General features: G+C 66.3%; 99 protein-coding genes, 1 tRNA gene and 1 pseudogene (1 of these 101 only partly in view). 63 read left to right on the forward strand and 38 right to left on the reverse strand.

Features of this window, described 5'->3' with window-relative positions; translation table 11 throughout:
- Positions 1-455, reverse strand: the 5' portion of a protein-coding gene (locus ABC347_RS16880) for a COX15/CtaA family protein (protein ID WP_413246869.1). The gene continues 595 nt to the left of window position 1, outside the view; only the first 455 of its 1,050 coding nucleotides appear in the window; it begins with the start codon at positions 453-455; the stop codon falls past the left edge of the window.
- A gap of 133 nt (positions 456-588) precedes the next feature.
- Between ABC347_RS16880 and ABC347_RS16885 the strand changes: the two genes are divergently transcribed.
- Together ABC347_RS16885 and ABC347_RS16890 are read left to right on the forward strand one after the other, a co-directional pair.
- The gene (locus ABC347_RS16885) at positions 589-972 is read left to right on the forward strand and encodes a MerC domain-containing protein (RefSeq protein WP_413246870.1); all 384 of its coding nucleotides are present in this window, start codon (positions 589-591) and stop codon (positions 970-972) included.
- 41 nt (positions 973-1,013) lie between these two features.
- The gene (locus ABC347_RS16890) at positions 1,014-1,481 is read left to right on the forward strand and encodes a Fur family transcriptional regulator (RefSeq protein ID WP_413246871.1); all 468 of its coding nucleotides are present in this window, start codon (positions 1,014-1,016) and stop codon (positions 1,479-1,481) included.
- Positions 1,482-1,518: 37 nt separating this feature from the next.
- On the opposite strand, the gene ABC347_RS16895 is transcribed toward ABC347_RS16890, so the two are convergent.
- A complete protein-coding gene (locus ABC347_RS16895; protein WP_413246872.1) occupies positions 1,519-1,998 on the reverse strand; it encodes a GNAT family N-acetyltransferase in 480 nt (159 codons plus the stop codon).
- Between ABC347_RS16895 and ABC347_RS16900 the strand changes: the two genes are divergently transcribed.
- The 3 genes from ABC347_RS16900 (at position 1,997) to ABC347_RS16910 (ending at position 4,415) form a co-directional block, all read left to right on the forward strand.
- A complete protein-coding gene (locus ABC347_RS16900) occupies positions 1,997-2,140 on the forward strand; it encodes a hypothetical protein (RefSeq protein ID WP_413246873.1) in 144 nt (47 codons plus the stop codon). The two genes, ABC347_RS16895 and ABC347_RS16900, sit on opposite strands and share 2 nt — an antisense overlap.
- Positions 2,141-2,149: 9 nt before the next feature.
- On the forward strand, positions 2,150-4,075 hold the full coding sequence (dxs, locus tag ABC347_RS16905) for a 1-deoxy-D-xylulose-5-phosphate synthase (RefSeq protein ID WP_413246874.1): 1,926 nt from the start codon (positions 2,150-2,152) through the stop codon (positions 4,073-4,075).
- Between the two features lie 196 nt (positions 4,076-4,271).
- Positions 4,272-4,415, forward strand: coding sequence for a hypothetical protein (locus ABC347_RS16910; protein WP_413246875.1), 144 nt, complete (start codon positions 4,272-4,274; stop codon positions 4,413-4,415).
- 4 nt (positions 4,416-4,419) lie between these two features.
- Here the strand turns inward: ABC347_RS16910 and ABC347_RS16915 are convergent, their stop codons facing one another.
- The gene (locus ABC347_RS16915; protein WP_413246876.1) at positions 4,420-5,838 is read right to left on the reverse strand and encodes a sigma-54-dependent transcriptional regulator; all 1,419 of its coding nucleotides are present in this window, start codon (positions 5,836-5,838) and stop codon (positions 4,420-4,422) included.
- A 245-nt stretch (positions 5,839-6,083) separates the two neighbouring features.
- Between ABC347_RS16915 and ABC347_RS16920 the strand changes: the two genes are divergently transcribed.
- The 5 genes from ABC347_RS16920 to ABC347_RS16940 all read left to right on the forward strand — a co-directional run bounded on the left by ABC347_RS16920 (position 6,084) and on the right by ABC347_RS16940 (position 9,607).
- Positions 6,084-6,218 carry an aa3-type cytochrome c oxidase subunit IV gene (locus ABC347_RS16920; protein ID WP_413246877.1) on the forward strand — a complete coding sequence of 45 codons (135 nt, stop codon included), beginning with the start codon at positions 6,084-6,086 and terminating at the stop codon, positions 6,216-6,218.
- Positions 6,219-6,229: 11 nt separating this feature from the next.
- On the forward strand, positions 6,230-7,351 hold the full coding sequence (locus ABC347_RS16925) for an NAD(P) transhydrogenase subunit alpha (protein ID WP_413246878.1): 1,122 nt from the start codon (positions 6,230-6,232) through the stop codon (positions 7,349-7,351).
- The gene (locus ABC347_RS16930; RefSeq protein WP_413246879.1) at positions 7,348-7,713 is read left to right on the forward strand and encodes a hypothetical protein; all 366 of its coding nucleotides are present in this window, start codon (positions 7,348-7,350) and stop codon (positions 7,711-7,713) included. Before ABC347_RS16925 ends, ABC347_RS16930 begins: the two co-directional genes overlap by 4 nt.
- Before the next feature lies 1 nt (position 7,714).
- Complete coding sequence (locus ABC347_RS16935; RefSeq protein WP_413246880.1) at positions 7,715-8,008, forward strand: proton-translocating transhydrogenase family protein; 294 nt, start codon at positions 7,715-7,717, stop codon at positions 8,006-8,008.
- A 105-nt stretch (positions 8,009-8,113) separates the two neighbouring features.
- Positions 8,114-9,607 carry an NAD(P)(+) transhydrogenase (Re/Si-specific) subunit beta gene (locus ABC347_RS16940; protein WP_413246881.1) on the forward strand — a complete coding sequence of 498 codons (1,494 nt, stop codon included), beginning with the start codon at positions 8,114-8,116 and terminating at the stop codon, positions 9,605-9,607.
- A 70-nt stretch (positions 9,608-9,677) separates the two neighbouring features.
- Here ABC347_RS16940 and ABC347_RS16945 read toward each other — a convergent pair whose 3' ends face one another.
- Positions 9,678-10,025 (reverse strand): putative quinol monooxygenase, encoded by a 348-nt coding sequence (locus tag ABC347_RS16945; RefSeq protein WP_413246882.1) that lies wholly within the window; start codon positions 10,023-10,025, stop codon positions 9,678-9,680.
- Positions 10,026-10,152: 127 nt separating this feature from the next.
- Between ABC347_RS16945 and ABC347_RS16950 the strand changes: the two genes are divergently transcribed.
- Positions 10,153-10,374: a DUF1272 domain-containing protein gene (locus ABC347_RS16950; protein WP_413246883.1), complete on the forward strand. Its 222-nt coding sequence runs from the start codon at positions 10,153-10,155 to the stop codon at positions 10,372-10,374.
- A 4-nt stretch (positions 10,375-10,378) separates the two neighbouring features.
- Here ABC347_RS16950 and ABC347_RS16955 read toward each other — a convergent pair whose 3' ends face one another.
- Complete coding sequence (locus ABC347_RS16955) at positions 10,379-10,945, reverse strand: hemerythrin domain-containing protein (protein ID WP_413246884.1); 567 nt, start codon at positions 10,943-10,945, stop codon at positions 10,379-10,381.
- A gap of 191 nt (positions 10,946-11,136) precedes the next feature.
- On the opposite strand from ABC347_RS16955, the gene ABC347_RS16960 reads away from it, so the two are divergent.
- The 7 genes from ABC347_RS16960 to ABC347_RS16990 all read left to right on the forward strand — a co-directional run bounded on the left by ABC347_RS16960 (position 11,137) and on the right by ABC347_RS16990 (position 19,672).
- Positions 11,137-12,033, forward strand: a complete 897-nt coding sequence (locus ABC347_RS16960; RefSeq protein WP_413246885.1) for a winged helix DNA-binding protein — start codon at positions 11,137-11,139, stop codon at positions 12,031-12,033.
- 44 nt (positions 12,034-12,077) lie between these two features.
- Positions 12,078-12,152: transfer RNA gene (locus ABC347_RS16965), tRNA-Val, on the forward strand.
- Between the two features lie 216 nt (positions 12,153-12,368).
- Positions 12,369-14,339: a serine hydrolase domain-containing protein gene (locus ABC347_RS16970; protein WP_413246886.1), complete on the forward strand. Its 1,971-nt coding sequence runs from the start codon at positions 12,369-12,371 to the stop codon at positions 14,337-14,339.
- A gap of 235 nt (positions 14,340-14,574) precedes the next feature.
- Entirely contained in the window at positions 14,575-15,846 is a 1,272-nt protein-coding gene (clpX, locus tag ABC347_RS16975) for an ATP-dependent Clp protease ATP-binding subunit ClpX (protein WP_413246887.1), read from the forward strand.
- A gap of 343 nt (positions 15,847-16,189) precedes the next feature.
- A complete protein-coding gene (gene lon / locus ABC347_RS16980) occupies positions 16,190-18,598 on the forward strand; it encodes an endopeptidase La (RefSeq protein ID WP_413246888.1) in 2,409 nt (802 codons plus the stop codon).
- A 23-nt stretch (positions 18,599-18,621) separates the two neighbouring features.
- Positions 18,622-19,401: a class II aldolase/adducin family protein gene (locus ABC347_RS16985; RefSeq protein WP_413246889.1), complete on the forward strand. Its 780-nt coding sequence runs from the start codon at positions 18,622-18,624 to the stop codon at positions 19,399-19,401.
- Between the two features lie 76 nt (positions 19,402-19,477).
- The gene (locus ABC347_RS16990) at positions 19,478-19,672 is read left to right on the forward strand and encodes a hypothetical protein (RefSeq protein ID WP_413246890.1); all 195 of its coding nucleotides are present in this window, start codon (positions 19,478-19,480) and stop codon (positions 19,670-19,672) included.
- Here the strand turns inward: ABC347_RS16990 and ABC347_RS16995 are convergent, their stop codons facing one another.
- Positions 19,673-20,938, reverse strand: coding sequence for an MFS transporter (locus ABC347_RS16995; RefSeq protein WP_413246891.1), 1,266 nt, complete (start codon positions 20,936-20,938; stop codon positions 19,673-19,675).
- 98 nt (positions 20,939-21,036) lie between these two features.
- Here ABC347_RS16995 and ABC347_RS17000 point away from each other — a divergent pair, with 98 nt between their 5' ends.
- The 6 genes from ABC347_RS17000 to ABC347_RS17025 are packed head-to-tail and all read left to right on the forward strand — an operon-like array spanning position 21,037 to position 24,144.
- Positions 21,037-21,618 (forward strand): phosphatase PAP2 family protein, encoded by a 582-nt coding sequence (locus ABC347_RS17000; RefSeq protein WP_413246892.1) that lies wholly within the window; start codon positions 21,037-21,039, stop codon positions 21,616-21,618.
- Between the two features lie 13 nt (positions 21,619-21,631).
- On the forward strand, positions 21,632-22,201 hold the full coding sequence (gene pgsA, locus ABC347_RS17005) for a CDP-diacylglycerol--glycerol-3-phosphate 3-phosphatidyltransferase (RefSeq protein ID WP_413246893.1): 570 nt from the start codon (positions 21,632-21,634) through the stop codon (positions 22,199-22,201).
- 6 nt (positions 22,202-22,207) lie between these two features.
- Entirely contained in the window at positions 22,208-22,462 is a 255-nt protein-coding gene (moaD, locus tag ABC347_RS17010) for a molybdopterin converting factor subunit 1 (protein ID WP_413246894.1), read from the forward strand.
- On the forward strand, positions 22,459-22,914 hold the full coding sequence (locus ABC347_RS17015; protein WP_413246895.1) for a molybdenum cofactor biosynthesis protein MoaE: 456 nt from the start codon (positions 22,459-22,461) through the stop codon (positions 22,912-22,914). Before moaD ends, ABC347_RS17015 begins: the two co-directional genes overlap by 4 nt.
- Entirely contained in the window at positions 22,901-23,443 is a 543-nt protein-coding gene (locus ABC347_RS17020) for a sigma-70 family RNA polymerase sigma factor (RefSeq protein ID WP_413246896.1), read from the forward strand. The genes ABC347_RS17015 and ABC347_RS17020 overlap by 14 nt, the downstream gene beginning before the upstream one ends.
- Complete coding sequence (locus tag ABC347_RS17025) at positions 23,440-24,144, forward strand: anti-sigma factor (RefSeq protein WP_413246897.1); 705 nt, start codon at positions 23,440-23,442, stop codon at positions 24,142-24,144. The genes ABC347_RS17020 and ABC347_RS17025 overlap by 4 nt, the downstream gene beginning before the upstream one ends.
- A 122-nt stretch (positions 24,145-24,266) precedes the next feature.
- On the opposite strand, the gene ABC347_RS17030 is transcribed toward ABC347_RS17025, so the two are convergent.
- Positions 24,267-24,821, reverse strand: coding sequence for a fasciclin domain-containing protein (locus ABC347_RS17030; RefSeq protein ID WP_413246898.1), 555 nt, complete (start codon positions 24,819-24,821; stop codon positions 24,267-24,269).
- 61 nt (positions 24,822-24,882) lie between these two features.
- On the reverse strand, positions 24,883-25,803 hold the full coding sequence (locus ABC347_RS17035) for a hydrogen peroxide-inducible genes activator (protein WP_413246899.1): 921 nt from the start codon (positions 25,801-25,803) through the stop codon (positions 24,883-24,885).
- Positions 25,804-25,917: 114 nt separating this feature from the next.
- On the opposite strand from ABC347_RS17035, the gene ABC347_RS17040 reads away from it, so the two are divergent.
- The 5 genes from ABC347_RS17040 to ABC347_RS17060 all read left to right on the forward strand — a co-directional run bounded on the left by ABC347_RS17040 (position 25,918) and on the right by ABC347_RS17060 (position 28,591).
- Complete coding sequence (locus ABC347_RS17040) at positions 25,918-26,460, forward strand: peroxiredoxin (RefSeq protein ID WP_413246900.1); 543 nt, start codon at positions 25,918-25,920, stop codon at positions 26,458-26,460.
- 124 nt (positions 26,461-26,584) lie between these two features.
- A complete protein-coding gene (gene ahpD / locus ABC347_RS17045; protein WP_413246901.1) occupies positions 26,585-27,106 on the forward strand; it encodes an alkylhydroperoxidase, AhpD family in 522 nt (173 codons plus the stop codon).
- Between the two features lie 57 nt (positions 27,107-27,163).
- A complete protein-coding gene (locus ABC347_RS17050) occupies positions 27,164-27,484 on the forward strand; it encodes a DUF3297 family protein (RefSeq protein ID WP_413246902.1) in 321 nt (106 codons plus the stop codon).
- A gap of 67 nt (positions 27,485-27,551) precedes the next feature.
- Positions 27,552-28,253 (forward strand): serine O-acetyltransferase EpsC, encoded by a 702-nt coding sequence (epsC, locus tag ABC347_RS17055; RefSeq protein ID WP_413246903.1) that lies wholly within the window; start codon positions 27,552-27,554, stop codon positions 28,251-28,253.
- A complete protein-coding gene (locus ABC347_RS17060) occupies positions 28,250-28,591 on the forward strand; it encodes a DUF2794 domain-containing protein (protein ID WP_413246904.1) in 342 nt (113 codons plus the stop codon). The genes epsC and ABC347_RS17060 overlap by 4 nt, the downstream gene beginning before the upstream one ends.
- Here ABC347_RS17060 and ABC347_RS17065 read toward each other — a convergent pair.
- The 3 genes from ABC347_RS17065 to ABC347_RS17075 are packed head-to-tail and all read right to left on the reverse strand — an operon-like array spanning position 28,588 to position 31,381.
- A complete protein-coding gene (locus ABC347_RS17065; protein ID WP_413246905.1) occupies positions 28,588-29,670 on the reverse strand; it encodes a hypothetical protein in 1,083 nt (360 codons plus the stop codon). The two genes, ABC347_RS17060 and ABC347_RS17065, sit on opposite strands and share 4 nt — an antisense overlap.
- Before the next feature lie 38 nt (positions 29,671-29,708).
- Entirely contained in the window at positions 29,709-30,827 is a 1,119-nt protein-coding gene (aroB, locus tag ABC347_RS17070; protein ID WP_413246906.1) for a 3-dehydroquinate synthase, read from the reverse strand.
- On the reverse strand, positions 30,824-31,381 hold the full coding sequence (locus ABC347_RS17075; protein ID WP_413246907.1) for a shikimate kinase: 558 nt from the start codon (positions 31,379-31,381) through the stop codon (positions 30,824-30,826). The genes aroB and ABC347_RS17075 overlap by 4 nt, the downstream gene beginning before the upstream one ends.
- Before the next feature lie 73 nt (positions 31,382-31,454).
- Between ABC347_RS17075 and ABC347_RS17080 the strand changes: the two genes are divergently transcribed.
- The 5 genes from ABC347_RS17080 to ABC347_RS17100 all read left to right on the forward strand — a co-directional run bounded on the left by ABC347_RS17080 (position 31,455) and on the right by ABC347_RS17100 (position 36,798).
- Entirely contained in the window at positions 31,455-31,592 is a 138-nt protein-coding gene (locus ABC347_RS17080) for a hypothetical protein (protein ID WP_413246908.1), read from the forward strand.
- Complete coding sequence (locus ABC347_RS17085) at positions 31,573-33,390, forward strand: hypothetical protein (protein ID WP_413246909.1); 1,818 nt, start codon at positions 31,573-31,575, stop codon at positions 33,388-33,390. Before ABC347_RS17080 ends, ABC347_RS17085 begins: the two co-directional genes overlap by 20 nt.
- Positions 33,387-34,301, forward strand: a complete 915-nt coding sequence (locus ABC347_RS17090) for a tyrosine recombinase (RefSeq protein WP_413246910.1) — start codon at positions 33,387-33,389, stop codon at positions 34,299-34,301. The genes ABC347_RS17085 and ABC347_RS17090 overlap by 4 nt, the downstream gene beginning before the upstream one ends.
- Before the next feature lie 11 nt (positions 34,302-34,312).
- Positions 34,313-35,254, forward strand: coding sequence for an acetyl-CoA carboxylase carboxyltransferase subunit alpha (locus ABC347_RS17095; RefSeq protein ID WP_413246911.1), 942 nt, complete (start codon positions 34,313-34,315; stop codon positions 35,252-35,254).
- Between the two features lie 83 nt (positions 35,255-35,337).
- On the forward strand, positions 35,338-36,798 hold the full coding sequence (locus ABC347_RS17100) for a M48 family metalloprotease (RefSeq protein ID WP_413246912.1): 1,461 nt from the start codon (positions 35,338-35,340) through the stop codon (positions 36,796-36,798).
- Between the two features lie 64 nt (positions 36,799-36,862).
- Here ABC347_RS17100 and ABC347_RS17105 read toward each other — a convergent pair whose 3' ends face one another.
- Together ABC347_RS17105 and ABC347_RS17110 are read right to left on the reverse strand one after the other, a co-directional pair.
- Complete coding sequence (locus tag ABC347_RS17105; RefSeq protein WP_413246913.1) at positions 36,863-37,036, reverse strand: Flp family type IVb pilin; 174 nt, start codon at positions 37,034-37,036, stop codon at positions 36,863-36,865.
- A gap of 131 nt (positions 37,037-37,167) precedes the next feature.
- Positions 37,168-37,341 carry a Flp family type IVb pilin gene (locus ABC347_RS17110; RefSeq protein WP_413246914.1) on the reverse strand — a complete coding sequence of 58 codons (174 nt, stop codon included), beginning with the start codon at positions 37,339-37,341 and terminating at the stop codon, positions 37,168-37,170.
- Positions 37,342-37,417: 76 nt separating this feature from the next.
- On the opposite strand from ABC347_RS17110, the gene ABC347_RS17115 reads away from it, so the two are divergent.
- Complete coding sequence (locus tag ABC347_RS17115) at positions 37,418-37,840, forward strand: (deoxy)nucleoside triphosphate pyrophosphohydrolase (RefSeq protein ID WP_413246915.1); 423 nt, start codon at positions 37,418-37,420, stop codon at positions 37,838-37,840.
- Positions 37,841-37,844: 4 nt separating this feature from the next.
- Here the strand turns inward: ABC347_RS17115 and ABC347_RS17120 are convergent, their stop codons facing one another.
- On the reverse strand, positions 37,845-38,732 hold the full coding sequence (locus ABC347_RS17120; protein ID WP_413246916.1) for a methyltransferase domain-containing protein: 888 nt from the start codon (positions 38,730-38,732) through the stop codon (positions 37,845-37,847).
- Between the two features lie 7 nt (positions 38,733-38,739).
- Here ABC347_RS17120 and ABC347_RS17125 point away from each other — a divergent pair, with 7 nt between their 5' ends.
- From ABC347_RS17125 to ABC347_RS17145, 5 genes are all read left to right on the forward strand, one after another.
- The gene (locus ABC347_RS17125; RefSeq protein WP_413246917.1) at positions 38,740-39,480 is read left to right on the forward strand and encodes a ComF family protein; all 741 of its coding nucleotides are present in this window, start codon (positions 38,740-38,742) and stop codon (positions 39,478-39,480) included.
- Positions 39,481-39,530: 50 nt separating this feature from the next.
- Complete coding sequence (grxC, locus tag ABC347_RS17130; protein ID WP_413246918.1) at positions 39,531-39,788, forward strand: glutaredoxin 3; 258 nt, start codon at positions 39,531-39,533, stop codon at positions 39,786-39,788.
- Entirely contained in the window at positions 39,788-40,615 is an 828-nt protein-coding gene (locus ABC347_RS17135) for a carbon-nitrogen hydrolase family protein (protein WP_413246919.1), read from the forward strand. The genes grxC and ABC347_RS17135 overlap by 1 nt, the downstream gene beginning before the upstream one ends.
- Positions 40,612-41,058, forward strand: a complete 447-nt coding sequence (locus ABC347_RS17140; RefSeq protein WP_413246920.1) for a DUF1178 family protein — start codon at positions 40,612-40,614, stop codon at positions 41,056-41,058. The genes ABC347_RS17135 and ABC347_RS17140 overlap by 4 nt, the downstream gene beginning before the upstream one ends.
- Positions 41,059-41,202: 144 nt before the next feature.
- Positions 41,203-41,511 (forward strand): hypothetical protein, encoded by a 309-nt coding sequence (locus tag ABC347_RS17145; RefSeq protein WP_413246921.1) that lies wholly within the window; start codon positions 41,203-41,205, stop codon positions 41,509-41,511.
- Between the two features lie 77 nt (positions 41,512-41,588).
- On the opposite strand, the gene ABC347_RS17150 is transcribed toward ABC347_RS17145, so the two are convergent.
- Together ABC347_RS17150 and ABC347_RS17155 are read right to left on the reverse strand one after the other, a co-directional pair.
- Complete coding sequence (locus ABC347_RS17150) at positions 41,589-41,924, reverse strand: hypothetical protein (protein WP_413246922.1); 336 nt, start codon at positions 41,922-41,924, stop codon at positions 41,589-41,591.
- Positions 41,885-42,562: a TonB-dependent receptor domain-containing protein gene (locus tag ABC347_RS17155; RefSeq protein ID WP_413247093.1), complete on the reverse strand. Its 678-nt coding sequence runs from the start codon at positions 42,560-42,562 to the stop codon at positions 41,885-41,887. Before ABC347_RS17155 ends, ABC347_RS17150 begins: the two co-directional genes overlap by 40 nt.
- Positions 42,563-42,569: 7 nt before the next feature.
- On the opposite strand from ABC347_RS17155, the gene ABC347_RS17160 reads away from it, so the two are divergent.
- The gene (locus ABC347_RS17160; protein ID WP_413246923.1) at positions 42,570-43,061 is read left to right on the forward strand and encodes an MFS transporter; all 492 of its coding nucleotides are present in this window, start codon (positions 42,570-42,572) and stop codon (positions 43,059-43,061) included.
- Positions 43,062-43,105: 44 nt separating this feature from the next.
- Here the strand turns inward: ABC347_RS17160 and ABC347_RS17165 are convergent, their stop codons facing one another.
- From ABC347_RS17165 to ABC347_RS17180, 4 genes are read right to left on the reverse strand one after another with little or no spacing between them, the layout of a single operon-like run.
- Entirely contained in the window at positions 43,106-44,113 is a 1,008-nt protein-coding gene (locus ABC347_RS17165; protein WP_413246924.1) for an amidohydrolase family protein, read from the reverse strand.
- Entirely contained in the window at positions 44,110-44,850 is a 741-nt protein-coding gene (locus ABC347_RS17170) for an SDR family NAD(P)-dependent oxidoreductase (RefSeq protein ID WP_413246925.1), read from the reverse strand. The genes ABC347_RS17165 and ABC347_RS17170 overlap by 4 nt, the downstream gene beginning before the upstream one ends.
- Before the next feature lie 4 nt (positions 44,851-44,854).
- Positions 44,855-45,661: an enoyl-CoA hydratase/isomerase family protein gene (locus ABC347_RS17175; RefSeq protein ID WP_413246926.1), complete on the reverse strand. Its 807-nt coding sequence runs from the start codon at positions 45,659-45,661 to the stop codon at positions 44,855-44,857.
- 27 nt (positions 45,662-45,688) lie between these two features.
- Positions 45,689-47,257, reverse strand: a complete 1,569-nt coding sequence (locus ABC347_RS17180) for a class I adenylate-forming enzyme family protein (protein WP_413246927.1) — start codon at positions 47,255-47,257, stop codon at positions 45,689-45,691.
- A gap of 98 nt (positions 47,258-47,355) precedes the next feature.
- On the opposite strand from ABC347_RS17180, the gene ABC347_RS17185 reads away from it, so the two are divergent.
- The 7 genes from ABC347_RS17185 (at position 47,356) to ABC347_RS17215 (ending at position 58,402) form a co-directional block, all read left to right on the forward strand.
- Positions 47,356-48,198, forward strand: coding sequence for a hypothetical protein (locus ABC347_RS17185; protein WP_413246928.1), 843 nt, complete (start codon positions 47,356-47,358; stop codon positions 48,196-48,198).
- Between the two features lie 21 nt (positions 48,199-48,219).
- Positions 48,220-49,695 carry an aldehyde dehydrogenase family protein gene (locus ABC347_RS17190; protein ID WP_413246929.1) on the forward strand — a complete coding sequence of 492 codons (1,476 nt, stop codon included), beginning with the start codon at positions 48,220-48,222 and terminating at the stop codon, positions 49,693-49,695.
- The gene (locus tag ABC347_RS17195; protein WP_413246930.1) at positions 49,688-51,337 is read left to right on the forward strand and encodes a GMC family oxidoreductase; all 1,650 of its coding nucleotides are present in this window, start codon (positions 49,688-49,690) and stop codon (positions 51,335-51,337) included. The genes ABC347_RS17190 and ABC347_RS17195 overlap by 8 nt, the downstream gene beginning before the upstream one ends.
- Positions 51,338-51,460: 123 nt before the next feature.
- Entirely contained in the window at positions 51,461-53,518 is a 2,058-nt protein-coding gene (locus ABC347_RS17200; RefSeq protein WP_413247094.1) for a PQQ-dependent dehydrogenase, methanol/ethanol family, read from the forward strand.
- Between the two features lie 61 nt (positions 53,519-53,579).
- Positions 53,580-56,030, forward strand: a complete 2,451-nt coding sequence (locus ABC347_RS17205; RefSeq protein WP_413246931.1) for a TonB-dependent receptor — start codon at positions 53,580-53,582, stop codon at positions 56,028-56,030.
- A gap of 39 nt (positions 56,031-56,069) precedes the next feature.
- Positions 56,070-56,609, forward strand: coding sequence for a nuclear transport factor 2 family protein (locus ABC347_RS17210; RefSeq protein WP_413246932.1), 540 nt, complete (start codon positions 56,070-56,072; stop codon positions 56,607-56,609).
- A 155-nt stretch (positions 56,610-56,764) separates the two neighbouring features.
- Positions 56,765-58,402, forward strand: a complete 1,638-nt coding sequence (locus tag ABC347_RS17215; protein ID WP_413246933.1) for a PQQ-dependent sugar dehydrogenase — start codon at positions 56,765-56,767, stop codon at positions 58,400-58,402.
- Positions 58,403-58,419: 17 nt separating this feature from the next.
- On the opposite strand, the gene ABC347_RS17220 is transcribed toward ABC347_RS17215, so the two are convergent.
- The 7 genes from ABC347_RS17220 to ABC347_RS17250 all read right to left on the reverse strand — a co-directional run bounded on the left by ABC347_RS17220 (position 58,420) and on the right by ABC347_RS17250 (position 70,437).
- Positions 58,420-59,982, reverse strand: coding sequence for a fatty acyl-CoA synthetase (locus ABC347_RS17220; RefSeq protein WP_413246934.1), 1,563 nt, complete (start codon positions 59,980-59,982; stop codon positions 58,420-58,422).
- Between the two features lie 86 nt (positions 59,983-60,068).
- Positions 60,069-62,297, reverse strand: coding sequence for a catalase/peroxidase HPI (gene katG / locus ABC347_RS17225; protein WP_413246935.1), 2,229 nt, complete (start codon positions 62,295-62,297; stop codon positions 60,069-60,071).
- Positions 62,298-62,430: 133 nt separating this feature from the next.
- Positions 62,431-64,560 carry a prolyl oligopeptidase family serine peptidase gene (locus tag ABC347_RS17230; RefSeq protein ID WP_413246936.1) on the reverse strand — a complete coding sequence of 710 codons (2,130 nt, stop codon included), beginning with the start codon at positions 64,558-64,560 and terminating at the stop codon, positions 62,431-62,433.
- Positions 64,561-64,751: 191 nt separating this feature from the next.
- Positions 64,752-65,621, reverse strand: a complete 870-nt coding sequence (locus ABC347_RS17235; protein WP_413246937.1) for a hypothetical protein — start codon at positions 65,619-65,621, stop codon at positions 64,752-64,754.
- A gap of 170 nt (positions 65,622-65,791) precedes the next feature.
- Entirely contained in the window at positions 65,792-68,836 is a 3,045-nt protein-coding gene (locus ABC347_RS17240) for a hypothetical protein (RefSeq protein ID WP_413246938.1), read from the reverse strand.
- Complete coding sequence (locus tag ABC347_RS17245; protein WP_413246939.1) at positions 68,833-69,189, reverse strand: hypothetical protein; 357 nt, start codon at positions 69,187-69,189, stop codon at positions 68,833-68,835. The genes ABC347_RS17240 and ABC347_RS17245 overlap by 4 nt, the downstream gene beginning before the upstream one ends.
- Before the next feature lie 135 nt (positions 69,190-69,324).
- Entirely contained in the window at positions 69,325-70,437 is a 1,113-nt protein-coding gene (locus tag ABC347_RS17250; protein WP_413246940.1) for a helix-turn-helix transcriptional regulator, read from the reverse strand.
- 273 nt (positions 70,438-70,710) lie between these two features.
- Here ABC347_RS17250 and ABC347_RS17255 point away from each other — a divergent pair, with 273 nt between their 5' ends.
- Positions 70,711-72,141 (forward strand): amino acid permease, encoded by a 1,431-nt coding sequence (locus ABC347_RS17255; protein WP_413247095.1) that lies wholly within the window; start codon positions 70,711-70,713, stop codon positions 72,139-72,141.
- Here the strand turns inward: ABC347_RS17255 and thpR are convergent.
- Positions 72,126-72,659: an RNA 2',3'-cyclic phosphodiesterase gene (gene thpR, locus ABC347_RS17260; protein ID WP_413246941.1), complete on the reverse strand. Its 534-nt coding sequence runs from the start codon at positions 72,657-72,659 to the stop codon at positions 72,126-72,128. The two genes, ABC347_RS17255 and thpR, sit on opposite strands and share 16 nt — an antisense overlap.
- A 127-nt stretch (positions 72,660-72,786) precedes the next feature.
- On the opposite strand from thpR, the gene ABC347_RS17265 reads away from it, so the two are divergent.
- Entirely contained in the window at positions 72,787-73,521 is a 735-nt protein-coding gene (locus tag ABC347_RS17265) for a Bax inhibitor-1/YccA family protein (RefSeq protein ID WP_413247096.1), read from the forward strand.
- Between the two features lie 67 nt (positions 73,522-73,588).
- Here the strand turns inward: ABC347_RS17265 and ABC347_RS17270 are convergent, their stop codons facing one another.
- Genes ABC347_RS17270 through ABC347_RS17280 form a run of 3 tightly spaced genes read right to left on the reverse strand, consistent with a single transcriptional unit; the run spans position 73,589 to position 77,203 of the window.
- The gene (locus tag ABC347_RS17270) at positions 73,589-74,206 is read right to left on the reverse strand and encodes a glutathione S-transferase family protein (protein WP_413246942.1); all 618 of its coding nucleotides are present in this window, start codon (positions 74,204-74,206) and stop codon (positions 73,589-73,591) included.
- A gap of 50 nt (positions 74,207-74,256) precedes the next feature.
- On the reverse strand, positions 74,257-75,144 hold the full coding sequence (locus tag ABC347_RS17275; protein WP_413246943.1) for a dienelactone hydrolase family protein: 888 nt from the start codon (positions 75,142-75,144) through the stop codon (positions 74,257-74,259).
- 13 nt (positions 75,145-75,157) lie between these two features.
- Positions 75,158-77,203, reverse strand: a complete 2,046-nt coding sequence (locus ABC347_RS17280; protein WP_413246944.1) for a prolyl oligopeptidase family serine peptidase — start codon at positions 77,201-77,203, stop codon at positions 75,158-75,160.
- A gap of 111 nt (positions 77,204-77,314) precedes the next feature.
- Here ABC347_RS17280 and ABC347_RS17285 point away from each other — a divergent pair, with 111 nt between their 5' ends.
- A complete protein-coding gene (locus ABC347_RS17285) occupies positions 77,315-78,013 on the forward strand; it encodes an HAD family hydrolase (RefSeq protein ID WP_413246945.1) in 699 nt (232 codons plus the stop codon).
- 101 nt (positions 78,014-78,114) lie between these two features.
- Here ABC347_RS17285 and ABC347_RS17290 read toward each other — a convergent pair whose 3' ends face one another.
- The 7 genes from ABC347_RS17290 to ABC347_RS17320 all read right to left on the reverse strand — a co-directional run bounded on the left by ABC347_RS17290 (position 78,115) and on the right by ABC347_RS17320 (position 82,616).
- Positions 78,115-78,348 (reverse strand): antitoxin Xre/MbcA/ParS toxin-binding domain-containing protein, encoded by a 234-nt coding sequence (locus ABC347_RS17290; protein WP_413246946.1) that lies wholly within the window; start codon positions 78,346-78,348, stop codon positions 78,115-78,117.
- Positions 78,345-78,539, reverse strand: a complete 195-nt coding sequence (locus tag ABC347_RS17295; RefSeq protein WP_413246947.1) for a hypothetical protein — start codon at positions 78,537-78,539, stop codon at positions 78,345-78,347. Before ABC347_RS17295 ends, ABC347_RS17290 begins: the two co-directional genes overlap by 4 nt.
- Positions 78,540-78,776: 237 nt before the next feature.
- The gene (infA, locus tag ABC347_RS17300; protein ID WP_413246948.1) at positions 78,777-79,037 is read right to left on the reverse strand and encodes a translation initiation factor IF-1; all 261 of its coding nucleotides are present in this window, start codon (positions 79,035-79,037) and stop codon (positions 78,777-78,779) included.
- A gap of 5 nt (positions 79,038-79,042) precedes the next feature.
- Positions 79,043-79,249, reverse strand: a complete 207-nt coding sequence (locus tag ABC347_RS17305) for a cold-shock protein (protein WP_413246949.1) — start codon at positions 79,247-79,249, stop codon at positions 79,043-79,045.
- A 149-nt stretch (positions 79,250-79,398) separates the two neighbouring features.
- A complete protein-coding gene (locus ABC347_RS17310; protein WP_413246950.1) occupies positions 79,399-79,932 on the reverse strand; it encodes a hypothetical protein in 534 nt (177 codons plus the stop codon).
- 34 nt (positions 79,933-79,966) lie between these two features.
- Positions 79,967-82,288: an ATP-dependent Clp protease ATP-binding subunit ClpA gene (clpA, locus tag ABC347_RS17315; protein ID WP_413246951.1), complete on the reverse strand. Its 2,322-nt coding sequence runs from the start codon at positions 82,286-82,288 to the stop codon at positions 79,967-79,969.
- 130 nt (positions 82,289-82,418) lie between these two features.
- Positions 82,419-82,616 carry a DUF1192 domain-containing protein gene (locus ABC347_RS17320; RefSeq protein ID WP_413246952.1) on the reverse strand — a complete coding sequence of 66 codons (198 nt, stop codon included), beginning with the start codon at positions 82,614-82,616 and terminating at the stop codon, positions 82,419-82,421.
- 71 nt (positions 82,617-82,687) lie between these two features.
- Here ABC347_RS17320 and ABC347_RS17325 point away from each other — a divergent pair, with 71 nt between their 5' ends.
- The 12 genes and pseudogenes from ABC347_RS17325 to queA all read left to right on the forward strand — a co-directional run bounded on the left by ABC347_RS17325 (position 82,688) and on the right by queA (position 93,127).
- Positions 82,688-83,695: an NAD(P)H-quinone oxidoreductase gene (locus tag ABC347_RS17325; RefSeq protein ID WP_413246953.1), complete on the forward strand. Its 1,008-nt coding sequence runs from the start codon at positions 82,688-82,690 to the stop codon at positions 83,693-83,695.
- A 68-nt stretch (positions 83,696-83,763) separates the two neighbouring features.
- Entirely contained in the window at positions 83,764-84,384 is a 621-nt protein-coding gene (locus ABC347_RS17330) for a glutathione S-transferase family protein (protein WP_413246954.1), read from the forward strand.
- Between the two features lie 97 nt (positions 84,385-84,481).
- Positions 84,482-84,646, forward strand: coding sequence for a hypothetical protein (locus tag ABC347_RS17335; RefSeq protein WP_413246955.1), 165 nt, complete (start codon positions 84,482-84,484; stop codon positions 84,644-84,646).
- Positions 84,647-84,763: 117 nt separating this feature from the next.
- On the forward strand, positions 84,764-85,639 hold the full coding sequence (locus ABC347_RS17340; RefSeq protein ID WP_413246956.1) for a UDP-2,3-diacylglucosamine diphosphatase: 876 nt from the start codon (positions 84,764-84,766) through the stop codon (positions 85,637-85,639).
- Complete coding sequence (locus tag ABC347_RS17345; protein WP_413246957.1) at positions 85,636-86,661, forward strand: glycosyltransferase family 4 protein; 1,026 nt, start codon at positions 85,636-85,638, stop codon at positions 86,659-86,661. Before ABC347_RS17340 ends, ABC347_RS17345 begins: the two co-directional genes overlap by 4 nt.
- Before the next feature lie 114 nt (positions 86,662-86,775).
- A complete protein-coding gene (locus tag ABC347_RS17350; RefSeq protein ID WP_413247097.1) occupies positions 86,776-87,450 on the forward strand; it encodes a cell cycle transcriptional regulator TrcR in 675 nt (224 codons plus the stop codon).
- Positions 87,451-87,679: 229 nt separating this feature from the next.
- Positions 87,680-89,362, forward strand: coding sequence for a long-chain-fatty-acid--CoA ligase (locus ABC347_RS17355; RefSeq protein WP_413246958.1), 1,683 nt, complete (start codon positions 87,680-87,682; stop codon positions 89,360-89,362).
- 47 nt (positions 89,363-89,409) lie between these two features.
- On the forward strand, positions 89,410-89,658 hold the full coding sequence (locus ABC347_RS17360) for an exodeoxyribonuclease VII small subunit (RefSeq protein WP_413246959.1): 249 nt from the start codon (positions 89,410-89,412) through the stop codon (positions 89,656-89,658).
- 4 nt (positions 89,659-89,662) lie between these two features.
- A complete protein-coding gene (locus tag ABC347_RS17365) occupies positions 89,663-90,565 on the forward strand; it encodes a polyprenyl synthetase family protein (protein ID WP_413246960.1) in 903 nt (300 codons plus the stop codon).
- Between the two features lie 8 nt (positions 90,566-90,573).
- Positions 90,574-91,074: a pantetheine-phosphate adenylyltransferase gene (gene coaD, locus ABC347_RS17370; RefSeq protein ID WP_413247098.1), complete on the forward strand. Its 501-nt coding sequence runs from the start codon at positions 90,574-90,576 to the stop codon at positions 91,072-91,074.
- A 68-nt stretch (positions 91,075-91,142) separates the two neighbouring features.
- Positions 91,143-91,707: pseudogene (locus tag ABC347_RS17375) on the forward strand (peptidylprolyl isomerase); the annotation flags it as partial.
- Positions 91,708-92,092: 385 nt separating this feature from the next.
- Complete coding sequence (queA, locus tag ABC347_RS17380) at positions 92,093-93,127, forward strand: tRNA preQ1(34) S-adenosylmethionine ribosyltransferase-isomerase QueA (protein WP_413246961.1); 1,035 nt, start codon at positions 92,093-92,095, stop codon at positions 93,125-93,127.
- Positions 93,128-93,198 lie beyond the last annotated feature (71 nt).

The raw sequence follows: 93,198 nt of genomic DNA on the forward strand, positions 1-93,198 counted from the left end.
ATCCACCAGCCGATTGCACCCTGCAGCCCGCCGAGCGCAAAGAGCGCCGCCAACCGTGGACCATAGCCACGCGGAACGGCGCGCTTCCAGAGGAACCAGGCGAAGGGGAGTGCGAAGGCCAGCCCGATCAACCGACCGAGCACGCGGTGGATATATTCCCAGAAGTAGATGCGCTTGAACGCATCCAGCGACATGCCGGCATTGACCTTGCGATATTCGGGGCTGGCCTTGTAGGCCTCGAATTCGGCCTGCCAGCCGGCCGCGTCGAGCGGCGGCACGATACCGGACACCGGTTCCCACCGCACCATCGAGAGGCCGGATTCGGTCAGCCGCGTGATCCCGCCGACCACGACCATCGCGAAAACCATTGCGGCCAGCACCGTCAGCCAGGCGGCGATTGCGCGGGGACGGGGGCGGGCGGGGCGACGTTCGATTGATCGCGCGAGAGTGGCCATGGCCGCGCGCTATGCTCCGATCGTGCGGGCGAGGCAATCTGCACGGAACTTATCGGTGCTATGTGATATTGTAACTTCCACTGTTGCGTGCCATATCGCCGCCAGCATCGAGACTCGGAAAGCCACACGCATTTTGGACGACATCGCACCCCGCACCATTATTCCGGGCCGGCTGAGCCTGGATCGGCTGGCGATCGGCCTGTCCGCGCTGTGCCTGGTCCATTGCCTGACGACAGCAGTGCTGGTGATCGCGCTGTCGTCGGTCGGCGGCTGGCTGGTCCACCCTGCGATTCACGAGATCGGCCTGCTGATCGCGGTGCTGTTCGCGGCCGTCGCGCTGGGCCAGGGGATGCTGCGCCACGGCTATATGCTGCCTGCGGCGATCGGCGGGCTCGGTATCGGGGTGATGGCCGGCGCCGCCAGCGTACCGCATGGTCCGATGGAGACAGTCTACACTATATTGGGCGTCGCAATCGTGGCGCTGGGGCATGACCTCAACCGGCGCGCGCTGATCTGACAGCCGTTGCCGCCGGACCGCCGAACGCCTAGATTCGCGTTATGGCCCACGCGCACAACCACCATATCCACGAAGGCGAGGCGCTCGCCGATGCGGCCCAGGCCGCGCTGACCCGGGCCGGCGAGCAATGGACGCCGATGCGCGCATCGGTGTTCGACGCGCTGGCCGGGTTCGATAAACCGGCATCCGCCTACGATATCGCCGAGGCGGTCTCGGCGGCGCAGGGGCGGCGCGTGGCGGCCAACAGCGTCTATCGCATCCTCGACCTCTTCGTCGGCGCGAACTTGGCGTTGCGCGTGGAAAGCGCGAACGCGTTCATCGCTAATGCGCATCCGGCCTGCCGGCACGACTGCATCTTCCTGGTCTGCGACGGCTGCGGGCAGATCACCCATATCGACGACGACCGGCTGACCGCGGGCGTGCGGGCAGCGGCGGGCGATGCGGGATTCGCGGCCGATCGCCCGGTGATCGAGGTGCGCGGCCGCTGCGCGGAGTGCCAGGCGGCATAGCGAGCGCTGGTCCTCATCAGCCTTGTTCGTAAGGCAATCAGACCAGCGACTTGCCCATCCGCACCCCCGGTACCGCCGGCCCTTCCGCCGCCAGTCGGGCGACACGTTCGATCGGCCGATAGCCGCAGGCCGCGTAGAGCGGTTCGCCGGCGAGCGTCGCCATCATCTCGGATCGGGTGAAACCGGCGGTGCGCGCGGCGTCCTCGCAAAGCGCCAGCACCAGCCGGCCGATCCCGTGGCGCACGAAATCGGGATCGGTGTACATGGCCCGTATCCGGGCGGGATCTCGCCCAGGATCGAGCCGGGTGTCGTCGCGCAGCCCTGCGGTATGATCGCCACCATAGAGCGTCGTGCGGAAGCTCCACCCGCCGCAGCCGGCTAGCCGCCCGCCCGATTCGACCAGGAAATAGGTGCGATCCCCGATCAGTTGACGATCAAGCCCCATGCTGCGGCGGCTGGCTTCGATTTGCGCGGGATCGAGAAAACCGCGCTGCAACTCGGCGATCGCGCGCTCCATGAGCGCGCCGATGTCGGGTATGTCGCGCTCGGTCGCGATCCGGTGGCTCAGGGACGGCACGACCCACCGGTTGCCGCGATGGCAGCCCGCGATCAAGCGCCGCGCGATGCTGCCAATCGACACCCGCGCCGCGCTGGGCTAAATGACGGGGATGTCCAAGACGCCTGACACACCGTTGCTCGACACGGTCGATACGCCCACCGATCTCCGCACGCTGAAGCCCGAACAACTGCGCCAACTGGCCGACGAACTTCGCGCCGAGATGATTTCCGCGGTCGGCACCACCGGTGGCCATCTGGGATCCGGGCTCGGCGTGGTCGAGCTGACGGTTGCGTTGCATTATGTGTTCGAAACGCCGCGCGATCGGTTGATCTGGGATGTCGGCCACCAGGCCTATCCGCACAAGATATTGACCGGGCGGCGGGCACGGATTCGCACGCTGCGCCAGGGTGGCGGCCTCTCCGGCTTCACCAAGCGGTCCGAGAGCGACTATGATCCGTTCGGGGCGGCGCACAGCTCGACTTCGATCTCGGCGGCGTTGGGTTTCGCGGTGGCCAACAAGCTGGCGGGGCAGCCGGGCAAGGCGATCGCGGTGATCGGTGACGGCGCGATGTCGGCGGGCATGGCCTATGAGGCAATGAACAATGCCGAGCAGGCGGGCAACCGGCTGGTCGTCATCCTGAACGACAACGACATGTCGATCGCGCCGCCGGTAGGCGGGCTTTCCGCCTATCTGTCGCGGATCGTCTCCAGCCGCGAATTTCTGGGCCTGCGCGATCTGCTGAAGCGAGTCGCTCGGCGGCTGCCGCGGCCGCTTCATTCCGCCGCCCGCAAGACCGACGAATTCGCGCGCGGGCTGACGATGGGCGGCACACTGTTCGAGGAACTGGGCTTCTATTATGTCGGCCCGATCGACGGCCATAATCTCGAGCATCTGATCCCGGTGCTGGAAAATGTGCGCGATGCCGCCGAGGGGCCGTGCCTGATCCACGTCGTGACAAAGAAGGGCAAGGGCTATGGCCCCGCCGAGGCGGCGGCCGACAAATATCATGGCGTGCAGAAGTTCGACATCGTCTCGGGCGTGCAGGCCAAGGCGCCGCCGGGGCCGCCAAGCTATACCGGCGTGTTCGCGAACGCGCTGCTGGCCGAGGCTGCGCGTGACCGCACCGTCTGCGCGATCACCGCGGCGATGCCGTCGGGCACCGGGCTCGACAAGTTCGCCGCCGCGCATCCGGACCGCTTCTTCGATGTCGGTATCGCCGAGCAACACGCAGTGACCTTCGCCGCCGGGCTGGCCGCGCAGGGGATGCGGCCATTCTGTGCGATCTATTCCACCTTCCTGCAGCGCGCCTATGACCAGGTGGTGCACGATGTGGCGATCCAGAACCTGCCGGTGCGCTTCGCGATCGACCGGGCGGGACTGGTCGGCGCGGACGGTGCGACCCATGCCGGAAGCTTCGACATCACCTATCTGGCGACGCTGCCGAACTTCGTGGTGATGGCGGCGGCAGACGAGGCCGAGCTCACGCACATGGTGCACACCTGCGCGGTTCATGACAGCGGGCCGATCGCACTGCGCTATCCACGCGGCAACGGCACCGGGGTCACGATCCCGGCCGAGCCGCAGCGCCTGGAGATCGGCAAGGGCCGCATCGTGCGCGAAGGCAAGACCGTCGCGATCCTGTCGTTGGGCACGCGGCTGGAGGAAGCGTTGAAGGCAGCCGACCAGCTCGATGCGCAGGGGCTGTCGACCACCGTCGCCGATCTGCGCTTCGCCAAGCCGCTGGACGAGGCGCTGATCCGCAAACTGCTGGTGACTCACGAAGTGGCGCTGACGATCGAGGAAGGGTCGATCGGCGGGCTTGGCGCGCATGTGCTGACCTTGGCGTCGGACGAAGGGCTGATCGATGGCGGGCTGAAGCTGCGCACGCTGCGGCTGCCCGACATGTTCCAGGATCAGGACAAGCCCGAGGCGCAATATGCCGAGGCGGGCCTGGATGCCGATGCGATCGTGGCGACGGTGCTGGCCGCGCTGCGCCGCAATTCCGTCGGCGTGGTCGAGGGCGCGCGCGCCTGAGCGAGGTGGCGCAGAATCCTACTTCTTGGTCGTGAAGTGCGCTAAACCTTGGTGCGTTACGCGGGACTTCGGGCGCCCGCAGCGATCGCAATGACGTTTCTTCCTCGAAAGAGCCTCATCTCTGAATTGGCACGGCTCCTGCAATACTCTTCGCATACCGCCAAAACGGCGGAAGCCAAGGTTCAGGAGACTTCAGATGACCAAGCTCGATCTCGCCACCGTCCGCCGTACCGCCCTCTCGGCCGTGGCCGCGCTGGTACTGTCCACCACCTGCGTCGTCGCCGCGGTCGGCCCGGCGCGGGCCGCCGAATCCGGCGTCGTCACCGGCCAGCGCGCCTGACCGGTCAGGCCGCGCTGTCGATGCCGAGTTCGCCCAGCTTACGATAAAGGGTGGACCGGCCGATGCCGAGGCGGCGGGCGACTTCGGTCATCCGTCCGCGATAATGGCCGATCGCCAGCCGGATCACATCGGCCTCGATCGCATCGAGCGAGCGCATATGGCCGTTTGCTTCGAACAGAGTGACGCCGGCCCCGCGGGCCAGTGCGGTGGTCGAAGCTTCGCGGCTAAGCGGCGAGGCGGTGGCGATCGCCAGCTGCGGAAAATCGTCGACGGTCAGCGCATCGCCGTCACACAGCACCGCTGCGCGGAACAGCGCATTCTGGAGCTGGCGGACATTGCCCGGCCAGGCATAGGCCATCAGCAGGCCAAGCGCATGATCGGTGATGCCAAGCGGGCGCATGCCGGGCTGGCGCGACACGCGCGCCAATAGATGGCGGGCAAGCGCGGGAATATCGCCCGGGCGATCGCACAGCGGCGGGATGGTGAGCTGGACGACGGCAAGCCGGTAATAAAGGTCCTCGCGGAACTGGCCGTCAGCGATCTCGTCGGCAAGCGTACGATTGGTGGCGGCGATCACGCGTACATCGACCGTTGTCGGCCGGCGCGCGCCGATCGGCTGGACCTCGCCCGACTGCAACACGCGCAGCAGCTTGACCTGCGCATCGAGCGGCAATTCGCCGATCTCATCGAGGAACAGGGTGCCGCCGTCGGCCTGCGCGAAGCGACCGATATGGCGATCGAATGCGCCGGTAAAGGCCCCGCGTTCGTGGCCGAACAGCTCGCTTTCGATCAGGTTGGCGGGAATCGCACCACAATTGACGACTACCATCGGCTTGCGCGCGCGCGGCGATGCCGCATGGATCGCCTGCGCGACGACCTCCTTGCCGGTACCACTGGCGCCCTCGATCAGCACCGGCACGCGGGCGCGGGCCGCCTTGGCCGCGACGGCCAGTGCGGCGCGGAAATTGGGGGCAGAGCCGACAATCTCGTCGAAGCCCAATCGCTCGTCGATCTTTTCGCTGAGCGGGCGCAGCTCACCCGACGCGCGACCGCGATCGGATGCCGCATCCAGGGCCGCAAGCAACCGGTCGGACGCGATCGGCTTGACCAGGAAATCGGTGGCGCCGGCGCGCATCGCGGCGACGGCATTGCCGACCGACGAGCTGGCGGTGAGCAGCAGGATCGGCAGATCGGGATGCTGGCCGCGCAATTCGGTGACGAGCGCGGCAGCATCGGGCGCGGGCTGCCAGCTGTCGATCAGTATGGCATCGACCGCGCCATCGGCCAGCAAACCCGCGATCGCTCCGCGATCGGCGGCCCGGCGGGTGCGCCAGCCGGCGCGCGCCGCGATCGCCGACACCAGCCGCGCCTGCGCGGGCTCGTCGTCGATCAGCAGCAAGGTTCGCGTCGCATCACGCGGCATGGAAATCCCCATCTGTGGAACCTGCTTCATAATGGTGCCAGGTAAAAGCCGACTTAAGCGGGATTCGCTATGACTGGTGTCACTTACAGTCGAGTTCAGTGTTTGCGGGCTACAAATGGTTCCGCAAGCGCGAAGGCCTCGCACGCAACCGCAAAATCGCCGGTTCGCCTCGCTTAAGTGTGGGGGTTGAGCGCGGGGGCGCGCCCGGTTAGGGACAGCGAACCGGGGGCGAAATGGGGATGATCATGGCGAACGAGACCACGGGCATGGATTACAAGGCGCATGAGGGCACCTATGGCGGCTTCCTCTCGCTCCTTAAGATCGGCACGGTCATCACCGTCATCCTGACGGCGATCGTCGTGCTGCTCATCGCCAACTAGGCGGGGCGGCCGTGAAGATCGCGGTTCTACGCGAAACCGCTGCCGGCGAACGTCGTGTCGCCGCGACGCCCGAGACGGTGAAGAAGTTCATCGGGCTTGGCGCGACCGTGGCTGTGGAAAGCGGTGCGGGCACCCATGCGTCTATCGACGATGCGGCCTATGCGGCCGCAGGCGCGGCCGTAGGCGACCGGGCGGCCACCATCGCCGATGCCGATATCCTGCTGGGCGTGGCGGGCCCCGATCCGCAGACACTGGCCGGGGTCAAGCCGGGCGCATGGCTGGCGGCGGGCCTTAACCCGTTCGGCGATCGCGCGCGGATCGATCAATATGCCGGGCTCGGCGTCGAGGCGCTGGCGATGGAATTCATGCCGCGCATCACCCGTGCGCAATCGATGGATATCCTGTCGTCGCAATCGAACCTCGCCGGCTACAAGGCGGTGCTGGACGCCGCGTCCGAATATGGCCGCGCGTTCCCGATGATGATGACGGCGGCGGGCACGGTTTCGGCCGCCAAGCTGTTCGTGATGGGCGTCGGCGTGGCCGGGCTGCAGGCGATCGCCACCGGCCGCCGGCTCGGCGCGCAGGTTTCCGCCACCGATGTGCGATCCGCCACGAAGGAGCAGATCCTGTCGCTGGGTGCCAAGCCGATCTTCGTTGAAAATGTCGCAGGGATCGAGGGCGAAGGTTCGGGCGGCTACGCGACCGAGATGTCGGACGAGTACAAGGCCGCGCAGGCGGAGCTCGTCTCCAGCCACATCGCCAAGCAGGATATCGTCATCACGACCGCGCTGATCCCGGGGCGGCCCGCGCCGCGGCTGATCAGCGATACGCAGATCGCGACGATGAAGCCGGGATCGGTGATCGTCGACTTGGCGGTCGAGAGCGGCGGCAATGTCGAGGGTTCGGTTGCTGGAGAAGTCGTCGAGCGGCATGGCGTGAAGATCGTCGGCCACCGCAACGTCGCATCGCGGCTGGCAGCGGACGCATCCGCGCTGTTCGCGCGCAACCATTTCAACTTCCTCTCCGCTTTCTGGAACAAGGAAACCGGCGGCCCGGTGCTCGACGAGGAGATCGGCGACGCGGTGCGACTGACCAAGGGCGGCCAGGTGGTGAATGCGAGGTTGCTCGGATGATCGGGCTGCTGGCTGCGGCTGCGGCTGCGGTTGCGCCGGCGGCCACGCCGTTGCCGGCCGAAATCGCAGCGATGGCCGGCCGCTGGACGGTCGATCTGCGGCCCAAGTTTTCGGATCCGCCCTACAGCCAGCCGATGATCATCGCGATCGCGCCGGACCGGGTAGTGACTGGGTCCTTCTACAACAGCGAGATCCTGGCGGGCCGCGCCGGGCGGGGGCAGGATCGCGCGTGTGTCGCGTTCCGCACCACCGACGGCAAGGGCATGTACCATACGTCGGCTTGCCTGGTGGAAGGCAAGATGATCGGACAAACCTGGGCAGAGGGGCGTGAATTCGTGCTGCCCTGGACAGCGGAGCGCTAGCATGGACTTTATCTCGATCCTGTCGATCTTCGTGCTGGCCTGCTTCGTCGGCTATTACGTCGTGTGGTCGGTCACGCCTGCGCTGCACACGCCGCTGATGGCGGTGACGAACGCGATCTCGAGCGTGATCATCGTCGGCGCGCTGATCGCGAGCGCAGCCAGCGGCATTGGCGGCGAAGGCACGACATCGAAATGGCTGGGGCTGCTGGCGGTGGTTCTGGCCAGCGTCAACATCTTCGGCGGCTTCGCGGTCACCGCGCGTATGCTGGCGATGTACAAGAAGAAGGCGAAGTAAGCGTCGCCCCTGCGCTGGCAGGGGCCCAAGACTGGCCGGCTCGCCAAGCGATAGAGCCACGGGCTGCCGGCTTGGCCGCAGCGACGGGATTTGGGGGGAATTCGAATGCATGACGCCGTTGCCGCCACGCCCGCCTGGGCTGCGCTCGCCTATCTGATCGCAGGCGTCTGCTTCATCATCGCGCTGCGCGGACTGTCCAGCCCGACCACATCGCAGCGCGGCAACCGCGCGGGCATGATCGGCATGACGATCGCGGTTCTGACCACGCTCGCGACGCACATCCCGGCGATGCCGATCAGCGGCGATGGCTATGGCGGCAATGGCTATGGCCCCGATTCGGCAGGCATGGCGCTGATCCTGGCGGCGATCGCGATCGGCGCGGTGATAGGCATCGTGACGGCGCGGCGGATCGCGATGACGGCGATGCCCCAGCTCGTCGCCGCGTTCCACTCGCTGGTGGGCCTGGCCGCGGTGCTGGTGGCGGCAGCCGCCTATCTGAACCCCGTGGCGTTCGGCATCGCGGACCCTGCGGTGGTGGATTCGGCCGGCCGCGCGCTGATCCATTCGGTCAGCCGGATCGAGATGGGGCTCGGCATCGCGATCGGTGCGATCACTTTCTCCGGCTCCGTCATCGCCTTCCTGAAGCTGAACGGCAATATGGGCGGCAAGCCGATCATGCTGCCCGGCCGCCATGTCATCAATCTGGGGGTGCTGGCCGGCATTCTGGGCCTGGTCGCCTATTTTCTGACCGACCAGAGCCCGTGGGCGTTCTGGACGATCACGGCGCTGAGCTTCGCGATCGGTTTCCTGCTGATCATCCCGATCGGCGGCGCGGATATGCCGGTCGTGGTGTCGATGCTGAACAGCTATTCGGGCTGGGCGGCGGCGGCGATGGGCTTCACGCTGCAGAATTCGGCGATGATCATCACAGGCGCGCTGGTCGGATCGTCGGGTGCGATCCTGAGCTACATCATGTGTCGCGCAATGAACCGCAGCTTCATCAGCGTGATCGCGGGCGGGTTCGGCGCGGCCGATGCCGGCGGCGCGGCGGCGGCGGCGACGGACCGGCCGTGGAAGCGTGGCAGCGCCGAGGATGCGGCGTTCCTGATGCAACAGGCCGAACAGGTGATCATCGTACCTGGTTACGGCATGGCCGTTGCCCAGGCACAGCACGCGCTGCGCGAGATGGGCGATATCCTGAAGAAGGAAGGCGTGAAGGTGAAATACGCCATCCATCCGGTGGCAGGGCGTATGCCCGGGCATATGAACGTGCTGCTGGCCGAAGCGAACGTGCCTTATGACGAGGTGTTCGAGCTGGAGGATATCAACGGCGAATTCGCGCAGAGCGACGTGGCGTTCGTGATCGGCGCCAACGACGTGACCAACCCGGCCGCCAAGACCGACAAGACGTCGCCGATCTACGGCATGCCCGTCCTGGATGTGGAGAAGGCCAAGACCGTGCTGTTCGTGAAGCGGTCGATGGGCGGCGTCGGCTATGCCGGTGTCGACAACGACGTGTTCTACATGGACAATACGATGATGCTGCTGGCCGATGCAAAGAAGATGGTCGAGGATATCGTGAAGGCGATGGCGCACTGATCAGGTTGGCCCGGGTCGACCCGGGCCTTTTTCTCGCAGCGATCAGACCGCGGTAGTCGTCCGCGCCGGCTCAGACGGTGAAGAAGTCTGCGCGCGGCGTCTCGCTCTCGTCATAGACCGGTTCGGCCTTGTCGAACCGGTATTTCTGTACCGAGAAGCCGGTGATGCCGATTCCGCGGCCGAGATGGGCGCCCATGTCGCGGTAGGGCTCGCCTGCGAAATGTCCGGCGAGCGCCGCCTCGTCATCCCATTCCTCGAACACCAGGATCCGGCCGGGCTTGGCTGGATCGACCGCCCAGCTATAGGCGCGGCACCCCGGCTCGGCGAGGGCGGCGGCGATGTGCGGCTGGGCATCGCGCAAAAGCGCGGCCTCGGTGCCGGGCTCGACATCGATATCGCCCGCGATCATAATTCCCATGTCGGCCTCCATTGTGGATGACCCGGCGTAGCAGAGCCGCGCGACCACCCCTGCTCTCGTTTCGGCCAGCCGGTTCGCTCGGAGATGAGCCTGATGCTAGGCTGTACGATACGCGAGGGAGATCGACATGCTGGAGATGAAGCCGCACTGCGAACGCTGCGAGGTGCCGGTCGCGCCAGACATGGACGGCGCCTTCATCTGCTCGTTCGAATGCACGTTCTGCCGTGATTGCGCAGAAGGGCCATTGGCGATGCGCTGCCCGAACTGCGCAGGCCCGCTCGCCCAGCGACCGATGCGTTGCGGCGAAGCCTTGCGCCGCGCGCCCGCTGCTCGCGAGGCGCGCGGCTGAGCGATCAGTCCCCGACGGTCGCGACCTCGTCAGGCTGGGCTTCGCCGGTGCGCCCGAGTTCGCCCTGTTCGGCGATCTGATCGTAGAGTTCAGCCTGGCGCGCGCGCAGCTTTTCGCCCAGCGCCTCGAGATCGATCTTGCCGGCCTCGTGCGCTTCGGTCGCGTCCTTGAAAAGCTCCTCATCCTCCTCGTCGATATGGTGGATGGTCTCTTCGCCCAGCACGTGGACCTTGGCGGCGTATAGTTCTTCGGTGCCGACGAGCTGTTCGAGTTCGGCGACGATGCGCTTGCCCGACTGATGCTCGACGATGCCTTCGTTGACTTCGTCCTCGCCGATGACGGGCTTGAGCGCGGGATAGAGGATTTCCTCTTCGATCGTCATGTGTACGGCCAGCCGCATGCACAGTTCCTGCGCGATCGGCACGAGATCCTCGCCTTCCGCCGCTTCCGCCTTGTCGAACAGCGTGCGGAAGACATGATGTTCTTCCTTCAGCAGCGCGATCGCCAGCGGGTCCTTATCGAGGATGCGGTGATCACCCTGGTCGTTGCGAGGCGCATATTTGCCAGACATGAGCTTGATCTCCCGTTGTCGGCCAAGGAACGGCGGGCGCGAGGCGCGGTTCCCGCCAGCCTGATCTGATCCATTCCGGATCGATTGCCGAGGCCGGGGATCTTATCCCGCCAGAATGGAGCCGATCTGGACTGTCCGTCCGAGGGCGGATAGGCAGAGTGCACAGAACACAAGCGGAACAGGGATGACCTATGCTAAGCGAGCATGACGGGTTGCTGGATCTGCGCGCGACCGTGCTGATCATTGGCGGGGAAGCGTCCGATACCGACGCGGTGACGGCCGCGGGTGCGCGCGGCGTGCGGTGCGGCGCAGATGATTTGATCGCCGACCCGGACTTGCTGCCGCTCGCCGATGCAGTGCTGCTGACGCTGGGTGAAGAAGGCCTGGCGGACGACCGGCTGGCGCAAGCGCTAGCGAGGTTGGGCCGACCGGTCGTCGCCTGCCTGCCGCGTGACGCGATCGACCGCGCGACTGCGCTGCTGGCAATCGAGCGCTGTACTCTGCTCTGCGATCCCGATCCCGTGGAATGCGCGGCGGCGCTGAGCCTGGCGCTGATCGATCCGGGGACCCATCTGAACGATGTCGCTTCCGGCGCAGAGGCGGCGAGGCTGCGCCAGTTGAGCGAGGAGGTCAGCCGGATCGCGCGGGTGCTGGCGGGGCTTTCGGGTGAACGAGCCGGCGGGGGTGCGATCATGCCACGCGCCTCGATACCGACGCCTGATCCGCTGGCCGAGCGGTCGCTGGACGCAAACGCGATTCGCGCGATGCTGCGGGCGCGGCGGTTGCGCGCACATTATTTCGATTCGGAACTGTTCGCCGACCCCGCCTGGGATATGCTGCTGGACCTGATGGCGGCGCGGATCGAGCGACGGCCGGTTTCCGTATCCAGCCTGTGCATCGCCGCCGCAGTGCCATCCACCACCGCACTGCGCTGGATCAAGGCGCTGACCGACCAGGGGCTGCTGCGCCGTGTGCCCGACCCGCGCGATGCCAGGCGGGTGTTCATCGAACTGGACGATGCCAGCGCGGGTGCGATGGCGCGCTGCCTGGCCGCGATGTTCGCGGCAGCGCCCGGCGGCGTTGCCTGACGGGCTTGCCGCGCGCGTCTGGGAATGGCATCGGCTGCCGGCGTGGGCGGTTAGCTCAGCGGTAGAGCGTCTCGTTTACACCGAGAGGGTCGGCGGTTCGATCCCGTCACCGCCCACCACGCACCTTGCCCGGCGTAGTCCAAAGTGGTGCGGCTCCGGGGTGTCTGGTGCTGCTGCAAGCGATCGACCTGCACAGCTGGCGCGGGAAAGACGATCTCCGCGTTCCCGCAAGGCCTACGCGTGCGAACAGTTCGCTCTTCTTTCGCACGTTGGCGGCTTGCCAAGTCCCGGCGAATAAAGCCTAAAGCTGGGCGGAGACCGCTGGGGGGATCCACATGAAGCTATTGCTTGCCGCGATTTCAATCGCCGCTTCGTCGATCGCATTGTCCGCTGCTATCGCGCAGGCCGCACCGCAGGCGGCGGCGATGCCGGTCGGATCGGATGCGACGATCGTGGCTCCTGAAGGCTGGGCGGTTGCCCGCAGCGCTGGCATCGTGCGGTTCACGCCGCCGGAGAAGGATCTGCAGGTTGCGATCGCGCCCGTTGCCAGCGCGAAGGATGGCAAGGATGCCGCGGCCCAGGCCTGGCGGCAGGTTCGCCCGGCCTTCGCCTGGCCGGTGCGGCTGGTGCAGCCGGTGCCCGCCCGGGACGGTTGGGATGAGGCGTTCGTGATCGATTACGAGGTGCCGCCGGCCGAGAAGGCGATCGCGCAGGCGGTCGCGCTGCGGCACGGGACACGCTGGACGGTGCTTGCCCTCGAAGGGGCTATCGCCACGATCGACAAGCGCAGCGGCCAGTTCGACGCATCTGCCGATACGCTGCGTCCCGCCGGCTATGTGAAGGAAAGTTTTGCCGGCAAGACTGCGCATCGCATGGATGCGTCGCGCATCGCGGAGCTGAAGCGCTTCGTGCAGTCGGCGATGACGGAACTGAAGATCCCGGGTGTGGGGCTGGCCGTAATCGACGGCGACCGGATCGCCTATGAAGGCGGGATCGGCGTGAAGGACGTGGCCAGCGGCGCGCCGGTCGGCAAGGACACGCTGTTCATGATCGCTTCCAACACCAAGGGCATGTCGACGCTGTTGCTATCCACGCTGGTCGATCAGGGCCGGCTCGACTGGAACCGGCCCGTGATCGATTACATGCCGAGTTTCCGGCTGGGAAACGCGGAGACGACCCGCAAGGTGCTGGTGAAGCATCTCGTATGTGCCTGCACGGGGCTGCCGCGCAAGGATATGGAATGGCTGTACAATACGCGGCCGGATACCGGGCCGGAAGAAACCTTCCGGCAGCTTGCCGCCACCCAGCCGACCAGCGGCTTCGGCGAGACGTTCCAATATAATAATCTGATGGCCAGCGCGGCCGGCTATCTTGCCGCCCACATCCTCTATCCGGAACTGCCGCTGGACGAGGGCTATGACCGCGCGATGCGCGAGCGGGTGTTCGAACCGCTGGGTATGCGGGCGACGACGTTCAGCAACGCCCAGGCGATGCAGGGCGACTGGGCAAAGCCCTATGACGTTGATCTGGAGGATCGGCTGCAACCGGTCGACATGAAGTATAACGATACGGTGGTGCCGTACCGTCCGGCGGGCGGCGCCTGGTCTTCGGCGCACGACATGGCGCTTTATGTGCGCGACGAGCTTGACGAGGGCGCTCTGCCGGGCGGCCAGCGCTTCGCCTCGGCGGAAAGCGTGCTGGCGCGTCGCGTCCACAATGTGCCGACCGGGGAGAATATCTGGTACGGCATGGGGCTGGAGGATGATGCCAGCAAGGGTGTGTCCGTGATCCAGCACGGCGGCAGCCTGTTCGGCTACAAGAGCAACTGGTTCGCGGTGCCCTCCGCCAAGGTGGGCGTGGTCGTGCTGACCAATTCGGAAAGTGGCTACACGCTGGCCAATGGCGTCAAGCGCCGGCTGCTCGAGCTGCTGTACGACGGGAAGCCGGAAGCGGTCGAGAATGTGAAGCTGGCGGCTAAGCGCGCGCAGGCGCAGGCGGCGAAGACGAACAGCGAGATCGACCGGGACGTGAGCGCGGCGGAAGCGGCACCGTTCGTGGGCGACTATGCGAGCACCGAGCTTGGCCCGCTTGCCATCCGCTACGATCAGGGGCGCCTGACGATGCGTGCCACCTCGATCTGGTCGGACCTTGCGCCGCGACGCAACAAGGATGGCACGACGTCCCTTGTCACGACATCGCCGGGCTTCATCGGGCTCGAGCTGCTCGCACGGCCGGCGAACGGGCGGCAGGCCCTGGTGCTCAACGATGCCCAGCACGAATATATGTTCGTGGCGACCAAGCCCTGATTGGCGCAACGTCCAGAGGATCGCTTTCTCAGCGCACTGCCGGCCGCGTTCCGTGGTTCGTGCTGGCCGGGCAGGGCAGCGAGCTGAGCCGCGCTGGCCAGCGAATACGTCGAATGCCGGTCGGTGACGGCTTGTTTATGGCGGATGGGCTAGACATATTGGCTGCATCGGCCGCACACCCCGGGGCGGGCGGCGCGACAGGGTTTGGCCGCATGGCGGTCGTCAGGAAGAGAATATGACAAAGCTGAGCGGCGGCGATTCCAAGAGCACTCTCTACTGCTCGTTCTGCGGCAAGTCGCAGCACGAAGTGCGCAAGCTGATTGCCGGGCCGACCGTGTTCATCTGCGACGAGTGCGTGGAGCTGTGCAACGATATCATCCGCGAGGAGACGAAGTCCGCGCTCGTCAGCCGCAAGGATGGCGGGGTGCCGCCTCCGTCCGAAATCTGCGACGTGCTCGACCAGTATGTGATCGGCCAGCAGCAGGCGAAGCGCGTGCTCTCGGTGGCGGTTCACAATCACTACAAGCGGCTGGCGCATGGCGCCAAGGGTGCCGATGTAGAGCTTGCGAAGTCGAATATCCTGCTCGTCGGGCCCACCGGCTGCGGCAAGACGCTGCTGGCGCAGACGCTGGCGCGCACCTTCGACGTGCCGTTCACAATGGCCGACGCGACCACGCTGACCGAGGCCGGCTATGTCGGCGAGGATGTCGAGAACATCATCCTGAAGCTGCTCCAGGCATCCGACTATAATGTCGAGCGTGCGCAGCGCGGCATCGTCTATATCGATGAGATCGACAAGATCAGCCGCAAGGCGGACAATCCCTCGATCACGCGCGACGTATCGGGCGAAGGCGTGCAGCAGGCGCTGCTGAAGCTGATGGAAGGCACGACAGCCAGCGTGCCGCCGCAGGGTGGCCGCAAGCATCCCCAGCAGGAATTCCTTCAGGTGGACACGACCAACATCCTGTTCATCTGTGGCGGCGCGTTCAGCGGGCTGGAACGGATTATCGGCGATCGCCTGCAGGGCAAGTCGATCGGGTTCGGCGCCTATGTGGCGAGCCCGGAGGAGCGCCGCGTGGGCGAGACGCTGCGCCAGTGCGAGCCCGAAGACCTGCTGAAGTTCGGCCTGATCCCCGAGTTCGTCGGTCGCCTGCCGGTGATCGCGACGCTGGAGGATCTCGACGAGCCGGCGCTGGTCAAGATCCTGTCCGAGCCGAAGAATGCGCTGGTGAAGCAATATGCCAAGCTGTTCGACATGGAGGACGTGAAGCTGGGCTTCACCGACGACGCGCTGGTCGCGGTCGCGCGCAAGGCGATCGAACGCAAGACCGGCGCGCGCGGGCTGCGATCGATCCTGGAAGGCATACTGCTCGATACGATGTTCGATCTGCCATCGATGGATGGCGTGGACGAGATCCGGATCGACAAGGATGTGATCGAGGGTCGCAAGGATCCGGTCCGCGTGTTCGCCAAGAAGGACAAGGAACAGGCCGCTCCGGCGGCCTGATCCGCGGCCGGAGGCTATTCCGCACGACGGGTTCCGGTCACCGGGCCGATCACTATGGTCTGCTGGCCGGTCCGCATTTCTGCTCCTGTTGCTAGACGGCCGACACCTGTGGCTGGCCGCATGCGGCGCTGGACACTGGTCTCCGGCCGTGGACCTGCGCGAATGCGACACACGCAGCCCGATCCCGCGCTCTTGCGACCGTCCGGTCCCACGCTGTGAGAAGCGCTAGGTTTCAGCTGCCCCGACGATGCATGATCATGCTGCGGGCGCGGTGGATTGATCGGACGGTGGGTCACGCCCATATGTTTTTCGAACGGCGCATCCCCTGCGCCACGGAGCTTTCATGACCGAGACACTTCCCGTCCTGCCCCTGCGCGATATCGTCGTCTTTCCCCAGATGATCGTGCCGCTGTTCGTGGGCCGCGACAAATCCGTCGCCGCGCTCGAAAGCGCGATGGCTTCGGACAAATCGATCTTCCTCGTCGCCCAGCTCGATCCGGCCGAGGACGATCCCGATCGCGACGCGCTTTATGACCTGGGTGTCGTGGCGACGGTGCTGCAACTGCTGAAGCTGCCCGACGGTACGGTTCGCGTTCTGGTCGAGGGGCAGCAGCGCGCCCGGCTGGATACGCTGAACAATGATGGCGGCCATCTCCAGGCCAGCGTCTCACTGATCGAGGACGACGGGTCGGACGGTCCCGAGATCGGTGCGCTGATGCGTTCGGTGGTCGACCAGTTCGAAAACTACGCCAAGCTCAACAAGAAAATGCCGGCCGAGACGGCGGTGCAGCTCGGTCAGATCGAGGAACCATCGCGGCTTGCCGATGCGGTGGCGGCCAATATCAACATCAAGGTCTCCGACAAGCAGACGCTGCTGGTCGAGCTCGATCCCGCGCGACGGCTCGAGATGGTGTTCGCCTTCATGGAAGGCGAACTGGGCGTGCTGCAGGTGGAGAAGAAGATCCGCAGCCGCGTGAAGCGGCAGATGGAGAAGACCCAGCGCGAATATTATCTGAACGAGCAGCTGAAGGCGATCCAGCGCGAGCTGGGCAATGCCGAGGATGAAGGCGGCGGCGACGAGCTGGCCGAGCTTGCCCAGAAGATCGCGACGCTGAAGCTGAGCAAAGAAGCGCGCGGCAAGGCCACCGCCGAGCTGAAGAAGCTGCGCACGATGGCGCCGATGTCCGCCGAGGCGACGGTGGTGCGCAACTATCTTGATGTGCTGCTGGGCCTGCCCTGGGGCAAGAAATCGAAGATCAAGAAGGATATCGCGCAGGCGCAGCTGGTGCTGGATGCCGACCATTACGGGCTCGAGAAGGTCAAGGACCGGATCGTCGAATATCTGGCGGTGCAGGCGCGCACGAACAAGCTGAAGGGGCCGATCCTGTGCCTGGTCGGCCCGCCCGGCGTGGGCAAGACCAGCCTGGGCAAGTCCATCGCCAAGGCCACCGGGCGCGAGTTCATCCGCCAATCGCTGGGCGGCGTGCGCGACGAAGCCGAGATTCGCGGCCATCGGCGGACCTATATCGGCTCGCTGCCCGGCAAGATCGTGACGAACCTCAAGAAGGCGGGCACTTCGAACCCGCTGTTCCTGCTCGATGAGATCGACAAGCTGGGACAGGATTTCCGCGGCGATCCCGCTTCGGCGCTGCTTGAGGTGCTGGATCCGGAGCAGAATAATCGCTTCCAGGACCATTATCTGGAAGTCGATATCGATCTGTCCGACGTGATGTTCGTGACGACCGCGAACTCGCTGAACTTGCCGCAGCCGCTGCTGGACCGGATGGAGATCATCCGGCTGGAGGGCTATACCGAGGACGAGAAGGTCGAGATCGCCAAGAGCCATCTGCTGGAGAAGCAGATCAGCGCGCATGGGCTGAAGCCCGAGGAGTTTGTGCTGACCGACGAGGGCCTGCGCGACCTGATCCGCTATTACACGCGCGAAGCCGGTGTGCGCACGCTGGAGCGCGAGATCGCCAAGGTGGCGCGCAAGGTGCTGCGAAGGATTCTAGAGGGCAAGGCGCGCAACGTTGTGGTCGGTCCGGACAACCTGTCTGAATTCTCTGGCGTGCGGAAATATCGCTACGGCGTGTCCGAGGAAGAGGATCAGATCGGCGCGGTCACCGGGCTCGCCTGGACCGAGGTCGGCGGCGAGCTGCTGACGATCGAGGCGGTGACGGTGCCCGGCAAGGGCGCCGTGCGCACTACCGGGAAGCTGGGCGACGTGATGCAGGAATCGGTGCAGGCTGCCTTCAGCTTCGTGCGTGCGCGAGCACCGGCGTTCGGCATCAAGCCGTCGCTGTTCCTTCGCAAGGACATCCATATCCACCTGCCCGAAGGCGCGGTGCCCAAGGACGGACCGTCTGCCGGCATCGGCATGGTGACCGCGATCCTATCGACGCTGAGCGGCGTGCCGGTGCGGCGCGACGTGGCGATGACCGGCGAGGTCACGCTGCGCGGCCGGGTGCTGCCGATCGGCGGGCTCAAGGAAAAGCTGCTCGCAGCGCTGCGCGGGGGGATCGCCACTGTGCTCATCCCGCAGGAGAATGAGAAGGATCTGGCGGATATCCCGGCAGTGATCCTCGACGGGCTGGAGATCGTGCCGGTCGGTCATGTCGATCAGGTGCTTGAACGCGCGCTCGTGCGTCCGCTGGAGCCGATCGAATGGACCGAGGCGGACGAGCTGGCGACCCAGCCGCCGCCGCACCTGGCGCCCGCGGTGCCGGTGGGCGAAGTCGGCGTGCGGCACTAGGGCGAGGACGAAGGGAGGCGGCGATGCCGGACGGCGCGGACGGGGCACCATCGGTGCGGGATTCGGTCCCGGCCGAGGAGTGGGCGGTTCGCGTCGACCTTGCTGCCGCTTACCGCCTGGTCGCGCTCTACGGCTGGGACGACCTGATCTTCACCCATCTATCCGCGCGGGTGCCGGGTCCCGAACATCATTTCCTGATCAACCCCTATCAGCTGATGTTCGAGGAGATCACCGCTTCGTCACTGGTCAAGATCGACATGGACGGGCGGCCGGTGTTGCCGACACCTTACATTGTGAACGCGGCCGGCTTCACCATCCATTCGGCGATCCACATGGCGCGCGAGGATGCGCGCGCAGTGCTGCACTTGCACACTCCGCATGGCCAGGCAGTATCGGCGATGGACGAAGGACTGCTACCGCATACCCAGACGGCGATGATCGCGGCCGGCGATCTGGCGTATCACGACTATGAAGGCATCGCGACTGACTTGGAGGAACGCGAGCGGCTGGTGGCCGATCTCGGCGATGCCCATGCGATGATCCTGCGCAACCACGGCACGCTTGCGATCGGGTCGACCGTGGGCAGCGCATTCATGCGGATGTATTTCCTGGAACGCGCCTGCCAGGCGCAGGTGCTGATGCTGGCGGCGGGCCGTGACCGGCTGAATACGCCGCCGCAGGGTACGCCCGACAAGGTACGCCAGCAGACGCCCAAGCAGGTGGTGGATGCGGGCGCGGACATGCTTGCGTGGCCGGCGCTGCTGCGCAAGCTCGATCGGATCGATCCGAGCTTCCGGGAATAGGTCCGTCCCGTGGCGGGACGCGTTTAACCATCGATCGTTCGGGACCGGACGGTTAGCGACGCGTTAACGTCGCATCATGAGCACCACCGGTTTCGCCCCGCTGACCCCGCAGATGATCCGCCGGCCGCGCGCTGCGGCCGAGGAAGTGCCGGCGGAATTGGCGGGGATGGTGCGAGCGATCCGCTCGCGGCCCGGGCTGGCCGCAGATGCGCGCTTCTTCCTCACCACTTACGCGGCGGGACTCGTCTTCTTCCTTGCGCTGATCGCCTGATCAATCACATGCCTTGTGCAGCCGCCAGGCGATGGCGGCGGCACCGATCGACATGATCGCGACCATCAGCACGGTCTGTTCGATCGTCACGCCGACAGCGATCAGCCCGGCGAGTATGAGGGTGGCGAGCACCATCGCCCCGGCATTCACGATGTTGTTGGCGGCCACGGTCCGTGCCGTCTGCGCCTTTGCGACGGTGGTGGTGAGGAACGCGTAGAGCGGCACCACGAACATGCCGCCGGCGACCGCCACGCCGAACAGATCGAGCAGCACGCGTTCGGCATGCGGCAGCCGGATGAAACGGCTCCAGTCCAGCCCTGCATTGCCCTCGACTGGCCAGTGGGTAACCGTCCACCACAGATCGAGCAGGAACAGGCCCATCACGATCGCCGAAGCGGGGGAGAATTTCGCGGAGACCTTGCCCGCCAGCAACCGGTTGATGATGACCGAGCCGAGCGCCACCCCGACCGAGAACACGGCCAGGAACAGGGTCGCGACTTCCTTGTCGGCGCCCAGCACATTCTTGACGAGTGGGGGGAACTGGGCGGCCAGGATCGCGCCTTGCGCCCAGAAGAAACTGATCGACACGATCGCCAGGAAGAGGTGGCGGATATGCATGGTGGCGTTCACCAGCGCGATCGACGATCGCAGGATGTGATAATCGACGATCTGATCATGCTCTTCCGGCGGGGCCGGGGGCACGAAGCCGCCGGCGATCCGACCGACCACCGCGATCGCGATCACCGCGATCGCCGCCCACTCGGGCGCGATCAGCCCGCCGGCGATGGTGCCGAGCAAGATCGCGCCATAGGTGCCGGCTTCGACCAGCCCGGTGCCGCCAAGCACTTCATCCTTTTCAAGATGTTGCGGCAGGATCGCATATTTGATCGGACCGAAGAATGTGGAATGGATCCCCATCGCGAACAGGGCGGCCAGCATCATCGGGATGTTGTGCAGCCAGATACCGGCCGCACCCACCAGCATGATCAGGATTTCCGCCGATTTCACGAGGCGGATGATACCCGCCTTGTCGCGGCTGTCGGCGAGTTGGCCGGATAGGGTGGAGAGCAGGAAGAAGGGCAGGATGAACAGCCCGCCGGCGATGGCGGAGAAGGTCGCCTCCTGCTCGGGATCCGAATAGATGGTGAAGGTGACGAGGATCACCATCGCCGTCTTGAAGAGATTGTCGTTGAACGCGTTCAGGAACTGCGTGACGAAAAGCGGCAAGAAACGGCGCTTGGCAAGGAGCCGGATGGACGAAGTCATGCGAAAGGAAGGCTCGCTCGGTTGGCGACAGGAGCGCGCTGCATAGCCGATCGTACCGGCGGCGGAAACCTTTGGCTGATCCCGCGCGCTAGGCAGGGATGACAGACCCCGACAATCCGATCGAGCAGGCCGATATCGCACTGGCCGATGCCGTGGCCGAAGCGCGGCATCATCCGGTGACACGCGTGCTGGGGGCAATCAGCGAACTGGCCGACCAGCCGCCAATGATCGCCTTTGCCGGCACCGTGCTGGCCAGCGGACTGGCGATGCGCGACCGGCGGACGGTGCGCGCGGGTGCGCAGATGCTGGCGTCGCATTTGCTGGCTACCTGGATCAAGGGCCAGATCAAGGATCGGATCGATCGCACCCGACCCGATCTCTATCATGATCATGACATCTATCACGCAGCCCCTGGCGATACCGAAGACGGTAGCTGGCGATCCTTCCCATCCGGCCATTCGGCCGGCGCGGTAGCGGTGGCGCGGGCGCTGGCGAGGACCGTGCCGGAAACGGCGGCGACCGCACAGGCGATCGCGGCAGGAGTCGCCCTGGTCCAGGTACCGCGATCCACCCATTATCTGAGCGACGTCGTGGCGGGCGTTGCGATCGGCATCCTGGCCGAAGAGATCGTGGATCGCACGGGCGAAGCGCTCTTCCCGAACCGGACTGATCCAAGCTAAGGCCGGTGTGCCGATGCTGACGCTGCCCAACATCCTCACGCTTTCGCGCATCTTCGCGGTGCCGATCCTGGTGTTCTTGCTCTGGCACCCGGGCTGGTTCGACTATGCGCTGGCGTTTGGGCTCTATGTGCTGATGGGCGTGACCGACTATTTCGACGGGTTCGTGGCGCGTGCGCAGGGGGCGGTCTCGAAGCTTGGCGTGTTCCTCGATCCGATCGCCGACAAGATCATGGTGGCGGCGGTCATCGTGATGCTGGTGGCGTTCGACAGCGTGGCGACAGGCGAGCCGCTGGTGGCCGGCTGGCACGTGGTGGCTGCCCTCGTCATCCTGCTGCGTGAGATTGCCGTCTCGGGTCTGCGCGAGTTCCTGGCCGATCTGCGCGTTTCGATGCCGGTCTCCCAACTGGCCAAATGGAAGACGACGTTCCAGCTGATCTCGCTGGGGGCGATCATCCTCGGCGGAGCGCTGCCGCACCTTGCCTGGATCGGCCAGTTCGGCTTGTTCTGCCTGTGGGCCGCCGCAGTGCTCACCCTGGTGACCGGCTGGGATTATCTGCGCGTCGGCCTGAAGCATATGGACTGACCGGCGATGGTGGCGATCCTCTATTTCGCCTGGGTGCGCGAGGCGATCGGCGTGGACGGCGAGACGATCGATCCGCCGCCCGAAGTGGCGACCGTCGCCGCGCTTATCGACTGGCTGGCGATGCGCTCGCCCGGCCATGCCGCGGCCTTCGCCCAGCCGGAACGGATCCGCGCCGCAGTCGACGATACGTTCGTCGGCTCCGACGCCCCAATCGCAGGCGCGCGCGAGATCGCGCTCTTCCCGCCGGTGACCGGGGGATGATCCGGGTTGCGGTAACCGCCGCCGATATCGATTCGGGAGCGGAACTGGCCAAGCTCGAGGCGCTAGGCGGCGGCGGTGTCGCCAGCTTTACCGGCATCGTGCGGGGTGGCGACGGGCTCGAAGCCCTGCTGCTTGAGCATCATCCACGGCTGACCGAACCGGTGATGCGTGACATCGCCGGCGAAGCGTCGCGGCGCTGGAATCTGCTGGGGGTGGTGCTGGTCCACCGCTTCGGCCGGTTGCACCCCGGCGAGCGGATCATCTTCTGCGCGGCGGCGGCACGACATCGGCAGGCAGCGCTGGACGCCACCGGCTTTCTGGTCGATTGGGCGAAGACGAAGGCCCCGTTCTGGAAGCAGGAGCAGTTCGCCGATGGACGCCGCCATTGGATCGAGGCGCGTGCCGCCGACGACGTCGCGGCCGATCGCTGGACGGACCATGCCGGCCGCTGATCCCGAACCCCCGCTGGAAGCGCTGCTGGTGGCGGTCGCCGCCGAGGACCGCGCCGCCTTTGCCGAGCTCTACCGGCGGACGGCTGCGAAACTGAACGGGATCGTCCGGCGTATCTTGCCCGAGGGCGGATTGGCGGACGAGGCGATGCAGGACGCATATGTCAGGGTGTGGCGCAGCGCAGCGGGCTATGACGCCCGTCGCGGCCGCCCGATCACCTGGCTGGCGGCCATCGCACGCAACATCGCGATCGACGTTCGCCGGCGCGAAGTGGCCCGCGGCAGCCTGCGCAACGAGGAACTGCAGCCAGACGTGATGGCGGCCGACCCCGGCACCCCACTGGAGACGAGCGTTGCGCTGGAGCGCTGCCTGGACGGGCTGGATCGCGAACATCGCGACATGATCGTGGGCGCCTATTGCCACGGACTCAGCCGCGAGGAGCTCGCCGAACGCCACGGCCGGCCGGTCGGCACCGTCAAATCCTGGCTGCACCGCGGCCTTGCCGGATTGAAGGCGTGTCTCGAGGGATGAGCGACCCACTGGACCTTGCCGCCGCCGAATATGTGCTTGGCACGCTCGATCCGGCCGAGCGCGCGACCTTCCTGGCGCGGCTGGCACGCGATCCGGCTGCGGTCGACGCGGTGGCCGCCTGGCGGGACCGGCTGGCGCCGCTGTTGCTGACCGCGCCTGAGGCGGAAGCGGATCCGCACATCTGGTCCGCGATCGAGCGGCGTATGGCTGCGCCGGCCGCGGCGAACGACAATCGTGTCGGCTGGTGGCGGGGAGCTGCAATTGCGGCCTCGCTGATTGCGATCGCATCGAGCACGGCGCTGGTAATGCGTCCGGCCCCCGCGCCGGTGGTGGTGGCCAGCGCGCCCCGGCCCGATCCGGTCGCGGCGATGGCGGCGCTGTCGCCTAGCGGCGGTGCGCCGGCGATGTTGATAAGCTATCATCCGATGACGCGGCGGATGGAGATCGTGCCGATCGCGATGCCGCCGGGCGATGGCCATTCTCACGAATTGTGGCTGATCGGGGCGGACGGCAAGCCGCGTTCGATGGGCGTGCTGGCCGCACGCGGCCGCCACTTCATGCCTGCCGATCTTGCCACCGGGCCGAAGCTGGTGCTGGCGGTATCCGTGGAGCCGATGGGCGGATCGCCGACCGGATCACCAACCGGACCCGTGGTCCTTTCGGGCGAGATGATGCCGATGCCGAAGCCGGTCGAGAGCTGAATTCGATCGATCCAAAGGACGGCCCAGCGCGGCATCGCGAACCAAGATTTCTGTGCCTTTGCGGATGAGCCCTGACCGTTCAAGGGGCGCCCGGTTCGGCAGGCGCCCCTTTCCGGCGGTGCTTATTGCGGGAGCAGCACCGTATCCACGACGTGGATCACGCCGTTGGACTGCAAGACGTCGCCCTGGGTGACATGGCTCATGCCGCCCTTGGCATCGGTCAGCATGATACGCTTGCCCATCATCGAAGCGGTCAGCGTGCCACCCTGCACGGTCGTCAGCGTGGCCTTGCCGCCGCCATCCTTGATCTGCTTGGCGAGATCCTTGGCCGTCAGCCGGCCGGGGACGACATGATAGGTCAGGATCGAGGTCAGCGTCGCCTTGTTTTCAGGCTTGACCAGCGTATCGACCGTGCCGGCCGGCAGCTTGGCGAAGGCGGCGTTGGTGGGCGCGAACACGGTGAACGGCCCCGGGCCCTTCAGCGTATCGACCAGGCCGGCGGCCTGCACCGCGGCGACGAGGGTCGTATGATCCTTGGAATTCACGGCATTGTCGACGATCGTCTTGGTCGGATACATTTCGGAACCGCCGACGACCGGGTTCTTGGCGACGGCGCCGGTCGATGCGATCGCAATCAGAAGCGCCGCGGCAGAGCCGCGCAGAAACTTGCTGTTCATGGGAATCCTCCTTGATGGGGCACCTTGCGAGCGCCGCAGCAAGCTACGCCCGAACCCCCATCTAGGTTGCAGGCCGGCGCGGTGCGCGCGCCGAAATCGCAAGAGCTTCGGCAAGCAGCCGGAATTCCTTCTCACGCGGGCTGCCCTTGCGCCAGGCCAGCGCGATCCGCCGCGACGGATGTTCTGCCGCAAGCGGGCGCGCGATGACCGACGTATCGTTAAGGATACCTGCATTGAGCGCCATTTCAGGCAGCATGGTCAGGCCCAGGCCGTTATCCACCATCTGCACCAGCGTATGCAGCGAGGTGCCCAGCATTGCCGCTTCGGCGCGCAGCTCGGGCCGGTTGCAGGCGGCCAGCGCATGATCCTTCAGGCAATGCCCGTCTTCCAGCAGCAGCAATCGCGATTCGTCGATCGCGTCGGGCGAAATGCTGCCGGCGGGCAGATCCTGCGTGCCGGGAAACGCGACGTAGAGCCGATCCTCGAACAGATCCGCCCATTCGACGTCGCCGCACGGGTAAGGCAGCGCGAGCAGCACGCAATCGGCATGGCCGCGATGCAACGAGTCGCAGGCCGCGCTCGTCGTCTCCTCGCGCAGGTACAGCTTCAGGTCGGGCCAGTCCGCGCGCAGCTTGGGCAGGATACGCGGCAACAGGAACGGCGCGATCGTGGGGATCACCCCCATCCGCAATTCGCCCGCCAGCGGCTTGCCGGCGGCGCGGGCCATGTCCGAAAGCTCCTCAGCCTCGCGCAGCACCCGCTGGGCCTTGTCCGCGATGCGCGTGCCGAGCGGCGTGAACCGAACGACGCGACGCGTCCGCTCCACCAGCGTGATGCCGATCAGAGATTCGAGCTCGCGCAGACCGGCCGACAACGTCGATTGGGTGACGAAGCACGCCTCGGCCGCACGGCCGAAATGGCCGTGATCGCGCAGCGCCACGAGATACTGGAGCTGCTTCAGCGTGGGGAGATAGGTGCTCATTCAGTGCTTATATCGATCAAAGCGGTGCGAATAATCAATTGGTATCGTCAACAGCCCTGCCTATTTGCGGTTGCGAACGATCTATGCTGCGATGCAGCCAAACCGGAGAACCCCATGCTGACCGTTGGTGACAAGCTTCCTGATTATATCCTCCCCGTCCAGCAGGGCGTGGATGCGCTGCCCGGCGAAGAGACGATCGACCTGGGCAAGACCGACGGCAAGTGGAAGATCCTGTTCTACTGGCCGAAGGACTTCACCTTCGTCTGCCCGACCGAGATCATCGGCTATGGCGATCTGGCGCGCGATTTCGCAGATCGTGATGCGGTGCTGATCGGCGCTTCGACCGATACCAGCCATGTCCACTTCGCATGGCGCAAGTCCGACGAACGCCTGGCCGCCTGTGATTTCCCGTGGATCGCGGACAATTCGAAGAAGCTGGCGACGGCGCTCGGCATCCTTCACCCGCAGGAAGGCGTCGCCTATCGCGCCACCTTTGTCGTCGATCCCGACAATGTGATCCAGCACGTCACGGTCAACGGCCTGAACGTCGGTCGCAACCCGCAGGAGACGCTGCGCGTTCTCGATGCGCTGCAGACCGACGAACTGTGCCCCTGCAACTGGACCGAAGGCCAGGACGTTCTCAAGCCCGCAGCCTGATCACAGGCCGGGTCGCACTGCCGCGCTGTCTGTCCTCCCTTGGACGCGCGGCGAGGAGGGGCGCGGAGTTCTCCGGACTCCGCGCCTCTTTTCTTTTCACGAACCGTCGATGGAGCATCACCCCATGTCGTTGAAGACGTTTGCCGATAGCCTGCCCGATTATGCCAAGGACCTGCGCCTGAACCTGGGATCGCTGCTGGGTGACCAGTTACTGGGTGATCAGCGCAAATATGGCCTGCTGCTGGCCTGCGCGCACGGCACCGGCTACCGCCCGATCGTCGAGGCGGCCGAAGCCGAAGTGGCCGGCAAGCTGAGCCCAGAGGCTGCCAATGCGGCCCGTGCGGCCGCCGCGATCATGGCGATGAACAACGTCTATTACCGGTTCGTGCATCTCGCTTCGAACAAGGAATATGGCCAGATGCCCGCGAAGCTGCGGATGAACGTGATCGGCCAGCCGGGCATCGACAAGGCGGATTTCGAACTCTTCTCGCTGGCGGTGTCTGCCCAGAACGGGTGCGGCATGTGCATCGATTCGCACGAGAAGGTGCTGAAATCGCACAATGTGAATGCCGAGACGATCCAGGCGGCCGCGCGCATCGGCGCGGTGATGACGGCAGTGGCCACCGTGCACGCGACGATGGCCTGACGCGGGCTGGCGGGGGATGGCTTGGCAGCGCGCGGGCAGGCAGCTAAGTCGGCGCGCATGACCGAGACCCCCGCCGAAACTCCGCCCGGATCCGAAGATCAGGCCCCCGCGCCTGCGCCGGCGGCCGAGACGCCGCCCGATCGACTGGCGACCAACCCGAAGAGCCCGTATTTCGATGCGGAGCCGCTGTCGCGCGGCGTGGGCATCCTGTTCAATGGGGTCGAGAAGACCAACGTCGACGAATATTGCGTGAGCGAGGGCTGGGTGCGGCTGGCGGTCGGCAAGTCGCTCGACCGCAAGGGCAATCCGATGACGATCAAGATGAATGGCACGGTGCTGCCCTTCTATCGCGACCTGCCTCGGCCCGACGCCGCCTGACGCTCTGGCATTCGCCCGGCAGCGGTCCTATCTTGTCCGCTTCAGGGTCGTACTAGGGAGGCCGCGCATGATGAGCGGGCTGATCGCGTATCTCGAATCGGTGAAGCGCCGTGATCCCGCGCCGCGATCCCATTGGGAAGTCTTGCTCTATCCGGGCGTGCTCGCCGTCGGGCTGCATCGCATCGCGCACTGGCTGTTCGAGGCGCGGCTCTATTTTCTTGCGCGCTTCGTCAATCATTTCTCGCGGTTTCTGACCGCGATCGACATCCATCCCGGCGCGGTGATCGGCCGCAACCTGTTTATCGATCATGGCTTCACCGTGATCGGCGAGACCGCGGTGATCGGTGACGACGTGACGATCTACCAATGCGTGACGCTTGGCGGCACCAACCCCGCAAACGGCGTGGCCGGCAAGCGCCACCCTACACTGGCCGATGGCGTGATCATCGGATCGGGCGCACAGGTGCTGGGGCCGATCACGGTCGCGCGCAACGCCCGCGTCGGTGCGAATGCGGTGGTGACGAAGGACGTGCCCGAAGGTGCGGTGATGGTCGGCATCCCGGCCCGGCCGACGCTGGTCGATGCGGCCGAATATCAGCGGCCGTTCGTGCCCTATGGCACATCGTGCAGCGACCGCTTCGATCCCGCGACCCAGCAACTCGACCTGTTGAAATGCGAAGTGGAGACGCTGCGCACCCGGCTCGGCGAGCTGATCGCGGAGCGCGACGCGGCCCGCCCGCCCGTCGAAGGCGCGCGCGACTGCGCTTGAGCGGGGTCGTCACCCCCTTTCCCGATCGGGGTCGATCGCAGGTCGGGTTCGACCGGATCGAGCTGTCGCGGATCCTAGATCTTTACGGGCGGATGGTCGCGGCCGGGCATTGGCGCGATTATGCGATCGATCTGGAGAGCGATTTCGCCGCCTTCTCGGCATTCCGCCGCACCGCCGAGCGCCCCGAAATCCGCATCGAGAAGCGGCCCGGCCTGCGCAATCGGCAGGGCATGTGGGCGCTGATCGGCGAGGCGGGTGCTGTGCTGAAGCGCGGGCAGGAACTGGGCCCGGTGCTGGCCCCGATCGAACGACGGCTGCTGAAGCTGGTCGGGGACTAGGCGGGTACAGTGCCGCCGGCACGACCCTGGCGGGGCAGACGATCGCGCAGGTCCGCGGGCAATTGCGCAAGGATGCCGGCGCGGGCGATGTGCCAAAACGCCGAGAGCAGCAGCAGCGCGGATCCGATCACCAACGCCGTCAGCGCAACGTTCAGGCTGACCGCACCGAAGCGTTCGAACAGCGTGCTCATCGCATAGAGGACATAGCCGAGCGCCGAGACCATCAACGCGCGCCGGTCGATCGCCAGCGCGATCACGCCGAACGCGATATACAGCAGGATCACGACCACCGCTTCGAACACCGTTGCCTGGCCATCGAGCAGGCCGAGCAGGCTGAAGACCGGGTGGACGATCATCGGCGCGGCGGCGAGATGCAGCCAGAAGGCGACATCGGAGCGGCGCGTGCGGCGTTCGGGATCGGACATGTCCCACCACATGGCGAAGGCGAACAGACCGAGCCCGCCAGCCAGCGCCAGCCACACCAGCACGCCATCTGGATCCTTGAATGCGCTGGCAATCAGCAGCGTGACCAGCCCGACTATCGCGAGCGACGCGGCAGCGATGGTGATCGGCACGCGGAAGCGGCGCCAATGCGCCCAGGCAGCGGCGGCGGTAACAGCCGAACAACCAGCCAGCAGGAGCAAGGACAAGGTGCGCTGGCCGCTGCCGAACGGATCGCCATCGTCGAGCAGCGGGGCGACCGCGCCGATCGTCGTGTAGAAGGTGCCGCCGACGAAGGCGAGCAGCAGAACGATACTCGGCAGCGCCATGCGCCGCTGGCGAGTGAAGAATTCGGCAAGACCCCAGGCTGCGCCGGCGACGAAAAGGCCGCCCGAGGGACGCGGACCATCGGCCACGCCGATCGGAATCGACTGCCCGATCCAGCCGACCGCGATCAGCAGCAGGATCGCTGCGGCCGAGACGAAGATATCGTTGAAGCCGGAGATCAGCCGGAAATGCTCTTCGTCGACGGCCGGCGTGGCGCGACCGCTGGCGACATGCGCGCGGAACGCCGTCGCGGCCTCAGGGCTCAATACCCCCGCAGTGATCGCGGCATCCAGGTCGGCATCGCTGTACATGGCCAGTCTCCCAATCGGGCCGACATAGCCGATGTGTATTATCGTTGCAATACACCGTGGGCGGCGCGTTCGCGATCCAGAAAGGCGGCGACGTCGTCCAGCGCGACATCGCGATCGAGATAGGTGGCCCCGATACCGCGGGCGAGCAGGAAGGGCAGCCGGCCGGCCGCCATCTTCTTGTCATGCGCCATGTGGGCGACAAGCGCAGCGCCGTCGGCATCGACCCCCGCATCGGCGAGCGTCGCGGGCAGGCCAGCGGCGGCGAGATGCGCGGTCACCCGGTTCGCATCGGCCGGCGGGCAGAGCCCCTGTGCCGCCGAAAATCGATAGGCGAGCGCCATGCCGGCTGCGACCGCCTCGCCATGCAGCAGCCGATCCGAGAAGCCGGTTTCCGCTTCCAGCGCATGGCCGAACGTGTGCCCGAGATTGAGCAGTGCGCGTAGATCGCGGGTTTCGCGTTCGTCCGCCGCTACGATCCGGGCCTTGGCCGCGACGCTGTGGGCGATCGCATGAACTTGTGCATCGCGATCTCCAGCCAGCAGCGCAGCGCCTGCGGCTTCGCACCAGGCAAAGAAGGCGGGATCGTCGATCAGACCATATTTGACGACTTCGGCATAGCCGGCACGAACCTCGCGGGGGGGCAACGTATCGAGCACGGTCGGATCGATCAGCACATGTGCTGGCTGATGGAAGCTGCCGACCAGATTCTTGCCGGCGGCCACGTTGATCGCGGTCTTGCCGCCAACCGAGCTGTCGACCTGTGCCAGCAGCGTGGTGGGCACCTGCACGAAGCCGCAGCCGCGCTTCAGGATCGCTGCCGCAAAGCCGACGAGATCGCCGATCACGCCGCCGCCGAGTGCCACGATCCGGTCGCCGCGTTCGACCCCGAGCGCGAGCAGGCGATCGAGCAGCGCGGCCAGCTGCTGCCAGCTCTTGGTTGCTTCGCCGGCGGGCAGCACGATCGGTTCGACGGCGATCCCGGACAGGCTGGCAACGAGCCGCGGCAGCTGGGCTTCGGCGACGTTGGCATCGGTGACGACTACCAGCCGGTCCGCGCGCGCATGGCCGGCGAGATGGCGGGCGGCATCATCGAGCGCGCCGGGCACGATATCGATGGGATAACTGCGGCTGCCGAGCGCCACTTCGATCCGGGTCATGCGCGCAAAGCCTTCAGGATCGCCTCGACCGTAGCATCGTGCGGCAGTGGTTCGCTGCGCACGTGAATGGGGGCGAGCGCATAGACCGGATTGCGGACCGCCGCCAGTTCGGCAAGCGCGGAGCGCGGATCCTTGCCCTTCAGCAACGGCCGCGTGCCGGGGCGGCGGCGGACCCGTTCGGCCAGCACATCCAGATCGGCATCGAGCCAGATCGCGACCGCGCGATCCTGGATCAGCGCGCGGGTTTCCTCCTGCATGAAAGCGCCGCCGCCGGTGGCGATCACTTTGCGGCGGCCATCGATCAGCCGCGCGATCACGCGCCGCTCGCCATCGCGGAAATGCGCTTCGCCGAACCGTTCGAAGATCTCGCTGATCGGCAGGCCGGCCGCCTGTTCGATCTCGTGATCGGCATCGACAAAGGGAATGTGAAGCCGGGTGGCCAACCGGCGCCCGACGGTCGATTTCCCCACTCCCATCAGCCCGACCAGCACGATGGCGCGGCGATCCAGCGAGACCGAATTACGCGCGGGATCGGGCGAAGGGGCGTGCGGCATTGCGGCGGGGGCTATACACAGGGACACAGGTTGCGGCAAAAGCCGCGCTCCGTTCCGGTCGCCAAGGTGTTTCATGTCGCGTGCCAGCCTGATCCTGATCGTCATCCTGCTGCTGATCGTGGGCGGCATCGTGTTGCTGGCGAACATCGACACCGAAGTGCCGCTGACCAAGATCGACGTGCCGGTGGCGAATGCGCCCCAGCCGAAATAGCGCGCTGGGCGGCGTCGCGGCGCTGGCGCTGATCGCGGCGCTGCCCGCGATCGGCCAGGAGGCACCTGAATCGCTGCTGCCCGAAGGCTTTGGCGATCCCACCCCGCCCGCGACCGCGCCTGCCCCCGGTGCGGGTGATCCCGCCGTGCAGCCCGCGCCGGGGGCGCCGCCGCTGCTGACGCTGGCACCGCCGCCGCCGACCGATGCGGAGATCGCGCTGACCGACGAGGAGGCTGCCGCCAAGGCCGAGGCCGAGGCGGAGGCCGCGCGCGACATGCCCGAGGCGATCCGCCGATCGCCGAACCGGATTGGACCGCTCGGCACCGGCGGCGACGGGCTGGGCGCTACCGCGTTCGGCGATGCCGACGGCCGCTTCCTGTCCGCGCTGATGCGCAAGGTGGATGCGCCGATCGCATCGCGCTGGGCATCGATCCTGCTGCGCCGCGCGCTGATGACCGCGGTGGAGACGCCGCGTGGTGTGTCCGCCCCGGACTGGGTGGCCGAGCGGGCCTGGCTGCTGCTGCGGATGGGTGAGGCGGACGCGGCGCGGATGATGGTCGACAGCGTCGATGTCGAGGATTTCACACCCAAGCTGCTGGCGGTGACCACGCAGGTGGCGCTGGCCAATGCTGACCCCACCGCGCTGTGCCCGCTGACGGTAACGGCCGAATCGATGAGCGACGAGCCGGCCTGGCCCCTGGCGCGTGCGATGTGCGCCGGGCTGGCGGGCGAGCCGGCGCTGGCGAGCCAGTTGATCAATCGCGCGCGGCGATCGCGCACCGCGGGCGGCATCGATCTGCTGCTGGCGGAAAAGGTGGTCGGCGCCGGCGCCAATGGCCGGCGTGCGGTGAACATCGAATGGGATGCGGTCGATCAGCTGACCGGCTGGCGCTTCGGGGTGGCGACGGCGGTCGGCGTACCGGTGCCCGAACGGCTTTATGCCAGCGCCGGCCCGCATGTGCGCGGCTGGGCGGCGCGTGCGCCGATGCTGTCGCCCGAGGATCGCGTGGCACCGGCGCGCGTAGCGGCAACGCTCGGCGTGATCTCCAGCGCGGCGCTGGTCGATCTCTATGGATCGGTGGCGGAGCGGGCCGATCCGCTGCAGCTGGCCGAAACCGATGCCGGTCGATTGCGCGCGGCCTATGCCGATGACGATCCCGAAGCGCGGTTGCGCGCGCTGCGATCGTTGTGGACTGCATCGGATGTGCCGCGCGAACGCTACGCCGCGCAGATCCTGACCGCGCGGGCGGCAGCGGCGATCCAGCCTTCGGCCGACCACGCCGACGATGCCGGTATGCTGGTGGCCGCAATGATGGCGGCCGGCCGCGATCTGGCAGCCGCGCGCTGGACGGCGATCGTGGACGACGCATCGGGCGAGGCCGCGGACCGCGCCTGGGCGATGCTGGCGGTCGGCGCGGTCCGGCCGACCGGTGATCTGTCGCAGGGGCGGGTCTCTTCCTTCATCAACGATGTCGGGGATGAGCGCAGCCATCAGGCCCAGCTGCTGGTCGCCGCGCTCGGCGGGCTCGGCCGCATCAGCCCGACCGCGACCGCCGAGCTCGCGACCGAGGCGGGCGCCCCGATCGGCGCGGTCAACCGCTGGACGCGCGCACTGGAAGGCGCGGCGCGCGCGCGCCAGCCGGGAACGGTGGCGCTGCTCGCCGCGATCGGGCTGCAAAGCGGCAGCTGGGCGGGCATTCCGGCGGCGCACCTCTACCGGATAACCGCCGCCCTGCGCGCGGTGGGCCTGGAAGGAGAAGCGCGGATGATCGCGGCGGAGGCGATCGCCAGGACATGAGCACAGGCGATGCCGGCCTGATCGACCGCTTCCTGGAGATGATGGCGGCCGAGGCTGGCGCGGCACGCAACACGATCGCCGCGTATCGATCCGATCTTGAGGCGGCGTCCGCGCTGCTCGACGGCCGGCTGGGCGAGGCGGATGCGGCGGCGATCGCCATCGTGGCGGAAAGCTGGTCGCCGCTGGCGCGCAGCAGCGTCGCGCGCAAGGCGGCGTCGCTGCGGCGGTTCTTCGCTTTCCTGGTGGACGATGGGCTGCGCGCCGACGATCCATCGGCGGCGCTGCCGCGGCCGGGCGCCGCGCGATCGCTGCCCAAGACGCTGGGGCATGATGCGGTCGATCGCCTGTTCGCCGAACTCGAACGGCGGCGGCAGACCGCGGAGACGCCGGCCACGCTGCGGCTGATCGCGTTCGTCGAACTACTCTATGGATCGGGGCTGCGCGCGACTGAGCTGGTTTCGCTGCCGCGCCGCGCGATCCGCCCCGATCAGCCTTTCCTGATCCTGAAGGGCAAGGGCGGGCGCGAACGGCTGGTGCCGCTTTCCGATCGCGCGCGCGCCGCGGTCGCGGCCTGGAGCACGCTGTGCCCGGCCGACACGGCATGGCTGTTCCCCTCTGGCAAGGGCCATGTCAGCCGGGTGCGGCTGTTCCAGCTGCTGAAGGCGCTGGCCGCCGATGCCGGTGTGCCGCCCGAACGGGTCAGTCCGCACGTGCTGCGCCACGCCTTCGCCACTCATTTGCTGGAAGGCGGTGCAGACCTGCGCGCGCTGCAGGCGATGCTGGGCCACGCGGATATCGGCACCACCCAGATCTACACGCATGTCGATACGCGCCGGCTGGTAGAGCTGGTCAATGCACGCCATCCGCTCAACGATCCGGGCGGCGTTGACGGGGGCCGGCCGGCCGCCTAACCCCCCGCGCCATGGCCGCCTTCCTGGATTTCGAGAAACCGATCGCCGAGCTGCAGCAGCGCACGGCCGAGCTGCGCGAGACTGCCGAAGGCGGCACGATCGACATCGCCGCGGAGCTGAGCAAGCTGGAGGCGAAGTCCGACAAGCTGCTGCGCGAGACCTATGCCAGGCTGACGCCGTGGCAGAAGGCGCAGGTGGCGCGCCATCCCGAACGCCCGCACTTCCGCAACTATGTCGCCGGCTTCGTCGAGGATTTCCAGCCGCTGGCGGGCGATCGCGCCTTCGCCGACGATCAGGCGATCCTGGGTGGGCTGGGCATCATCGGCGGCCGCCGGGTGATGGTGATCGGTCACGAGAAGGGCGACGACACCGCCAGCCGCATCCGTCACAATTTTGGCATGGCGAAACCCGAAGGCTATCGCAAGGCGATCCGGCTGATGACGCTGGCCGATCGGTTCGGCCTGCCGGTGGTTACGATCGTGGACACCGCCGGCGCCTTTCCGGGCATCCAGGCCGAGGAACGCGGGCAGGCGGAGGCGATCGCGCGATCGACCGAGGCCTGCCTGTCGCTGGGCGTGCCGCTCGTCACGGCGATCGTGGGTGAGGGCGGATCTGGCGGCGCGGTCGCGCTGGCCGCAGCCAACCGCGTGCTGATGTTCGAGCATGCGATCTATTCGGTGATCTCACCCGAAGGCTGCGCATCGATCCTGTGGCGCACCCCGGACAAGGCCGCAGATGCGGCCGAAGCGATGAAGATTACCGCGTCCGACCTGAAGGGGCTGGGCGTGATCGATCGCATCGTGGCGGAGCCGGTCGGCGGAGCGCATCGCGATCCAGCAGAAGCGATCGCGACGCTCGGCAAGGCGATCGGCGAGGAGCTGGACGCGCTGACGCCGCTGTCCGCGGATGTGCTGCGCGCCGCGCGGCGTGACAAGTTTCTGCGGATCGGCTGAGCGGGCCGATCAGCCGCTGACAGAAATTCAGGGAACCGCCTCCGCGCGGTCCGGTTTGTCCCCGCAACGATTGAGGGGACGATATGCGCAAGATTCTGATGGCGGCCGGTCTTGCCGCATTGCCGGCGACACTGGCGGTGGCCCAGGTGGCACAGAGCATATCGGCGGCAGACAAGCGCGCAGGGGCCGAGGCGCACCCCAAGCTGCTCGAGGAATTTGGCGGCGTCTATCAGGGGCGGCAGGCGGCCTATGTGTCCAGCGTGGGCAAGCGGATCGCGGTGCAATCGGGCCTGTCCAATTCGCAAAGCGACTTCACGGTCAGCCTGCTCAATTCGCCGGTCAACAACGCGTTCGCGATCCCCGGGGGTTATGTCTACGTCACGCGGCAGTTGATGGGGTTGATGAACGACGAGGCCGAACTGGCTTCGGTGCTGGGTCACGAAGTCGGCCATGTCGCTGCGCGCCATTCCAGCAAGCGGCAGTCGGCGGCGACGCGCAATTCGATCGGCGCGCTGCTGGGTCAGGTGCTGATCGGCGCGGTGGCGGGCGATTCGGGGCTGGGCGGCCTGCTGTCGCGCGGGATCGGGCAAGGCGCGCAATTGCTGACGCTGAAATTCTCGCGCACGCAGGAATATGAGGCGGACGATCTTGGCATCGGTTATCTCGCACGGGCGGGATATGATCCTTATGCCGCCGCCTCGATGCTGGCATCGCTGCAGGCGCAGGCCAATCTCGATGCGCGCACCCGCGGCACCCAATCCAGCGCCGTGCCGAGCTGGGCGAGCACCCATCCGGACCCCGGCGCGCGCGTTCAGCGCGCGCGCGGCAAGGCGCAGGCGACCGGAATCGCCGCCGGGCGTGGGGCGCGCAATCGCGACGCGTTCCTGACGGCGCTGGACGGGACGGCTTATGACGACGATCCGCGCCAGGGGATCGTCGACGGCCGCAACTTCCGCCACCCCGACCTGCGGATCGGCTTCACCGCGCCTGCGGGCTTCGTGCTGACCAACGGCACCAGCGCCGTGACCGTCACCGGCAGCGGTGGGCAGGCCCAGTTCCAGGGCGGGCGGCTGAACGGCAGCATCGAAGATTATGTGCGCGGCGTGTTCGCCCAACTCGCGGGGCAGACCGGCCAGACCCAGGAGTTGCAGCCGGGCCGCACGACGGTCAGCGGGCTGGAAGCCGCCTTCGCCACGGTGCGCGCGCGGACCCAATCCGGAAACGTCGATGCGACGGTGTTCGCCTATCGGGTCGATGCGAACACTGCCTATCATTTCCTGGTGATCGCCCCGGCGGGCGCTGGCGTTGGCCCGTTCGAGCCGATGCTGCGATCCTTCACGCGGCTGACCCCGCAGCAGGCGCAGTCGATCCGTGGCCGGCGGATCGAGGTGGTGACGGTGAAGACCGGCGATACGCCGACATCGCTTTCGGCGCGGATGGCCTATGCCGATTACAAGCTCGACCGGTTCCTGACCCTGAACGCGCTAACCGCGGGGACGCGGCTGGCGCCAGGGCAGAAGGTGAAGCTGGTCGTCTACAGCTGACACGAAACGGGCGGCGGTTCCCGAAGGAGCCGCCGCCCGCCTGCAATCAAGCTGGGCGCAACGATTAGTTGCGGCCGTTCTCCATGCCATCGCTGACGGCATTGAACGTCGACTCGAGCTCGTCGCCGAGGTTCGTCATCGCGGTGATCGCGGCCACGGCGATGAGAGCGGCGATCAGGCCATACTCAATCGCGGTCGCGCCCTTGGTGTTCTTCACCAGCTTCTTGATGAACATCATAATCTGATCTCCTTCGTTCCGTGCTTCAGTCTGTTCCAGTCACCCCGCTGGCCCTCCTGAAGCGGGACAGCAAGTTCGATTTAGGGGCTTCGCGTTTCCAAAAACTTAATGCCGAACGCAGTTTTTTCAGGTCAAGCCGAAGCCGTGACGACCTTTACGGAAATGTCGTCCCACATATCGATCGCAGTGCCGGCGAAATTGCCGAGCGCGACGATGATCGCGATCACCACGCAGGCGATGATCAGGCCATATTCGATCGCCGTCGCGCCGCGCGTATCGCGCAGCAGCCGCTTCAATACCGACATCGGCCGACCTTTCCCCATTAGCAGATTGCAAGCTTCCCGCCGGGAAGGGTAGGAAAGCGGCGTTAAGAAAGACCTTATGCAAAATTCATTTTCGAACGCCCGGCCTTTGCTGCTGGTGGTGGCCGCGGCGCTGATCGATGCCGACGGGCGTGTCCTGGTGCAGCAGCGCGCCGCCGGCCAGACGATGGCCGGCCTTTGGGAATTCCCCGGCGGCAAGGTGGAGCCGGGCGAAACGCCCGAGGACGCGCTGGTTCGCGAGCTGCGCGAGGAGCTGGGGATCGATGTCGCGACTGCCTGCCTGGCGCCCGGGCCGTTTGCCAGCGAACCGCTGGGTGAGCGCCACCTGCTACTGATGCTCTATCTGTGCCGCAAATGGCAGGGCGTGCCGCAGCCGCTGGATGCGGTTGCGCTGCGCTGGTGCCGCCCGCTCGCATTGCATGGACTGGCGATGCCGCCGGCGGACAAGCCGCTGATCGGCCTGCTGGAAGCGCTGGTCTGATCCCTCAGCTGCGGCTTAGAGCCTGAGTGAGCGACGCCGTGGCGCTGCCCCGCCGGGCCGGTTTGGGCTGGCTGGGCGCCGGCGCCCAACCGGTAAGAAAGATCAAATTGAACGTTTCGCGGACGCGGCCGTCGGCATCCGCGTGATCGGCGAAGGCGGCGATCGCGCCCGCGAGGGCAGCGCGCGACAGCGGTCGGCGATCGCGCAGGATGTTGGTGGCGGCCATGCCGCGCAGATCCGCCAACAGGGCCGGCAGGTGCGGATAGCCGACTGAAAGCGGTTCCGAGTCGGCCACCGGCAGCGCGAAGCCGACACGCGACAGCAGGTCCCCCGCCGCACGCACATCAATCTGGGGATGCACGCGGGGCGAAACGCTGCCGCCTGCCGCCATCTCGCCTGCCACCAGCGCCGCTTTCAGCCGACCGAGGCTGCCCGCGCCCGGGAAGCCCGCCATGAACAGACCGTCGGGCACGAGCGACCGGCGGATCTGGACCAGCGCACCCGGCAGATCACCCACCATGTCGAGCCCTTCGGGTGACAGGATCAGATCGATGGTGCCGGGGGCGAGCGGCAGACGGTCCTCATCCGCCTGGATCCCGCCCGACAGCGCGGCAAAGCGTGCGCCGGGGTCGATCGCGGTCACGGTCATGCCCATTCCGGTCAAGGCGCGCGGCAGGCGCCCGTCCGCAGCGCCGATCACCGCAGCGCGCGTGAAGCTGCGGCTGACCATCGCCAACCGATCCAGCAGGCCATCGACGACGGCATCGTGCAGGAAGGCGTGATCCGCCCAACGCGGCGCGGCGCGGTCGCGACGCAGCCGGCGGGCGGCACGATCGAAGATGTCGGGATCGGCCATCGCCGGGCTTGTGCCCGTGCCCGCGCCGCGGGACAAGCGAGCCATGATCGCGCTGAGCAGGCTGGCCGGGGCCGTCATCGATTTCGCGCTGCCGCCGCGTTGCCCGGGCTGCGGCGCTGTGACGGCAGGCGACCACCAGTTCTGCATCGAATGCTGGAGCCGGCTGGACTTCCTGGCTGCGCCCGCCTGCCGCACCTGTGGAGAACCGATCGGGCTGATCGAGGAGCCGGGCGCGCAGTGTGCCGACTGCCTCGGCCGTCCACCCGCGATCGATGCGATGCGCGCGGCGGTGGCCTATGGCGCGATCGCACGTGCGCTGGCGCTGCGGCTGAAACATGCGCGGCGCCCGGGCATCGCGATCACCATGGCCCGGTTGATGCGTCGCCATCTCGATCCGGCCGATGCACCGCTGCTGGTGCCGGTGCCGCTCCACCGCTGGCGGATCTGGCGGCGCGGCTTCAACCAATCCGCACTGATCGCGCGTGCGCTGGCCCGCGACAGCGGCTGTCCATTGGCACTGGATGCGCTGGTGCGCAGCAAGCAGACGCCGATCCTGCGCGGTCTGGGCGCCGGTGCTCGGGCCCGCGCGGTGCGCGGCGCCTTCGCCGTGACGGCGGACGGCCGCCAGCTGGTCAAGGGGCGGCGGATCGTGCTGATCGACGACGTCCACACCAGCGGTGCCACTGCCGATGCCTGCGCGCGTGCGCTGAAGAAGGCCGGTGCGGCGCGTGTCGAGTTACTGTGCTGGGCGCGTGTGGGCCGCGCCGGGGAGCTGGAGCGTTGACAAGTGCGCTGCCGGCACCCAGTTCGCCGGATCCGACGGAAGGATGATCGATGCCGAAAATCGAGATCTATACCAAGTTCCTCTGCCCCTATTGCTCGCGCGCGAAGAAGCTGCTGGGCGACAAGGGCGTGCAGTTCGAAGAGCATGACATCACGATGGGCGGCCCGAAGCGCGCCGAGATGCTGGAACGCGCGAACGGCCGGACCACCGTGCCGCAGATCTTCATCGGTGACACCCATGTCGGCGGATCGGACGATCTGGCCGCCCTGGAGCGCGCCGGCAAGCTGGATGCGCTGCTCGCGGCCTGATGCGCGCCGCAATCGCCCAGCTGCGCACCGGGATCGATCCGGCCGCCAATGCCCGCGATCTGGTCGACGCGGTCGAGCGGGCGGCGGGTGACGGTGCCGACATGCTCTTCACACCGGAGATGAGCGGATTGCTGGATCGCGATCGGCGGCGCGCTGCCGGGGCGATCCGCAGCGAGAGCGATGATCCGGTGCTCGCCGCCATGCGCGAAGCGGCGGCGCGACACGGGTTGTGGCTGCATCTGGGCTCGCTCGCGCTGCGCGGCGGCGCCGGCGACCGGCTCGTCAATCGGGGTTTCGTGATCGATGCGGCTGGCGAGATCCGCGCTCGATACGACAAGATTCACCTGTTCGACGTCGATCTGCCGACCGGCGAGAGCTGGCGGGAATCCGCCGCCTATGCGCCTGGCGAGCGCGCGGTGGCGGTGGAGACGCCGTGGGGGCGGCTAGGCCTGTCGATCTGCTACGATCTGCGCTTTCCGGATCTCTACCGCGCGCTGGCGGATGCGGGTTGCGACTTCATCGCCGTTCCGGCCGCCTTCACCGTCCCGACCGGGCGCGCGCATTGGCATACGTTGCTTCGCGCGCGCGCGATCGAAACCGGGGCGTTCGTGATCGCCGCGGCGCAGGTCGGCCAGCACGAGGATGGCCGGGAAACCTATGGCCATGCACTCGCCATCGACCCATGGGGCGAAGTGCTGACCGACATGGGCGAGGGGCCGGGTGTGGCGACCGTGGCGCTGGACCGCGCGCGCGTGAGCGAGATCGCAGCACGCGTGCCGGTAAGGGGGCATCGCCGGCCGATCCCGCCGGTCGAGATCGCGCCATGATCCTGTTCGATCTGCGGTGCGACGGCGGCCATGTGTTCGAAGGCTGGTTCGGATCGAGCGCCGATTATGACACGCAGCAGGAACGTGGGCTGATCGATTGCCCGATTTGCGGATCGGTCGAGGTCGGCAAGGCGGTCATGGCGCCGTCCGTGCCGGCCAAGGGCAATGCGCGGCCGGCTTCGATGCCGCTCGCGACCGGGGACCCGAAGGCCATGAAGGCGATGATGGCGGCGCTCGCCTCGGCCCAGGCCAAGCTGCTCGATGGATCGGAGCATGTCGGCAGCCGCTTCGCCGACGAAGCGCGCGCCATCCATGAAGGCGATGCGCCCGATCGCCGGATCCATGGCCAGGCGAGCCTTGCCGAAGCGAAGGCGCTGGTGGCGGACGGAGTGCCCGTGGCACCACTGCCGCTGCCGGTCCGCGATCCCGCCCGCGATAACTGACCGGCCCAGATCGCGGCATTGGCAAGCCATGACGCTGCCGCCAATGCATCTTCTTCAAGATCCGACGCGCGGCAAAGGACCCGATGCGTTCCCATGCGTTCTACGGCACGACCCTGCCAGGTTCGACGGCACAGGAGAATGACCATGGGAAAGACGCTCAACGCCAGCTTCGAGACACGCCGCGAAGCGGAGATGACGGTCGAGCGGCTGGTTCAGGAACATGAGATCGATCGCGCTGACATCTTCATTGCCGCCGCTGGCGATGAAAATACAGCCGGCGAGTTGCAAGTGGCGTCCGATACCGAAGCCGGCGAACCCAGCCCGGCATCGCGGGACGATGCACCGTTGAACGGCCAGGTGACAGTGTCGGTCGATATCGAGGACGAGGCGAAGGTTGCGAAAGTGCGCGAAGCCTTTGGCGAGTTCGAAGCCGCCGACGTAAGCGAGGTCTGAAGCCAACCGCAGAACCGCGGCGGCCCTTCAACCTTCGCGCAGCCGCAATGGCGCGATCGGGTCCGCTCGACGCCGCCTCAGAAGCGAACGTCGAGCGAGGCACCGATCGTGCGGAACGAGGTCAGACCGAAGGTCTGACCATAGTCGCCCACGATCCCGCCGGGGTTCGATTCGATGAAGGTCACGAACCGGCGATCGAAGCAGTTGCGGCAGAACAGGCTGGCGCGCCAGCCACCGTCTTCGGCGCCGAAGCCCAGGCTGGCATTGGCAAGCACATAGCCGCGCTGGCGAGTCGCCGGATTGCCGTTCGCGCTGAAGTTGACCTTGGTGCGGCCATACACGTCCGCGTGGGCAAAGCCCTTCAGCGTCGCGCTCACCATCGGCTCATAGTCGGCCGAGATCGTGCCGGACATTTCGGAGCGTTCTGCAACCGATTGCCACTGGCATCGGTGAAGGTATTGGCCGGATTGGTGGGATCGGCCACGCAGCCCTGGGCTGCCGTCTGCCCGGGATAGCATTGGGCGCGTGCGAAGCTGGTGAACTTGGCATTGTTGAAGGATGCGTTGCCGGAAAAGTTGAGGTCCGGGCCCGCATTCCACTTCATCTCCGCCTCTGCCCCGCGCGAGCGCAGCGAACCGGCGTTGGAGACCAGATAGGCGGGAATGTCGGGTCGGAAGGCCTGGACCTGCAAATCCTTGACCGTTTCCCAATAGGCCGAAAGATTGAGCAGGACCGACGTGCCGATGCGGCTCTTGATGCCGACTTCGTACGCTTCGGACTGCTCGGGGCCGATCGGCAGCCCGCCACCATAGACCTGGTTGAAGCCGGGCCCCTTGTAGCCGGTCGATACGGTGACATACCCCATTACGGCTGGCGCGAAATCATATTGGCCGCTGACCCGCCACGAGAAATCGTTGGCGCGGTTCTTCTGCGTATAGCTGGCAGCCGGGGCGAAGCCGAAGGCGAAGTCCGAGATGTCGTTGAAGGCCACATCGGTCAGGCGATCGCGCGTGTAGCGGCCGCCGGCGGTGATCCGCGCCTGATCGGTGATGTTGTAGGTGGCCGATCATGTCGGCTTCGGCGGGGGCGACATCGCGCTGGTCTCGCGCGAGGCGACGAAGGTGATGACGGTCAACACTGCGATGCTGCTGATCTTCTCGCTGGTGGGCGGCTTCCTCTGCGACGCCACCGGTCGGATCCGGATCTCCATCATCGGCTCCGCGCTGGCGCTGCTGCCGGCGGCGCTGATGTTCTGGCTCGGTCGGTCGCTAGGCGGCTATTATGCCGCGCAGGCGCTGATGGGTGCGGCGTTCGGCATCTACATGGCGGTCGATGCGGTGCTGATCGCGCGCGTCCTGCCGAAAACCGGCAATGCGGCGCGCGATCTGGGTATCCTCAATGTCGCCAATTCCGGGCCGCAGGCGATCGCCCCGATGATGGCGGGCGCAGTCGTCGCGATGACGGGCAACTTGGCGCTGCTGTTCGCGATCATGGCGCTGATGGCGCTGCTGTCGGCACTAGCGGCGACCGCGATCCGATCGATCAGATAGGCGATCCAGCGCACCTGGTTGCCGATCGCGGATACGGCGACGGTTCAGATCTTGTAGATGCTGCTCGCCGTACCCGCGAACAGCCGGTCGAGTTCGTCGGCCGAGGCCCCAGTCGACAGCCGCTTGAACGCGTTCCAGATCGTCGCGTAGCGCCCGCTGCTCATGTCGACCGGGAAATTGCTCTCGAACATGGCGCGGTCGGGCCCGAACAGATCGATCGCGGTTTCGACATAGGGCCGCCAAGCATCGGCCTGCTCTTGCGAAGACGGCGGCACCGGGTGTTTGCGGAAACCGAAGCCGCCCAGTGCCATGCCCAGCCCGCCCAGCTTGACGGAGACGTTGGGCCGCTCGGCCAGCCGGGCGAGGCTGGATCGCCACGCGCCGAACACCTCTTGCCGCTGGTCGGCATAAGGGCCGATGCCGATCGGCCCGCCAAGATGATCGAGGATGATCGCCAGGTGCGGCACGGCATCGGCGGCCGCGATGAGATCGTCGATCTGGTGGAAATAGAGCCAGGCGTCGAAGGCCAGGCCACGATCCGCCAGCATCGCCAGGCCGGCACGCACGTCGTCCCGCGCGAGCATGCCGGGTTCGGCGGGGTAGGCGGCATGGATCGCGGGGCTCGCATCCCAGGCGACCGAATAGCGGATGCCACGTAGCCGGCCGTCGCTTGCCGCCTGGTGCGCGTCCAGCACCGGGCCAAGCGCGGCGCCCAGGGTCAGGTCTGCGCGGGCGACGATACCGGCGCATGGCTTGATGATGCGATCGCCGATCCGCGCCGAGCTCGACTGCTGCGCCACCATCCGTGTCTCGCCGACCGGTTGCAGCGGTTCGTGCGCGGTGGCGTCGTAGAATGCGCGGCATTCGACGAACACGCTTTTCTCGATCCTGTGTCCTGCACTTAGGTCGGCCAGCAGATCATCGCGCAGATAACGGTGCCCACCACGATCCCAGAGGTGGTGATGAGGATCGACGATCGGTAGATCGGGCAGCAGGATCGGCTCGGGTGCCGCGCGGGAGAGCCATTCGGCCAGCGCATCCGGCCCGCTCACAGCATTCGCCCGCCATCGACGACGATCGTCTGGCCGACGATGTAGCTGGCCAGCGGCGAAGCGAGGAACAGCGCAGCGCCCGCCATGTCGTCCGGCGTGCCCAGCCGTCCCGCGGGGATCCCTTCGAGCCGCTTCGAGAGCCGGGCGGGATCGCCGGTTGTGACCTTGGTGAGGCGCGATTCGACCAGGCCCGGCGCGATTGCGTTGACGCGGATGCCATCCGCCGCCCACGCCTGGCCCAGCACGCGGGTGAGGCCGGTCGCGCCGGCCTTCGACGCGGCATAGGCGGGGTTGCCGCGGGTGGCGCGGAATGCGCCGACCGAGGTGATGAAGATGATGGAGCCGCCCGCTGCCTTCAGTTCGCCCTGGAAACGGCGTGCGCAGTTCATCAGGCTGCCTAGGTTCACGTCGATGACTTTCTGGAAGATGTCCGCCTCGAACTCACGGCGCTTGTAGACGGCCAGCCCTTGCGAGCAGACAAGCGCGTCGAGCCGATCGAACGGCGCCTCCCACGCCGCGACGGCGGCAGCGTCGGTCGCGTCCATGCGTGCATAATGGAGACCGGCGAGATCACCGTCCTCGCCGGCATAGGCGGCACCATCGGCGCGGGTGCCCCAGATCCAGACGTCGGCGCCAGCGTCGCGGAATGCGCAGGCGATGCCGTTGCCGATACCGGTCGTGCCGCCGACGACCAGTACCGTCTTGCCCGTGAAATCCAGCGTGAGCGGAATCGCCATGGCGTTATAGGGGCGAGCTGGGATTGAATGCGGGCGGGCGCTTTTCGAGATAGGCGGCCACCCCTTCCTTCACTTCCGGTCCCGCGAAACCCAGCATCTCGAGCGCCAGCGACGTCTCGAAGATCGGCCACGCCATCCGCATCCAGTTGTTCAGCGAGTGCTTGGTCCAGCGGATCGCCGACGGTGCGCACTGCGCCAGATCGAGCGCGATCTCGAGCGCGCGGTCCTGCAGCTTGTCGTCGTCGACCGCGAAGGTGATCAGGCCGATGCGCTCGGCCTCGTCCGCCGTGATCGGCTTTCCCGACATCAGATAATATTTGGCGCGCGCCATGCCGCACAGCAAGGGCCAGATGATGGCGGCATGGTCGCCCGCCGCCACGCCAAGCCGGACATGGCCGTCGGCGAGCTTCGCCGATCGCGCCATCAGCGTGACATCCGAGAGCATCGCCGCGGCCAGCCCGCCGCCCGCGGCCGCGCCGTTGATCGCCGAGACCAGTGGCTTTGAAAAGTTCAGCATGTTGAGGACAAGGTTGCGGCCGTCCTTCCACATCCGTGCCTTCCAGTCGAAATCCTGGATGACCTGTTCTTCGAGGTCGAAATCGCCGCCGGCCGAAAAGGCGCGGCCTTCGCCAGTCAGGATTGCGACGCTGGTGTCGGGATCCTCCTCCACATGGCGCCAGATCTCGGCCACCGAATGATGGAATTCGAAATCCATCGCGTTCATCTTGCCGCGCGACATGGTGATGCGCAGGATCCGGTCGGCGGGCCGATCCAGCTTCAGCGACTGATATTCAGGATATTGATAGGCCATCGTGTGGTCCTCAAGCTGGGGGCGCGGTCAATCCGGCCAATAGGGGGCGCGCAGCGCGCGTTTCAGGATCTTGTCATGCGTGGCGCGGGGGAACTCGTCGCGATACTCGACTGCCGACACACGTTGCCATTTGCCGAGCTGGGCATTGCCCCACGCGCGCAATTCCTCGGGGTCGATCGCGTGACCTTCGCGCAGGATCGCCAATAGCAGCGGCGTCTCGATCCAGCGATCGTGCGGCACGCCGATCGCGGCCACTTCGGCCACCGCAGGATGGCGCATGAACACATCCTCGATGTCGGACGCATACACGTTGATCCCGCCGGACTTGATCATGTCCTTCACGCGGCCCGCGATGTAGAGATAGCCGTCCTCGTCCATCCGGCCGAGATCGCCGGAGCGTAGGAAGGTGCGGCCGCGCGGATCGCGCCAGATCATCCGTTCGGTCGCTTGCTGGTTGCGATAATATCCGGTCATCAGCGCGGGACCGTAACCGGTGATGTCGCCCACCTCGCCCGGGGGCAGCACATTGCCGCCATCATTCAGGATCACGATCTCGCCGCCAAACAGCGCCAAGCCGACCGTCTTCTCCTTGCCCGGCAGCGCCTTGTCTTCCGGAGAGGCCAGCGTGCTGAATCCCTCGGTGATGCCATAGCATTCATAGAGCCGCACGTGCGGCAACTGCTGCTTCATCTGCTCGACGGTGGTGGTCGCGATCGCCTGACCGCCGCTCATCAATACCTTCAGCGATGATGTGTCGTGTCGGGAAATCTCGCCCGATTCTAGCAACACGATGAACTGGGTCGGCACGGCGAAGGCATGGGTGCAGCCGTGCAGCGCCACCGTCGCCAGAAAGCGCTCTGCGCTGAATTTCGTCATCAGCACCGTGGTGCCGCCGAGATAGACGGCGGGCAGCATCGTGATCCAGGTACCGTTGGTGTAGAGCGGAGTCGAGCAGATCGGCACCGAGAAGCGCGTCATCTCGAGCCCGTAGCCGAAGCCGAACGTGTAGATGTGGCGCGCCCACTGGCTGTGCTCGATGCCCTTGGGGGCGCCGGTCGATCCCGAACTGTAGATGATATTCATCGGATCGGACATGGCGAGCGGGACGCCGCATTCCGCATACGGCGCGGCATCGATCAGCGGTGCGATCGCGCGCCATTTGTCGTCAGCCTCGCCCAGCGTGAAGTAGCCGTCGGCTTTGATCTTGCCGAGCTGTTCGCGGATCACATCGACACTCGCGCGAGTGGCGGGCTCGGCGACGATGAAGCGCGCATCGCAATTGTCGATCGTACCCGCCAGTCCGTCGGCGGACATCATGATGTTGAGCGGCACGATCACGCCGCCGGCCTTCACCGTGCCCCAGATCAGCTCGAACATCGCGATCGAGCTGTTCAGCACCAGTGCGACCTTGTCGCCCTTGGCCAAACCCTCGGCGATCAGCGCATTCGCGACCCGATTGGTGCGCAGGTCGAAATCGGACCAGCTCAGCACGTCGTCGTCGCAGATGGCGGCGGGTTTCGCGCCGAAGCGGGCGGCGTTGATGCGGATCATGTCGGTGAACAGCAATGGCGGCTGGTCGAGCTGCGGCTGGCCCATGACGATCCTTCCCCCATACCAGCGCCATGCGCCTTCAAAACGCTAGTAGCGCGGTCTGATTGTATGTAAAGCCATGTTCAAATATACGGGAGAGACGCTTGTCGGGCGATCTGCAGACCATAGTGCACCGCTCTGCGCGCGGCGCGATCGCAGTGATGGACAGCGCTGCGGATATCCGCGCGGACAATGCCGAAAGCGATGTCGTCGTTACCGCATCCTATATCGGCGTGCTGCCGGCGCGGCTCGTGCTCGACCATCGCCCGCGCGCCGCGATCGGGTTCGACGCGGGCATCGGTCCCGATGGCGCGGGGATCGCGGGCCTCTGGTATTACGAAGCGCTCAACATCCCCGCTGCCGCCGCCGCCGTGATGACGGTGATCCTGGGCGACGGCATGGATCTCTATCGCAACGGCATCGTCAGCCGCTGCAACCGTCCCGCGCAGGATTGCGGCGTGCGGCCGGGGATGGCGGTAGCGGAAGCGGCGCGGCTGATGCTGGACAACGACCCCGGCAGGCCCGGCGGCTATCAGGTTACCAACCGCACCGTCGTAGAAGAGGGGCCCGACGGCCGCGCCGTCATCGTGACCGACTCGATCGTGTTCGGCCTGCCCGAAGACCGCCGCAATATCCTCGTTACCGCCGGACACACCGGACGCAGCGGCGCGCGCCATATCCAGACGGTGGGGCCGTTCGGCTTCATCTGTTCCGATGGCGGGCGCGGACGCGACGACAGCGGCATGGCGGGCCTCGCCATCGTGGAAGCCGACGGCATCGCAGGCGCCACCGTCGATGCCCGGCTCGCGCGGATGGGCGATGGCATGAGCACCTATCGCGACGGCATCATCAGCGCGGTCAACGCGCTTGCCGCGGACTGCGGGGTTGAGGTCGGTATGCCCGCAGCGCGCGCCGCGCACCTGTTGCTGCACCGTTCGGTGCGCTGAACCATATCCAAGGAGAGCATCATGGGGACGAAGCCTGATCTGCCGAGCGTGCCGGGGCTGGACAAACTGTTCATCGGCGGTCGCTGGCAGGACGCACTCGGCGATGCCGCGGTCGAGGTAATCTGTCCGGCGGACGAGGAACTGGTCGCGACCGTTGCCGATCCGGGCATCGCCGATGCCGATGCTGCCGTCGCCGCCGCACGCAAGGCGTTCGACGAAGGGCCGTGGCCGCGCATGTCGGTCGCCGATCGCGCCGCCGCCTGCGCGCGTGTTGCCGATGCGATCGAGGCGCGGCTGGATCGTCTCAACATCGCCTGGCTGCTCGAGGCGGGCGCGCCGATGGCGCATGGCGAGATGATCAACAGCGGTGCAGGCCGGATGATCTGGCGCAACGCGATCGAACGGGCGCCGCAGCTGGCGTTCGAGGAGCGCCGCCGCAGCGCAATGGGCGAGGCGCTGATCCTGCGCGAACCGATCGGCACGGTGCTGGCAGTGCTGACCTATAACGGCCCGATCGTGCTGATGGGGATGAAGGTGATCCCGGCGCTGCTGGCGGGCTGCCCGGTCATCATCAAGCCCGCGCCGGAATCGCCGCTCACCTCGCGGATCCTGGCCGAGGCGTTCGAGGAGGCCGATCTGCCCGAAGGCGTCGTCTCGATGCTGGCGGCCGGCACCGGGGTTACCCAGCATCTGGTGGAGCATCCCGGCGTCGACATGATCGCGCTGACGGGTGGCACCGCGATCGCGATCGATGTCGTGCGGCGCAGCGCCGGGCGGCTGGCGCGCACCGCGCTCGAACTGGGCGGCAAGTCGCCCGCGATTATTGCGGACGATGTGCCGCTCGATCAGGTGATGGCGACGCTGGTCGATGGTGCGACCGGCTTCCTGGGCCAGGTCTGCGTGTGCCTGTCGCGCGTGCTGGTGTCCGATCGCCGGCATGACGAGGTCGTTCAGGCGATGGCCGATGCCTATGGCCGGATCCGCGTCGGCCTGCCGTGGGACGATGTCGATCGCGGGCCGCTGGCGGTCGAGCGCGCGCGCGAACGCGCCGAGCGGATGGTCGCGCGTGCGGTCCAGCAGGGGGCAAGCGTTGCTGCCGGCGGTCGCCGTCCCGCGCACATGCAGCGCGGCTGGTATTACGAACCGACGCTGCTGACCGGCGTGACGAACGACATGGAGATCGCGCAGGAAGAGGTGTTCGGGCCCGTCACCGCGGTGATCCGCTATCGCGACATGGACGATGCCGTGCGGATCGCAAACGACAGCAAGTTCGGGCTCGCAGCATCGATCTACAGCGCCGACCAGTCGGTCTCGATGGATGTCGCGCGCCGGCTGCGATCGGGCGGGGTCGCGATCAATGCCGCGGGCATTTCGCTCACCGAACCGTTCGGCGGCGTCAAGCAGTCCGGCTGGGGCCGCGAATGTGGCGACGAGGGGATCTTCGAGTTCACCGACATCAAACAGGTGATGCTCAGCGGGAGCTATCTGAATGCCTGACGCTGCCGGCTCCGCCCCCGCCGCCACCTTCGATTACATCATCTGTGGGGCCGGTGCGGCAGGCTGCGTCGTCGCCAACCGACTTTCTGCCGATCCGCGCCGAACGGTGTTGCTGATCGAGGCCGGCCCCGACGACAAGGGGCTGATGACGACGATGCCGCGCGGCTTCGCCAAGCTGCTGCTGTCCGAGCAGAAGGCCCGCTTCTTCCAGACCGGGCCGGACAATGGCGTGAAGCCGGGCGGCGAGATGTGGGCGCGCGGGCGCATGCTGGGCGGATCGAGCTCGATCAACGGCATGCTCTATTTCCACGGCCACCCCGGCGATTATGAGGATTGGGTTCGGCTCGGCAATGAAGGCTGGGGCTGGGATCAGATCGGCCCGATCTTCAAGCAGATGGAGAACCATGCGCTGGGCGCGGGCGAGGCACGCGGCGTGGGTGGCCCGGTCCAGGTCACCGTCAATCCGGAACGCAGCCGGCTGATGGACCGCCTGATCGATGCCGGTGGTGAGATGGGCCTGCCGGTCGTCGAGGATCTGAACGAGCCGCGCGACGAGGCGATCGGCTACACCGTCTACAATATGGGGCAGGGCCGTCGCTCGGGATCGTCGCAGGCGTTCCTGCATCCGGTGATCAACCGCCCGAACCTGACGGTGGTGACCGAGACGCTGGTCACCCGCGTCCTCTTCGAGGGGCGGCGCGCGGTCGGTGTGCTGTGCCGGCAAGGCGATCGCGAGGTTAGCTATCATGCCGGACGTGAGGTGATCCTGTCCGGCGGGGCACTGCAGACGCCGCAACTGCTGGAGCTGTCTGGGATCGGCGCGGCCGGGCGGCTGCAGGATCTGGGGATCGAAGTGCTTCACGACAGCCCGGGCGTCGGCGAGAATCTGCGCGAGCATTGCCTGATCATCATGCAGCGCCGGCTGTTGAAGAACTGGAGCGCCAACCGCCAGTTTTCCGGCTGGCGGCTGCCGCTGAACGTCGCGCGCTATCTGCTGATGCGCAGTGGGCCGATGGCCTATTCGGGGTTCGACATGTCTGCCTTCGCCAAGGTCGATCCGCAATCGACCCGTCCCGACGTGCATCTGATCGCCTCGCGCACGTCGATGGATCTGCGCTCGTGGGATGGCTGGACAAAGGGCCCGACGCTGGAATCGCTGCCCGGTATGCAGTTCATGGGCTATCCCAGCAATCCGCGCAGCCAGGGCAGCGTGCATATCCGATCGCGGGATCCTGCCGAAGCGCCTGAGATCAAGGCGGGCTATCTGACCGACGAGCATGACCGGCGGGTCAGCGTGGCAATGGTGCGCTACATGCGCCGGCTGCTGTCGCACCCATCGCTCGTCGGCATCGTCGGCGAGGAAACGATCCCGGGCCCGAACTTCGAGAGCGACGACGAGATACTCGACGCGTTCAACACCTATTCCGGGCCCGGATATCACGCCTGCGGCACCGCGCGGATGGGCACGGACCGGATGGCGGTGATCGATCCGCGGCTGCGCGTCCACGGCGTCAGCGGCCTGCGCGTGGTCGATATCTCGATCTTCCCTGCGCAGACCTCCGCCAACACGAACGGCCCGGCGATGGCGACTGCATGGCGCGGTGCCGACCTGATCATCGAGGATGCAGCAAGGACATCCTGATTACACACAGGATATCCTCTGTGCATATTTACAACCCCTCCGATCTATGCTCTTGCTGCGCCCAGCCAAGTGTGTCGCATCAAGCGCACGGGCTGGGGGAGGACCGGGGTGGCCAAGCGTTCGATGCTGGGAATCCTCGCACCGTTGCTGCTGGCATCGGCGGCGGTGGCGGCCGCGGTCGCCCCCGGCACGATCGCCCAGCTGCGCGACGCCAGCGACGGGGATGACTGGCCGGCGTTCGGCCGCACCTATGGCGAACAGCATTTCAGCCCGCTGACACAGATCGACACGCGAAACGTTGCCCGGCTCGGCCTCGCCTGGTCGCTCGATATCGAAACGCCCGGCAACAGCGTGACCGGCCCGATCGAAGTCGGCGGTACACTCTACTTTGCCAGTGGCTACAGCATGGTCCACGCCGTCGATGTCGCCAGTGGCAAGCTGCTGTGGACCTATGATCCGGGTGCGGCGGAAGCGGCGGGCCGCAAGCTGCGGCAGGGCTGGGGCAGCCGCGGCGTCGCTTGGTGGAACGGCAAGATCTATACCGGTACGCAGGATGGCCGCCTGATCGCGCTGGATGCGCGTACCGGCAAGCCGGTCTGGTCGCAGATGACGGTCGGCAAGGACGATTACCGCTTCATCAGCGGCCCGCCGCGCGTGTTCGCGGGCAAGGTCATCATCGGCCATGGCGGGGCGGATTCTTCCGATGTGCGCGGCTACGTCACCGCCTATGATGCCGAAACCGGCAAGCGGCTGTGGCGCTTCTTCACCGTGCCGGGCAATCCCGCCGACGGGTTCGAGAACAAGGCCATGGCGATGGCCGCGAAGACCTGGGCCGGCGAGTGGTGGAAGCATGGCGGCGGCGGCACCGTCTGGAATGCCATCACCTATGACGAGGCTCTGAACCGCATCTATATCGGCACCGGCAACGGCGCGCCGTGGAGCTACCGCATCCGCAGCGCGGGGCAGGGCGACAATCTGTTCCTGTCGTCGATCGTGGCGCTCGATGCCGATACCGGCGACTATGTCTGGCACTATCAGACCAACCCCGGCGAGAGCTGGGATTACAACGCCGCAATGGACATGGAACTGGCGACGCTGCCGATCGACGGCAAGCCGACCCAGGTGCTCATGACCGCGCCGAAGAACGGCTTCTTCTACGTCATCGATCGTCGCACCGGCCGGCTGATTTCCGCCAAGCCGCATGTGCCTGTCACCTGGGCGACCGGTATCGACCCTAAGACGGGGCGGCCGAACGAGGTCGCCGGCATCCGGTTCGAGGACGGCAAGGATTTCGAGATGGCGCCCAGCCCGATGGGCGCGCACACATGGCTGCCGATGGCGTACAGCCCCAAGACGCGGCTCGTCTATCTGCCCTCGATCGAGCTTTCCTCAACCTTCAACGATCGCGGCATCGATCTGAAGGCATGGAAGCGCACGCCGGACAATGTGCTGGACGAAGGTTTGGCAGCCTCCTTCCCGCTCGATGCCATCGGCAAGAGTTCGCTGACCGCCTGGGATCCACTTGCGCAGACCGCGCGCTGGCGCGTGCCGACGCCGGGATATTGGAACGGCGGCGTGGTCGCCACCGCTGGCGGGCTCGTGTTCCAGGGCCAGATCGACGGCAGCTTCAATGCCTATGATGCCGCCACCGGCAAGCGGCTGTGGCGCTTCGATGCGAAATCGCCGGTCATCGCGCCGCCGATCAGCTATTCCGCGGGTGGCCGCCAATATGTGACGGTACTGACCGGCATGGGCGGCAGCGGCGCCTATCTCGGCCCGCTGCTCGAACGCTTCGGGCTGAACCCCGCTACCCAGGCGCGGCGGGTGCTGACCTTTGCACTGGATGGCAAGGCGGCGCTGCCACCGACCCGGCAGGGTCCGGTCATAATCCCGCCGCTCGCCAATTTTAGGGCAGACGCGGCAGCCGAAGGGCGCGGCGTCATCACCTTCGCGCAGCGCTGCGGCGTCTGCCACGGCTTCCGCGCGGTCGGGGTTGGTGCGGCGCCCGACCTGCGCGCATCACCGGTGGTGCGCGATGCTGAGGCCTTTGCGGGGCTGCTGCGCGAGGGGCCTCTGGCCAGCCGCGGCATGCCGCAGTTCGACGAGCTCGATGCCGCGCAGGTGGCCGACCTCCGACAATATATTCTTTCAGAAGCGGACCGGGCCTCACGCCGGCGCTGATGCCAGCGGACGGGCCGCGGATTGAAAAGCCAGATCAGACTTTCGACCAGGGGGGACCAACATGTCACATCTTCACGGGATCACGCTGGCGACGGTGAGCCTTGCCGCGCTGATGGCAGGCAGCGCCCAGGCGCAGACCGCCGACCCTACGTCTGCGCCGCTGGCACCGGCCGCGGAAGCGACCACTGCCGGCACCGGCATCGAGGATATCGTCGTCACCGCGCGGCGGCGCGATAAATCGCTGCAGACGATCCCGGTCGCGATCTCGGCAATCACGCCGCAGCAGATCCAGCAGCGCGACATCACCAGCATCGAGAAGATCGCTGCCACCACACCGCAATTTACCGTCGGCCGCGCCTCATCCGGCTCGGGCGCGCAGCTCAGCATGCGCGGTATCGGATCGAACTCCACGTCGATCGGCATCGAACAGTCGGTCGCGACCGTCGTCGATGGCGCCTATTCGGGCTTCGGCCGGATCATCTACGAGGGCTTCTTCGATCTCGACCGGATCGAAATTCTGCGTGGGCCGCAGGCGCTGTTCTTCGGCAAGAATGCGACAGCGGGCGTCGTTTCGATCAACACCGCCAATCCCGGCGACAAGCTCGAGGTGATCGGTCGCACCGGCTATGAATTCAAGTCGGAGACGATCTATGCCGAAGGCGTGATCTCCACGCCACTGACCGATACGCTCGGCGTGCGCGTCGCCCTGCGCGGCAGCAAGATGTTCGGCGGCTATTATCGCAACGAATCTCCGGTGATCCCCTATGCAACCACTGATGTGGCGACAGGGGCCACCACCAACTACACCGCCCCCGTCGCGGCGCGTGAACAGCCTGGTGAAAAGGAATTCCTCGGCCGCATCACGCTGCAATGGAAGCCGACCGGTCAGCTGACCGCAACGCTGAAAGCGAACATCGATCGCAACCGGGTCAACAACAACAGCTGGAACTATGTGAACTTCGCCTGCGCGAACGGCTTCAGCACCTTGTCGCCGACCGTACCGTGCCGCGACGATAATTTCGTGGTCCACCAGAACGATCTGCCGGCCGAGATCGCCAGCCAGACCCCGTTCGCAGGCGATGGCGATCTCTACAACCGCTATCGGTCGTGGAATCTGATCGGCAATATCGACTATGATTTCGGCGACGTGAAACTGACGTCGACAACTTTCTACAACGAGAATACGAATAGCTGGAACTGCAACTGCGCCTACCAGACCGGCCCGATCTGGGCGACCGAACGATCCACATGGCGCGGATTTTCCAACGAGACCCGCGTCACCACCGATTTCGAAGGTCCGCTGAACCTGCTGGCCGGCGTATTCTACCAGAACACCAAGCGTGTGTTCGACCAGAATGTGCTGTTCGCCGGCGCCGAGAATAGTGCCGCGCCGGCCGGCATGCGGTTCGTGGCCTATTCGAAGAACAGCGAAACCAAGGGCGAGACGATCTCCGGCTTCGGCCAGGTCAACTGGAAATTCCTGCCGCGCTTCGAGCTTGCCGCCGGCGTCCGCTACATTCGCGAGACAAAGGACAGCTACTTCATCCAGCCCTATGTGAACCCGGGGCTGACGGCGCTGTTCGTGCAGGGGGTTGCGGTCAACGCCGACCAGACCTTCACCAACTGGTCGCCGGAAGTGACGCTGGCCTACAAGCCGACCGAGGACGTCAACCTCTATGCCGCCTACAAAACTGCCTACAAGTCGGGCGGCCTCTCCAACTCCGGCATCTACAGCGCGCTATCGACCGATCCCGCCGCCGACTTCATCTTCGAACCCGAAAAGGCCAAGGGGGTCGAAGCGGGGATCAAGACCACGCTGCTCGATCGCCAGCTGCGGTTCAACACTACGCTCTACCGCTTCAAATATACCAATCTGCAGGTCGATTTCTTCAATTCGCCGACCTTCGCGTTCCTGACGATCAACGCGGGGTCGGTGATCACGAAGGGGATCGAGACCGAGTTCGAATATGCGCCGCGCGCCGTGCCCGGGCTCGTGTTCAATGCATCGGTGAACTACAACAAGGCGCGCTTCCGCAGCTTCACCGGCCCCTGCTATTCCGGCCAGAGCACCCAGCTCGGCTGCCCGAGCCCGACGGGGCCCGGCGGTTTCCCGCAGCAGGATCTGAGCGGACGCCCGCCAGCGGTGGCACCCGAATGGACCGGTACGCTGGGGATCAGCTATGATGGCTCGCTGAGCGAGGCGATCGATTTCGGCTTCAACGCGAACGCCCGCTATAGCGACAACTACCTTGCTTCCAGCCTGGGTAATCCGCTATCGGCAGTGGGATCCTATGTCACGCTCGATGCCGGCTTCCAGCTCCGCACCCCGGATCGCCGCTACGAACTGGCGCTGATCGGCAAGAACCTGACGAACCGCCAATATTTCCTGGGCGCGCAGGATGCACCGGCGACTGGGTCCGGCACCGGAACGCCCGCGGGCATCAGCGCGGATCAGAGCGGATACGGCACCTTGCCGCGGACGGTGCAATTGCAGCTGACCGTCCGCTATTGAACGCCGCGCTCGGCGATATGCATGGTTTTGGAGACGCGCATGGTTTCGCTCGAATTGAGGATCGATCGGCTGGAGGCGCGTGCGGAGATCGCCGAACTCTGCAGTGCCTATGGCATCGCCTGCGACGAGCACGACTATGATCGTCTCGAAAGCCTGTTCACCGAAGATGTCGTGATCCAGTCCCGCGACCGGCTGATGGATGCCAGCGGCCGCGAGGCCGTGATGGCGATGTTCGGGCGGATGCTCGCGATCCGCGGCCCGGCCTATCACTGGACGCATGATCGGTTCGTGCGGTTCGACGATGCGGACGCCGATATCGCGAGCGGGCTGGTGCTGGCGCATGCCGAGACCTCACCCGATGGCGTCGCCAGTATCGCTGCGATCCGCTATGCCGATCGCTATCGTCGAGAAGCCGGGTGCTGGAAGTTCGCCGAACGCCAGCTGTCCTTCCTCTATTACATGCCGATCACCGAGTTCGCGGCGCGCTTTCCGACGGCGGACCGGATGGGGCTAGGCGGCAACTGGCGGGGTGCGGACTTTCCCGAAGGTCTGCCGACCTTTCGCCGCCAACGGCCCTGATCACTAGGCTGCGCGGCATCGCTGCATCAACAACAGGCTCGAATTCGATCATAGGACATCATTTTCGCCAGTGGCAGTGACTGCAAACCCATCTATTCGGGATGCGAGGAGTCCACGCCAGCGACCAAAGCGGCGGCCGATCGGAGAGGGTGTCGATGAAGGCGAAGACGAGCTTCAACATGCGCGTGCTGGCCCACGCCGTGCCGGTAGCGATGGTGGTCGCAGGGATCGCGATGATCGCGGGCGGGGGCAGCCCGGCCGCTGCCGACCAAAGCGCGCCGCAGACCAGCTATTGGGTCGAGCAGGTGATCGACAAGCTCGACCACCCCTGGGCGATGGCCTGGCTACCCAATGGCGACATGCTGATCACCGAGCGTCCGGGCCGGCTGCGGCTGGTCAAGGGCGGCGTGCTGCAGCCGACGCCGATCGCTGGCACGCCCGAAGTGCTGAATACCAGCATCTTCGATGGCCTGCTGGATGTGAAGCTGGACCCGGATTTCGCCAGCAACAACATGATCTACCTGACCTACGTCACGGGCACCGACAGCGCCCGCACCGGCCATCTGATGAAGGCGAAGCTCCAGGGCGGCCAGCTGGTCGATCAGAAGCTGTTGTTCACCACCGCCACGCCGGCCCCGCCGGGCGGCCCCAACATCATGCGGATCCTGTTCCTGCCGGACAAGACGATGCTGGTCGGCGTCGGATCGGGCGGGCAGGGCAGCCGCGGCATGGTGCAGCGGACAGACAACCAGTCCGGCAAGATCATCCATCTCAATCGCGACGGCAGCCCGGTCGCGAACGGCCCGTTCGCCAAGACCGAAGGCGCCAAGCCCGAGATCTGGGCAATGGGCTTTCGCAATTCGGCCGGGCTGGCGCGCGATGCCGAGGGCCGGATCTGGACGATCGACATCGGCCCCAAGGGCGGTGACGAAATGAACGTGGTGAAGGCGGGCGGCAACTATGGCTGGCCGCTCGTCACCTGGGGGTTCGACTATACCGGCCGGGCGATGTCCGACCGTCAGGACGGAGCGGAGTTCGTCGATCCGATCGCGGTGTGGTCACCGTCGCGTGCGCCGGGGGACCTGGCCTATTATGACGGCAGCCGCTTTCCGCAGTGGAAGGGCGATTTCTTCGCGGCCGAACTGATGGGGCAGGTGCTGCGGCGCTTGCGCGTGCACGACAACAAGGTCGTGCAGGAAGAAGCGCTGATGGGCGATCTGCGCGAACGCATCCGATCGGTCGCACAGGGGCCGGACGGTTATCTCTATGTGCTGACCGATGCATCGCGGGGGCGGCTGCTGCGGCTGCGCCCGGGCGTGCCCACCAAGGCCGAACAGGCGCGCGTGGCGCAATCCTATGCCAAGGCGGACTCGGGCAACATGGTCCAGGATTTCGCCAGTCGCGGCGTCTATCAGGAAAAGTTCACGCAGGTCCTGTTCGCCTTCAAATATGATGAGGCGAAGGCCAAGACGCTGTTCGGGCAGCAATGCGCCAGCTGCCACAAGGCGGGCAGCTTCACCGAAGGCGAGATCGGTCCCGATCTGAATGGTGTCGCCCAGCGCCGCTCCGGCACCTTGCCGGGCTATTCCTATTCCGCAGCGATGAGCGATCCGAAGACGCAGGTGCAGTGGGATCGCGACAGCCTGGTCGCGTTCATCTCGAACCCGCAATCCTATTATCCGGGTACCAAGATGGCAGTCGCGCCGATTGACGATCTGGAGACCGTCCTCCAGATCACAAGCTATCTGGAAAGCACCGGAAAGCCGGCGGCAAAGGCCGAAGCGGCGAAGTGAACGGGCAGGTCGGGGGATCAGCCTCCGCCCGCCAGTTCCTCGCGTAGCGCGCGTTTCAGGATCTTGCCGCTTGCGTTGCGGGGCAGCGCATCGCGGAAATGGATCGCCTTGGGCCGCTTGAACGCGGCCAGCCGCTCGGCGCAGTGGGCGGCCAGCATGTCGGCATCGACGACATGGCCCGTTCGCGGGACGACGACGGCCGTGACCGCCTCGATCCATTTCGCGTGCGGCAGGCCGATCACCGCCACCTCGGACACGGCGGGGTGGGCATAGAGTGCTTCTTCCACCTCGCGCGAGGCGACATTCTCGCCGCCGGTCTTGATCATGTCCTTCTTGCGATCGACCACGGTGATATAGCCATGCGCATCGCGCCAGCCGAGATCGCCGCTGTGGAACCAGCCGCCCGCGAACGCCTCCGCCGTGCGGACGGGATCGTCCCAATAGCCAGTCAGCAATTGCGGCGATCGATGCACGATCTCGCCGACTTCGCCCACCGCGACCTCAGCCATCGCATCGTCCACGATCCGGGTTTCGACATGCAGTGTCGGCCGGCCGGCCGATCCCAGTCGCTCGGCATGCTCCTCAGGAAATAATATGGTCGCGACGGGCGCGATCTCGGTCTGGCCGTACAGGTTCCACAGCCGCAGCCGGGGCAGGCGCGCGCGCAATTCTCGCAGCACCTCCACCGGCATGATCGACGCGCCATAATAGCCTTTGGCCAGCGCGCCGAGATCGGTGGCGTCAAACGCATCGTGGCGCAGCAGACCGATCCAGACGGTCGGCGGCGCGAAGAAGGAATTGGCGCGGTGCGCCGCCAGCAGCCGCAGCAAATTGGCCGGAGACGGATCGGCCGTGATGATGTTGCAGCCGCCCACCTGCAGCGAGGGGCCGATCATGCAATCGAGCTGTGCGCAGTGGTAGAGCGGCATCGCGTGCAGAGCGATCGTGTCCGCGGTCCATTCGCAATCGACGATGCAGCTCTGATATTCCCATAGTACCGCATCGTGCGACAGCATCGCGCCCTTCGGTCGGGACTCGGTGCCGCTGGTGTAGATGATCTGCAGCAGATCGCCGCCGCCGCGCGTCTCCTGTCGGGGCGTAAGGGCACCGAACAGCGCATCCCACGCTGGTATGCCGGACGGCGCTGGCAGCGCTTCCCCGGGCAGGCCGTAGATCGCCTCGATACCCGGCGTGCGGGCAGCCAGCGCCACATCGATCGTATCGATATCGGCAAACAGCAGCCGCGCGCCGCTATGCGCCAGCACATAGCCGACATCCTCGGCGTTCAGCATGAAGTTGATCGGCACCAGCACGGCATCCGCACGCGCGACAGCAAATCGCAGGGCGATGAACGCATGGCTGTTGCGCGCGATCAGCGCGATCCGGTCGCCGGGGCGGATGCCGGCTTCGGCCAGACCATTGGCAAGCCGATCGACGAGGCGATCGAATTCGGCATAGCTCCACTGCATATCGCCGCAGAGGATGGCGGGCCGATCGCGATGGCGCAGCGCAGCGCGGCGCAGCACGCCCGATAGCGATTGGAGGCGGACGGTAGGCGGCGTGTCGGGATGGTCGCTCATGCGCGCTTATCGCCAGGAACCGCGCCGTGCGACAAGCCGGATCGCACCCGGCCGCCGATCTGGTCGACGGCCGGGCCGATATCCGATCAGTTCAGATCGAACCGATCGGCATTCATCACCTTGGTCCAGGCCTTCACGAAGTCCTTCACGAACTTCTCGCCGGCATCGGCCGAGGCATAGACTTCGGAGATCGCACGGACCTGCGAGTTGGACCCGAAGAACAGGTCGGTCCGCGTCGCGGTCCACTTCTTTTCGTCGGTGGCGCGGTCGGTGCCGAGATATTCCTCGTCGCCACTTTCGTCGACTTCCTTCCAGGCCGTCCCCATGTCGAGCAGGTTGACGAAGAAGTCGTTGGTCAGCGTGCCGACCCGATCGGTCAGCACGCCGTGCGGCGAGCCGCCATGATTGGCACCCAACACGCGCAGGCCACCGACCAGCACTGTCATCTCCGGCGCGCTCAGCCGCAGCAACTGGGCGCGGTCGACCAGCAGCTCCTCGGTCGGCACGTTGTAACGCACGCCGAGATAGTTGCGGAAGCCGTCTGCCTTCGGCTCAAGCACATCGAAGCCTTCGGCGTCGGTCTGCTCGGCGCTGGCGTCGGTCCGCCCCGGCGTGAACGGCACCGCCACGGCATGGCCGCCGTCCCTCGCCGCCTTCTCGACCGCGGCGGTCCCGCCGAGCACGATCAGATCGGCGATCGACACCTTCTTGCCACCACCTGCACCGTCGAACTCGGCCTTGATGCCTTCATAGACGTTCAGCACCTTGGCCAGCTGCTCGGGCTGGTTGACCTTCCAGTCCTTCTGGGGAGCCAGCCGAATCCGTGCGCCATTGGCACCGCCGCGATGATCGGAGCCGCGATAGGTGGCAGCGGACGCCCAGGCGGTCGATACCAGTTCGGAAACCATCAGGCCCGAACCGAGGATCTTCCCCTTGAGCGCAGCGATGTCGCCTTCGCCGATCGGCGCATAATCCGCCGCCGGTATCGGATCCTGCCACAGCAGATCCTCTGCCGGAACGTCGGGCCCCAGGTAACGCGCCTTTGGCCCCATGTCGCGGTGGCACAACTTGAACCAGGCGCGCGCGAACTGATCGGCGAAATAGGCCGGATCCGCGCGGAACTTGTCCATCACCTTGCGATATTCTGGATCGACCTTCATCGCCATGTCGGCGGTGGTCATCATCGTCGGCACCTTCACGCCCGGCGTATGCGCCTTGGGCGCGAGGGTCTCTTCCGGGTTGCCGACGGGCTGCCACTGCTTGGCACCTGCCGGGCTGCGAACCAGTTCATACTCATGGTCGAGCAGCATATCGAAATAGGTCATGTCCCAGTTGATCGGGGTCGGGGTCCACGATCCCTCGATGCCCGACGTGATGGTGTGATCGCCCATCCCGCTCTCATGGGTGGAGGTCCAGCCGAAGCCCATCTGCGCAATGTCGCTGCCTTCCGGCTCGACACCGACCAGCGATGCGTCGCCCGCGCCGTGCGCCTTGCCGAACGTGTGGCCGCCGGCAGTTAGCGCCGCGGTCTCGACATCATTCATGCCCATCCGCGCGAACGTTTCGCGAATGTCACGGGCAGACTGCAGTGCGTCGGGATTGCCGCCCGGGCCTTCCGGGTTCACGTAGATCAGGCCCATCTGGATCGCGGCGAGCGGGCTTTCCAGCGCCATCTCGCGATCGGGCTGGATGCGGGTCTGGCTGCTCTCGCTGCCGACCCATTCCTCCTCTGTGCCCCAGTAGATGTCCTTCTCGGGCTCGAACACATCGGCGCGGCCGCCGCCGAAACCGAACACTGGTCCGCCCATCGATTCGATCGCAACATTGCCGGCCAAGATCATCAGATCCGCCCAGCTGAGCTTGCGGCCATATTTCTGCTTGATCGGCCAGAGCAGGCGGCGGGCCTTGTCGAGGTTGCCGTTGTCCGGCCAGCTGTTGAGCGGCGCGAAGCGCTGCGAGCCCGACGAAGCGCCGCCGCGGCCGTCGCCGGTGCGATAGGTGCCGGCACTGTGCCACGCCATGCGGATGAAGAATGGGCCGTAATGGCCATAGTCGGCCGGCCACCAGGGCTGGCTGTCCGTCATCAGCGCGGTCAGATCCGCCTTCACCGCCGCCAGATCGAGCGTCTTGAATTCGGCTGCGTAATCGAAATCCGGGCCCATCGGGTCGCTCGAAAGCCCGTTCTGCTGGAGGATATCCAGCGGCACCTGGTTGGGCCACCAATCGCGGTTGGTACGGCCGAGCAAAGACCGCAGCGCCTTGTCTTCCTTCATCGGGCAACCGCTCAGCGGGTCACCGCTCGTCTTCGCGTCCATGCGTCTTCTCCTCGCCGGGTCCGTCTCGCAAAGGGGTACGAGCGGACATTGTTGAAACTGATGACAGCAGGCTAAGCGCCGCGCACTGATCTAGCAAATCAGTTAAAACAGTCTGCCTGATCGGAATCACCGATTATCGCATTGGATCTTTCGCGCGGTCACCGCCGAGTTCCCTCTCCAGATAGATCGTCACCATCGCCGCGCGTCGGGCGTCCTCGATCCGGTCCGCCCCGGCCGCATGGCCACCCTCGATCGCCTCCGAATAATAGAAGTCCTGGCCGAGCTCCGCCAGCCGTGCCGCGAACTTGCGGGCATGGCCGGGATGGACACGATCATCCTTGGTGGATGTGTAGATGAATGGGGCGGGATAGCGCACGCCCGCCTTCAAATTTTGGTAGGGCGAATAGCGCGCGATGAAAGCCCAGTCCGCCGGCACGTCGGGATCGCCATATTCGCCCATCCACGACGCGCCAGCCAGCAAGTGGGAATAGCGTTTCATGTCGATCAGCGGTGATCCCATCACGATCGCGCCGTAGAGATCGGGGCGCTGTTCCATCAGCACGCCGACCAGCAGTCCGCCGTTCGAGCGGCCGGATGCCGCCATCCTGCCCTTGGCGCTGACGCCGGTGCGCACGAGGTCTTCGGCAACCGCGTGAAAATCGTCATAGGCGTTCTGCCGCTTCTCACGCAGCGCCGCCTGATGCCAGGCCGGGCCATATTCGCCGCCGCCGCGGATGTTGGCCAGCACATAGGCATTGCCGCCTTCCGCCCAGAACAGCGCGGCCGGGCCGCTGCGATAGGGCTGCTCGGTCAGGTAGGTCGGCGTCTGCGCCGCCTGGAAGCCGCCATAGGCATGGATCAGCGCAGGCGCCGGGCCGGTCTGTCCCTTCCGGCGCACCAGGAAATAGGGGATGCGGGTACCGTCCTTCGAGGTTGCGAAGCGCTGCGTCACCTCGAACGCGCTGGCATCGAACCGCGCCGGCAGCGACTGGACCGCGATCGGGCCGGCCCCCGGGCGCACCGCATAGAGCGTCGGCGGGGTCAGCATCGCCTCGACCGTTGCGAAAGCGAGATCCTCCTGGCCTGACGTCGCATCCAGCCGCACCGTCGCATTTGCCGGCAGCGGACTCGCCGTCTGCGCCCAGCGGCCGTCCGCACCCGCACGCAGCGCGACGAGCTTGCCCGAGACATCGTCGAGCAGCTTGACCCAGAGAACCGACTTGCCGGCCGCCACCTGCTCGATCGACTGCGTCTTGCCCGGCACCATGATGTCGCGGATCGCCACCGGTTTCCCCGCCACAAGATCCGGGATCGAATAGCCGACCAGCGCGCCTGCCTTGTGACCCTGCCAATCCTTGTCCAGCTTGGCGACGAGCAGTCCGTCGATCACGTCTTCCACCTCCGCCTCCTGCGGCAGCGGCGACGCGACAAGCCGGCCGTCGGGCGCAATATGGCGGACCTCGGTGCGATAGAAATCGATCCCGCGCATCACCATCGGCCAGCTGGTGGTGGCATCGGTGATCACGGTCGGTGACAGGCGGACGTCGCCGGTCGCAGCCTCCGCGATGGTGGATGCCGATGCCAGCGGCGTGCCGCGCCGCCACCGCTTCACGATCCGCGGATAGCCCGATGTGGTGAGGCTGCCAGCCCCGAAGTCGGTCGCCACCAGCAGCGCATCGCCACCGGCCCACGCGACGTTGCCCTTGGCGGCGGGCAGCGTGAAACCGCCCTCGACGAACCGGGCGGATGCAATGTCGAACTCACGCTTCTCCGCCGCATCGCCGCCGCCGTCGGACAGGCTGACGATGCAGCGCGCATAATCGGGCGCGCGGCAGACAGCGCCGCCCCAGACCCAGCTGCGCGTCTCCGCCTTGCCCAAAGCATCGACGTCGATCAGCGTGCGCCACTGTGGCTTGCCGGCCGCGAAGCTGGCGATAGGCGCGATCCGCCACAGCCCACGCGGGTTGGCCTTGTCGCGCCACAGGTTCAGCACATTGCCGCCGATCACGGTGGTAGGCGTGGCGATCTGCCGATCGTCCTGCAGCAGATCGAGCGCGCGGCGGCGATAGGCTTCGTATCGCGGCGTACCTTCCAACCGCTTGTCCGCGCTGGCATTCCATTGCTTGACCTGCGCGATCGCCTTCGCGCCCTCAACATCCTCCAGCCACAGATAGGGATCGGCCGCCTCCGGGGCGGCGGCCGCCAGCAGCAGTCCGGCGGCCAGCGTAGCGAGGATCGAGGGTGCGGCGTGGCGCAGCGTCATGCGGTGTCCTTTGTCGGAAGAGCGGCGCGAATACAGGGATATTGCCGGCGCGGGTCAAGCGCCGGCGGAACGGATTTGCCACGACATTGAGCCAACTTTGCCCGCCGCGGGGTTAGGGAAGGACCTTTTTTGTGACGGTGTGAGCAGAGATCGTGCGGCACCGATGTGGCACCCGAGGCGGTGATGCTCGGTCAGCCGTCGGGCGCGAACGGGCCGATTACTTCGGGGCCGGCGATCAGGTAGAACATCTCTTGGGCGGGCCTGCCGGCGTTGAGCGCCATCGACAGGTTGATTGCAAAGCTTGCCCCGCCCGCGGCATCGGGCACCAGCACGATGCGCTGCTTGTGGGCGGTGAAATCGTCGCGTCGCAGCATCAGCAGGGTGACTGGCAGCGCGCGGCTTCCCGCCGGTCCGTTGACGCGGCCGATCGCCACCAACACGCCGCGATCGCTGCGCTGGACGACCATCGAAGCCGGGGCAGACGAGGGCGGTGCGGCGAGATCACCGGTCGGGTTCGGCATCAGCCAGGCGGCGGCGGTCGCCGGCTCGGCCGGATAGGCGCGCGGCTCGCCTGAGATCGCGGTACGCACGGTCGGCGATTTCCAGTCGAAGTACAGCGCAGTGGTGGCCAGCAACCGCGCGCCTTCGCGCGCCTTGCCGAGCGGCAGTTCGAGCAGCGACACCTTCGGAAAGGCGGCCGATTCCCACGGCTCCGCCGGTTCGGGGCCGAACCGCGAGCGGCCGGACGGCATCACCGGCTTGCCCGATACGAACGGGAAGTGGAACGCCACGTCGCCGGTGACGAGATCCGAGATCGCCACGATCATGTTGAGCTGGGGCTGCACGTCCCACCGACGGTGCTTGTTCACTCGGCTGGCGAGGAGGACAGGCAGTGTATCGCTGCGCCGTGGATCGAGCCGGGCGGGCGCCGCCACCGACAGGAGCGGCTTCTGGATCGATGCGAGCGCCATTTCGAGCTCGTCGAGCTGGTCCTCTCCCAAATGTTCGAAATCGGCATCGGCAAAGGCAGGCAGCGGCGCCGGTTCGGGACGAGTGGCCATCATGGTTCTCCCGGCAGGGGACAGGGCAGGGGCAGGCGATGTTGCGACCGGTGCTGGTGGTGGCGGCGGTGGCGGCGCAGCCTGGCTTCCGCCATCGCAGCCTGCAGCGCCCGCACCCAGCGCCAGCAGCGCACCCAGCGCAAGGCCGATGCCTGCGCGTGCGGCGCGGATCATTGGACGTCGGACATTTCTTCGATCACCATGAAGCCATGGCACACTTCGCAGAAGCGGTGGATGCCGTCCGCGTCCGATTGCACCACCGGATCCATCACGCAGTTGCGCAGCTCGCCCGCCTCATGGTGGAAGCAGTGCCAGCCTTGCCCCAGCTGCGAATTGGGATGGGTCGGGCCTTGTGGCAGCTGATTGCCGGGATTGATGACCTGGCGGAAGGCGTGGCCGCATTCGTGCACGATCGTATCGTTGAACTGGCGATCTGCCTGGCGGATGGTGATGATGCGCTGATTCTGCGATTCCCCGGCATAGGGGCCGGCGGCGCACTGAAGGTTCAGCGTGATCGTGATGTAATGCTGGTTGGTGATTAGCGATCCGCTGCCGGTGTCGGTCGGATCGTTGACCGACACGTCGAACACCGATGTCCGGTTGGGATCGACGAAGACATGGCTTTCGCGCACCTTGCCGCGCTTGGCCAGTGTCCACTGCGCGGCCGCGTGATCATATTTGAACAGTTCGTAGCTGCCGGAACGGAATAGCGGTTTGCCGTTGATCGCCGGGCTGGACAGGCAGTGCGTGGTGCGTTCGGTTATCGGGAACGCACCGGCCAGCCGATTGGCGAGCACTACGGTCACCCGTTCGTCGCGGCCGTTGAGATCCCACTGCGCATCGCCGATCGCAACCGGCAGGGTCAGCGCAGCTGGCTTGTATCGGGTGTAGAACTTGTCCTTGTTGAGGTTGCTGATCATCGTCTGCATGCCGTTGCCAGCGCCTTCGTTGATCATATAGCCCACGAACCGCGAATTGGGGATGCGCCGCATGTCCGCGTCGCTCAGGTCAAGCTGAGGCTTGGTGATCATGGTCGCGCGGACCGCATCGAAATTGGCAGTGGCGGCGGCCGTGCTCAGCGCCGGCGAGCCTGCCGCCTGGATCAGCTGGATCCAAAATTTGCGCCGTACCTCGACCGTGTTGAACTGCGGCGGCTCCTGCGCGTGCAGCGCATCGCCCGCCTCGTGTTGGCCCTGCTGCGGATCCTGGCTGATATAGATGCCGATCTTCGCCTTATCCCCGCCGTAGCGCGCAGTGACGAGCTTGCACTTGGCGCTGCCATGGTTGGTGATGGCAGTGCGATGCTTGTCCGCGCCCCGCGTCAGCGTGTCGAACCAGTCGAACTTTATCGCCTGCGCCTTCGTCCAGCTACCGTCGATCCGCGGCCACATCTCATCCAGGTCGACGCCGTTGTTGGTCTTGCGGTTGGCGGCATCGGCCACCCAGCGGAAATAGAGTTTGAGCCCGCTCAGCGGCGGATGGATCTTGGCCTCCACCTCGACCTCGCGGCCCGCGCCGCCCTTCTTCAGGTTGGTCCACATCGTGTATTTCTTCGATCCGGCAGCGGCGCCGTCATCCTCCAGCCGCTCCGCGATCGGCGTCAGGTCCGCGGAGACGACCTCGATCACGGTGAAGCGGCCGAAATCGCCATAATGTTTGGGTATCTTAGGAATGGGCGGCGGATCGGTGCGGTCCATGCCCACCTCCAGCCCGCAATCGGACCAGTCCGATCCGGCGCTGGCGCCTTCGACCCAATAGGTCTTGGGGGCCGCTTTCAGCGCCGGCACGCCGATCTGCAGCGGCAGCGCGACCTCATTGCCGCCCTTTTCAGCATCGAACAGTTTCAGGATGCGCGATCCGCCGCCCGATGCGCGTCGGAACTGGTCGATCACGATCATGTGCGCATCGCTGCCGGCCGGCCAATCGCCCGCCTCGAGCTTCAACACCTCTACTTTCGCGCGCGAAGCATGCGCCGCGCGCTGCACACTCAGCAGGCGGCGACCGGCGACCTTGTCGGCATCGGTCATCACCTGCTGCACCAGCCCGGCATCGTCGTGCGGGCGCTTGGCGGGCTTGGTGGCGGCATCGTCATAATGGCTGAGCTTCATGGCCAGCCTGGCGACGCCGAATGTCTCGGTCGCAGGCGGGCCCGCCTCCACCATTGGATCGGTCGAGGGTGACAGCGTCAGGGTCATGTCGATCACGCCCTGGGTCAGCCCGCGAGCCCATAGCTTCACGCCGGCGCGTAGCTGATCGGCAGTGAATTTCAGGTTCGTCGCCAGTGTCCGGCAGGTCGGATCAAGGAACAGGCGCGACTTGCCCCCGGGCTGGAAGGTGCCGTGCCCGGTGTAGCGCGGATCGTGATTGTCGAGCCCCAGCTCGATGCGGGTCGGATCGGGCTCCAGCTTCGGCTCGCCAGGGCGCTGGAAGGTGTAGAGCGCCTGATCGAGCATCGCGACCTTGTATTCGGTCTTGATGGTGGGGCGTACCACGCCCACGTCCTCGATCGTGACGCTGTGGCTGACCGCGGCGTCGACAATGATCCGATCGTCACGCGCATCGCTCAACGCCAGCGTGAAGGTGGCGCTCGCCCCGTCGCGATCGGCGGGGCGGACATAAAGATCCATCCCGGCCAGCAGCTTGGACACCGGATAGGTCAGCGGCCCGGCTACCGGATTGGTGAAGCCCGGATCGGTGAACAGATCGCATCCGCCCGGGGCGGGCGTAAGCGTGCCGGTGCCATCCAGCGTGTAGCCCAGGTTCTGCCAGGTCCGTTCGACCTTCAGCGTAATCTTGCCGTTCTCGCTCTTGGGGATGTCGGCGCGGCGGCGTTTCAGGCGATCCACCCCGCTGATCCGCGGCGTCACCTTCTCCTTCAGCCGATAGGGGCAGGTCTGCACCGGGCTGGCGACGCTGTTGGCCGGTAGCGTCGCCTGCGCGCGTTGCAGCGCATCCAGCACCGGCTTGTTCGGAACGGCCGGCTTCCACGCGGGCTTGGGTGGAACGGGCGGGGGCGGATCGGACCACGCAGACGGCTCGGCGGATTGCCAGGGGGTGGTCTGTGGCTTTGGCGGCACCGGTGGCGGGGCATCGGACCAGGCAGTTGGTTCGGCCGACCGCCAAGGTGTCGTCGCCGGCTGTGCGGGCGCCGCGGGCGGCTGGCCCGGGCGATTGCCGCGCACCCAGCCGCCGCCGCTGCCGCCACCGCCGCTCATCTGCCGCGTTCCTCGGCCGCGATCATGTGATCGGCCATCCACCGCATCTTCACACGGCCATCGACGTCGAGCGCCAATAGTTGTTGGAGCCGGGCCTGTTCGGGGGTGGCCGCAAAATCCGGGCCGTAGAGCAGCGTCAGCGTGAGATAGAGGCCGACCGACTGTTCATCTTCCATCCCATGGCGGGCCGCGGCGGCCATGCCCTGTTCGACGAAGGCGTGCAGCCCCGCCGGGCCGAGTGCGCTGGTCTCCTGCGGATGCCCGTCGGTCAGGAATTGCCCGAGCCGCGCAATCAGGCGGTCCCGATAGCCGATCGACACCGCCGCCATCTGCGCTTCGGAGACGGTCAGCACGCTCGATCCCCTTCCTGCCCGGGCCGACGGAACCGGGAGCATAGCCCGTAAAGCCGCAATCATGCCAGACCCTAGCCAAAGTTCTCTTGGGCGAAGTGATCGTCGGCACAGCCGTTACGACCGAACCGGATCCGGCTAGAAAGTAGAGTGCAGCAGCGGTGCGAGACGAATCACGAGATCGACTTCGCGCCGCACGCCGATCTTAGCAAAGATCGTCTTCAGCTGGGTGCGTACCGTTTGCACGGACACGCCGCGCGCCGCCGCGATGCTCTCGCGATCGTCGCCAGCCGCCAGCCGCAGTACGATATCGGCCTCGGCACGCGACAGGCCGTGCGCGTCTCGCAACAGATCGAACCGTGCCGCATGCAATCGCCCGCTGCCGCGCAGCACCAGCAGCAGGCTCGGCCGATAACCCAGGCTCCAGGGCTGGCGCGGCAACCGGCTGACATCGACGACCAGCATCTCGTCGTCGGGGCCGCCACGCAGCAGCAGGCTGGTCATCGGCTGATCGCCCGTATCCAGCATGCGTCGGACCGCGTGATCCAGGGCCACGCCATCGGCGCGCGGCGCGGCCGCCAGCCGATCATCCGCGATTCGCAGCCGCCCGCATGACAGCAGCCGCTGCGCAGCCGGCGTGTAGGCGGCGACACGGCCCAGCCCATCGAGCACGAATACGGCAGCGTCCAGCGTTTCGAAGGCCCCCGCGACCAGCGCCGCACCGCGATGTTCCAATGCGGATTGGATCCGCACCGCCGCCCGGGCATGGCCCGCGATTCCCGCGAACATCCGGCGCTGTTCCGGGGTGGTCCGCCCGTCGCTCGCGGTGCGCAGCACGGCCAAGCCGATCAGGCCGTGGCGGTCGACCTGAAGCGCCGACTGGCAACCGAACGGGATGTCGTTGTCACGCGCGAAATCGGCATAGATGTCGCCATGGATGTCCGGCATGACGCGGTCATAATCATCCTCGTGCACCACTTCCATGACGGCCGCACGCTGCGAGGCGGCCACCCGCGGATTGACCGCAGGGCTGCCGCCATCGATCTCCACGAATTCGCGCAACGCCTTTTCGGGAAAGCCGGTGACCCAGTTGAACGGGATATTGGCCGAACCACCGATGCCGACGAGCTGCGCGCGGTTCGATCCCGTAGCATCGGCCAGCGCCTGCAGTGCGGGCATCCACAACGCATCGTCCAGCGCCGCGGCCGCGAAAGCATCGCCAACCGCTGCCAGCACGATTTCGTTACGCATCACGACCACGAAAGGCGACCCATGACGAAGCGCTAGAAAAGAAACAGTGCAACCGCAACTAAATGCATGTCCCGACTTCGCACACTTGCCGATACTTACCGCAAACGGGGGATGTGCGGTTCGGTTCGAATCGATAGGCGCGTGTTGCGACCCACACTGGGCGGCGGCGGCACCGTTCGCCGCCGCCCTTTTTGCACCACCACCACGGCTCGGCGATGGACCTGCCGAGCAATCTGCGGCACCCATCGCGCAACGAAGATGCGAGGGGCAGTTATGGGCGTATTGGGGGTCCGCAAGACGATCGGCGGGGAGGGTGCGACCCATGGCGGCCAGCAGTTGCGCCGCACGCTGGGATGGCCGCATCTCGTTGCGCTCGGCGTCGGCGCGATCGTCGGCACAGGCATCCTGACCCTGATCGGCGTGGGGGCCGGCATGGCCGGCCCCGCGGTGATCATCTCGTTCGCGGTCGCCGGGCTGATCTGCGCCTGTGCCGCGCTGGCCTATGCCGAGATGGCGACAATGATCCCGGCATCGGGCAGCGCCTATACCTACAGCTATGTCGTGATCGGAGAGCGGATCGCCTGGATCATCGGCTGGAGCCTGATCCTGGAATATACGCTGGTCGTTAGCGCAGTCGCAGTCGGATGGTCGGGCTACGCAGCGCCGCTGCTGCGGGACTGGCTGGGCATGCCAATGGCGCTGATGCAGGGGCCCGAACTGGGCGGCATCATCAACCTGCCCGCGATCTTCATCATCCTCGTCGTGGCTGGCATGCTGATGCTGGGCACAAAGGAAAGCGCCACCGTCAACGCGCTGCTGGTGGCCGTGAAGATCGTGGCGCTGATCGTGTTTGTGGCGGTCGCACTGCCCTATTTCGATGCGGCCAATCTCGAGCCGTTCAGCCCGTATGGCTTCGCCAAGCATGCGGTAGAGGGGGCGGACGGGAAGATCGTCGAGCGGGGTGTGATGGCGGCAGCGGCGATCATCTTCTTCGCCTTCTACGGGTTCGATGCAATAGCCACCGCAGCCGAGGAGACCAAGAATCCGGGTCGCGACCTGAAGATCGGCATCGTCGGATCGATGATCGCCTGCGTGATCATCTACATGGGCGTGGCCGCGGCCGCGGTCGGCGCGATCAGCTTCACCCGTTTCGCTGGCAGCCCGGAGCCGCTGGCGCTGATCCTGCGCGAGATCGGCCAGCCCGGCGCGGCGCGCTATCTGGCGGCATCGGCGGTGATCGCGTTGCCAACCGTGATCCTGGCCTTCTTCTACGGGCAGAGCCGCATCTTCCTGGTGATGGCGCGCGACGGCATGCTACCGGCCGGGCTGGCGAAGATCTCGCCACGCGGAACACCGGTGCGGATCACGCTGTTCACCGCGCTGCTCGTCGCGGTTCTGGCCGGCATCGTGCCGCTGGGCGAGCTGGCCGCGCTGGCCAATGCCGGTACGCTGGCAGCGTTCGTCGCGGTATCCGCCTGCATGTTGATCATGCGTCGTCGCGATCCGGAAGCGCCGCGGACATTCCGTACGCCTGCACCCTGGATCGTGGGCGGAATCGCGATCCTAGGTTGCGTCTATCTGTTCCTGAACCTGCCTGTGAAAACGCAGACATGGTTCCTGATCTGGAACGTGGCCGGCGCGATGATCTACCTGATATGGGGGGCGGCGGGCGCGCGCCGCCGCCGCGATCAGGCCAAGGCGTAACGCGTAACGGGCTCGTACCAGGCACCATCGTGGCCGAGATGGCTTTCGTAGAGCAGGAAATGGTCGACGCGGAACGGCGGGCTGCCAAGACCCGCCAGCATCTCTAGCGGCGGATGGACGGGCGCCGCGCCTCGGCCGAAGCGGGCGAGCGTGATATGCGGCAGATAGGACCGCCCTTCGGGCGCGACGCCGGCCGCGATCAGCGCACGATCAATCTTTGCGTGCAGGGCTGCCAGCGGCTCACGCGGGGCGACACCGGCCCAGAGCGTATCGATCCGGCCCTTGCGGTCGAACGTGCCGGCCCCTTCGATCCGCAGCTCGACCGGCGGATGGCGGACGCGGGCAAGCGCTTGGGCGATGTCATCGCCGGTGCGGCTGTCCACCTCGCCGATGTAGCGCAGCGTGCAGTGCAGCTGACCATCGTCCTGCCAGCGCGCACCAGGCACGCCGCCCATCGCCGCGATCAGCAGCGCGCGGAGCGAGGCAGGCGGGCGCAGGGCGACGAACAGACGATGCATGACAGCTTTCGGCAACAAAACGTTACAAGAACGGTGCGGGCGGCTCCGCTTGAAAAGGCACGTGATTGCGCCGATATCTGCACCATGCCAGCCCCATATTGGGGAAGGCGAGAGGAGTTTGATAGAGATGGCAAACTGGTCTGACCCCAGAGCGACCGCCCAGGCGCGTGCCGCCGGTGTCGGCGCGCGGGATACCGCCGTCGATGCGGGGCTCCGGTCCTACATGCTCTCGGTCTATAACTACATGGCCTCGGGCGTTCTGCTGACCGGCATCGTGGCTTACGGTTTCGCCGTGTCCGGCATGGCCGAGGCGATCTTCGTCAGCGGCGGCGCCCTGCGCTACGTCGTGATGTTCGCGCCGCTGCTGTTCGTGCTGGCGCTCAGCTTCGGCATCAATCGCATGTCCACCTTCGCCGCGCAGGCGACCTTCTGGGCATTCGCGGTGGTGATGGGCATTTCGATGTCGTACATCTTTCTGGTGTTCACCGGGGGGTCGATCGCCACGACCTTCTTTGCGGTGGCGGTCGCGTTCGCGGCGCTCAGCCTCTATGGCTACACCACCAAGCGTGATCTGTCCGGCTTCGGCACCTTCCTGATCATGGGCGTGGTCGGCCTGCTGGTGGCGTCGCTGTTGAACCTGTTCCTGAAGTCGCCGGCGCTGATGTTCGCGATCTCCGGGATCGGTGTGCTGCTGTTCGCCGGCCTCACCGCCTACGACACGCAGAAGATCAAGAGCATCTACTTCGCCGTGCAGGGAACCGATTTCTACGGAAAGTCGATCGTCCTCGGCGCGCTGACGCTCTACCTGGACTTCATCAACATGTTCACCTTTTTGCTGAACTTCACCGGCAGCCGCGACTGATACCAGCGCGAAACGGACGCGAAACGGCCCGGCGGAGCGATCCGCCGGGCTTTTTCATGTCCGTGGCTCAACCATCTTTTTGCGGGATCAGCGCATCGTCGATCTCGTTAGCGCGGACATGGGCCGGACGCGCGAAATGCCGCCCGACATAGTCCGTGAACACCGGCCGGCTCTCGATCGAATTGAACATCATCGCCCAGCCAAGATGCGATGCGATGTAGAGATCGGCTGCGCTGAACCTGTCTCCCGCGATGAACTCGCGGCCGGCCAGCGCGCCTTCCAGCGTATCGACGACCCGGCCAAGATCGCCATAGCCGACCATCGCCTTCTTGTCGTCGGGCACCACGATGCCCAGCGCCTTGTCCGTCGTCGCGGCTTCGATCGGGCCGGCCCCGAAGAACAGCCAGCGATAATAGGCCGCGCGATCGTCCAGGGGAGGGGCCAGGCCTACCTGCGGGAATGCATCGGCCAGATAGGCGCATACCGCCGCGCACTCGGTCACCACCCGATCGCCATGCTGGATCGTCGGCACCTTGTGCATCGGATTGATGGCCTTCAGCGCGGGGTTCTCCACGCCCCACTCCACGATCACCGTGTCGTAGGGCTGCCCGACTTCCTCCAGCATCCAGCGCGCAATCCGTCCCCGCGACATCGGGTTGGTATAGAAGGTCAGCGTATCGGCCATCATCCGTCTCCCTTGGATCGATGAGAACGTATCAGGAACGATCGAGCGTGTCAGCCTTTCAGTCTGGTCCGCAGGAATGCAGTCGTCCGCCCCCAGGCCAGGTCGGCCGCTGCCTTGTTGTACCGCTCGGCAGAGGTGTCGTTATTGAACGCATGGTTGGCACCGGGATAGAAATAGGCCTCGGTGGGCACGCCTGCGGCCTTGAGCGCATCGATCCAGGGCTGGGCGGTCTTGTTCACGCGCTCGTCGATGCCGGCATAGTGGAGCAGCATCGCGGCCTTGACCTGTTTGGCTTCGGCCGGATCTGGGGCGGGCCCATAATAGGGCACCGCCGCAGCGAGCGCCGTGCCGCTGGCGACGGCCAGCCGGTTGGTCAGCGCGCCGCCCCAGCAGAACCCCATCGCGGCGACCTTGCCGGTGGAATAGCGGTGCGTCCGCAGCCAGCGCACCGTGGCCGCGCCATCGGCCACAGCTTGCGCCAGATCGAGCTTGCCGATCGCCTCGCGAGCGAGATTCTCATCGGTCGGCGTGCCGCCCGCGATCGACAGGAAATCGGGCGCCAGGGCGATATAGCCTTCCAGCGCAACCCGCCGGGCGACATCGCGGATATGCTCCGTCAGGCCACGATTCTCATGGATCACGATCACGACCGGCAGCTTGCCACGGGCCTTGGCCGGCAGCGCCATATAGCCCTTCATCTCCCGCCCGGCCGCGACCGCCCAGGTCACGGCGGATGTCTTGAGCCGCTTGTCGTCCGCCGGCACGATCGCTGCCGCTGCCGGGCTGGCGGCGATCGCGGCCGCCAGGGCGTTGGCGGCGGCGGCTGACCCGGCGAGCTTCGTCAGATCCGCCATGAAGGCGCGACGATCATGGGTCTCGTGCGTGAAGCGGTCATACAGCGCGATTGCGCGCGCCTTCAGGTCGGGGCCGTCGGTCATGTCCCGTTCCTCCTCATTTAGCGCGATAGCGATCGAACCACGCCAGGATCGCGGATGCCTTGGCGGCAGACTGGCTGGGCCGCGCGGCGAGCCCGCCATGCGAAGCACCCGGCACCTTCACCAACGCGGTCGGCACGCCGCGCAGCTTGAGCGCCGAATAATATTGTTCGGATTCACTGACCGGGGTCCGATAATCCTCGGAACCGACCACCACCAGCGTCGGCGTCTTCACATTGCCGACCAGCGACAGCGGCGATCGTGCCCAATAACCCTGTGGATCTTCCCAAGGCATCTTGCCGAACCAATATTTGGCAAAGAACGCAGTGTTGTCTGCGGTCAGCACGAAGCTGGCCCAGTCGATCACCGGTTTCTGGGTCGCGGCGGCCTTGAACCGATCGGTCTTGCCCACGATCCACGAGGTGAGCACGCCGCCGCCCGACCCGCCGGTCACGAACAGATTGTTCGGATCGATCGATCCGGTGGCGATCGCCGCGTCCACCGCCGCCATCAGATCATTATAATCGCCTTCGCCGGGGTAATTGTGGTGGATGAGGTTGGCGAACTCCTCGCCATAGGATGTGCTGCCGCGCGGATTGACATAGACCACCGCGTAGCCGGCCGATGCGTAGAGCTGGTTGTCGGTCGAGAAGACCGGACCATAGGCGGCGAACGGCCCGCCATGGATCTCGAGGATCAGCGGATATTTCCGCGCAGGATCGAAATCGGGTGGCGTGACCAGCCAGGCATCGACCGCACGTCCATCCGATGACTTGACCGGCAGCGGCCGAACCTGGCCCAGCGCCTTGGTGGCAAGCAGTTCCTCGTTCAACCGCGTCAGCCGCTTCGACGCCCCGCCGCTCGTCAGCATGATATCCGCCGGGCGCAGCGGCGTGCCGCCGGTAAAGGCGACGCTGCCCTTGTCCGACACGCTATACTGGCCGCCGGCATAGGGCCGGTCGAGGGCTGTCGGGACCAGCCCTTCGGCCACCGTGGTAATGCGGCCATCCAGCGACACGCGCGCCACTCGCGTGCCGCCCTTTTCGTCATACTGGACATAGATGGATCGGCCGTCGCGCGCCCAGCGCGGGCTGTCGACGCTGCGATCCAGGCTGGCGGTCAGCACGCGCGGCGTACCGCCGGCGACCGGCATCAGATAGAGCCGACTGTTCTGATAGCCGAGCAGCTTGTCGTCATATCCGGTATAGGCCACCCACTTGCCATCGGGCGAGACGCTGGGTTCGTTGTCCGGCCCATTGCGCGTGGTCAGCGCCGTCACGCGTCCGGTCGCTACATCGAGCGCATGGATGTCGCTATTGGCGGCATCCAGTTCCCAATCGGGGTGGCGGATCGCGCTGAACAGGATGGTGCGGCCATCCGCCGTCCACGAAAGCGGGCCATTGTCGTGGACCGCCCCGAAGCTCAGCTGGCGGGGGCTGCCGCCGTCCGCCGGCACGACGAAGATATGGTCGAAGCCCGGCTTCACATAGCCGCCGCCATCCTGGCGGTACGTGACGGCATCGATGATCTCGAGCCCCTCCGCCCAGTTGGCGCCTTCCGGCTTGGCCGGGGCCTTGCCGAGCTTCATTCCCTCATCAGGCACCGTCGCGACATAGGCGATGCGGCTGCCATCCGGCGACCAGGCCAGCGCATTGGGCGCGGTCGGCAATGTCGCGACCTGAGCGGATTCGCCGGTCGCGATCCAGCGTACCATCAACTGGGGACCGGCCTTGTCGATAGCGGAGACATAGGCCAGCCGCCGGCCGTCACGCGACCAGCGCGGGCTGCTGTGCGATCCGGGCCCGGCCACAAGCGGCGCCTGCTGGCCGGTGGCGGTATCGATCATCCAGATCGTCGACCGTGCCTTGTCGGTCATGATGTCGTTCGATCGGCGGACATAGGCAATGCGGCTGCCGTCAGGCGAGATCTGCGGGTCGCTCGCCACTTCCAAGCCGAACAGATCGACGCCCTGAAGCGTGCGGGTGGGCGCCGTGGCAGGCGCGGCCAGCGCTGGCATCGAAGCGGCGGAAGCAAGCAGCAGCAGCAGCGCGGCACGGATCATCGGAACCTCATCGGCAAGGGCAGGGATGGCGCACTCTCGTCTTTTTGGGCCGTCATGCAAGCGGTTCCGGTTCCGGATGACGGCGGGGCCGCTGGTCGCTAAACGGTGCGCATGCCGCTCGACCTGATCGCTCTCGATGCCGATGACACGCTCTGGCACAACGAGACCTGCTTCCGAATGACCCATGCCCGCTTCAACGATCTGCTGGCGCCCTTCGCCGATGCCGATGCGCTGGAAGCGGGGCTGGCGGCGTGCGAGCGGCGCAACCTCGCGACCTACGGCTACGGCGCCAAGGGCTTCACGCTATCGATGATCGAGACCGCGCTGGACGTGAGCGCGGGACGCGTTTCCACCCGGGTGATCGGCGAGATCCTGGCGGCCGGGCGCGAACTGCTGGCCCATCCGGTCGAGCCGCTGGAAGGCGTGGCCACCGCGCTCGAGCAGCTTGCCGATCGCGGACGGCTGCTGCTGATCACAAAGGGCGATCTGTTTCATCAGGAGAGCAAGCTGGCCGCATCGGGCCTGGGCGACTGGTTCGCGGGCGTCGAGATCGTCAGCGAGAAGACAGCGGATGTCTATGCACGCATCTTTCGCCGCCACGGCGCCGATCCGGCGCATGCGGTGATGGCGGGGAATTCGGTCAAGTCAGATGTGCTGCCGCCGCTTGAAACGGGCGCCTGGGCCGCGCTGATCCCCTATCCGCTCGTCTGGGCGCACGAGGCAGCGGACGCACCGGTCGGGCATCCGCGCTACCGCGAGCTTGCATCGCTCGCGGATCTGCCGGGCTGGATCGACACTATTGCTGACTGAGGAGGCGAGTTTCCCAGGGCAGGAACTGCGGCTTGCCGCGCGGGCTTCCGCGTCTTTCCAGTAGCCGATCCGTCGCAGATGGCGATAACGGCGCGAAGCGATCAGGACGTGCGCGTCTCCAGCAATCGGATCACATCGCTCAGGCCTTCTTCACTCGCGGTGGCGATATCCAGCGGACGGCCGCCGAGCGCGTCGTCATGCGTGTTGAGGAATGCGATCACCGCAGCCGTGCCACCCAGGCTGTCGATCGCGTGGCGCGAAGCACGCCCCTGCCGCTCGGCCTCGGCGGGCGAGAGCCGCGGTTGATCGTAGCGTTTGGCGAAGGGGCGGTTCATCGTACCTGCTCGGCTTTTTCGGCGGCAAGCTGATCGCGCATGTCTTCACCGCGCAGCAGCCGCTCGGCCATCGCGCGCCAGGCCGCTTCGGAGCGCAGGGCGCGCTCCTTGACGTTGGACAGCTGGGTTTCGGCAGCCGCGCGTGCGCTTTCGGCGGCACGGGCGAGATAGAAATCGCTGGTCACCGACATTGGCAGGCTCCTGATCCAGGCGGTTGCGGGGCCGGGCCCCGGAAATCAGCCGAGCAGTTCGGCAACGATCCGCCGATAATCGCGACGGGTGAGGATGGATGCTGCTGGCGGGGACCGAAGTCCCTCTGCGGCGGCATGATGTCGTGGTGATCGTATCGTGAAATCGGTCGTGGAATTAAAACGCATGATGCTCCTGCGCGCGCCGGATACGGCGCACGGTTGGGTTGGGTGTTGACGTCAGCGACGGAAGCCGCGGCGCTGGGACGGACCCACGCCGGGCGTCCGCTCGCGAAAGATGATGCGGCCCTTGTCGAGATCATAAGGTGTCATCTCGACCTGAACCCGATCGCCCACGACGGAACGGATGCGGTGTCGCCGCATCCGGCCCGCCGTATAGGCGATGATCCGATGCTCGTTTTCGAGGACGACCCGAAAACGACCATCGGGCAGGATCTCGTCGATCTGGCCGTCGAGAACCATCAGATCCTCCTTGGCCATGCCGATCAGGCCTGCTGGAGGTTGACGGCCGACATCTTGCCGCGGCGGTCGGCTTCGATCTCGTAGGTGACGCGCTGGTTCTGGGTCAGCGTGCCGAGACCGGCCTGTTCGACGGCGGTGATGTGGACGAAGCTGTCATTGCCGCCGTCGTCGGGCGCGATGAAGCCGTAACCCTTGTCGACGTTGAAGAATTTGACTGTACCGATGGGCATGTGAACTTCCTTATTCACGAGCATTGACATCCGCGAGTCAATGAACTCGCAGAGCTAGAAGCGTGAAATGGAAGGATCGACCGCGGGGGCGTCAAATTCCGTCGCAGGCGACGATAGCTTGTTCCATATGCGCGTTCAGCTGCGAAAAGTCAATGCAGCGGCCGTCTCGCCCGCACATGTTCAACGAGATCGTCCGCAATCGAGCGGTACGACCGGGAAATATTTGCAAGCTGTTCGGCAGGAACGGTCAGCATGATCGCATCACCCTCATGCCGCAGGGCGCCGATCGATCCGGCCGCCGCGATCGCACTGGGCAGATCGGCGCCCAGCCCGCCGGAACGGACATGGCCGTGGCAGTGATGCAGGCACGCGCGCAACCGACCGATCGCGCGCAGCGGCTCATGCGCGGGGGAGGGCAGATCCATCATCGCATTGACTGCGCGAAGCTTGTTGGGGGCGTTGCGCAGCCGTGCGAAGCCGGGGCGGTCATGATCCGCCGGCGCCAGACAGGCTGCAGCCTCGTCTGCCAGCACGCTTAGGAACCGATCGAGCTCGCGCAGCGCATTGCCGATGAAGCGGGTGCGCGCAGCGTCCGGCTGCACGGCACCGGCTTCCTGATCGGACCAGCCTGCCAGGAATTCGGCGCCCCGCACCATCGTGATGTGCGCGCGCTCGAGCGTCATGCCCAGGCGCGCGCCAGTGGCGTGCGAAGGCGAATCACGCCTTCTCGACGCTCACTCCGGCCTTGCCGCCGCCACGCTTCTTCGGCTTGCGCGGCGGGGCGGACGTGATCTCGAAGGCCAGCGCCTCGTCCTTCACATGCACCTTCACTTCGCCGCCATGGACGAGCTTGCCGAACAGCAGCTCCTCGGCCAGCGGCTGCTTCACCTTCTCCTGGATCAGGCGGCCCATCGGCCGCGCGCCATAGAGCTTGTCGTAGCCGCGGGTGGTGAGCCAGGCCTTGGCCTCCTCGTCCAGCGCGATGTGCACGTCGCGATCCGCCAGCTGCAGCTCGAGCTGCAGGATGAACTTCTCGACCACGCGGTTGATGACCTCGGTCGGCAGGTAGGAAAAGGGGACGATCGCATCCAGCCGGTTGCGGAATTCCGGCGTGAACATCTTCTTGATCGCTTCCTCGTCCTCGCCCTCGCGGGTCAGCTGGCCGAAGCCCAGGGACTCGCGTGCCATGTCGGACGCGCCGGCATTGGTGGTCATGATCAGGATGGTGTTCCTGAAATCGACCGTCTTGCCGTGGTGGTCGGTCAGCTTCCCGTTGTCCATCACCTGCAGTAGGATGTTGAACAGGTCCGGATGCGCCTTCTCGATCTCATCGAGCAGCAGCACGCTGTGCGGATGCTGGTCGACCGCGTCGGTCAGCAGGCCGCCCTGATCATAGCCGACATAGCCCGGAGGCGCGCCGATCAACCGGCTGACCGAGTGGCGCTCCATATATTCGGACATGTCGAACCGCTGCAGCGGAATGCCCATGATCGCCGCCAGCTGGCGCGCGACTTCGGTCTTGCCGACGCCGGTGGGGCCCGAGAACAGATAGTTGCCGATCGGCTTGTCGGGATCGCGTAGGCCTGCGCGGCTGAGTTTGATCGCCGACGACAGCACCTCTATCGCCTTGTCCTGCCCGAACACGACGCGCTTGAGATCGGTCTCGAGCGTGGCCAAAGCCTTGGTGTCGTCGGTCGAGACGGACTTCGGCGGGATCCGCGCCATCGTTGCGATCACGGCCTCGATCTCCTTGGGCGTGATCACCTTCTTGCGCTTGGATTCGACGACCAGCATCTGCATCGCGCCGACCTCGTCGATCACGTCGATCGCCTTGTCGGGCAGCTTGCGATCATTGATGTAGCGGCTCGACAGCTCGACGGCGGCCTTGATCGCATCCGGCGTGTAGCGCACCGAATGATGCTTCTCATAGCTCGGCCGCAGGCCGGCGAGAATCTTGATCGCGTCCTCCACAGTCGGCTCGTTGACGTCGATCTTCTGGAACCGGCGCAGCAACGCGCGGTCCTTTTCGAAATGGTTGCGGAATTCCTTGTAGGTGGTCGAGCCGATGCAACGGATCGTGCCGCCCGACAGCGCCGGCTTCAGCAGGTTGGATGCGTCCATCGCGCCGCCGGAGGTGGCGCCCGCGCCGATCACGGTGTGGATCTCGTCGATGAAGAGCACTGCGTGCGGCAGCTTTTCGAGTTCGGAGACGACCTGCTTCAGCCGCTCCTCGAAATCGCCGCGATAGCGGGTGCCCGCCAACAGCGCGCCCATGTCGAGCGAATAGATGACTGCGGGCAACAGCACTTCGGGCACTTCGCCGCGTATGATCTTCAGCGCCAACCCTTCGGCGATCGCGGTCTTGCCGACGCCGGGATCGCCCACATAGAGCGGGTTGTTCTTCGATCGCCGGCACAGGATCTGCACCGTACGGTCGACTTCGGCCGAGCGGCCGATCAGCGGATCGACCTTGCCCTCCTTGGCCTTCTCGTTGAGGTTGACGGTGAACTGCTTCAGCGCGCTTTCGCCCTTCTTGCCGTCGGACTTCTGCGGCTTTTCTTCCTCGGCGCCCTTCACTTCGCGTTGCTCCGCTGCCTGGCCGGCCTTGCCGACGCCGTGAGAGATGAAGCTGACCGCATCGAGGCGGCTCATGTCCTGCTGCTGCAGGAAGAAGACGGCATAGCTCTCGCGTTCGGAGAACAGCGCCACCAGCACGTTGCCGCCGGTCACCTCTTCGCGACCGGACGACTGGACGTGCAGGATCGCGCGCTGCACGACGCGCTGGAACCCGCTGGTCGGCGAGGGATCGGACTGGCCCTCAACCTTCAGCGCGTCGAGCTCGGTATCGAGGTACAGCGTTACCGCTTCCTTCAGATCGCCCAGGTCGACCCCGCACGACGTCATCACCTTCGAGGCATGTTCGTCGTCGATCAGCGCCAGCAGCAGATGTTCCAGCGTGGCATATTCGTGGCGACGGGTGCTGGCGGCCGACAAAGCGTTGTGCAGCGTCTGTTCGAGCTCGCGGGCGAACGATGGCATAAGAGCTACTCCTTCGGAACCGGACGATGGCCGGCTCCCTCGATCACAATGTCGTGATTGGCGCGCCGATCATCAAGGACGGCCGCTTGCCGGAGCGAATGGCGTTCACCGCACTCCGGCAGGGACGCTCTCATCGCCGGAATAACGCGTCCGCACTTGCGCGATGGTTAACGGCCTTCTGCCTTTTTCCCTCGCAGCGCGCGATTTCGGACTGGAGCGCCGCAATGCGCGCATCGAGCTCCTCGACCGACAGCGGATCGAGGTCCTGTCGCACCAAGGCGCTCAGCGGATCGTCCGCCCTGCGCGGAAGCAGATCGTCGGGCTCCATGCAAGGTAGCGTTGACCGCATCGCCCGCGCTGTCAATAAACCTGTTCTATGTTGCGACGAACGGGGGATTCATGGCGCGGCCGGCGATGATGTTGGCGATCGATCCCGATGGCGCCGGCGGCCCGGAACTGTTGGTGCCGGTTGAGCGGCCCGTGCCCGTGCCAGGGCCGGGCGAGGTGCTGGTGCGGGTGGCGGCGGCTGGGGTCAACCGGCCGGACGTGATGCAGCGTCAGGGGGCCTATCCGCCGCCGAAGGGAGCACCAACGATCCTGGGTCTCGAGATTGCGGGCGAAGTGGCGGCGCTGGGCGAGGGCGCCGATGTCGAACTGCTCGGCCAGCCGGTCTGCGCGCTGGTGGCCGGCGGCGGCTATGCCGAATATTGCACGGTGCCCGCAGGCCAGTGCCTACCGGTGCCTGACGCGCTGACCATGGTGGAGGCGGCGGCACTGCCCGAAACGCTGTTCACCGTGTGGACCAACCTGTTCGAGCGCGCCTACGCAGTCGAGGGCGATGTCGTGCTGGTGCATGGCGGCACATCGGGCATCGGCACGATGGCCATCCAGTTGGGCACGCTGTTCGGGCTGACGGTGATCGTCACCGTCGGATCGGACGACAAGGCGAAGGCTGCGCTCGAGATCGGCGCGGCCCATGCGATCAACTATCGTACCGAGGATTTCGTCGAGCGGGTGAAGGCGATCACCGGCGGGCGTGGCGTGAACGCGGTGCTCGACATGATCGGCGGGGATTATTTCCCGCGCAACCTGGCTTGCCTGGCGGACGAGGGGCGCCATGTCTCGATTGCGTCGCAACGCGGCAACGATGCCAGCTTCCGCATCTTCGATGTGATGCGCCGGCGGCTGACGCTGACCGGATCGACGCTTCGCGCCCGATCGGTGGAATTCAAAACGCTCGTCGCCGACGAACTTGCCCGCACCGTCTGGCCGCACGTCCGCGCCGGCCGGCTGAAGCCGATCATCGACCGCACCTTCCCGCTCGCCCAGGCGGCGGACGCCCACCGCCGGATGGAAGCGAGTGATCATGTCGGCAAGATCGTGCTCGATTTGCAGAGCGGCGGATAAGGACAGCTTGTGAGAAGGCTGCGGCTTTCGATTTGCGAAGCTCGCAGGCTGGCGGCAGGTTACGCGCCATGACCGAACCACTGATCCTCCACGAATATGCGGCGTCTGGAAACTGTTACAAGATCCGCCTGACCGCGGCCCATCTCGGCATCCCGCTCGCGCGACGAAGCTATGATATCCTTGCGGGCGAGACGCGCACGCCAACCTTCCTGTCGCAGGTCAATGCCAACGGGCGCATCCCGGTGTTGCAGATCGGCGATCGCTTCCTTCCCGAGAGCAATGCGGCCTGCTGCTGGTTGGCGGACGGATCGGCGCTGATCCCCGATGACCGCTTCGATCGCGCCGATATGCTGCACTGGATGTTCTTCGAGCAGTATAATCATGAGCCCAATGTCGCCACGCTGCGCTTCTGGCGCGCGTTTGTCGGTGAGGACCGGCTTACCGAAGCGCAGCGCGCCCAGATACCGGGCAAGCAGGCGGCGGGCGAGGCCGCGCTCGCCCTGATCGCGCAGCGCCTTTCCGGGCAGGACTGGCTTGCCGGCAGCGCGTTCAGCCTGGCCGACATCTGCCTTTACGCCTACACCCATGTCGCAGGCGAAGGCGGGTTCGATCTCACGGCATGGCCGGCGATCGAACGCTGGATAGCCCGTATCGCGAATTTGCCGGGACACATCCCAATCGACGCGTGATCGGATGAAATTATGATGACGGGTGCGGAACCGAAACGGGCTGCCGCGCTTCTACCCCGCAGTCGGCGCGCTCGCGCGTCCAAGTCCCGGGGAAGTCATGGATATCCAACATACGCCGCAGCAACAGATGGACTGGAAACGCTTCGTTGCCAGCCTGGTCGAATCATTGCGCTGGCCGGTCGCGATCATCGCGATCTTCATCATCCTGCGCGCGCCTTTGTCTGGCCTGATCGGGGCCGCCACCGCGGGCATTTCCGGCTGATCCACCGGCGGCGTTGCGGCGGCGCATCGTCGCCAAACCGTCATCGAAGCGCGACCTTCGCGTAACATGACATCGCGATAGGCTTTCGGGCGACCCCAACGGACAAGGGATCGCCCGATGGACGCCATCACTCGCCTGACCGATTTCGAAGCACTGGTCGATTGCGATCCGGCGCTTCCCGAGCGCGAAGGGCCACGCCGCCGTTATCGTGCGATCTGGATCTCCGACGTGCATCTCGGCACGCGCGGCTGCAACGCCGCGCTGCTGACGGACTTCCTCGACAGCACCGATAGCGAGACCATGTACCTGGTCGGCGACATCATCGACGGCTGGAAGCTGAAGCGAAGCTGGTATTGGCCGGCTGCACATAACGACATCGTGTGGCGCGTGTTGAAGCGCGCCAAGCGCGGCACCCGCATCGTCTATATTCCCGGCAATCATGACGAGATGTTCCGGCAATTCTCCGGGCTTACCTTCGGCGGCATCGAGATCCGCCGCAAGGCGATCCACCAGACCGCGGATGGCCGCCGGCTGCTGGTGCTGCACGGCGACGAGTTCGATGCGGTCGTGCTCTATCACCGCTGGCTCGCCTTCCTGGGGGATGCCGCCTACGGGCTGCTGATGCGCGCCAATGTGGCGGTGAACGCGGTCCGCCGGCGGCTGGATCTGCCCTACTGGTCGCTGTCGAAGCATGCCAAGGCGCGGGTGAAGAACGCGGTCGAGTTCATCTCGCGCTACGAGGAAGCGGTCGCGCACGAGGCGCGAGTGCGCGGCGTCGACGGGGTCGTCTGCGGCCATATCCATACCGCCGAGATGCGCGATTTCGACGGCGTTGCTTATTACAATGATGGCGATTGGGTCGAAGGCTGCACCGCGCTCGTAGAGCATTTCGATGGCCGCATGGAACTGCTGCATTGGGCCGACGAAATCCAGAAGCGCCGTGCGCTCGAGGCGGCCGAAGCGGCCGGCGCGGTACGGAAGCTGGCCGCATGAGGATCCTGATCGCCACCGATGCCTGGACCCCGCAGGTGAACGGCGTCGTCCGCACGCTACAGGCGACGCGCGTGGAACTGACGAAGCTCGGCCATGTCGTCGAGATCGTCGCCCCCGATCGTTTCCGTTCGGTGCCCTGCCCGACCTATCCGGAAATCAGGCTGGCGGCAGTCCGCCCTGCACGGATCGCCGCGATGATCGAAGGGTTTTGCGCGGATGCGATCCACATCGCGACCGAGGGGCCGATCGGGGTCGCGGTGCGCCGCTTCTGCATGGCGCGCGGGCTGCCGTTCACGACCGCCTATCACACTCAGTTTCCCGATTATCTGGCGCGGCGCACGAGGCTGCCGGCGAAGATCTTCTGGCCCTATATCCGCTGGTTTCACGGGCCGGCGCGGGGCGTGCTTGCCTCCACCCCCACGATCCGCCGCGCGCTGACCGCGCACGGGCTCACCCAGGTCCGCCCGTGGGGGCGGGGGGTCGATCTGGCGCAGTTCCACGCTGGCGTGCCGGCGCATCCGGCGCTGGCCGCCCTGCCGGGCCCGATCCTACTTTCGGTCGGCCGGGTGGCGGTCGAGAAGAATCTCGAAGCGTTCCTGCGCCTTGATACGCCGGGGACCAAGGTCGTTGTCGGCGATGGGCCCGCACGATCGGCACTGGCCGCGCGCTACCCCAACATAATGTTTCTGGGCGCGTTGACCGGGACGGCGCTCGCATCCGCCTATGCCGCGGCCGATGTCTTCGTTTTCCCGAGCCGCACCGATACGTTCGGGTTGGTGATGATCGAGGCGCTGGCCTGCGGCACGCCGGTCGCGGCCTATCCGGTGGCGGGGCCGATCGACGTGCTGGCGCCCGATGTCGGCGTGATGCGCGACGATCTGGGCCAGGCGATCGCTGCGGCGCTGCGGCTCGACCGCTCGGCCTGTATCGCCCATGCCGCACGCTTCGGCTGGGCAGCAAGCGCGCGCGAGTTCCTCGATGCGCTCGACCCCATCGCAGGTGGGGCGGCACGCGCAGCCTGATCGCGCTTGCCCTGCGCGGCCGGCCATATTACATCGATCGGCAATATTCAGGCCGCTCCGCAAGGGGCGGCCCTTTTCTTATCCGGAAAGGACGCCCCAGTGGCCCAGCCGCTCATGCCCCATGCGACCGCATCCTGGCTGGTCGACAACACTGCGCTCAGCTTCGAGCAGATCGCTGCCTTCTGCGGGCTCCACATCCTGGAAGTGCAGGCGATCGCCGACGACACTGCGGCGACCAAGCTGACCGGGCGCGATCCGGTGCGCGCCGGCGAACTGGCGATGAGCGAGATCGAAAAGGGCCAAGCCAACCCCGACTATCGGCTAGCGATGGCCAAGGGGCCGGAACAGGTGCGCCGCACCAAGGGGCCGCGCTACACCCCGGTCAGCAAGCGGCAGGACAAGCCGGACGGCATCGCCTGGATCATCCGCAACCATCCCGAAGTGTCGGACGGGCAGATCTCCAAGCTGATCGGCACGACCCGGACGACCATCGCCGCGATCCGCGATCGCACGCACTGGAACATCGCCAACATCGTGCCGAAGGACCCGGTGACCTTAGGCCTGTGTTCGCAACGTGAGCTGGATGCCCTGGTGGCCAAGGCTGCGAAGGCCGCTGGCATCGAGGCGGTGCCCGACGAGCGCCTGGCCGGCGATCGCGAGGCGCTGATCGGCCAACTGCGACGCGAGCGCGAGGCGGCGGCGATCGCGGCCGAGCATGCGCACGATGTCGCTTCGGGCAATGCACCGGCGCTTCTGCCGGGCGGCATCGTCGATCCGTTCAAGCGCTGAGGCTTGGCGGCATCGGCTTTTCTGGCCGCAGTGACATGAAGCCTGCCATCTCACTCCGTTCGCACTGAGCCTGTCGAAGTGCCGTTCTTCTCTTCGTTCGCCTTTCGTGACGGGGGAAGGCGGGCAGGGCTTCGACGAGCTCAGCCCGAACGGATGATGTTGCAGATGTCCACAGCCAGCGCCGACAAACTGCTTGCGATCGCGCGTTCCGGCGGTTTACGTAAACGTCATGTCGCAAGCGGAAACGATCTGGCGCTCAGCCTACAGTCACCCCGGCACTTGGGAGCGCAGCTTTTCACCGCTGTCGCTACCCGCGATGTTTGCCGACAGCGTGGCGCAACATCCCGACCGGGCGCTGATCGATTTCCTCGGCCGTAAGTTCAGCTATGCCGAGACCGCCTCGGGCGTCGATCGCGTCGCGTGCGGGCTAAAGGCGCTCGGCATCGGGCGGGGCGATCGCGTCGGCCTGTTCCTGCCCAACGTGCCGCACTATGTCGCTGCCTATTATGGCGCGCTGAAACTGGGCGCGACGGTCGTCAACTTCTCGCCGCTCTATACGGTCGAGGAACTGTCCCATCAGGTCGCCGACTCCGGCACGCGCATCCTCTTCACCCTATCGGCCACCGCGCTGTTGCCGACCGCGCTGAAGGTTCTGGAGGCCAGTGCGCTTGAACGGCTGGTGGTGGGGTCGGTCGCCGGTGCGCTGACGCCGACCAAGTCGGTCTTCTATCGCTGGTTTCGCGCGAAGGAGGTCGCCGCACGTCCCGGTGATCCACGCATTATCGCTTTTTCAAAGCTGATCGCCAACGATGGCGGCTGCGCGCTGCCCGAGATTGATCCCGAACGAGACGTCGCCCTGTTGCAATATACCGGCGGCACCACCGGCACCCCCAAGGGCGCGATGCTGACCCACCAGAACCTCAGCGCCAATGCCCGCCAGATCGTAGCGATCGATCCACATGCGAATGAGGAGGATCGCATCCTCGGCGTGCTGCCGATGTTCCACATTTTCGCCAATGCCTGCGTGCTGAACCGCACCGTGGCCAATGGCGGAGAGATCGTGATGCTGCCGCGGTTCGAGGCGGGCCAGGTGCTCGATGCGGTGCGCCGCACGCGGCCGACTTCGATGCCGGGAGTGCCGACCATGTATCAGGCGCTGCTCGACCATCCCAAGCTGCGCAAGACCGATTTCACCTCGCTGCGCGTATGCGTATCGGGCGGGGCGCCGCTGTCGGCGGCACTGAAGGCCCGGTTCGAGGATGCGACCGGCGCGGTGCTGGCCGAAGGCTATGGCCTCACCGAAAGCGGCATCGCTTCAACCAACCCCTATGAGGGGCTGAACAAGAACGGCACGATCGGTCAGCCGCTGCCGGGCACGTCGTTCCGCCTCGTCGATCGCGAGGATCCATCGCGCCCCGCGCCCGAGGGCGAACCTGGCGAGATCGTGGTGCGCGGGCCGCAGGTGATGCAGGGTTACTGGAACCGGCCGGACGATGCCGCCGGCACCTTCGCGGACGGGTGGCTGCGCACCGGCGATGTCGGCCTGATCGATGACGACGGCTATGTGCGGATCGTCGATCGCCTGAAGGACATGATCGCAGTCGGCGGTTTCAAGGTGTTTCCGAGCGCGGTCGAAGCGGTGCTGTATCGCCATCCCGCGATCCGCGAGGCGCTGGTGATCGGCATTCCCGATCCTTACGCCGGCGAACGGCCCAAGGCGTTCGTCACGCTGGCCGAAGGGGCGGAGGCGACGCCGGACGAACTGTGCGGCTGGCTGAACCCTCAGGTCGGCAAGCATGAACGTGTGATCGCTGTCGAGATCCGCGAGACGCTGCCGAAGACGCTGATAGGGAAGCTCAGCCGCAAGGAACTGGTGGCGGAGGAGCGTGCGAAGGCAGTCGCATCCGCCTGATCGCGCCGCCGCTTGACCCTGATCGCCCCCGTCGTCACAAGCCCAGCATGGCCGATCCTACCCCGCCCGAGCCCGAGCTGTCGTTCGAGGACGCCCTGAAGCAGCTCGAAACCATCGTCCACCGGTTGGAGAGCGGCGACGAGAAGCTGGACGATGCGATCCGCCTCTATGCCGAAGGCAATCGCCTGAAGCAGCTGTGCGAGGCGCGGCTGGATTCGGCCCGGGCCAAGATCGAGCGGATCGTGGCCGGCGGCGATGGCCGCCCGCAGGGCGTGCAGCCCTTCGATGCGGCGTGATCCCATGACGCAGCCGGTATCGATCGGATTGCGCCCGGCGATGGACGAGGTCTCGGCCGAGATCGACCGGCTTTTCGATCGCGTGCTCGCCGTGCCCGATGATCCGCGCGCGCGCCTGTACGAAGCGATGCGCCATGCCGCGATCGGCGGCGGCAAGCGGTTGCGCCCGCTGCTGGTGCGCGCGGCGTGCGATCTGTTCAACGTCGATCGTCAGCGTGCCTACCGGGTCGGCCTCGCGATCGAATGTATCCATGTCTATTCGCTGGTGCACGACGATCTGCCGTGCATGGACGATGACGACCTGCGCCGCGGCAAGCCGACCGTGCACAAGGCCTATGACGATGCGACCGCGGTGCTGGCCGGCGATTGCCTGCATGCCGTGGCGTTCGAGCTGCTGGCCGATCCGGAGACCCACCCCGATCCCCATGTGCGGGCCGAGCTGATCGCGGAACTGGCCCGCGCGTCCGGCCCGGCAGGCATGGCCGGCGGGCAGATGATGGATCTGGTGGCCGAGCATCAGAGCTTCGATCTGCCCACCATCACCCGATTGCAGCAGCTGAAGACCGGCGCACTGATCGGCTTCTGCCTGGAGGCGGGTGCGATCATGGGCCATGTACCGCCGGAAGGCCGCACCTCGCTGCGCGGCTATGCGCGCGACATCGGCCTGGCCTTCCAGATCGCCGACGATCTCCTGGACGCCGAGGGGGACGAGGCGCTGGCGGGTAAGGCGCTGCACAAGGATGCCGATGCCGGCAAGGGCACCTTCGTTTCGCTAATGGGGCTGGAACCGGCGCGGCGCCAGGCATCGTTGCTGGTCGATCAGGCGATCGCGCATCTCCATGCGCACGGGGCTGAAGCCGATCTGCTGCGCGCGATCGCCCGCTACGTGGTGGAGCGCGACCGTTGAGCGTCGCGATTCGCACCGGCGTCTACCCCGGCACCTTCGATCCCGTCACGCTCGGCCACATGGACATCATCCGGCGTGGTGCCAAGCTGGTCGATCGGTTCGTGATCGGGGTGACGACGAACCCGTCGAAATCGCCGATGTTCACCGTCGAGGAACGGCTGGCGATGGTGCGGCGCGAGGTTGCCGACATCGACGGCGCGATCGAGGTGGTCGCGTTCGATTCGCTGCTGATGGATTTCGCCGAGAAGATGGGCGCCGGCATCATCGTGCGCGGGCTGCGCGCCGTTGCCGATTTCGAGTATGAATATCAGATGGCGGGCATGAACCAGCAGCTAAACAACCGCATCGAGACCGTCTTCCTGATGGCCGATGTTGCGTTGCAACCGATCGCATCGCGGCTGGTGAAGGAAATCGCCTTCTATGGCGGCGATGTGCGTCGGTTCGTCCCCCCAGCGATCAACGCCGAGGTTTGCGCGCGCGTCGAAAAGCTTGGGCGCAAGGGCAGTTGACCTCGGTTCAGCGCGCGGCAAGGTGCATGCGCACAGGGGCGCGCTTTCCCCACGGGAGTGTTCGAGTGATGCGGTTCAAGCAGTTGGCGACGATGATCTGGGGGCTGCTGTTCGCCGGCGCCGCACTGGCCCAGGCGCCGGTTGCGACCGCAACGCCTGCGCCGACCGCCACGCCACCGCTGGAGGCGGTCAATACCCTCTACCTCGATCTGTCGACCGGCGGGCGTGTTACCATCCAGCTGCGCCCCGACAAGGCGCCGCAGAGCGTCGAGCGGATCAAGGCGCTGGTGCGCCGCGGCTTTTATGACGGGCTGACCTTTCACCGCGTGATCGAAGGCTTCATGGCGCAGACCGGCGATCCCAAGGGCGATGGATCGGGCGGATCGGAACTGGCGGACCTGAAGGCCGAGTTCAACGATCTGCCGCATGTCCGCGGCGTGATGTCGATGGCGCGGGCGGAAGATGTGAACAGCGCCAACAGCCAGTTCTTCATCATGCTCTCACCCAACCTGCGGCTGGACGGCAAATACAGCGCGATCGGGCGAGTCGTCTCCGGCATGGCCTATGTCGATGCGATCGAGCGCGGCGAGCCGCCGGCCAATCCATCAAAGATCGTGAAGGCGTCGCTGGCGCAGGATGCCGGCCCGGCCCCCGCGGCCGCAGCCCCGGCCGCGGGCGATGCCGCCGCCGCGGCGGCCGCCAATGCCGCCGCCCAGGCCGCCGACAGCGCGATCGCCGCGGATGACAGCGCCAATGCCGCCAAGTCGGGCGACCGGGCGACTGCGACCGAGCGAGCGGAGGCGGCAAAGGTTTCGGCCGAAGGGGCCGCCGAAGCCGCGAAGGACGCGGCCGAGGCCGCAGACCAGGCCGCCAAGGCGGATGCGCCGCCGCAGGAATAGGGTGCGATTCTTAAATCCGTTCGTCCCGAGCGAAGCCGAGGGACGTCGTTCCGGGCGCAGCGCGCATCTCGACTTCGCTCTATACGAACGGATGACTTTCTCGAGCCGCTTGAAAGCTGATGCGCGTCGACCTCTTCGATTTCGAACTGCCGCCCGAACGGATCGCGCTGCGGCCGGCCGCGCCTCGCGATAGCGCGCGGCTGCTGCTGCTCGATGGCGGCCGGACCGAGGATCGCAGCGTATCCGATCTGCCCGCGCTGCTGCGCGCCGGCGATTGCCTGGTCTTCAACGACACCCGCGTGATCCCCGCCCAGCTGGAAGGACGGCGCGGCGAGGCGCGGATCGGCGCGACGCTGCACAAGCGCGAGGGCTCGCGCGCATGGCGCGCCTTGGTGCGCAACGCCAAACGCGTGCGTGATGGCGACCGGATCGCGTTCGCCGCTGGCGTCTCCGCGATTGCCGGAGAGCGCGCGGCCGATGGCTCGCTGCTGCTGCGCTTCGAGGGCGAGGAGCCCGTCGAGCTGCTGCTGGAACGCGCGGGCACGATGCCGCTGCCGCCCTATATTGCCGGCAAGCGCGCGACCGACGCCCGCGACCACGACGATTATCAGACGATGTTCGCCGCCGAGCCCGGCGCGGTCGCCGCCCCCACCGCCGCGCTGCACTTCACGTCCGGGCTGATGGCCGCGCTGGCGGAGGCCGGGATCGATCACGCCACGCTCACCCTGCATGTCGGCGCGGGCACCTTCCTGCCGGTCAAGGCAGAGGATACTACCGACCATGCGATGCACGCCGAATGGGGCCGCATCGACGCCGCCACCGCCGATCGACTGAATGCTGTGCGGCAGCGCGGCGGACGGCTGATCGCGGTCGGCACCACCAGCCTGCGCCTGATCGAAAGCGCCTGCGGGGTAGACGGCATCATCCGCCCGTTCGAAGGCGATACCGCGATCTTCATCACCCCCGGCTATCGCTTCCGCGGCATCGACGGCCTGCTGACCAACTTCCACTTGCCGCGCTCGACGCTGTTCATGCTGGTCTCTGCGCTGATGGGGTTGGAGCGGATGCAGGCGGCCTATGGCCATGCGATCGCGAACGGCTACCGCTTCTATTCATACGGCGATGCGTCGCTGCTGTTGCCGGGGGCGCGGTGACGATCACCTTTCAGGTTTGGCTCGCGCTTTCGGCTTGAGATGATCAGATGTGCCGATCCTTACCGCCTTGC

Source organism: Sphingomonas canaveralia, assembly GCF_047238125.1.
GTDB lineage: Bacteria > Pseudomonadota > Alphaproteobacteria > Sphingomonadales > Sphingomonadaceae > JBDFMH01.

Bases quoted from the DNA above. Each gene is read 5' to 3' on its own strand.
- ABC347_RS16890 (WP_413246871.1), top strand. From the start codon at position 1,014: ATGGCCCACGCGCACAACCACCATATCCACGAAGGCGAGGCGCTCGCC.
- ABC347_RS16900 (WP_413246873.1), top strand. From the start codon at position 1,997: ATGAGCGCGCCGATGTCGGGTATGTCGCGCTCGGTCGCGATCCGGTGG.
- ABC347_RS16895 (WP_413246872.1), bottom strand. From the start codon at position 1,998: ATGGAGCGCGCGATCGCCGAGTTGCAGCGCGGTTTTCTCGATCCCGCG.
- dxs (WP_413246874.1), top strand. From the start codon at position 2,150: ATGTCCAAGACGCCTGACACACCGTTGCTCGACACGGTCGATACGCCC.
- ABC347_RS16910 (WP_413246875.1), top strand. From the start codon at position 4,272: ATGACCAAGCTCGATCTCGCCACCGTCCGCCGTACCGCCCTCTCGGCC.
- ABC347_RS16915 (WP_413246876.1), bottom strand. From the start codon at position 5,838: ATGCCGCGTGATGCGACGCGAACCTTGCTGCTGATCGACGACGAGCCC.
- ABC347_RS16920 (WP_413246877.1), top strand. From the start codon at position 6,084: ATGGCGAACGAGACCACGGGCATGGATTACAAGGCGCATGAGGGCACC.
- ABC347_RS16930 (WP_413246879.1), top strand. From the start codon at position 7,348: ATGATCGGGCTGCTGGCTGCGGCTGCGGCTGCGGTTGCGCCGGCGGCC.
- ABC347_RS16935 (WP_413246880.1), top strand. From the start codon at position 7,715: ATGGACTTTATCTCGATCCTGTCGATCTTCGTGCTGGCCTGCTTCGTC.
- ABC347_RS16940 (WP_413246881.1), top strand. From the start codon at position 8,114: ATGCATGACGCCGTTGCCGCCACGCCCGCCTGGGCTGCGCTCGCCTAT.
- ABC347_RS16945 (WP_413246882.1), bottom strand. From the start codon at position 10,025: ATGGGAATTATGATCGCGGGCGATATCGATGTCGAGCCCGGCACCGAG.
- ABC347_RS16950 (WP_413246883.1), top strand. From the start codon at position 10,153: ATGCTGGAGATGAAGCCGCACTGCGAACGCTGCGAGGTGCCGGTCGCG.
- ABC347_RS16955 (WP_413246884.1), bottom strand. From the start codon at position 10,945: ATGTCTGGCAAATATGCGCCTCGCAACGACCAGGGTGATCACCGCATC.
- ABC347_RS16960 (WP_413246885.1), top strand. From the start codon at position 11,137: ATGCTAAGCGAGCATGACGGGTTGCTGGATCTGCGCGCGACCGTGCTG.
- ABC347_RS16970 (WP_413246886.1), top strand. From the start codon at position 12,369: ATGAAGCTATTGCTTGCCGCGATTTCAATCGCCGCTTCGTCGATCGCA.
- clpX (WP_413246887.1), top strand. From the start codon at position 14,575: ATGACAAAGCTGAGCGGCGGCGATTCCAAGAGCACTCTCTACTGCTCG.
- lon (WP_413246888.1), top strand. From the start codon at position 16,190: ATGACCGAGACACTTCCCGTCCTGCCCCTGCGCGATATCGTCGTCTTT.
- ABC347_RS16985 (WP_413246889.1), top strand. From the start codon at position 18,622: ATGCCGGACGGCGCGGACGGGGCACCATCGGTGCGGGATTCGGTCCCG.
- ABC347_RS16990 (WP_413246890.1), top strand. From the start codon at position 19,478: ATGAGCACCACCGGTTTCGCCCCGCTGACCCCGCAGATGATCCGCCGG.
- ABC347_RS16995 (WP_413246891.1), bottom strand. From the start codon at position 20,938: ATGACTTCGTCCATCCGGCTCCTTGCCAAGCGCCGTTTCTTGCCGCTT.
- ABC347_RS17000 (WP_413246892.1), top strand. From the start codon at position 21,037: ATGACAGACCCCGACAATCCGATCGAGCAGGCCGATATCGCACTGGCC.
- pgsA (WP_413246893.1), top strand. From the start codon at position 21,632: ATGCTGACGCTGCCCAACATCCTCACGCTTTCGCGCATCTTCGCGGTG.
- moaD (WP_413246894.1), top strand. From the start codon at position 22,208: ATGGTGGCGATCCTCTATTTCGCCTGGGTGCGCGAGGCGATCGGCGTG.
- ABC347_RS17015 (WP_413246895.1), top strand. From the start codon at position 22,459: ATGATCCGGGTTGCGGTAACCGCCGCCGATATCGATTCGGGAGCGGAA.
- ABC347_RS17020 (WP_413246896.1), top strand. From the start codon at position 22,901: ATGCCGGCCGCTGATCCCGAACCCCCGCTGGAAGCGCTGCTGGTGGCG.
- ABC347_RS17025 (WP_413246897.1), top strand. From the start codon at position 23,440: ATGAGCGACCCACTGGACCTTGCCGCCGCCGAATATGTGCTTGGCACG.
- ABC347_RS17030 (WP_413246898.1), bottom strand. From the start codon at position 24,821: ATGAACAGCAAGTTTCTGCGCGGCTCTGCCGCGGCGCTTCTGATTGCG.
- ABC347_RS17035 (WP_413246899.1), bottom strand. From the start codon at position 25,803: ATGAGCACCTATCTCCCCACGCTGAAGCAGCTCCAGTATCTCGTGGCG.
- ABC347_RS17040 (WP_413246900.1), top strand. From the start codon at position 25,918: ATGCTGACCGTTGGTGACAAGCTTCCTGATTATATCCTCCCCGTCCAG.
- ahpD (WP_413246901.1), top strand. From the start codon at position 26,585: ATGTCGTTGAAGACGTTTGCCGATAGCCTGCCCGATTATGCCAAGGAC.
- ABC347_RS17050 (WP_413246902.1), top strand. From the start codon at position 27,164: ATGACCGAGACCCCCGCCGAAACTCCGCCCGGATCCGAAGATCAGGCC.
- epsC (WP_413246903.1), top strand. From the start codon at position 27,552: ATGATGAGCGGGCTGATCGCGTATCTCGAATCGGTGAAGCGCCGTGAT.
- ABC347_RS17065 (WP_413246905.1), bottom strand. From the start codon at position 29,670: ATGTACAGCGATGCCGACCTGGATGCCGCGATCACTGCGGGGGTATTG.
- aroB (WP_413246906.1), bottom strand. From the start codon at position 30,827: ATGACCCGGATCGAAGTGGCGCTCGGCAGCCGCAGTTATCCCATCGAT.
- ABC347_RS17075 (WP_413246907.1), bottom strand. From the start codon at position 31,381: ATGCCGCACGCCCCTTCGCCCGATCCCGCGCGTAATTCGGTCTCGCTG.
- ABC347_RS17080 (WP_413246908.1), top strand. From the start codon at position 31,455: ATGTCGCGTGCCAGCCTGATCCTGATCGTCATCCTGCTGCTGATCGTG.
- ABC347_RS17085 (WP_413246909.1), top strand. From the start codon at position 31,573: ATGCGCCCCAGCCGAAATAGCGCGCTGGGCGGCGTCGCGGCGCTGGCG.
- ABC347_RS17090 (WP_413246910.1), top strand. From the start codon at position 33,387: ATGAGCACAGGCGATGCCGGCCTGATCGACCGCTTCCTGGAGATGATG.
- ABC347_RS17095 (WP_413246911.1), top strand. From the start codon at position 34,313: ATGGCCGCCTTCCTGGATTTCGAGAAACCGATCGCCGAGCTGCAGCAG.
- ABC347_RS17100 (WP_413246912.1), top strand. From the start codon at position 35,338: ATGCGCAAGATTCTGATGGCGGCCGGTCTTGCCGCATTGCCGGCGACA.
- ABC347_RS17105 (WP_413246913.1), bottom strand. From the start codon at position 37,036: ATGATGTTCATCAAGAAGCTGGTGAAGAACACCAAGGGCGCGACCGCG.
- ABC347_RS17110 (WP_413246914.1), bottom strand. From the start codon at position 37,341: ATGTCGGTATTGAAGCGGCTGCTGCGCGATACGCGCGGCGCGACGGCG.
- ABC347_RS17115 (WP_413246915.1), top strand. From the start codon at position 37,418: ATGCAAAATTCATTTTCGAACGCCCGGCCTTTGCTGCTGGTGGTGGCC.
- ABC347_RS17125 (WP_413246917.1), top strand. From the start codon at position 38,740: ATGATCGCGCTGAGCAGGCTGGCCGGGGCCGTCATCGATTTCGCGCTG.
- grxC (WP_413246918.1), top strand. From the start codon at position 39,531: ATGCCGAAAATCGAGATCTATACCAAGTTCCTCTGCCCCTATTGCTCG.
- ABC347_RS17135 (WP_413246919.1), top strand. From the start codon at position 39,788: ATGCGCGCCGCAATCGCCCAGCTGCGCACCGGGATCGATCCGGCCGCC.
- ABC347_RS17140 (WP_413246920.1), top strand. From the start codon at position 40,612: ATGATCCTGTTCGATCTGCGGTGCGACGGCGGCCATGTGTTCGAAGGC.
- ABC347_RS17145 (WP_413246921.1), top strand. From the start codon at position 41,203: ATGGGAAAGACGCTCAACGCCAGCTTCGAGACACGCCGCGAAGCGGAG.
- ABC347_RS17150 (WP_413246922.1), bottom strand. From the start codon at position 41,924: ATGTCCGGCACGATCTCGGCCGACTATGAGCCGATGGTGAGCGCGACG.
- ABC347_RS17170 (WP_413246925.1), bottom strand. From the start codon at position 44,850: ATGGCGATTCCGCTCACGCTGGATTTCACGGGCAAGACGGTACTGGTC.
- ABC347_RS17175 (WP_413246926.1), bottom strand. From the start codon at position 45,661: ATGGCCTATCAATATCCTGAATATCAGTCGCTGAAGCTGGATCGGCCC.
- ABC347_RS17180 (WP_413246927.1), bottom strand. From the start codon at position 47,257: ATGGGCCAGCCGCAGCTCGACCAGCCGCCATTGCTGTTCACCGACATG.
- ABC347_RS17190 (WP_413246929.1), top strand. From the start codon at position 48,220: ATGGGGACGAAGCCTGATCTGCCGAGCGTGCCGGGGCTGGACAAACTG.
- ABC347_RS17195 (WP_413246930.1), top strand. From the start codon at position 49,688: ATGCCTGACGCTGCCGGCTCCGCCCCCGCCGCCACCTTCGATTACATC.
- ABC347_RS17200 (WP_413247094.1), top strand. From the start codon at position 51,461: ATGCTGGGAATCCTCGCACCGTTGCTGCTGGCATCGGCGGCGGTGGCG.
- ABC347_RS17205 (WP_413246931.1), top strand. From the start codon at position 53,580: ATGTCACATCTTCACGGGATCACGCTGGCGACGGTGAGCCTTGCCGCG.
- ABC347_RS17210 (WP_413246932.1), top strand. From the start codon at position 56,070: ATGGTTTCGCTCGAATTGAGGATCGATCGGCTGGAGGCGCGTGCGGAG.
- ABC347_RS17215 (WP_413246933.1), top strand. From the start codon at position 56,765: ATGAAGGCGAAGACGAGCTTCAACATGCGCGTGCTGGCCCACGCCGTG.
- ABC347_RS17220 (WP_413246934.1), bottom strand. From the start codon at position 59,982: ATGAGCGACCATCCCGACACGCCGCCTACCGTCCGCCTCCAATCGCTA.
- katG (WP_413246935.1), bottom strand. From the start codon at position 62,297: ATGGACGCGAAGACGAGCGGTGACCCGCTGAGCGGTTGCCCGATGAAG.
- ABC347_RS17230 (WP_413246936.1), bottom strand. From the start codon at position 64,560: ATGACGCTGCGCCACGCCGCACCCTCGATCCTCGCTACGCTGGCCGCC.
- ABC347_RS17235 (WP_413246937.1), bottom strand. From the start codon at position 65,621: ATGGCCACTCGTCCCGAACCGGCGCCGCTGCCTGCCTTTGCCGATGCC.
- ABC347_RS17240 (WP_413246938.1), bottom strand. From the start codon at position 68,836: ATGAGCGGCGGTGGCGGCAGCGGCGGCGGCTGGGTGCGCGGCAATCGC.
- ABC347_RS17250 (WP_413246940.1), bottom strand. From the start codon at position 70,437: ATGCGTAACGAAATCGTGCTGGCAGCGGTTGGCGATGCTTTCGCGGCC.
- ABC347_RS17255 (WP_413247095.1), top strand. From the start codon at position 70,711: ATGGGCGTATTGGGGGTCCGCAAGACGATCGGCGGGGAGGGTGCGACC.
- thpR (WP_413246941.1), bottom strand. From the start codon at position 72,659: ATGCATCGTCTGTTCGTCGCCCTGCGCCCGCCTGCCTCGCTCCGCGCG.
- ABC347_RS17265 (WP_413247096.1), top strand. From the start codon at position 72,787: ATGGCAAACTGGTCTGACCCCAGAGCGACCGCCCAGGCGCGTGCCGCC.
- ABC347_RS17270 (WP_413246942.1), bottom strand. From the start codon at position 74,206: ATGGCCGATACGCTGACCTTCTATACCAACCCGATGTCGCGGGGACGG.
- ABC347_RS17275 (WP_413246943.1), bottom strand. From the start codon at position 75,144: ATGACCGACGGCCCCGACCTGAAGGCGCGCGCAATCGCGCTGTATGAC.
- ABC347_RS17280 (WP_413246944.1), bottom strand. From the start codon at position 77,203: ATGATCCGTGCCGCGCTGCTGCTGCTGCTTGCTTCCGCCGCTTCGATG.
- ABC347_RS17285 (WP_413246945.1), top strand. From the start codon at position 77,315: ATGCCGCTCGACCTGATCGCTCTCGATGCCGATGACACGCTCTGGCAC.
- ABC347_RS17290 (WP_413246946.1), bottom strand. From the start codon at position 78,348: ATGAACCGCCCCTTCGCCAAACGCTACGATCAACCGCGGCTCTCGCCC.
- ABC347_RS17295 (WP_413246947.1), bottom strand. From the start codon at position 78,539: ATGTCGGTGACCAGCGATTTCTATCTCGCCCGTGCCGCCGAAAGCGCA.
- infA (WP_413246948.1), bottom strand. From the start codon at position 79,037: ATGGCCAAGGAGGATCTGATGGTTCTCGACGGCCAGATCGACGAGATC.
- ABC347_RS17305 (WP_413246949.1), bottom strand. From the start codon at position 79,249: ATGCCCATCGGTACAGTCAAATTCTTCAACGTCGACAAGGGTTACGGC.
- ABC347_RS17310 (WP_413246950.1), bottom strand. From the start codon at position 79,932: ATGACGCTCGAGCGCGCGCACATCACGATGGTGCGGGGCGCCGAATTC.
- clpA (WP_413246951.1), bottom strand. From the start codon at position 82,288: ATGCCATCGTTCGCCCGCGAGCTCGAACAGACGCTGCACAACGCTTTG.
- ABC347_RS17320 (WP_413246952.1), bottom strand. From the start codon at position 82,616: ATGGAGCCCGACGATCTGCTTCCGCGCAGGGCGGACGATCCGCTGAGC.
- ABC347_RS17325 (WP_413246953.1), top strand. From the start codon at position 82,688: ATGGCGCGGCCGGCGATGATGTTGGCGATCGATCCCGATGGCGCCGGC.
- ABC347_RS17330 (WP_413246954.1), top strand. From the start codon at position 83,764: ATGACCGAACCACTGATCCTCCACGAATATGCGGCGTCTGGAAACTGT.
- ABC347_RS17335 (WP_413246955.1), top strand. From the start codon at position 84,482: ATGGATATCCAACATACGCCGCAGCAACAGATGGACTGGAAACGCTTC.
- ABC347_RS17340 (WP_413246956.1), top strand. From the start codon at position 84,764: ATGGACGCCATCACTCGCCTGACCGATTTCGAAGCACTGGTCGATTGC.
- ABC347_RS17345 (WP_413246957.1), top strand. From the start codon at position 85,636: ATGAGGATCCTGATCGCCACCGATGCCTGGACCCCGCAGGTGAACGGC.
- ABC347_RS17350 (WP_413247097.1), top strand. From the start codon at position 86,776: ATGCCCCATGCGACCGCATCCTGGCTGGTCGACAACACTGCGCTCAGC.
- ABC347_RS17355 (WP_413246958.1), top strand. From the start codon at position 87,680: ATGTCGCAAGCGGAAACGATCTGGCGCTCAGCCTACAGTCACCCCGGC.
- ABC347_RS17360 (WP_413246959.1), top strand. From the start codon at position 89,410: ATGGCCGATCCTACCCCGCCCGAGCCCGAGCTGTCGTTCGAGGACGCC.
- ABC347_RS17365 (WP_413246960.1), top strand. From the start codon at position 89,663: ATGACGCAGCCGGTATCGATCGGATTGCGCCCGGCGATGGACGAGGTC.
- queA (WP_413246961.1), top strand. From the start codon at position 92,093: ATGCGCGTCGACCTCTTCGATTTCGAACTGCCGCCCGAACGGATCGCG.